Consider the following 112097-nt stretch of genomic DNA (forward strand, 5'->3'; position numbering starts at 1 on the left):
CGGCAGGTTCTTGCCGTAGGTGGTCTCGACCTTGTGCTCGATGGGCAGGCCGTGGCAGTCCCAGCCCGGCACATAGGGGGCGTCGTAGCCGGCCAGGGTCTTGGAACGGACGATGATGTCCTTGAGGATCTTGTTGACCGCGTGACCGATATGGATGCTGCCGTTGGCGTAGGGCGGACCATCGTGCAGGATGAATGTCGGGCGACCTTCGCCAATCTTCCGCAGCTTCTGGTACAGGCCAATATCGTTCCAGAACTTCAGGGTTTCCGGCTCGCGTTGCGGCAGGCCGGCTTTCATCGGGAAGTCGGTTTCGGGAAGGTTCAGAGTGGCTTTGTAATCGGTCATCTCAGGGCCTGTTCAGGATCTCTTCAATCAAGCGGTTGGCCCAGCCAGTAGGCCCGGGCGGCGGCGATGTCGGCGAGAATCGCCGCCTTCAGCGCCTCGAGGGAGGCGAAGCGCTGCTCATCACGCAGCTTCTGGTGGAACGTCACATCCAGGTGCCGGCCATAGAGGTCACCGGCGAAATCCAGCAGATGCACTTCCAGGTGGGGCCGACCGTCGCCATTCACCGACGGCCGCGTGCCTATGTTGGCCACCCCGTTGTAGCGCTGGCCAGCCACCAGGGTGCTGACCAGGTAAACCCCATTCAACGGCGCCTTGCGCCGCTTCAACTGGATGTTCGCGGTAGGCGAACCGAGCTGGCGGCCAAGTTTCTGTCCATGCAGTACACGGCCACTCAGGCGATAGGGGCGACCGAGCAGGCGCTCGGCCATAGCCAGATCGCCATCGGCGAGCACTTTGCGGATTCGCGAACTGCTCACCCGCATGCCATCCACCTCGACCGTGGTCGCGGCCTCGACGGTGAAGTGCTGCGCCTCGCTGGCCCGGACCAGGAAGGCGAAATCGCCGGAACGGTCACAGCCGAAGCGGAAATCGTCCCCCACCTCCAGGTGCAGAACCGCCAGACCTTCCACCAGCACCTGGCGCACGAACTCGGCGGCCGACAGCTCGCGCAGACGGCGATTGAAGGTCAGGCAGAGAACGAAATCCACGCCCTGCGCACGCAGCAGTTCGAGCTTCTCGCGCAGGCGGGTCAGGCGCACTGGCGCGGCATCCGGGGCGAAGAATTCGCGCGGCTGCGGCTCGAAGATCACCACGCAGCTCGGCACGCCCAACTCCAGCGCGCGCTCGCGCAGACGCCCCAGGATCGCCTGGTGGCCGAGATGGACGCCGTCGAAATTACCGATGGTGGCGACACAGCCCCCGGACAGGGGCCGCAGGTTGTGGAGGCCTCGAAGCAGCTGCATAGCGCGCGTATTGCTCAGAAAGTGGTCGATTATACCCACACCCGTGGCTGTGCGACAGGCAAAATCCCGCCGCCGGTACGGATGCACCCAATCAGGCGCCCATCAGGAAACCGAACGCCGGGAAAAGTCTCGCAGGCGGAAGCCAAGCAACGCCAGCATGCCGAAATAAGCGACGACTCCAGCCCCCACGAGGACGCCCAGGCGCGCCAGGCGCAACGGCATGCCGCCAAGATCCCAGGCCGGCATGAAATGCATCAGCGCCAACAGAACCGCCGACATCACCAGCACCGCGACGACCAGCTTGCCGAGGAACACCGGCCATCCCGGCTGCGGCTCGAACAATTGATTGCGGCGTAGCTGCCAGTAGAGCAGGCCGGCATTCAAACAGGCCGCCAGGCTGATGGCCAAGGCCAAGCCGGCATGCTTGAGCGGGCCGATGAACGCCAGGTTCATCAACTGCGTCGATGCCAGGGTAAACAGCGCGATCTTCACCGGCGTACGGATGTTCTGCCGCGCGTAGAAACCAGGCGCCAACACCTTCACCAGAATGATGCCGAGCAAGCCGACGGCATAGGCGATCAGGGCCCGCTGGGTCATCAGCGCGTCAGTGCCACTGAACTTGCCGTACTGGAACAAGGACACGGTCAGCGGCTCGGCGATCAGCGCCAGGGCCAGCGAGCACGGCAGCACCAGCAGAAAACACAGGCGCAGGCCCCAATCCAGCAGGCGTGAATACTCATGGCGGTCGGCGTTGGCATAGGTTTTGGCCAGGGACGGCAGCAGGATGGTGCCCAGCGCCACGCCCAGGACACCGGAGGGCAGCTCCATCAGGCGATCGGCGTAGTACATCCAGGACACCGATCCGGCGGCCAGGAAGGAAGCGAAGATGGTGTTGATGATCAGCGAGATCTGACTCACCGATACGCCGAGGATCGCCGGCCCCATCTGCTTGAGCACCCGCCATACCCCCGCATCGCGCAGATTGAGGCGCGGCAGCACGAGCATGCCGATCTTCTTCAGATGCGGCAGCTGATAGAGCAACTGCGCCAAGCCGCCAGCCAGCACAGCCCAGCCCAATGCCATGACTGGCGGATGGAAGTAAGGGGTGAGGAACAGCGAGAAGAGAATCATGCTGATATTCAGCAAGGTCGGCACGAAGGCCGGCACCGAGAAGCGGTTCCAGGTATTGAGAATGGCCCCGGCCAGAGACGCCAGGGAGATCAGCAGAATGTAGGGGAAGGTGACCCGCAACAGCGCGGCGGTGAGTTCGAACTTTTCCTGGGAATCGACGAAACCCGGCGCCGTTACCCAGATCACCCAGGGCGCCGCGAGAATGCCAAGCAGGGTGACGACCGCCAGGACCAGCGTCAGCAGTCCGGACACATAGGCAATGAACGTACGGGTCGCCGCTTCCCCCTGCTGCGTCTTGTACTCCGCCAGGATCGGCACGAAGGCCTGGGAAAAAGCACCTTCGGCAAAGATACGGCGCAGCAGGTTGGGCAACTTGAACGCGACGAAGAAGGCGTCGGTGGCCATGCCGGCCCCGAACATGCGCGCCACTATGGTGTCCCGGACAAAGCCGAGCACGCGCGAGACCATGGTCATCGAGCTGACCGCAGCCAGCGATTTGAGTAGATTCATTGCATCCGGACTTGTCAGCGCAGGAGCACGGCGCCCGAAACGCCCGGCCGCCAGTGAAGGGCGTCGAGTGTATGGCCGCCGGTCGAATAAATCACCCACTCATGCCGCGAATCGCCTGCCGCGCCGCCTGTCGGAGGCCGCGAGCACCCTTGACAAGCCCCAGACTCGACGGCATCATTCGCGGCCTTAATTTATTCGCTACATTCCAAGTTTTTCTCGAGGAGCTCGACGGTGGCCAACACACCTTCCGCCAAAAAACGCGCCAAACAGGCTGAGAAGCGTCGCAGCCACAACGCCAGCCTGCGTTCCATGGTTCGCACCTACATCAAGAACGTAGTCAAGGCTGTCGATGCCAAAGACCTGCCGAAAGCCCAAGCCGCTCTGGTTGCCGCTGTTCCGGTAATCGACCGCATGGCCGACAAAGGCATCATCCACAAGAACAAGGCCGCTCGTCACAAGAGCCGCCTGAACGCCCACGTCAAGGCCCTGGCCCAGGCGTAAGCGTTCCGTTCTTGAAAAACCGGCCTCTGGCCGGTTTTTTATTGCCCGCGCTTTTCTCACAACAACGAAAAAGGGCGGTCACCCGCCCCTCATGCACTTCCTACTTTGCCGGCCAGGGCATGATCGGAATAGCAGTCACCGCATTCTGCGGACTACCCTCGATGACCCGATCGCTATACACCAGATAGACCAGCGCATTGCGCTTCTTGTCGAAGAAACGCACCACCTGCATGCTCTTGAAGACCAGCGAGGTGCGCTGTTTGAAGACCTCCTCGCCATCCTTGAGCTCATCCGTGAAGCGAATCGGCCCGACCTGCCGGCAAGCGATGGACGCCTCCGCACGATCCTCGGCCAGACCCAGACCACCCTTGACGCCGCCGGTCTTGGCCCGCGACAGGTAGCAGGTCACGCCCTCCACCTTGGGATCATCGAAAGCCTCGACCACGATCTTGTCGTTCGGCCCGACCCACTTGAACACCGTGGAAACCTCGCCGATCTCCTCCGCCCGCGCCAGCAGCGGCAGCATCAGCAAACCCGCGAGAACGCCCTTCCATAGCCGCATCGAGCCAACTCCTCAGACCAACACCAGATTGTCGCGATGAACCAACTCCGGCCCATCGACATAGCCCAGCAGCGCCTCGATGGCATCGGTCGGCTGACCGATGATCTTCTGCGCTTCCAGCGCGCTGTAGTTGGCCAAGCCGCGAGCGACTTCACGCCCCTCCTGATCCACGCAGACGACCATCTCGCCACGACGGAAGTTACCCTGGACCTGTTTGACCCCCACCGGCAGCAGGCTCTTGTGGTCGCGAGCCAGCGCCTTCACCGCACCATCATCCAGCACCAGGGTGCCACGCATCTGCAGATGCCCGGCCAGCCACTGCTTGCGCGCCGCCTTGCGACTCTGCTCGGGGGTCAGCAAGGTTCCCAGGCGCTCACCCGCACGCAAACGATCGAGCACACGCTCGATACGCCCACCGACGATCACCGTATGACCACCGGAACGCGCCGCCAGACGCGCCGCGCGCAACTTGGTCTGCATACCGCCACGACCGAGAGCGCCGGCACTGCCACCCGCCACCTGATCCAGCTGCGGATCATCGGCACGGGCTTCGTAGATCAACTGCGCGTCAGGATTATTGCGTGGATCGGCGTCGAACATGCCATCACGGTCGGTGAGAATCACCAGCAGATCGGCCTCCACCAGGTTGGCCACCAGGGCAGCCAAGGTGTCGTTGTCGCCAAAGCGAATCTCGTCGGTAACCACGGTGTCGTTCTCGTTGATCACCGGGATCACCCCGAGATCCACCAGGGTACGCAGGGTGTTGCGCGCATTCAGATAGCGCTTGCGATCGGACAGATCGTCATGAGTCAGCAACACCTGGGCCGTCTGCAGGCCATGCTGACCGAAGCTCGACTCCCAGGCCTGCACCAATCCCATCTGCCCGACTGCGGCGGCGGCCTGCAGCTCATGCATGTCGCTGGGCCGGGCAACCCACCCCAGACGACTCATGCCCGCCGCCACGGCACCGGACGACACCAGCACCAGCTCAACGCCCGCGCAGTGCAGCGCGACCATCTGCTCGACCCATACCGCCATGGCGTCGCGATCCAGGCCACGACCATCGGCCGTCAGCAGCGCACTACCGATCTTCACCACCCAGCGCCGCGCGCCGGTCACTTTCTCACGCATACATCAACCTTAGAAGTCAGGCTTCACCACGTTACTTCGGGACCGGGGCGGCCGATCCGATCAGGGCACGTAGAAGATCTCCGGACCGTCGCCGTCGTCTTCATCGTCCTCAAAATCATCATCGTCATCGAGATCATCGGCATTCTTCAGACCGGCACGGCGCAGTGCACGCGCGTCGTCCAGAGCCTGCAGGCGAGCCCGTGCCTCATCTTCGATCCGCTGATCCAGCTCAGCCAGCGCCTCGCCGTAGGCCGGATCTTCCTCGATACGAAGGCTGCGCTCGTCGAGGTATTTCATGATGTCCTGGCTGAGCGCCTCGGTACCTTCGCGCTCCAGGGCCGAGATCACGTACACCGGCCCTTCCCAACCCAGACGCTCGACCACCGCCTGCTTGCGACGTTCGCGCTCTTCCGGCTCGAGGATCTGATCCATCTTGTTCAGCACCAGCCAGCGATCACGCTCGGTCAGCGCCGGACTGAACTTGGTCAACTCATTGACGATGGTCTCGGCGGCATCGGCCGGATCACTTTCGTCCAGCGGCGCCATGTCGACAAGGTGCAGCAGGAGACGGGTACGCGCCAGGTGCTTGAGGAAGCGAATACCCAGACCAGCACCCTCGGCAGCCCCCTCGATCAGGCCCGGAATGTCAGCCACCACGAAGCTCTTGAAGCGCCCTACACTGACCACGCCCAGGTTCGGTACCAGGGTGGTGAAAGGATAGTCGGCAACCTTCGGCTTGGCCGCGGACACCGCACGAATGAAGGTGCTCTTGCCGGCATTCGGCAGTCCGAGCAGCCCAACGTCGGCCAGCACCTTCAGCTCCAGCTTGAGGTCGCGCGCCTCGCCGGGCTTGCCCGGAGTGGTCTGCCGCGGCGCCCGGTTGGTACTGGACTTGAAACGGGTGTTGCCGAGGCCGTGCCAGCCACCCTGGGCGACCATCAAGCGCTGACCGGGCTTGGTCAGGTCGCCGATGATTTCCTGGGTACCGGCATCGATCACGGTGGTGCCGACCGGAACCGGCAGGATCAGGTCCTCGCCCTTGGCCCCGGTGCAGTCCTTGCTACCGCCATTCTGTCCGCGCTGGGCATCGAAACGACGGGTGTAGCGGTAGTCAACCAGGGTGTTCAGGTTCTCGTTGGCCTCGAGGAATACCGAGCCACCGTCACCGCCATCACCACCGTTGGGACCGCCTTTTTCGATGAACTTCTCGCGGCGAAAGCTCATGAGGCCATTGCCGCCGTCACCGGCTTTCACGTGAATGGATACTTCATCGACGAATTTCATGGGAACGCCTCCCGCCAGCACGGCGGGTTGAATAAGAAATGGAGCATAGGATACAGCCAAGTCCGCGCAAACGCAGAACCGCCCTACGCTAGGAACACCAGAAACAAAAAAGCCCCGTCGCGAGACAGGGCTTTTTCAGTGAAGACTCGCTTAGGCAGCGACGACGCTTACATAGCGACGGCCAAAGGCGCCTTTCACTTCGAACTTGATCACGCCGTCGATCTTGGCGAACAGGGTGTGATCCTTGCCCATGCCAACGCCGTAGCCAGCGTGGAACTGGGTGCCGCGCTGACGCACGATGATGTTGCCGGCTTTGACAGCTTGGCTGCCGAAGAGCTTCACACCAAGGCGTTTACTTTCTGAGTCGCGGCCGTTGCGGGTACTACCGCCAGCTTTCTTGTGTGCCATGAGTCAAATCCTCCAAAAAAGGAATTAGGCCTGGATGCCGGTGATTTTGATTTCAGTGAACCACTGGCGGTGGCCCTGACGCTTCATGTGGTGCTTACGACGGCGGAACTTGATGATGCGCACTTTGTCGTGACGGCCGTGGGAAACCACTTCCGCAGTCACTTTCGCACCATCGACCACCGGCAGGCCGATCTTGACGTCGTCGCCATTGGCAACCAGCAGAACGCGGTCGAAGCTGATGGCTTCGCCAGTCGCTACGTCGAGTTTCTCGACCTTGAGGAATTCGCCTTCGGTGACTTTGTGTTGCTTGCCACCAGTAACAATTACTGCGTACATCTGGATGTCTCCGTTAGACCTGCTCACCCGACGCTTTATAGGAAGAGGTATGGGTCGGCATGGCTGCATGGGGCCGGAAGGACGCCCGTGCAATTGCGTAAGGCAGGGTATGCCAGGGAAGTTCGGGGCCGCGATTGTACGCAAAGCACTATCGGGAGACAAGCCTCCCGGGAGCGTTCCTTGACAGTCCCCCCCCTGCCACCTAGCATGCCGCGCATTCTTCGAGGAGCGCCTTTTTTCATGCAACCCCAGGCTTTCTATCGCGTGGTCGCGGACGATTTCACCGCCGTCGACGGCATCATCCGTCGCCAACTCAGTTCCCGCGTACCCCTGGTGGAAAAGATCGGCGACTACATCATCTCCGCGGGCGGCAAGCGCCTGCGCCCGTTGCTGGTGCTGCTGAGCGGCAAGGCCCTGGGGTACTCCGGCGAAGACCTGCAACTGCTGGCCGCCACCATCGAGTTCCTCCACACCTCCACCCTGCTGCATGACGATGTGGTCGACGCCTCCGGCCTGCGCCGCGGACGCGCCACCGCCAATGCCCAGTGGGGCAACGCCCCCAGCGTGCTGGTCGGCGACTTCCTCTATGCCCGCTCCTTCGAAATGATGGTCGAACTGGGCTCCATGCCGGTGATGCGCATCATCTCCCAGGCCACCCGGGTGATCGCCGAAGGCGAGGTGCTGCAACTGTCCAAGGTTCGCGACGCCAGCACCACCGAAGAAACCTACATGGAAGTCATCCGCGGCAAGACCGCGATGCTGTTCGAGGCCTCTACCCACAGCGCCGCAGCCCTGGCTGAAGCGCCGGCGGAGCAAACCGAAGCCCTGCGCCAGTTCGGTGACGCCCTGGGCATCGCCTTCCAACTGGTCGACGACCTGCTCGACTACCGTGGCGATGCCGCCAGCCTGGGCAAGAACGTTGGCGATGATCTCGCCGAAGGCAAGCCGACCCTGCCCCTGATCGCCGCCATGCGCGACGGCACGCCGGAGCAGGCCACCCTGGTACGCAAAGCCATTCAACAAGGCGGCAGCCAGGACCTGGAAGGCATCCGCGCCGCCGTGGAGGCCGCCGGCGCGCTGGACTACACCGCACGCCTGGCGCGCGAGCACGCTGCACGTGCTATCGATTGCCTGAAAGCCCTGCCGGACAACGAGTACCGCGCAGCGCTGATCGAACTCAGCGAGTTCGCGGTCGCCCGCACCCACTGAAGCCTGCTTATCCTCAGACGCCCGCCCGGCCAGCCGTGCGGGCGTTTTGCGTTATGGGGTAGCCAGGACAGCGCATGGAGCGAGGCCAGGAAGAATTTGCCGATAAGGGCTTGCCATTGATCTAATAAGAATTATTCTCATTAGACAATTTGCCATGGAGATACGGCCATGACCTATCTGATCGACGCTTGGCTGGACCGCCCGCAACCCTATCTGCGCATTCTGAATCGCGATACCGGGGAAGTCTGTGCCCTGCTGAAGGACGACGCCCTCGATGAACTGCGCGAACAGGGCGGCCTGGACCTGCATGAACTCGGCACCAACGAACCGCAGGTGCTCAAGGAGTTGGTGCGCAGCCTGTTCCTGTTCTGTTATGCACGAGCGCTGCGCTAGGCAAAGCCTGGCACAGGTTCTTATCCACAGGACTGGCGAAACAGCGCATGAACCGCCAACGCGCAAAGGACGCCTCGATCAAGCCGACGCGACCGATACGGGCGTGCCAGTGCGTCAGACGCTAGCGACACCGCAGCGACCGGAGCCGGTCGCTGCGGATCGATGGCCTTAGAGAATATCCAGCAGCTCGACGTCGAACACCAGGGTGCTATGCGGCGGAATGCTGCCGACCGCCTGGCCGCCATAAGCCAGCTCAGCCGGGACGTGCAGACGCCATTTGCTGCCGGCGTTCATCAGTTGCAGGGCCTCGACCCAACCGGCGATCACGCCGCCGACCGGGAACTCGGCCGGCTGGCCGCGCTGGTAGGAGCTGTCGAAGACGCTGCCGTCGATCAGGGTGCCATGGTAATGGGTGCGTACGGTGTCCTCGCGGGACGGCTTGGCGCCCTCGCCGGCCACCAGCACTTCGTATTGCAGCCCCGACGGCAGCACGGTGACGCCTTCGCGCTTGGCGTTTTCCACCAGGTAGACCTTGCCGGCTTCGGCAGCGGCGGCGGCCTTGGCCTGCGCCTCGGCCTGCATGCGCTCGCGGATGACCTGGAAACTGGCCGAGAGGGCTTCACCCGGAACCCGGCTTTCGAGGCCGGCGAAAGCGTCGGAGAGGCCGGCCAATACTGCGTCCAGCGTCATGCCCGGAACCGGGTTCTCCCGCAGTTGGTCACCCAACTGACGGCCGATACCGTAGCTGACGCGGGCTTCGTCGGTGGAAAGATTGAGGTCGCTCATGGCGGGGCTCCGCAGCCTGGAAAAAAGGGCGGCCAGCCTAGCACAGAAGACCGCCCCGCCCCACCGCCCGACGGCGCGGCTCAGTGCAGCGGTATCGGTACGCCCAGGTCGGGTAGCGAGCTGTCCTGCATGCCGCACATTTCGTCGTGCACCACCGCATGCACCAGGTGGAAAGGCATCGGCGGCAGCGCCGTCAGCAGTTCGCGGGCATGTTCCACCGAACGCACCCCGAGCACATGGCCCTTGGCATCCTGGATCGGATGGAAACGTTGGCCGATGCGCGCCTCGAGGACATAGATACCGCCCTCCAGGGACACCAGATGCAGCTCGTCGATATCCCCGGCGAGTGAACGATTGGTCAACTCTTGCAGGTTCATAAGCCACCTCCCGGCAGAGGACTGCCGTAGCTCAGTCTCGTACAGCCCCAGCGGCGCGCATAGCCGAAACGACGCCGCCCGTCCGGTTCGGCGGACGGGCGGCGTCGGAGGGCAGGGAAAAGCGATCAGTGGTCGTGGCGGGTCAGCTTGTCCAGGTAACCCATGGCAAAGGCCGACAGAACGAAGGTGAGGTGAATGACGACGTACCACATCAGCTTGTTGTCGGGGATGTTCTTCAGGTCCATGAAGATGCGCAGCAGGTGGATCGAGGAGATCGCCACGATGGAGGCCGCCACTTTGTTCTTCAGCGAGCCGGAGTCCATCTTGCCCAGCCAGCTGAGCTTTTCCTTGCCTTCCTCGATGTCCAGTTGCGAGACGAAGTTCTCATAGCCGGAGAACATCACCATGACCAGCAGGCCACCGACCAGGGCCATGTCGATCAGCGACAGCAGCACCAGGACCAGATCGGCCTCGGCCACCGAGAAGATGTCCGGGAGGATGTGGAAGATTTCCTGGAAGAACTTGATGGTCAGCGCCAGCAGCGCCAGCGACAAACCGATATAGACGGGCGCCAGCAGCCAGCGGGCGGCGTACATGGTGTTTTCGATAAAGCGTTCCATAGCACTCGCGGGGTCGTTCGAAACGGCCGGGAATTATAGCGAACGCGTCTGACGAGTTATCCAGTTATTCTGTGGATAAATATGTGCAGGAAGCTGTGGTTAACGCCCGGCACGCACGGCTGGCGCGCCTTGGCGAGAGTCGCTCAGAGACTGTCCAGGCGCCCGTCAGGACTCTGGACGAAACTGGTAATCGCCCAGATGACGCGAGCGCTCGCCATTCAGGCGACGCAGCTCCGCCTGCAAATGCAGTTGCCAGATGGGTGGGTCCGAGGCTTCGACATAGCCTTGCTGAGCGAGGCAATCAGCGATCGCCTCAAGCACGCCTTCAGCGACGAAAGGCCCATGGAATGGCCCTTGCGCCTTGATGGCGGTCGGTTGCGCACCGGCCATTCCGGCAGCGCAGAGCAGTGTCCAGAGTCCATTCTCTCCGGCCAACGGCCTGATCACGCACTCGATGCGCGTGGTCAACCCCAGACAGGGGCGGATAAGGCAGAGGTTACGCGGCATGGCGGCACCCTCGCGATTGTCCCGTTTTTGAGCCTACACCCAGCCCCAAGGCCGGGGAAGCTCGTCTTTATCCACGATAGCTGTGGATATCTCTGTGGGCACTGCGGGGGCAACAGCGGCCGACGGGCGTAGATGCTGGCCGCCGCGCCGCTGCTCAAGGACTGTCCAGCCGCTGACGGCAAGCGTCAGTCGGTCTCCTTCTTGCGCACGCGTTCTTTCTTCTCCGCGGCAGCCTTGGTGCTGCGCGGCTTGGCCGGCGCTTCCTTGGTCGCTTTCTCCTTGTCCTCTTCCTCCATGTCCAGCGCCTGAATCTCCTTCAAGCGCTCGACGACACGGGCATTGACGCTGCCGGCCGGGAAGTTGCCCTTCTCGTCCGGCTGCCCGGCCGGCTGGCCGACCAGCAAGCCGAGCGCCTCATCCACGTAGCGAACCGCGTAGACATGGAACAGGCCACTGCGCACAGCCTGCAACACGCGCTCGTCGAGCATCAGGGTGGTGACGTTGGAACGCGGGATGATGACCCCCTGCTCGCCGGTCAGGCCGCGCGCCTCGCAGAGACGGAAGAAGCCCTCGATCTTCTCGTTGACCCCACCGACCGCCTGCACCTCACCGAACTGGTTGATCGAGCCGGTAATGGCGAAGCACTGCCGCAACGGCGTGCGCGACAACGCGGAAATCAGCGTGCAGACCTCGCCGAGCGACGCGCTGTCGCCATCGACGTAGCCATAGGACTGCTCCAGGGCGATGCTCGCGGAAATCTCCAGCGGGTATTGCTGGGCATACCGACTGCCCAGGTAGCCGGTGAGGATCATCACCCCCTTCGAGTGGATCGGTTGCCCCAGGCTGACCTCGCGCTCGATATCGACGATACCGCTGCCGCCCGGATACACGGTCGCGGAGATCCGCGCCGGCACACCGAATACCGAATCCCCCACTTCCAGCACGGTCAGGCCGTTGCACTTGCCCACCGCGGCACCTTCGGTGTCGATCAGGACGATACCCGCCAGCATGTCGTCGAGGATGCGCGCGGAAACACGACCGGTGCGGGTTTCCTTGGCCTTCAGGGCGCGCTCGATATGCCCCAGTTCAGTGACTTTCTCGTTGGCCAACTGACGAATGAAGTCCGCCTCGCTGACCAATTGGAACAAGTCGCTGATGCGCGCCGACAGGCGCCCCTGGTGTTCGGCCAGACGTGCGCTGTAGGTCGCCAGACGCGCCACCGCGGCGCTGCTGAGCGGCGCCAGGCCCTCCTCCGAGGTCCGGGTCTTGAGCAGTTGGGCGAACTGTTCGAGGCTGTCCTCGCCCAGCGGGATGTCCTCGTCGAAGTCCACCAGGACGCGGAACATCTCCTGGAAGTCCGGATCGAGGTCCTGCAGGGTGTAGTAGATCTGCCGCGAGCCGATGATGATGACCTTGATGTGCAGGGGGATCACCTGCGGGTTCAGGGTCATGGCTGCCAGGCGGCCGAGTTCGGCCAGTGGCGACTCCATCTTCAACTGGCGCGAATGCAAGGCGCGCTTCAGGGCATCCCAGACGAAAGGCTCGCTGAGCAGCTTCTCCGCCTCCAGCACCAGGAAACCGCCATTGGCGCGATGCAGGGCGCCCGGACGCAGCTGACGGTAGCTGGTGTAGAGCGCGCCCTGATCGGAGGCGTACTCGATTCGGCCAAACAGGTTGTCGTAGGTCGGGTGCGATTCGAACACCACCGGCGCGCCACTGGTGGCGTGGTGACCGATGACCTGGTTGGGGGCGTACTGCTCCTGCAATACCTGCTTGCGCTGCGGGTCGCTGCGGTTCTCATCGACCAACTGGTCGACCACGGTTTTCAACAGATTGAGTTGCAGGGCCTGCAGATACGCGCAGACCCCGGAGTTGTTGTTGTACTTCTCCACCAGCGGCGCCAGCAGCGGCTGCAGGGCCAGGGTGATGGTTTCCTCGTTGAGCTGGCGCAACTGGTTGCTCGACTCGCGCTTCCACTGCGGCAGGCTGGCCAGTTCCTCATTGAGCTGTTCTTCGAGGCCGGCGATATCGACGTGGAAGCGCTCCCGCTCCACCTCCGGCAACTGGGCGAACTCAGCCTCGTCCAGCGCCTTGCCGTCCTTCATCGGCGTGAAGGCGATGTTGGAGCTGTCGCGGTAGAGCGCCACCTCCTTCTCCAGGGCCAGGCGCTCGACGGTATCCAGGGCCTTGTCGTAACGCTGGTTGAAGGCGCGGTCGATGGCGCTCTTCTTCTGCTGATAGGCAGGGTTCTCGAACACCGAGGGGAAGGTCGACAGCAGGTTGTCGATCAACTGATCGATATCGGTGCCGAACTCGGCGGCGCTACCCGGTGGCAGCTCGATGGCGCGCGGCTCGCGCGATTCGTCGAAATTATTGACATAGACCCAGTCGGCCGGGGTCGGCAGACGCTTGCCCTCCGCCTTCAGGTAGCGATGGACGAAGGAAAAACGCCCGGTGCCTGGCTCGCCCATGACGAACACGTTGTAGCCGGGCCGCGGCATCGCCACGCCGAACTGCAACGCCGCCACCGCGCGCTCCTGGCCGAGAATGCCGAGGAAAGGCTCCAGATCGTCAGTGGTACGGAAAGCAAACTGCTCGGGCGAGAATGGACGGGTCAGCTCATCGGGCGCCAGGCGAAGGCCAGCGGCAACGGATTGGGGCATCGGAAATCCTTGCGTCGGGCGGCGCGGAGCCGCGGAGAGTTGCCCGCATTCTCGCGCCGCCCGAGCGCCACTGGCAAGGCGCCCGGTGCGCGCTACCGATCAGTCCTGCAGATCGGCGCAACGCAGGCAGCGCTCCGCCGCCGGCAGCGCGCGCAAACGCTTGTCCTCGATAGGTTCGCCGCAGCGCTGGCACAGGCCATAGGAGCCGTCGACCAGACGCAAGCGCGCCAGGCCGACCTGCCGCATGCCAGCCTCCGCCTCGGCCAGCAACGCGCGCAGGACGTCGTCGTTCTGCCGTTGCTGGGCCTGCTCGGCGAAGTCCGCCGAATGGGTGCGACCGAGATCGCGGCGAATCGCCTCGGCCCGCTGGGAATACTCGGTAGCCAGTGCATCCAACGCGGCGCGGGGGTCGAAATCGGCCATGACAGCCCTCCAAGGATAAGGAACTGTTTTAAGTGTGGCCGGTTCCAAGGGATTCGCCGCTGATACCGATCAATAGCCTGCCGCGCCGACATGACGCAGTTCGCCTCTGCGACACTCGAGGCGGCACTCGCCTTGACACCCCCGGGGCATTCCTCAAAGCTCTGGCGAGCTCGGCCTGCTGTCAGCGGCTGTTACAGCCCTACCCTCGAAAAAGAGAGACACGATAATGAAACGGATTCTACTCGGTACCCTCCTCGCCACCGTCTCCCTCGGCGCCCTCGCCGACGCTCCCGGCAGCGACGGCTGCGGCTGGGGCAACATGCTCTTCAAAGGCCAGCGCGGCACCGCGACCCACGTGCTGGCCGCCACCACCAACGGCAGCTCCGGCAACAACACCTTCGGCATGACCACCGGCACCAACGGCTGCCACACCAATGGCGCGCTGAGCTACGGCGGCAAACCGATGATCGTGCTCAGCAGCATGATGGACGAGCTGTCCGAAGACATGGCCAAAGGCAACGGCGAAGCGCTGACCACCTATGCGGTGGTGCTGGGCGTGAAACCGGAAGACCGTGCCCACTTCGCCGAAGTGACCCATGAGCACTTCGCGCAGATCTTCAGCAAGGCCGACGTCACCGCCGCCGACGTCTATGCCAACACCCAGGCTGTCCTGAAGCAGGACGCCCGTCTGGCCAAGTACGCGGAACAGGCCTGACCCCGGCAGCCCTTCCGCCGCGCGTAGACACTCAGCGTTTCGCGCCGCGGCGGGGCTCTCCTTCCCTCCTTGCCTTTAAGGGTTCCAATGCCCCAACGCCTGTTGCCCTGGCTGGCGCTGTGCGCCTGCGCCTCCCTGCACGCGACACCGCAGATTACCGAATCCCGTCTGCAGGCCCTCGCGAGCCAGCCCTACTGGCTGGCCCTCGGGCACTACACCCCAGGCAAGCTCGGCGGCTGGCGCAGCTATGTCGATGACCCGAAGTTCTTCCTCGCCGCCGATGGCGGAGAGAACCCCGAAGCCGAACTCAAGGCCACGCTGAAAGCCCTCTATGCCCCGGCCAGCCTCGGCGACAAACAAGCCCAGTGCGTGTTCCCGGCGCGCACCCGCTGGCTGAAGCAACAACTGCGACTGAGCGACCTGCCGCAGCCCCAGTGCAAGGAATTCGCCACCTGGTACACCGACATCAACCCGCACAGCACGGTGCTGGTGTTCCCCGCGGCCTACCTGAACAGCCCCTCGTCGATGTTCGGCCATACCCTGCTGCGCATCGACCAGGCCGACGTCGACAGCAACAACACCGCGCTGCTCAGCTACGCGCTGAACTTCGGCGCCTACATCGAGGGCATGAACAACAGCATCCTCTATGCCTGGAAGGGCCTGATGGGTGGCTATCCCGGGTTGTTCGCGCTGGTCCCCTATCGCGAGAAACTCTCCGAATACAGCCGTCTGGAGAACCGCGACCTGTGGGAGTACCGGCTGAACCTGACGGCCGAAGAGACCGGGCGCATGATCGAACACGTCTGGGAACTCAAACAGGTTCGTTTCAAGTACTACTTCTTCGACGAGAACTGCTCGTTCCGCCTGCTCGAATTGCTGGAGATCGCCCGCCCCGGCACCCGGCTCACCGAACACTTCCCGCTGACCGCGATCCCCACCGACACCGTGCGCGCGGTGAAGAACGCCGGGATGATCGAGCGCATCGACTACCGTCCCTCGCGGGAAAAGGAGCTGCTGGCCCGCGCCGAGCCGCTGAACCGCGCCGAGAAGCGCCTGGCGCGCCGCCTGGCGGATGACGACAAGCTGCTCGACGGTAGCGAATTCAAGGCCCTGCCAGCCGATCGCCAGGCCCTGGTGCAGGACACCGCCTTCCGCCTGCTGCGCTACCGCGCCACCGGCAAGGAACGCGACGAACTGGACGCGGCGCGCAGCTACCAGTTGTTGCGCGCGATCAACCGCAATCCGCCGCCGCCCCTGCCAGTGGAGCGCCCCGGCCAACCCGAGGAAGGCCACCAGTCGCGCACCTGGCAGCTCGGCGCCGGCAGCCGCGACGGCCGCGCTTTCGCCGACTACGGCCTGCGCATGGCCTACCACGACCTGGAGGACAATCTCTACGGCTTCCCCCTCGGCGCGCAGATCGAGCTGGGCCAGCTCAAACTGCGCCAGTACGAAGGCAACCGCTGGCAACTGCAGCGACTCGACCTGGTCACCATTCGCTCGCTGACCCCGCGCAACGAACTGCTGCAGCCCCTCTCCTGGCAAGTCTCCAGCGGCTGGGAGCGGGTGCTCGGCAAGCACAGCGACGAGCATCACGACAGCCTGGTCGCGCACCTCAACGGTGGCGCCGGCGGCAGCTGGAAAGTCAGCGACGACCTGCAGGCCTATGCCCTGGGCACCGCACGCATCGAGAACAACCCCGACTTCGCCGCCACCATCGCCCCGGCGCTTGGCTTCGACGGCGGCCTGCTCTGGCGCAACGGCCTGGGCAACCTGTCGCTGGAAGCCAAGGGCGACTACTTCCACAACGGCGAAGTGCGCCGCAACCTGAGTCTCGGCCAGCAGTTCGAGCTGAGCCGCAACCTCGGCCTGCGCTTGTCCGCCGACCGCGAATACAGCCATCTCGCCGGGCCGATCAATGAAGTGATGCTGGAGCTGCGCTGGTACCATTACTGAGCACACTCCCCCAGCGCCCGCCCTCGCGGCGGGCAGGACCGTCATCATGAAAGCCCACGCCCCCAGCGTGCTCGACGTCGCCGGCGGCAAGCCGATCAAGCTCTGGACCCAGGGCGTACCGGTGGAAGACGAGGCCCGCCAGCAACTGATCAATACGGCGAAGATGCCGTTCATCTTCAAACACCTGGCGGTGATGCCGGACGTGCACCTGGGCAAGGGCTCGACCATCGGCAGCGTGATCCCCACCCGCGGCGCCATCATCCCGGCCGCCGTCGGCGTGGACATCGGCTGCGGCATGATCGCCGCGCGCACCTCGCTGCGGGCGGCGGACCTGCCGGACAACCTGCACGGCCTGCGCAGCGCCATCGAGAAGGCCGTGCCCCATGGCAAGACCTTCGGCAAACGCGATCAGGGCGCCTGGGACGACGTGCCCAAGGCTGCCGACCAAGCCTGGCAAGCCCTCGCCGGACGCTTCAAGGCGATCACCGGCAAATACCCGCGCCTGGAGAAAACCAACCAGCGCGTGCACCTGGGCACCCTGGGCACCGGCAACCACTTCATCGAGGTCTGCCTCGACGAGGCCGATCGCGTGTGGTTCATGCTGCACAGCGGTTCGCGCGGCGTCGGCAACGCCATCGGCAACCTGTTCATCGAACTGGCCCAGGCGGACATGCGCCAGCACATCGCCAACCTGCCCGACCGCGACCTGGCCTACTTCGAAGAAGGCAGCCCGCACTTCGATGACTATGTGGAAGCGGTCGGCTGGGCACAGGATTTCGCCCGACAGAACCGCGAACTGATGATGCAAGCGGTGATCGCCGCGGCGCGCAAGGTCATCGGCAAACCCTTCGAGGCCAGCCTGGAGGCGGTGAACTGCCACCACAACTACGTACAGAAGGAACGCCACTTCGGCCAGGAGGTGCTGGTGACCCGCAAGGGTGCGGTCTCCGCGCAGAAGGGCCAGTTGGGCATCATCCCCGGCTCCATGGGCGCGAAGAGCTTCATCGTGCGCGGCCTGGGCAACGAGGAGGCGTTCTGCTCCTGCAGCCACGGCGCCGGCCGGAGCATGAGCCGGAGCAAGGCGAAGAAGCTGTTCAGCGTCGAAGACCAGATCCGCGCCACCGCCCACGTCGAGTGCCGCAAGGACAAGGATGTGATCGACGAGATTCCCATGGCCTACAAGGACATCGACGCGGTGATGAACGCCCAGCGCGAGCTGGTCGAAGTGCTGCACACCCTGCGCCAGGTGGTGTGCGTGAAAGGCTAGCCAGGCGCGGCCGGGCAAGGCCGCGCCGCCGCGCTCGACACGCCCGTGGCGAGCTTGTCCCCCCTCTCCCCTTCGCCGGCCCTTCGCATTTGCCTCTGGCGCTCCTCCCAGCCGGGCATTGCTCGGCTGGATTCCGCGTACGACGCAGCGAGCCGCGCCGGGTCGGGAACGGCGCGCAAGGATGCCAGCGCTGACCGCAGCGGCGCCTGACGACGGCGCCTTCCACCACGACCGAAGCGCTCTAGGACGGGCATTACCGGATGCATGGGAGATTTCCGAACAGCCCCTATCCTTGACCCGCGTCAAGGCTCGGGCAGCGGGCGCAGCCCTATCTGTACCTGCGGGGAATCACCACAACCTAAAAAAGGGGAACGTCCATGCAGCCCGCCAGAATCCTGGCCCTAGGCAGCCTGCTGCTGAGTGCGAGCAGTGCCACCGCCCACGCTGACGCATTACGCGATCAGGCCACCGCCATCTTCAAACCCATTCCCAACCAGATCAGCGAACTTCACGGCACGGCGATCAACGCCGACCAAGTGGCGCTCGGCAAGCAACTGTTCTTCGAACCGCGGCTGTCCAGCAGCCACGTGATCAGTTGCAACAGCTGCCACAACATCGGCAGCGGCGGCGCCGACAACGTGCCGACCTCCACCGGCCATGCCTGGCAGAAGGGCGCACGCAACTCACCGACCGTGTTCAACGCGGTGCTCAATGCCTCGCAGTTCTGGGACGGTCGCGCCAAGGACCTGGAAGAACAGGCCAAGGGCCCGGTGCAGAACCCGGTGGAAATGCACAGCACGCCACAGGACGTGGAACAGACACTGAGCAGCATTCCAGACTACGTCAGCGCCTTCGGCAAAGCCTTCCCCAACGACAAGAAACCGGTCAGTTTCGACAACATGGCGCGGGCCATCCAGGCCTTCGAGAGCACACTGATCACCCCGGACTCGCGCTTCGACCGCTACCTGAAGGGCGACGATCAGGCACTCGACAGCGAGGAGAAAAACGGCCTGCAGACCTTCATCGCCGCGGGCTGCGTCAGTTGCCACAACGGCGTCAACCTGGGGGGCCAGGCGTACTTCCAGTTCGGCGTGGTGCAGAAACCGAACAACAAGGTTCTGCCCGACGCGGACCAGGGTCGCTTCGCAATCACCAAGACGCAGAGCGACAAGTACGTGTTCCGTGTCGCCCCGCTGCGCAATGTGGCGCTGACCGCGCCTTACTTCCACAGCGGCCAAGTCTGGGATCTGAAACAGGCCGTCGCCGTCATGGGCACCGCGCAACTGGGCAAGCAGCTCGACGATGGGCAAACCACCGCCATCACCGCGTTCCTCAAGACCCTGACCGGCACGCAGCCCCGCGTGGAATACCCGCTCCTGCCGCCGAGCAGCGAGAAAACCCCGCGTCCCAAGGGCTGATCAGCGGGCAAAAAAAAAACGGGGCCAGTCGGCCCCGTTCTTCATCGCGCGCAGGCTTACGCCAGCTTCTTGTAGCGCACGCGGTGCGGCTGCGAGGCGGCGTCGCCGAGGCGCTTCTTGCGATCGGCCTCGAACTCGGTGTAGTTGCCTTCGAAGAAGATCACCTGGCCATCGTCCTCGTAGGAGAGGATGTGGGTGGCGATCCGATCGAGGAACCAACGATCGTGGGAGATCACGATGGCGGCGCCGGGGAAGTCCAGCAGCGCTTCTTCCAGAGCACGCAGGGTTTCCACGTCGAGGTCGTTGGACGGTTCGTCGAGCAGCAGCACGTTGCCGCCCTGCTTCAGGGTCAGGGCCAGGTGCAGACGGCCACGCTCACCGCCGGAGAGGTCCTTGACGAACTTCTGCTGGTCGGCGCCCTTGAAGTTGAAGCGGCCGACGTAGCTGCGCGAGGGAACTTCGTAGTTGCCGATCTTGATCTGCTCGAAACCATCGGAAACCTGTTCCCAGACGGTCTTGTTGCCTTCCAGGCTGTCGCGGCTCTGGTCGACGCTGGCCAGTTGCACGGTCTCGCCGATCTCGATGCTGCCCGAATCCGGCTGCTCCTTGCCCATGATCATGCGGAACAGGGTCGACTTACCGGCACCGTTACCGCCGATCACGCCGACGATGGCGCCCTTGGGCACGCTGAACGACAGGTTGTCGATCAGCACGCGGTCGCCATAGCCCTTGCAGACGTTATGGAACTCGATGACCTTGTCGCCCAGGCGCGGACCGGCCGGGATATAGATCTCGTTGGTCTCGCTGCGCTTCTGGAATTCCTGCGATTGCAGTTCCTCGAAGCGCTGCAGGCGGGCCTTGGACTTGGCCTGGCGGCCCTTGGCGCCCTGGCGCACCCACTCCAGCTCGGCCTTCATGGCTTTGGCGTGGGAGGCTTCCTGCTTGGCTTCCTGGGCCAGGCGGTTGGCTTTGGATTCCAGCCAGCCGGAGTAGTTGCCCTCGAAGGGGATGCCGTGGCCACGGTCCAGTTCGAGAATCCAGCCGGCGACGTTGTCGAGGAAGTAGCGGTCGTGGGTGATGGCCACCACGGTGCCCGGGAAGTCGTGCAGGAAGTGCTCCAGCCAGGCCACCGAGTCGGCGTCCAGGTGGTTGGTCGGTTCGTCCAGCAGCAGCATGTCCGGCGCCGACAGCAGCAGGCGGCAGAGCGCCACACGGCGCTTCTCGCCACCGGACAGGTGCTCGATCTTGGCATCCCACGGCGGCAGGCGCAGGGCGTCGGCGGCGACTTCCAGCTGACGCTCCAGGTTGTGCCCGTCGGAGGCTTGCAGAATGGCTTCCAGCTTGGCCTGCTCGGCGGCCAGGGCGTCGAAGTCGGCGTCCGGCTCGGCATAGGCGGCATAGACCTCGTCCAGGCGGGCCTGGGCCTGCTTGATCTGCCCGACGGCCTCCTCGACGATCTCGCGCACGTTGGCCTGCGGGTCGAGTTTGGGCTCCTGCGGCAGGTAGCCGACGTTGATGCCGGGCATCGGCCGGGCTTCGCCTTCGATCTCGGTGTCGACACCGGCCATGATGCGCAGCAGGGTGGATTTACCCGCGCCGTTCAGGCCGAGCACGCCGATCTTGGCGCCGGGGAAGAACGACAGGGAGATGTCCTTGAGGATTTCACGCTTGGGCGGCACGACCTTGCCGACCCGGTGCATGGTGTAGACGTATTGAGCCATGGATACCTAGCTTCTGGGATGAAGATGATTGGGAAATGCCGCTACGGCTATCTCGCCCCGGCATAGAGGGCGGCCCGCCCATGCAGGGCGCTGCCACTCGTCGCGGGCGGCGAGCGAAACCAGGGTCGATACGACCGATTTCGCGAAAAATGAGCGCACTGACCAGCGCGCGCGTGCGGCAAAGCTACCGGAATGGACCGGGAAGGGCAAACGACGCTCGTCGGCCGTACTGGCACTTAGCCGCGCTTCAAGGCATGCTACTGCGCGCCGAATCCTGTCGTTTCGCCCCCAGGTAGCCGCTTCTTGTCAAAACCCTCTCGTTCTCCGGCCAGCCTGGCCCGACCAGGACGACTGGCCACCAAGAGCGGCCTGCTGCTGCTCGTCCTGTTGATGCTCGGCCTGCTGCTGTGGCAGTTGCGCCAGGAGTACGTCAGCCAAGAACGCTTCGAGCGCGAGCGGGTCACTCTGTACGGCCAGGAACTGGCCCGGCAACTGTCGCTGATGCTGGAGCTCAAGGCCCTCGCCGCGCGCACCCTGGCCAGCCAGCGCCTGCGCCTGAACGAAGAGCCGGCCACCCTGATGGGCGACCTGGGCCGCCTGTACCCGGCGCTGCGCAGCCTGGTCTGGCTGGACCGCGATGGCAGACCGCAACTGGATACCGCCCCGGGCAGCGCAGACGACGACTTCATCGGCAGTCTGCTGCGGCGCAGCAACGGCCGGGCGTTCTACTACAGCTACAGTGAAAGCGCTGGCGGCCTCGTCTACGTGCTGCTGCGCCCGGAAGACAGCGCCGATGGCCCGATCGCCATCCTGCGCATCGACGCCAACGAGTCCCGCCGCCAATGGGAGGGCAAGGCGCCGCTCGGTACGCCCCCCTGGCTGCTGGAAGATGCCAACGGCAAGACGATCTTCAGCCACCCCGACGACAGCGCGTTACCGCCGCCCGTCAGCGTCGAGTCCGGCGCCGGCTCGCAACGCCTGGATGGCGTGAGCATCGCCAACAGCGACTGGCAGGTGCGTCCGTTGCTGGACCCCAGCCAGGCCAGTCGCAACCTGTTGCCGCGCCTGGCGGGCGAGCTGGCCTTGCTGCTCATGCTCGGCGGCGTGACCTGCGCCGCCTTGTGGCGCCTGCAGCGCGAGCAGCAGAATCTGCGCGCGCTCACCGCCGACTCGCAATCGCGCCTGCGCCAGGCCGCCCAGGCCCTGGCCGCCATCGACGAGCGCGTTCTGGTGACCCGTGCCGACGGTCGCCTGGCCTACCTCAATCCGCAGGCCGAACAGTTATTCGGCATCCGCGCCGAGGATGCCGAGCGGCACTACCTGATGAACCTGCTGCCGGGACTCGGCCAGCCGTCGCCGCCGGATGGCGCGCAACCCGCTACCGGCACCGAGCTGGTAAGCCTGGAGCACCACGGCCGCCTCCGCGTGTTCGCCGTCAGCCACCACGCCCTGGACGACAGCCAGCTACCGGCGGAAATCTCCTGGGTGCTGCGCGGCAGCCTGCCGCAAGGCGGCAATGTCTGGGTGCTGCGCGACGTCACCGAGGAGCAGCGTTCGCTGCAAGTGCTGGAAGAAACCCGGCGGCGCTATCAGGACATCTTCGACGGCGTCGGCGTAGCGCTTTGCGTGCTCGATCTGGCCGCGCTGCGCGAGTTCCTGATCGACAACGGCCTGCGCGACGAAGCGGCGCTGCAGGATTGGCTGGATCAGCGCGAAGAGCACTGGCCGAGGCTGCTGCGGCTGATCCGCGTCAGCGAGATCAACGATGTGGCCAAGGGCCTGCTCGGCGTGAGCAGCAGCGAACAGGCCTGGCGGCACCTGATCGGCGGCACTGCGCGGCGTCCGGGCAGCGTGCGCGTGCGCTTGATCGTCGCGGTACTGAGCGGCGCCAGCGTGGTCGAGCAGGAAGTCGCCCTGCGCAGCCGGCAAGGCGAACTGCACCACTTCTGGCTGCAAGTCCGCATGCCGGAGCGGCCGCAAGACTTCGGCGCGGTCACCCTCAGCCTGTCCGACATCAGCAGCCGCAAACAGATCGAGCTGTCCCTGATCGAGCGCGAGAAATTCTGGTCCGACGCGGTTCGCGCGGTCCCGGATACCCTCTACATCCAGGAAATCCCTTCGCGCCGGGTGCTCTTCAGCAACCACCACCTGGGCATCAAGCTCGGCTACAGCGACGCCGAACTGGAGCACATGGGAGAACAGTTCTGGGAACTTCTGCTGCACCCGGACGATGCCGAGTACTACTGGCGCGTGCGCAATCTGCAGCAGGTGATCGGCGACAGCATCCTGCTCGACAGCCAGATGCGCTGGCGCCACCGGGACGGCAGCTGGCACTGGTTCGACATCCGCGAGCAGGCCTTCAGCCGCGATGCCGAAGGACGCGTGGCGCGCCTGATCGGCGTGGTCAAGGACATCACCGAGAGCGTCGAGGCGAGCAACTCGCTGCGCGAAAGCAGCCGCCGCTACCAGATGCTGGCGGAGAGCATCAGCGACGTCATCCTCACCACCGACGCCCGGCTGAACATCGACTACATCAGTCCGTCGATCCAGCAGACCTTCGGCTACAGCCCGGAATGGCTGCTGCAGAACGGCTTCCAGAATGTCGCCACCAACCCGATACAACTGGCCCGTCTGAACGCCCTGCTGGAGCGCGTGCGCGACGCCATCGATGCGCCACAACGCCTGGCCGCGCTGCGCGAGTCCAGCGCGGTACACCTGTTCAACCTCGACTGCCTGCGCGCCGACGGCCGCAAGATTCCCGTGGACCTGCGCATCGCCCTCATGTGGGATGACCACGGACGCTTCGTCGGCCTGCTCGGCGTGGCCCGCGACATCAGCCAGCAACGCCGCGCCGAGCGCGAAATGCGCATGGCGGCTACGGTCTTCGAGCATTCCACCGCGGCGATCATGGTCACCGACCCGGCCGGCTACATCGTCCAGGTCAACGACTCCTTCTCGCGCCTCACCGGCTACACCGCCGCCGAGGTGCTGGACCAGCAGCCGCGCCTGCTCACCGCCGACCGCCAGGAAGCCAACCAGCTCAAGCATGTGCTCGACAGCCTGCAACTGAGCGGAAGCTGGGAAGGCGAGATCCTGCAGAAGCGCAAGAGCGGCGAACTCTATCCGTCCTGGGTCGGCATCACCGCGGTGCAGGACGAAGAAGGCGACCTGGTCAGCTTCGTCTGCTTCTTCAGCGATATCAGCGAGCGCAAGGCCAGCGAACGGCGCATCCACCGCCTGGCCTACTACGACGCCCTGACCCACCTGCCCAACCGCACGCTGTTCCAGGACCGCCTGCACACCGCCCTGACGCAGGCCGAGCGCCATCGCCAGTGGGTGGTGCTGATGTTCCTCGATCTCGACCGCTTCAAGCCGATCAACGACTCCCTCGGCCACGCCGCCGGCGACCGCATGCTCAAGGAAGTGGCCGAGCGCCTGAGCCACTGCGTCAGCGATACCGACACGGTGGCGCGCATGGGCGGCGACGAGTTCACCCTGCTGCTGCCTGGCCGCGTCGATCGCGAGAGCGCGCTCAAGCGCGCCATCCAGGTCGCCGAGCAGATTCTCGCCAGCCTGGCCCGGCCCTTCACCCTCGAAGGCCGCGAATTCTTCGTCACCGCCAGTATCGGCGTGGCCTTGTCGCCCCAGGATGGCGCCGAGCTGAGCCAGTTGATGAAGAACGCCGACACCGCCATGTACCACGCCAAGGAAGTCGGCAAGAACAACTTCCAGTTCTACCAGGCCGAGATGAACGCCCGCGCCCTGGAACGCCTGGAGCTGGAAAGCGACCTGCGCCGCGCCATCGAGCAGAACGAGTTCATCCTCCACTACCAGCCGCAGTTCACCGGCGACGGCCGCCGCCTGACCGGCGCCGAGGCCCTGCTGCGCTGGCGCCACCCGCGCCGCGGGCTGATCCCGCCGACCGAATTCGTCCCGGTGCTGGAGGAACTCGGCCTGATCGCCCAGGTCGGCGACTGGCTGCTGGCCGAGGCCTGCCAGCAGTTGAAGACCTGGCACCGCGACAAGGTGCGGGTGCCCAAGGTCTCGGTGAACCTCTCCGCCCGACAGTTCGCCGACGGCCAACTGGGCACGCGCATCGCCGCCATCCTCGCGGAAACCGGCATCGCGCCGGCCTGCCTGGAACTGGAGCTGACCGAAAGCATCCTGATGAACGATGTATCGCAGGCCATGCACATCCTCTCCGGCCTCAAGCAACTGGGGCTGGCCATTGCGGTGGACGACTTCGGCACCGGCTACTCGTCGCTGAACTACCTCAAGCAGTACCCCATCGACGTGCTGAAGATCGACCGCAGCTTCGTCGACGGCCTGCCCCACGGCGAACAGGATGCGCAGATCGCCCGCGCCATCATCGCCATGGCCCACAGCCTGAACCTGATGGCGATCGCCGAAGGCGTGGAGAGCCAGGAGCAACTGGATTTCCTCCGCGAACACGGCTGCGACGAGGTGCAGGGCTTCCTCTTCGGCCGGCCGATGAGCCCCGAGCAGTTCGCCGCGCTGTTCTCCAGCAACGCCCTGTTCCTGCTCGGCTGAAAGGCGCCGCGCCAGCCGCGTGAAAGCCACTTGTCCGGCACATGACCGCGTTTCATGTGCCAGCACAGCCGGCATGGGTTAGAATGCGCACCTTTTCCCAGCACCGATCCTTATGAGGACCGCCATGTTCAGCCGTGATTTGACCCTCGCCCGCTACGATGCCGAACTCTTTGCCGCGATGGAGCAAGAAGCCCAGCGCCAGGAAGAGCACATCGAGCTCATCGCCTCCGAGAACTACACCAGCCCGGCGGTGATGGAAGCCCAGGGTTCCGTGCTGACCAACAAGTACGCCGAAGGCTACCCGGGCAAGCGCTACTACGGTGGTTGCGAGTACGTCGACGTGGTCGAGCAACTGGCCATCGATCGCGCCAAGCAACTGTTCGGCGCCGACTACGCCAACGTCCAGCCGCATGCCGGTTCCCAGGCCAACGCCGCGGTCTACCTGGCCCTGCTGAATGCCGGTGACACCCTCCTCGGCATGAGCCTGGCCCACGGCGGCCACCTGACCCACGGCGCCAGCGTCTCCTCCTCCGGCAAGCTGTACAACGCCGTGCAGTACGGCATCGACGCCAACGGCCTGATCGACTACGACGAAGTCGAGCGCCTGGCCGTCGAGCACAAGCCGAAGATGATCGTCGCCGGCTTCTCCGCCTATTCCCAGGTACTGGACTTCGCCCGCTTCCGCGCCATCGCCGACAAGGTCGGAGCCTACCTGTTCGTCGACATGGCCCACGTCGCCGGCCTGGTCGCCGCTGGCGTGTATCCGAACCCGGTGCCGTTCGCCGACGTGGTCACCACCACCACCCACAAGACCCTGCGCGGCCCGCGCGGCGGCCTGATCCTCGCGCGCAAGAACGAAGAGATCGAGAAGAAGCTCAACTCCGCGGTCTTCCCGGGCGCCCAGGGCGGCCCGCTGGAGCACGTCATCGCCGCCAAGGCGGTGTGCTTCAAGGAAGCCCTGCAGCCGGAATTCAAGGCTTACCAGCAGCAGGTCCTGAAAAACGCCCAGACCATGGCCAGCGTGTTCATCGAACGCGGCTTCGACGTGGTCTCCGGCGGCACCCAGAACCACCTGTTCCTGCTCTCGCTGATCAAGCAGGACATCACCGGTAAAGATGCCGACGCCGCCCTGGGCCGCGCCTTCATCACCGTGAACAAGAACAGCGTGCCGAACGACCCGCGCTCGCCCTTCGTCACCTCGGGCCTGCGCATCGGCACCCCGGCGGTCACCACCCGCGGCTTCAAGGAAGCCGAGTGCCGCGAGCTGGCCGGCTGGATCTGCGACATCCTGACCAACATGGGCGACGAGTCGGTGGTCGACAGCGTGCGCGAGAAGGTCAAGGCCATCTGCGCCAAGTTCCCGGTGTACGGCAACTAAGCCGCACCCTGGAACGCGAAAAGCCCGGCGAATGCCGGGCTTTTTCGTTTCCGCTGTCTCGTCGCCATCGTCCCCCGCTGGCAGGCCCGGCGGCGGCCAACTAGGCTCGTGCTGAGACCGACCGACAGGCTCGTTACCCCCGATGCGAGCGAGCTGCTATCATGCGCGCCTTTTTTGCCCAGGCCTTGCAAGCCGGCCTTTTCTGACCGATCGGTCGATTGAATAAGACGCCCAACCACGGGAGCACGACATGCTGGAAAAGCTGTTCCAACTCAAGGCGCACAACACCAACGTACGCACGGAAATCCTGGCGGGAATCACCACCTTCCTGACCATGGCTTACATCCTTTTCGTCAACCCGAGCATCCTCGGCGAGACCGGCATGGACAAGGGCGCGGTGTTCGTCGCCACCTGCCTGGCCGCGGCCATCGGCTCGACGATCATGGGGGTGATCGCCAACTACCCGATCGCCCTGGCGCCGGGCATGGGCCTGAATGCCTTCTTCACCTACACCGTGGTGCTGCACATGGGCCACACCTGGCAGGTAGCGCTGGGCGCGGTGTTCCTCTCGGCGTGCATGTTCTTCGTGATCTCGATCTTCCGCATCCGCGAGTGGATCATCAACAGCATCCCCCTGGCCCTGCGCTCGGCCATCGCCGCCGGCATCGGCCTGTTCCTCGCGCTGATCGCCCTGAAGGAGTCCGGCATTGTCGTGGCCAACCCGGCGACCCTGGTGGGGATGGGCGACCTGGCCAAGCCGGAGCCGCTGCTGGCGATTCTCGGCTTCATCCTCATCGTCGCCCTGGAAGCCCGCCGCGTGACCGGCGCGGTGATGATCGGCATCCTCGCCGTGACCTTCGCCGCCATCGCCCTGGGCATCAGCAAGTTCGGCGGCGTGATGTCGATGCCGCCGTCGCTGGCGCCGACCTTCCTCCAACTGGACATCAAGGGCGCCCTGGACATCGGCCTGACCAGCGTGATCTTCGCCTTCCTCTTCGTCGACCTGTTCGACAACTCCGGGACCCTGATCGGCGTGGCCAAGCGCGCCGGCCTGATGGGCAAGGACGGCTACATGCCGAAGATGGGCCGCGCGCTGATCGCCGACAGCACCGCCGCCATGTTCGGCTCGCTGCTCGGCACCTCGACCACCACCAGCTACATCGAATCGGCGGCCGGCGTTTCCGCCGGCGGGCGCACCGGCCTGACCGCCGTGGTGGTCGCCATCCTGTTCCTCCTGGCGCTGTTCTTCGCCCCGCTGGCGGGTAACGTGCCGGCTTTCGCCACCGCCCCGGCGCTGTTCTTCGTCGCCGTACTGATGGCCTCCGGCCTGGCCGAGATCGACTGGGACGATCTCACCGTCGCCGCGCCCGTGGTGGTCACCGCGCTGGCCATGCCGCTGACCTTCTCCATCGCCAACGGCATCGCCTTCGGTTTCATCACCTGGACCGCCTGCAAGCTGCTCGCCGGCCGCTTCCGCGAGCTGAACTGGGCGCTGGTGATCCTCTCGGTGCTGTTCGTCATCAAGCTGGGCTGGTACAACGCCTGAGTCATCTTTACCCGTGCAGCATGGGTATCGCTTCGCTCAACTCATCCTACAGATGCATGACGTAGGATGGCGTAGAGCACCGTGATACCCATCGAATGCCGCCGCCCCACACGAGTCGCCCGCCCCATGAGCAGTCCCCGCTTCGATCCCGCCGCCTACGACACCCAACTGGCCGAGAAGGCCGCACGCCTGCGCGAGCTGCTGGCGCCCTTCGCCGCTCCCGAGCCGACGCTGTTCGACTCGCCCCGCGAGCACTACCGCCTGCGCGCCGAATTCCGCCTCTGGCGTGAAGGCGAACAGCGCCACTACGCGATGTTCGAGGCCGGCGACAAGCACACGCCGATCCTCATCGAGGACTTCCCCATCGCCAGCCAGCGTATCAACCAGTTGATGCCGCGCCTGAAGGCGGCCTGGGCCGAGCCGGCGCTGGGGCACAAGCTGTTCCAAGTGGAGTTCCTCACCACCCTGGCTGGCGACGCGCTCATCACCCTCTGCTACCACCGGCCGGTCGACGACGCCTGGCAAGCCGCCGCACAGACGCTCGCCGCCGAGCTGGGCGTGAGCATCGTCGGGCGCTCCCGGGGCAAGCGCCTGGTGGTCGGTCGCGACTATGTCGAAGAGGCGTTGCAGGTGGCCGGGCGGACGTTCCGCTACCGCCAGCCGGAAGGCGCCTTCACCCAGCCCAACGGCGAGGTCTGCCAGAAGATGCTGAACTGGGCCTATGAGACCCTCGGCCAGCGCGACGACGACCTGCTGGAGCTTTACTGCGGCAACGGCAACTTCACCCTGCCGCTGGCCACCCGCGTGCGCAAGGTGCTGGCCACCGAGATCAGCAAGACCTCGGTCAACGCCGCACTGGCCAACCTGGCCGACAACGCGGTGGATAACGTCAGCCTGGTGCGCCTCTCCGCCGAGGAGCTGACCCAGGCGCTCAACGAGGTGCGCCCGTTCCGCCGCCTGGCCGACATCGACCTGAAGCGCTACGACTTCGGCAGCGTCTTCGTCGATCCGCCGCGCGCCGGCATGGACCCGGACACCTGTGAACTGACCCGGCGTTTCCAGCGCATCCTGTACATCTCCTGCAACCCGGAGACCCTGGCGCAGAACATCGCCCAGTTGCACGACACCCACCAGGTCACGCGCTGCGCCCTGTTCGACCAGTTCCCCTATACCCACCACATGGAAGCCGGCGTTCTCCTCGAACGCCGCTGAGGCACGCCCGCCCCGGGCTGGGCGGCGCGGTCAGCTGTAGTTGGAAGGGGTCTTGCGGACGAACTTGATCGAGTACTTGAAGTCCGGCTTGCGCGTCACGCTGATGGCGCGGCGGCTGACGGTATCGAGGGTGACGTTCCAGAAGCCGGTGCTGGGCACGCGGATGCGCGCGGGGAACGTGTCGAAGGCGCCGCCGTGATAGACATGCCGGGCGCCGTTCTTGAAGCTGCGGAAATTGGCATCGGTCATCAGGCGGATGTTGCACGTCCGCGAACACTCGATGACCACCAGATCGCCCTCGTTGAGATGTTCGCGTTGATGGATGAACTTCATGCTGTCGCCTGCCGCCTGTCGAAAAGCGCAGCACGATAGCACGGAAGGCCCAGGCGCCCCCAGGGCTGTCGTCGGACCAGCGCAACGGCGATCTCAGAGCCCATCGAAATCGGCCTGGCGGAGCTGCTCCGCGGCCACCCCCGGCGGCTCGGGCGCCACGTCCACCGGGGCCTGGCTGCGACGCGCCAGCCAATACAGGGCGACGATCGCCAGCAGGGAAATGGCGCCGCGATAGAGCAGCCCCCAGAGGGCGGCGTCGCTGCCCAGGTCGCCCTCGCTCCAGCCGATCAACAGGCGCGACAAGGTCAGGGTGAGCTGCACCAGCACCACCAGGATCAGACCCGGGCGCAACAGCTCGCGGCGGCGCAAGGCAAACAGCAGGAACAGCGCCAGGGCGAACTGGTGGCCGCCATAGAACACCTGGGCCTCGCTCACCGAGGCCGGCTCCATCAACAGCATCCCGTTGAGGTTGGCCATCTCGTACGGGCGGACCCAGTACAGCAGGCCCAGGCCGGCCCAGACCATGGCCTGGACCAGCAAGACAAGGCGGGCGAAGAGCATCCGGTTTCTCCTTGGGCCCGACGGGCCGCAGCGGGATTGTGGATAAGCGACGCTGACCGCGACCGCCATGGCGAGTTCGTGGCCACCCGTCATACGCTGATACAGGGCAAGCGGAGACGGTGGAAGCTATGGGAGTATCCTCCCTGCCCTACTCTTCTGTCAGGAGTTTCCCATGCGCCGCATCCTCCTCATCGCCGCCCTGTTCGCTGGCGGTGCCCAGGCCGCCGAGCCGCTGAAGATCGAAGTCCATCGCGACGCCAACTGCGGTTGCTGCAAGGCCTGGATCCAGCACCTGCAGGCCAACGGTTTCCAGGTCGAGGACCACGTGGAGAGTGACATGCCGGCGCTGAAGGCGCGCCTGGGTGTCCCGCCCTCCATGGGCTCCTGCCATACGGCGCTGATCGACGGCAAGTTCGTCGAAGGCCATGTGCCCGCCGCCGACATCCTCACGCTGCGCCAGCGCCCCGACCTGCTCGGCGCCGCCGCGCCGGGCATGCCGATGGGCTCACCGGGGATGGAAATGGGCGACCACCACGACGCCTATCAAGTGCTCGGCTTGAGCAAGAGCGGCTCGCAGGAAGTGCTGGCGGATTATCCACAGCGCTGAGCGCGCACGGCGACGGCAAAAAACAAGGGCGGCCAATTGGCCGCCCTTTTCTTTCTATGAGCGCCTCACTCGGCGCTCTTGCCCGCCGCCCTGGGCAACAGCCCATCGGCGCGGAACATCGCCTTGATCCCGCGCACGGCCTGGCGCAGGCGGTCGCGGTTCTCGATCAGGGCGAAGCGCACATGGTCGTCGCCGTAATCGCCGAAGCCGATGCCCGGCGATACCGAGACCTTGGCGTCCTGCAGCAGCTTCTTGGCGAATTCCAGCGAGCCCATGTGCGCATAGGGCTCGGGGATCTTCGCCCAGACATACATGGAAGCCTTGGGATTCTCGACCATCCAGCCGGCCTCGTGCAGGCCCTTGACCAGCACGTCGCGGCGCTGCTGGTACTGGCTGGCGATGTCGCGCACGCACTGCTGGTCGCCTTCCAGGGCGGCGATGGCGGCCACCTGCAGCGGGGTGAAGGTGCCGTAGTCGTGGTAGCTCTTTATCCGCGCCAGGGCCGAGACCAGCTCCGGGTTGCCGACCATGAAGCCGATGCGCCAGCCGGCCATGTTGTAGCTCTTCGACAGGGTGAAGAACTCCACGGCGATGTCCTTGGCGCCCGGCACCTGCATGATCGACGGCGCCTTCCAGCCGTCGAAGACGATGTCGGCATAGGCCAGGTCGTGCACCACCAGCACGTCGTACTGCTTGGCCAGGGCCACCACGCGCTCGAAGAAGTCCAGCTCGACGCACTGCGCGGTCGGGTTGGAGGGGAAGCCGAGGATCATCATCTTCGGCTTGGGAATGGACTCGCGGATCGCCCGTTCCAGCTCGGTGAAGAAGTCGATGCCCGGCACCAGCGGCACCGAGCGCACCTGGGCGCCGGCGATCACCGCGCCGTAGATATGGATCGGGTAACTGGGGTTGGGCACCAGGATGTTGTCACCGTGGTCCAGGGTGGCCAGCATCAGGTGCGCCAGGCCCTCCTTGGAACCGATGGTGACGATGGCTTCGCTTTCCGGGTCGATGTCGACCGCGTAGCGCTCCTTGTACCAGTGCGAGATGGCCCGGCGCAGGCGCGGGATGCCGCGCGAGGTGGAATAGCCGTGGGTGTCTTCGCGCTGGGCGACCTGCACCAGCTTCTCGACGATGTGCGGCGGGGTCGGGCCATCGGGGTTGCCCATCGACAGGTCGATGATGTCTTCGCCGCGACGGCGCGCGGCCATCTTCAGTTCGGCGGTGATGTTGAAGACGTAGGGCGGGAGACGATCGATGCGCGAAAAGCGGCGAGCTGAACGGGGTTCAGTCATGATTTCCTCGATTAACGTAAGCGCCCGGAACCGTCCGAGCGACGCCGGCCACTGCTGTGGCCTGAAAAGCGCGGGGCTTTCTTGTCGGCGAACATATCCGCCGCTAGGCTCGCTGTCGAGTCCTTCTTTCGTCGCCCTGGAGTCCCATGTTCCCACTGCATTACTGGCAACTGGATGTCTTCGCCGAGCGTCCGCTGAGCGGCAACGGCCTGGCGGTGTTCGCCGACGCCCGCGGCCTGAGTGACGCCACCCTGCAAGCCCTGACCCAGGAGCTGCGTCAGTTCGAGACCATCTTCCTCTACCCCAGCGCCGAGCTGGACACCTACTCCGCGCGCATTTTCACCCTGGAGGAGGAACTACCCTTCGCCGGCCATCCGCTGCTCGGCGCCGCCGCGCTGCTGCACCATATCCACCAGCGCGGCGAGCAGGAGAACTGGACGCTGCAACTGGCCACCAAGCAGGTCAGCCTGAGCACGCGGCGCCATGGCGCCGGCTTCCAGGCACAGATGAACCAGGGCCAGGCCGAGTTCGGCGCCACCCTCGACGCGGAAGGCCGGCACTGGTTCGCCAACGCCTTCTCGCTGCATCCCGACGACCTCGCCGACTACCCCGCGCGGGTGGTCAGCACCGGCCTGCCGTACCTGCTGCTGCCGGTTCGCGCACAAGCCCTCGGGCGTATCCGCCAGCGCGCCGAGCTCAGCGCGCGGCTGGCGGCCATCGGCGCCGCCTTTGTGTTCCTGGTCGATGTGGATAACCGCGAGGGGCGCACCTGGGACAGCGCCGGGCTGGTCGAAGACGTCGCCACCGGCAGCGCTGCCGGCCCGGTCGCCGCCTACCTGGTGGAACTGGGCAAAGCCCAGCGCGGCGAGACCTTCGAGCTGGCCCAGGGCCGCTTCCTCGGCCGCCCGAGCCGCTTGGAAGTGAAGATCGGCAACGACGGTCAGATCCTGGTCGGTGGCAAGGTGCAGTTGCTGGCGCGCGCCGAGCTGCTCTGCGCGCTCGACTGACGACCGGCGTGGCCGGGGCCGGTCCCGGCGACGACACTGAATCCCACCTTTCGCAGGAGAAAACGCCATGCTCTGGGGCAAAGGACGACGCAGCGACAACGTAGTGGACGCCCGTGACGAGGACGCCGGTGGCGGTGGCGGCCTGCGCATCGGCGGCCGCGGCCTGAGCCTGGGCGGCGTCGCCGTGGTGGTGGTGGTCGGCCTGTTGATGGGCCAGGACCCGATGCAGATTCTCGGCAGCCTGCTCGGCCAGATGGATGCCACCCAGGCGCCGGCGCCCCGCCCGGCGCAGGGGCGCCCGGCCAGCGGCAACGATCCGCAGGTGGATTTCGTGCGTGCCATGCTCGGCGACACCGAGGACACCTGGGGGCAGATTTTCGCCCACAGCAACAAGGCGTACGAGCAGCCCAAGCTGATCCTCTTCAACGGTGGCGTAAGCTCCGCCTGCGGCTTCGCCTCCTCGGCGGTCGGGCCTTTCTACTGCCCCGGCGACCACCGGGTCTACCTCGACCTGGGGTTCTTCCGCGAGATGGAGCAGCGCTTCTCCGCCGCCGGCGATTTCGCCCGTGCCTACGTGATCGCCCACGAGGTCGGCCACCATGTGCAGAACCTGCTGGGCATCTCCGCCAAGATCCAGGCCGCGCGCCAGCGCGGTGCGCGCATGGAGGGCGCCGACGGGCTCTCCGTGCGCCAGGAACTACAGGCCGACTGCTTTGCCGGGGTCTGGGCCAATCGCGCCCAGCAGCGCCTGCACTGGCTGGAACCGGGCGACCTGGAAAGCGCCCTGAACGCCGCCAATGCCATCGGCGATGACCGCCTGCAACGCCAGGCACGCGGCAGCGTGATGCCGGACTCCTTCACCCACGGCACCTCGGCGCAGCGGGTGCGCTGGTTCAAGGTCGGGTTCGAGAGCGGCGCGCCGGGCAAGTGCGACACCTTCAAGGCGCAGGCGCTCTGAGCCTCGCCGCCGGCCGGGGGCAGTCACCGCGCCTGCGCCTGGACTCAACCCAGGCAGCGGCGCAGCGCGCCGACGAAATGCACCGGATCGACCGGCTTGAGCATGAAGTCCAGCACGTTCAGCTCCATCGCGTCGATCAGCTCGCGGGTCTGCGCATGGCCGGAGAGGACGATGATCGGCAGGAAGGTGCCGGCGCTCTTCAACTGGCGGATTAGGTCGAGCCCGGAGCCGTCATGCTCCATGCGCAGGTCGGTGACCAGCAGGTCGATGCCAGCCTCGTCCCGGCTGATCCGGCGCATGGCCGCGGCGGCGCTGCTGGCGGTCAGGCAGTGGAAATTCGCACGCTCGATCCAGTGGCGCATTTTCGCCAGCACTTGGCGGTCATCGTCGACCAGTAGCACCACGGGGCGTGACTGCGATCCGGCAGTCACCTCCAGTAACGCTTCGATTTCCTCTTCACTGAGGATGCTGTTGTGCGACATGGAGAAGGCACCGCCAGGGCAAGCCATTTGCCATCGAGTATAGCGGCATAACGCCACACCGCTGGCCGACCGGCATTTTCCTCCAGACGCAAAAAAAAGGGCCGCCATGCAGCCCTGGAGAAACGCCGGCATCCGCCACCGGCGTTATGGCTCAGCAGGCCCTGGCCAGGCCGGCGCCAGAGAGGCGCGCAGCGATCTCGGCGAGGATCGCCGGATCGTCGATGGTCGAGGGCGGCGCATAGGTTTCGCCGTCGGCGATCTTGCGCAGCACCGCGCGCAGGATCTTCCCGGAGCGGGTCTTGGGCAGGCGCTTGACCACCACCACGCGCTGGAAGCAGGCCAGCGCGCCGATGCGCTCGCGGACCAGCGCCACCAGCTCGCGCTGCAGGGCTTCCTCGGCAATCCGCGCGTCGTCCTTGAGCACCACCAGGCCCAGCGGCACATGGCCCTTGAGCGCATCCTGCACGGCGATCACCGCGCACTCGGCGACTGCCTCGTGCAGCGCCAGCAGTTCCTCCATCTCGCCGGTGGACAGGCGGTGGCCGGAGACGTTAATCACATCGTCGGTGCGGCCCATGATGTAGACGAAACCGTCCTCGTCGACGTAGCCGCCGTCGCCGGTGTGATAGTAGCCGGGGAAGGCCCGCAGGTAGGCCTGCAGGTAACGCGGGTGGTCGTTCCACAGGGTCTGCGCGCAGCCGGGCGGCAACGGCAGGGAAATCACGATGGAGCCGGTCTCGTTGGGGCCGAGCAGGCGGCCTTCCTCGTCCACCACCTGCACGTGGTAGCCGGGCACCGCGCGGTTGCTCGAACCGGCGCGCAGCTCATGGCCATCGAGCCCGGTGCAGGGCGCGGTCACCGGCCAGCCGGTCTCGGTCTGCCACCAGTGGTCGTGCACCGGCTTGCCGGTCAGTTCCTCCAGCCAGTGCTGGGTGCTGCTGTCGAGCTTCTCGCCAGCGAGGAACAACTGGCGCAGCGAACTCAGGTCGTAGTTGGCGAGCAATTCGCCATGCGGGTCTTCCTTGCGGATCGCGCGGATCGCCGTGGGCGCGCAGAACAGCGCGTTGACCCGGTGTTCCTCGATGACCCGCCAGTAGGCGCCGGCATCCGGGGTGCGCACCGGCTTGCCCTCGTAGAACAGCGTGGTGCAGCCGTTCATCAGCGGGCCATAGACGATCAGCGAATGGCCGACCACCCAGCCGACATCGGAAATCCCCCACCAGACGTCGCCGGCCTGCATGCCGAAGATGGTCGGCAGGGCGTAGTGCAAGGCCACCGCGTGGCCTCCGTTGTCGCGCACGATGCCCTTGGGTTTGCCGGTGGTGCCGGAGGTATACATGATGTACAGCGGGTCGCCGCTGGCCAGCTCCACCGGCTCGGCCGGTTCGGCGTGGGCCACCGTCTCGCGCCAGTCCAGGTCGCGCCCGGGGTACAGCTCGGCCATCGCCTGCGGGCGCTGCCAGACCAGCACATGGGCCGGCTGGTGCATGGCCAGCTCCAGGGCCTTGTCGACCAATGGCTTGTATTCGATGACCCGGTCGAACTCCAGGCCGCAGGAAGCGGTGAGCAGCAGCTTGGGCTTGGCGTCGTCGATGCGCAGGGCCAGTTCGTAGGGGGCGAAGCCACCGAACACCACCGAGTGCACCGCGCCGATGCGCGCGCAGGCGAGCATGGCCATGGCCGCCTGCGGCACCATCGGCATGTAGATGATCACGCCGTCGCCCTTGCCCACGCCGAGGGCGCGCAAAGCGCCGGCCAGGCGCGCGACTTCATCGCGCAGCTCGCGGTAGCTGTAGGTTTGCTGGGAGCCGGTGACCGGCGAGTCGTAGATCAACGCCGCCTGCTCGCCACGACCGAGGGCGATCTGCCGGTCGAGGGCCAGGTAGCTGCTGTTCAGGGTGCCATCGGCGAACCAGCGATGGCTGCCGTCGGCGAGGTTTTCGAGAATGTTGCGCGGAGGCCGGTACCAGGCCACGGCGGCGGCCTGTTCGGCCCAGAAACTGGCAGGGTCCGCAATGGAGCGGTCGTAGCATTGCCGGTAATTCATCATCTGACCCTCTGAATTGTTGTTATCGAGGTCGAATAACGAGTATGGACAGGCCCCGTGGGGTCGCCATCAACCTTTGGTCGTACGCCGGCGGCACCCTCCCTCAGGATCGCGCCGGCCGGCCGCAAGCCGCCTCGGCACGGGGCGAAACCGGCTTTTATTGCTGGACCACCATGCAGTGACCAGGACCAGGGCAAAGCTATCACCGGCGCAGCACGGCAAAGATCGACTAAATTGTCGTCTTGATGGATTAAATTGCTGAGCCTGCTATCCAGATGTCGAGAACCTCCGACTGGCCCCTGCCACCCGACAGCCTGCGCCTGCTGCTGCCTCCGGCGCTGCAGGCGAAACTCGCCGCGCACCCGCTGAGCCGCGATCTCTATCCCACCTCCATGGGCCACTACCGCCGCGCCCACGGGCACCAGATGAGCCGCGACCGCCACGACGACCACCTGCTGATCTACTGCAGCGAAGGCGGCGCTGACTTGCAGGTGCAGAGCGCCAGCGGGCCCCAGGACTTCCGCGTCGGCTGCGGCGACCTGATCTGGCTGCCGCCGGGCCTGGCCCATGCGTACCGCGCCGACGCCGAGCAGCCCTGGAGCATTTCCTGGGTGCACCTGCGCGGCGATGGCGCTGCCTGGCTGCGCCAGGCCGCCGGCTACGACAGCGCGCCGCTGCGCCACTGGGGCGTGCAGCACGCGCTGCTCAACGGCTTCGCCCAACTGCTGGAGGCGCGCCACAGTGGCTATCGCTTCCAGCCCTTCCTGCTCGCCGCCAGCCGCCTGCGCGCCCTGCTCTGCCAACTGCCCCTGTTGCGCCCGCTGCGCGAGGGCGGGCTGGACCTGGAAAGCCTGCACGGGTACATGCGCGAGAACCTCCAGCGGCGCCTGGAACTGACGCAACTGGCGGCCTTCTGCAACCTGTCGAAGTTCCACTTCGTCAACCGCTACCGGGCCCTGACCGGGCGCACCCCGGTGCAGCACTTCCTGCACCTGAAGATCGAATACGCCTGCCAGTTGCTGGACAGCAGCGGGCACAGCGTGGCCCAGGTCAGCGAGGCGCTGGGGTACGACGACAGCTATTACTTTTCACGGCTGTTCAGCAAGGTCATGGGCATGTCGCCGAGCGCCTATCGCGCGCGCCTGGGCGAGGGTCGCGGCGGCGCCTGAGGGGGCCGCGGCCGATCGTCGCGTGGCGGTTTGCGACGGGCCGGGGGAACTACACTCAGGTCTCCCCTTGCTCCTCCTGGTGACGAATCATGCACATCCTTGTCCGTCCATCGGCCAACACCAAGAGCCAACGCTGGCAAGTCTGCCTCGACCAGATGGCCGTCGATTTCCGCAGCGAAAAAGAAGCCCGGCTATACGTCTCCACCCTGGAAGCGCGCCTGCGCGCCCCGCACCTGCTGCCCCCGCAAAGCCCTCGCTAGAGGAGCTGAAGTGCGCGGAGCGGTATTCAGACCGCGCGCTCGCCCAGTTGCCCGGTATACCAGCCCAGCAGCGCCGCACAGCCCCCGCACAGGGTGATGACCAGCGCCATCGGCAACGCCGTGCCGTCGTGCAGCACGCCGACCAGCGCCGACGCCGCCGCCGCCACCGTGAACTGCAGGCTGCCCATCAGGGCCGAGGCGCTGCCGGCATGGCGGCCCTGCCCGGCCATGGCGCACGCCGAGGCATTCGGCATCAGGAAGCCCAGGCAGGAAATGCAGGCGAACAGCGGCAGCAGCAGCGGCCACAGGTGCTGCGGGCGCAACAGGGTCACCGCCAGCAGCGCCAGGCCCGCGGCGAAGTACACCCACACCGCGCGGCGCAGCCAGAAGCTCGGCCCACGGTAGCGCAACAGGCGGGCATTGACCTGCGCCATGAGGATGAAACCGGCGGCGTTGCTGCCGAAGACCCAACCGTAGTGCTCCGGGGCCACGCCATAGAGCTGAATGAAGACGAAGGGTGAGCCGGCGATGTAGGCGAACATACCGGCGATGGCCACGCCGCCGGTCAGGCCGTAGCAGAGGAAGCTGCGGTCGCCGAACAGCCGGCGGTACTCCTTGAGCGCACCGCGCAAGGGTGGGCGCGGCCCGCTCGGGATGGTTTCCGGCAGATGTGCGGCGATGGCCGCCCCGGCCAGGGCGCTGAACAGCGTCAGGCAGAGGAAGATCGACTGCCAGCCGAAGCTGTCCAGCAGCAACCCGCCGCCCAGCGGCGCGAGGATCGGCGCCAGCCCCATCACCAGCATCAGTTGCGAGAAGGCCTTGGCCGCCGCCACCGGGTCGCACAGGTCGCGCACCACCGCCCGCGCGATGACCATGCCGGCGCAACCGCCCAGGGCCTGGACGAAGCGCGCCCCGATCAGCCATTCCAGGCTCGGCGCATAGGCGCAGGCCAGCGACGCCAGGGTGAAGATCACCACCCCCAGCAGCAGCGGCGGGCGCCGGCCGAAACGATCGGCCAGGGGGCCGTAGAGCAACTGCCCGAAGGCCAGGCCGGCGAAGTAGGCCGACAGGCTCAGTTGTACGTGCTCGGCGTCGGTGCCGAAGGCCGTGGCCAGCGCCGGCAGGCTCGGCAGATAGAAATCGATGGCCATAGGGCCGAAGGCGCTCAGGGCACCGAGAATCAGCAGTATGGAGAAGCTCATGGATCACCTGATCGACACCCGCGGCACCTCTGGCGGCAGCGCTGGGCGTGGGCTTGCGCGTGAATCGCCGCGACGGCGGCGGAAAACGAAAGCTGGCTAACGAAACGCCGGCAAGCATACCAAGCCGGGCGTCGCCGGGTCGCTCGGGGATGAAAAAAAGCCTGGCCGGATGGCCAGGCTTTTTCCTGCGGGCCCTGTCGCCAGGGCCCGGCGCGGCAGCGGCGGCCTCAGGCCGTCGGTTCCTCCTTGGCCGGCGCCGGCAGCCGCGGCTTCTTGCGCTTGCTGACCCAATCCGAGGCCGACTCCACCAGCATGTAGAACATCGGGATGAGGAAGGTCGCCAGTACCGTGGCGGCGAGCATGCCGCCGATCACCCCGGTGCCGATCGAATGGCGGCTCGCCGAACCGGCGCCGCTGCTGATCGCCAGCGGCACGCAACCGAGGATGAAGGCCAGCGAGGTCATGACGATCGGACGGAAGCGCAACTTGGCTGCCTCCAGCGCCGCCTGCATCGGCCCCATTCCCTGCTGTTCGCGGCACATCACGGCGAACTCGATGATCAGGATGGCGTTCTTCGCCGCCAGGCCGATCAGGGTCACCAGGCCGACCTGGAAGTACACGTCGTTGTCGATGCCGCGCAGCCAGATGGCCAGGATGGCGCCGAACACCGCGAAGGGCACCGCGGTGACCACCGCCAGCGGCAGCGTCCAGCGCTCGTACTGGGCGGCGAGGATGAGGAACACCAGGATCAGGCCGAAGATGAAAGCGGTGCCGCCGGAACCCTGGGCTTCCAGTTCCTGATAGGCCGATCCGATCCAGGTCAGCATGTAGCTCTCGCCGAGGGTCTGGTCGGCCACCTGCTGCATCGCCGCCAGCGCCTGGCCGGAGCTGTAGCCCGGCGCCGGACCGCCGAGCAGCTTGGCCGCCGGGAACACGTTGAAGCGCGAGAAGGTGTCCGGGCCGAGGGTCCGCCGCACCTGGACCAACGCCGAGAGCGGCACCAGGTCGCCGGAGGCGGAGCGCACGTAGACCTGGCTGAGATCCTCCGGCTTGCGGCGGAAGTCCGACTCGGACTGCAGGTTGACCTTCCAGGTCCGTCCGTAGCGACTGAAGTCGTTGACGTAGTAGGCGCCGAAGGTGGACTGCATGGCGGTGAACACATCGTTGATCGACACCCCCAGGGAACGCGCCTTGGTGCGGTCGAGGTCGATGTAGTACTGCGGCACGTTGGCGTTGAAGGTGGTGGTCACGCCGGCCAGCTCCGGCCGCTTGGCGGCGGCGGCCATGAACTTCTGCACCACGGCCTGAAGCTGCTCCGGCGTGCCGCCGCTGCGGTCCTGGATGTATGCCTCGAAACCACCGGTGGTGCTCATGCCGGTGATCGGCGGCGGATTGAAGGTCAGGGTCACGCCGTCCTGCTCGCGCATGCCCATGGCCATGAAGGTGCGCGTCAGGTTGCGCGCGTCCATGGCCGGGTCCTTGCGTTCCTTCCAGTCCTTGAGGGTGATGAAGGACACGCCGGCGCTGGTGACGTTGGTGTTGGTCAGGATGTTCAGGCCGGCGAAGGTCACTACGTCGCGGACCGCCGGCTGCTTGAGCAATTCCTCGGAGACCTTGCTGGTCAACTCCTCGGTGCGCTTGAGCGAGGCGGCCGGTGGCAGCACGTAGGCGTTGATGACGTAGCCCTGGTCCTCATCCGGCACCAGCGAGCTGGGCACCCGACCGAACAGCACCATCATCAGGGCGATCATCCCGCCGACCAGCAGCAGGCCGATCAGCACACGCTTGAGGAAGAACTGCACGCCGGCGCCGTAGGCCGCGGTGGCGGCATCGAACATGCGGTTGAACCAGCGGAAGGGCGCGGCCGGCTCGGTGTGCTTGTCGCTGAGGATCAGCGCGCAGAGCGCCGGCGACAGGGTCAGCGCGACAATCCCGGAGATCACCACCGAGACCGCGATGGTGATCGCGAACTGCTGGTACATCTGCCCGGCGAGGCCGCCGAGGAAGCCGACCGGGATGAACACCGCGCAGAGCACCAGGACGATGGCGACGATCGGCCCGGTCACCTCTTCCATGGCCTTGATCGCCGCCTCCCGCGGCGCGAGTTTTTCCGTGCGCATCACCCGCTCGACGTTCTCCAGCACGACGATGGCGTCGTCCACCACGATGCCGATCGCCAGCACCAGGCCGAACAGGGTCAGCAGGTTGATGGAGAAGCCCAGCAGGTACATGCCGGCGAAGGTGCCGACCAGCGACACCGGGATCGCCAGCACCGGGATCAGCGTGGCGCGCAGGCTCTGCAGGAAGATGTAGACCACCAGCATCACCAGCACCAGGGCCTCGAAGAAGGTGTGCACCACTTCCTCGATGGAAACCTCGACGAACACCGTGGTGTCGTAGGGAATCTTGTAGACGATGCCCGGCGGGAAGCGCTTGGCCAGGCGTTCCATGGTGGTCCTGACCGCCTGGGCGGTATCCAGGGCGTTGGCGCCCGGCTGCAGGTAGACCCCGAAGGCCGCGTTCAACTGGCCATTGAGGGTGGTCATCATCGAGTAGTCCTGGGCGCCCAGCTCGACCCGCGCGACATCCTTGAGCAACAAGCTGGCGCCGTTGCTGTCGGCGCGCAGGATGACGTTCTCGAACTGTTTGGGGTCGGTGAAGCGGCCCTGGGTGCTCACCGTGTAGGTGAAGTCCTGTGGATTGTGCAGCGGTTCGCGGCCGAAGTTGCCGGCGGCGAACTGCGAGTTCTGCTCGCGAATGGCGTTGACCACGTCGGTGGGCGTGAGGCTGTACTGCGCCAGCTTGTCCGGGCGCAGCCAGATGCGCATGGAGTAGTCCTTGGAACCGAACTGGGTGACGTCGCCGACGCCGGGAATACGCTTGAGCTCATCGATCACGTTGATCAGCGCGTAGTTGCTGATGTAGACCGGATCGAGCGAGTTGTCCGGCGAATACAGGGTGACCATCTGCAGGATGTCGGAGGACTTCTTCTGCACCTTGACGCCCTGCCGGCGCACTTCCTCCGGCAGCTTGGCCAGCGCGGCCTGAACCTTGTTGTTGACGTTGATGGTGGCCTGGTCGGGGTTGGTGCCCACCTTGAAGTAGACGATCAGGGTCATGGCGCCGCTGCTGTCGGAGGTGGACAGCTGGTAGATCATGCCCTCGACGCCGTTGATTTCCTGCTCCAGCGGCGCCGCCACGGTTTCCGCGATCACCTGGGAACTGGCGCCGGGATAGGAGGTGCTCACCGACACCTGCGGCGGCAGGATCGCCGGGTACTGCGCCACCGGCAGCGCACGGATGGCCGCCATGCCGCCGAGGAGAATGACGATGGAGATGACCATGGCGAAGATCGGCCGGTCGATGAAGAAGCGCGAGATCACGATAGGCGCTCCTTATTGTTTGGCCTGGGCGGGCGGGCTGGCGGGTGGGCTGCTGGGCGCCTCTAGCGCCTTGACCGGTTGATCCGGGCGCACCTTGGCCAGCCCGTCGACGATCACCCGGTCGCCGTCGCTGATGCCGGACTCGATCACCCAGCGTCCCTTGACCACCTGCGATGCCGCCACCTGGCGCACGCGGGCCATGCCCTCCTTGTCCACCAGGTAGACGAAGGTGCCGCCCGGTCCCTGGGCCAGGGCGCGCTCGGGCACCGTGACCACCGCCTTGCGCATGATCCCGGTGACCACCACGCGCAAGAACTGGCCTGGAATCAACTGGTTGCTCGGGTTATCCACCACCGCCCGCGCATTGATGGTGCCGGTGCCGGTGTTGACGAAGCTGTCGGTGAAGTCGATCACCCCGTCGACCGGATAGCGCGAGCCGTCGCCGAAGTAGAGTTCGGCCTTCAGCTTGCCGCGCTCGGGCAGGATCAGCCTGCCGCTCTGCACGCCGTCGCGCAGGCTCGCCGCCTCGGTATCGGCATAGGCGAAGTTGACGTAGATCGGGTCGAGCTGGGTCAGCTCGGTGAGCAGGCTGGCATTCGGATCGTTGGCGACCACCAGGCTGCCTTCGGACACCGCCTGCTTGCTGGCCATGCCGGAAATCGGCGCGGTCACCGTGGTGAAGTCCAGGTCGATCTGCTTGGACTGCACGCTGGCCTTGGCCGCCTCGACGTCGGCCTTGGCCTGCTCGTAGTTGGAAATGAAGCGGTCCAGCTCCATGGCGCTGGCGAAGCCCTTGGCCTGCAGCTCGCGGATACGTTGCAGGTCGCGGCTGGTCTGCCGGTAGCGCGCCTGGGCCTGGGCCAGCGCGCCCTTGGCCTGGCTCAGCGCCGCCTGGTAGGGTCGCGGGTCGATCTGGAACAGCACCTGGCCCTGCTTGACCGGCCGCCCTTCCTGGTAACTGCGCTTTTGCAGAATGCCGCCGACCTGGGCGCGCACCTGCACTTCGCGGTAACCGGCGGCACGGCCGGAGAACTCCAGATTCATCGGCATCGGCCCGCTCTTGGCGGTCTCGACGGTGACCTCGGGGGCCGGTGGAGCTTTCTCTTCTGCCAGGCCCCAGGAGGGCGCCGACGCAACGAGCAGAACACAGACAGCCAGAAACGCGGGCGAACGAAGGGCGAACGGCATGCTACCTCTCCATGGAATAGGACCGAAAAACTGCTCGCTGCAAGGCGCTGGGTGTGTTCCGTGAGCGATGAATTATCTGTAACTCACGGTTATCGTTCTGAAATTCATTAAACTGGTCTCACACTAGTGAGACTAGACCGTAAAGCCATCAGCGCCATGAGAAGAACCAAAGAAGATTCGGAGAAGACCCGCCAGACCATCCTCGACTCCGCGGAAGCGCTTTTCCTGGAGCACGGCGTGTCCAACACCAGCCTCGAAGAGATCGCCCGCAACGCAGGCGTGACGCGGGGTGCGGTCTATTGGCACTTCGAAAACAAGGCCCACTTGTTCAACGAAATGCTCAGTCAGGTGCGCCTGCCGCCGGAGCAGCTCGCCCTGCGCCTGTCCGGCTGCGATGGCCGGGACCCGCTGCAATCGCTGTTCGAGCTGTGCGTGGAGGTGGTGGAGAACCTGGCTCGCCAGGAGCAGAAGCGGCGCATCCTGACGATCCTGATGCAACGCTGCGAATTCACCGAGGAACTGCACGACGCGCTGCTCCGGCACAACGCCTTCATTCGCCAGTTCATCGACCTCAGCGAGCAGCTGTTCGCCCGCGCCGAATGCCGCGCGCAGCTGCTGCCGGGGATCACACCGACCATCGCCTCACGGGCCGTGCACGCGATGTTCCACGGCCTGATCAGCGACTGGTTGCGCGATCCGCAGCTGTTCGACCCCTTGCGGGACACCCGGCAGCTCCTCGGATCGCTGTTCCGCGGCCTGATCCGCGACTGGGCTCAGGCCGGCGCGGCTTCGTAGCCCTCCTCGCGGATCGCCTCCAACAGCGCCGCCGGCGGCAACTGGCTGGCGACCCGCACTTCGCCGCCGGCGAGGTCGACCTGGACCTCCGCCGCCGGGTCGCGGGCCTGGATCGCTTGGGTGATGGCCCGCACGCAATGTCCGCAGGACATGCCTTTCACGCTGAATACTTGCATGGTTGTGACTCCCGTGGTGACGATGGCTGAAGTGTCGACCTTGCCACCATGGCAAGGTCAAGCCCCTGCGGCGGCGCAACGCAGGCGAGGTCTCCGGGCTTGCTCCCGGCGAGCGCCTCGGCCAAGCTCAGCGCCGTCATTCCTGCCTGGGAGCCCCGCCATGCGCCGGCCTCTGCTTCATGCCCTGCCCTGCCTGCTCTGGTCCGCCCTGGCCCTGGCCGGCGATCCGCCGCCGGTGCAAGGCTGGCCGCAGCAGGAACCGCCGCCGCCCGGCTACGCGGTGCTCAATATCAGCCGCATGGGCCTGGAGAGCGGCAGCACCTGCGACATCGACCTCTATGTGCGTGGCCGCCTGGTCGCCCGCCTGCAGCCGGAAGGCTCGGTCGCCCTCAACCTCTCTCCCGGCAACGCGCCGATACGCCTGGCCACGGCCAACGCCGGCCCCTGCCCCGGCGGCATGGAGCAACTGCAGACCCAGACCCTGCAGTTGCGCGCCGGGGAAGTCCGCGACTACCGCATCAGCTATGGCGAGAACGGCCTGTTCCTGACGCCGCTCAAGTAACACTGAAGCGAGCGCTCTTGCCGCTTGACCTTACCCTTGTGTCAAGGTTCATCCTTTGTGCATTGTCCCAGGCGCTGCCGGAAACCGCCGTCCCACGGCGTCTTCCGTGCGGTGCCCCGCCAGCGCTGCGCTGACGGTCGAGCAGGAGGAACCCATGAGCAACGCCACACCCATCGAACTCGACCTGCCGGTGAGCGGCATGACCTGCGCGTCCTGCGCCGGCCGCGTGGAGCGCGCCCTGCGCAAGGTGCCGGGGGTGCGCGAGGCCAGCGTCAACCTGGCCAGCGAGCAGGCGCGGGTCCAGGTCGACAGCGGCGAAGCCCTGCCGGCCCTGGTCGCCGCGGTGGAACAGGCCGGCTACCAGGTGCCCAGTCACAGCCTGGAGCTGGCCATCGACGGCATGACCTGCGCCAGTTGTGTCGGCCGCGTCGAACGCGCCCTGAAGAAGGTGCCGGGGGTGCGCGAGGCCAGCGTCAACCTGGCCAGCGAGCGCGCCCATCTCGACCTGCTCGGCCAAGTCGACCCCGCCGCGCTGATCGCCGCGGTGGACAAGGCCGGCTATCACGCCCATCTGCTCGCCGCGCAGCGGCCGGCGGTCGATCCGGCGCTGGCGCGGCTGGCCCGCGAGCGCTGGTGGCTGGCGGCGGCCATCGTGCTCGCCGTGCCGCTGGTGCTGCCGATGTTCGCCGAGTGGCTCGGCTGGCACTGGATGCTGCCGGCCTGGCTGCAATTCCTCCTCGCCACCCCGGTGCAATTCGTCATCGGCGCGCGCTTCTACGTCTCTGCCTGGAAGGCCGTGCGCGCGCGCAGCGGCAACATGGACCTGCTGGTGGCCCTGGGCACCAGCGCCGGCTACGGCCTGAGCCTGTACCTGTGGCTGAGCGCACCGGCCGGCGCCATGCCGCACCTGTATTTCGAGGCGAGCGCGGTGCTGATCGCCCTGATCCTCCTCGGCAAGTACCTAGAAAGCCGCGCCAAGCGGCAGACCGCGACGGCCATTCGCGCCCTCGAAGCCTTGCGCCCGGAACGCGCCACGCGCATCCGCGCGGGCCACGAAGAAGAGGTCGCCATCAGCGAGCTGCGCCTCGGCGACGAGCTGCTGGTGCGCCCCGGCGAGCGCTTCCCGGTGGACGGCAAAGTGCTCGACGGGCGCAGCCACGCCGATGAAGCGCTGATCACTGGGGAAAGCCTGCCGGTGGCCAAGGGGCCGGGGGACGCCGTGACCGGCGGCGCGATCAACGGCGAAGGCCTGCTGACCGTGCGCGCCACCGCCCTCGGCGCGGAAACCGTGCTGGCGCGGATCATCCGCCTGGTGGAAGACGCCCAGGCGGCCAAGGCGCCGATCCAGAAGCTGGTGGACAAGGTCAGCAATGTCTTCGTCCCGGTGGTGATCGGCATCGCCCTGCTCACCCTGGCCGGTTGGCTGCTCGCCGGCGCCCACCTGGAAACCGCGCTGATCAACGCCGTCGCCGTGCTGGTCATCGCCTGCCCCTGCGCCCTCGGCCTGGCGACGCCGACGGCGATCATGGCCGGCACCGGCGTCGCAGCGCGCCACGGCATCCTGATCAAGGACGCCGAAGCCCTGGAAATCGCCCACGCGGTTCGCGCCGTGGCATTCGACAAGACCGGCACCCTCACCTCCGGCCAGCCCGAACTGGTGCATTTCGCCGTCGCCGCCGACAGCGAGGACAGTGCCCTGGCCCTGGCCGGGGCACTGCAACGCGGCAGCGAACACCCGCTGGCCAAGGCCGTGCTGCGCGCCTGCGCCGAACGCGGCCTGCACGTCGCGGCCGCGAGCGACAGCCTGGCCCTGGCCGGACGCGGCATCCAGGGCCGCGTCGGCGAGCGCCAACTGGCCCTCGGCAACCGCCGCCTGCTCGACGAGCAAGGCCTCTCGGCCGGTGCGCTGGAAGAGTCCGCGCGGGACTGGGAAAGCCAGGGCCGAACCCTCTCCTGGCTGATCGAACGGCAGCCGCAAGCGCGCCTGCTGGCGCTGTTCGCCTTTGGCGATAGCCTCAAGCCGGGTGCCGCCGAGGCCATCCAGGCGCTGCATGCCCAAGGCATCAGCTGCCACCTGATCACCGGCGACAACCGTGGCAGCGCGCGGGTGGTCAGCGAAGCCCTGGGCCTGGACGCCGCCCACGCCGAGGTGCTGCCGGCGGACAAGGCCGCCGTGGTCGCCCGGCTCAAGGCCGACGGCAGCGTGGTGGCCATGGTCGGCGACGGCATCAACGACGCCCCGGCGCTGGCCGCCGCCGACGTCGGCATCGCCATGGGCGGCGGCACCGACGTGGCCATGCACGCCGCCGGCATCACCCTGATGCGCGGCGACCCGCGGCTGGTGCCGGCGGCCCTGGAAATCTCCCGGCGCACCTACGCGAAGATTCGCCAGAACCTGTTCTGGGCCTTCATCTACAACCTGGTCGGCGTGCCCCTGGCGGCCTTCGGCCTGCTCAACCCGATGGTCGCCGGCGCCGCCATGGCCATGTCCAGCGTCAGCGTGGTGAGCAACGCCCTGCTGCTGAAACGCTGGAGGCCGGCCGGGCTGGCGACCCCGCGGGTCACGGAGAAAAAACCATGAACATCGGCGAAGCGGCCAGGCAAAGCGGCCTGTCGGCGAAGATGATCCGCTACTACGAATCCATCGGCCTGCTCACCCCCGCCGGGCGCAGCGCCAGCGGCTACCGCCACTACAACGCGCAGGACCTGCACCGCCTGGCATTCATCCGCCGCGCGCGGGATTTCGGTTTCTCCCTGGAGGAAGTCGGCCGCCTGCTCGCCCTCTGGCAGGACCGCCAGCGCGCCAGCGCCGACGTCAAGGCACTGACCGGCCAGCACATCGCCGAACTGGAACGCAAGATCGCCGAACTGAGCGCCCTGCGCGACACCCTGCAGGAACTCCACGACCACTGCCAAGGCGACCACCGCCCGGACTGCCCGATCCTCAAGGACCTGGAGTCGGGCAACTGCTGCCACTGAGCCGAGCCTGCCCATACGGCACCTCACCGCCCGCATGGGAATCGCTACGCTCGTCCCATCCTACGAGAGCATCCACCCAGCCGTAGGATGGGTTGAGCGCGCAGCGCGATACCCATGCGGCGCTCGCCAACAGCATGGCAGTCGCGGCGCTCGTCCCACCCTACAAATCTGCCGCCCTTAACCTACCCATGCGGCGCCACAGCGACGTCGGCAGCACGGTCACCGCCAGGCCGACGAAGACCAGCGCGCAAGCCAGCCAGTCCTGGCCGCTCAGGGCCTCGCCGAGGAACAGCCAGCCGGATAGCAGGCCGGACACCGGCACCGCCAGGGCGAAGGGCGTGACTTGGCTGGCCGGGTAGCGGCGCAGGAGGAAGCTCCACAGGCCGAAGCCGACGCTGGTGGCGAGGAAGGCGATATAGACCAGCGCGCCGAAGCCGCCCCAACTGATGCCGCGCAGCGCTCCCGCGATGGCCTGCGGCCCCTCGAAGATCCACGACAGCAGCAGCAACGGCAGGGGCGGGATCAGGCTGACCCAACTGATCAGGCGCAGCATGTCGCTGGCCCCGGAACGCTTGGTGGCGATGTTCGAGAACGCCCAGGCCAGGGCTGCCGCCACCACCAGCAGGAAGGCCAGCAGGCTGTTGCCCAGCGGTCGCTCCAGGCCGATCAGCAGCAAGCCGCCGGCGGCCAGTGCCAGGCCGAGCAGCGCGCGCGGGCTGGGGCGCTCGCCGAGCAGGGCGGCGGCGATCAGCACGGTGAAGAACACCTGGCTCTGCAGCACCAGCGAAGACAGCCCGGCCGGCATGCCCAGGTGCATGCCGACGAAGAGCAGGCCGAACTTGACCACGCCGAGCAGCACGCCGATCTGCACGATGCGCCAGAACGGCGCCGGCAGCGGCCCGCGCAGGAACAGCAGGGGCAGCGCCGCCAGGGCGAAGCGCAGGGCGCAGAACAGCAGCGGCGGGAAATCGTGCAGGCCGACCTTGATGATGACGAAGTTGATCCCCCAGATCAGGGTGACCAGCAAGGCCAGGAGGATATGCGGCAAGGGCATGGTGGCGGCTCCAGGTGGCATGGCGTCACGCCGGGCTCAGGAGGACAGCTCAGCGAGCGCAGGCAGTTTTCCAACAGAACCTAGCAAGGCCATTCCCCGCCGTCTGTACACAGTTGCCACGGAAAAGATTGATACAGCGCGCCCGCTCAACCCGCGCAGTCGATGCGCAGCAAGGGCCAGCGGCGCTGCCAGGCCTTGTCCAGCAAGCGCTGCCGGTAGACCTCCGGCTTGCCGCGGAAATGCTCGGTCGGCCGCACGCGCAACGCCAGCAGGTCGTCGATGCCCAGCGGCGCCAGCAGCTCCAGGGCGTCGCCGCGCAGGCGCACCGCCAGCGCGGTGCAGACTTCCGGCCAGTGGCAGAGCGCATCGGCGAGGTCGCGATAGGCGCGGTCGCCGTTGCGCAGGTGCATGCGTGCCTGGTTGCGCACCGACCAGGGCACGTCCGCGCAGCGCCGCCGCAGGGCACGCTCGATGCGGGCGTCGGCTTCCGCCGCCAATTGCTCGGGGGCGAAGTAGAGCACATCGACGTCCGCCAGCGGCGTCGGCTCGGCATGGCCGTGCAAGGCATCCCAGGCCAGGTTGCGGACGAAGCCGGCGCCTATCCAGGCCTGCGCCTGGCATTCGTCGCGCAGGGCGCGCAACAGGCGCATGCGCTCCGGGTCGGCGGCGAGCAGGGCGAGCAGGTCCGCGGCCGTGCGCAGCGCCACGCGGCTCACTGCAACCACGGCGGCGCGGGCGGCTCCTCGGGCTTTTCCGCGCCGTCCTGCTCGGCACGGGCGGCCTCGCGGCGCTCCTGCTCGCGCAGCGCGGCGGCGATCTCGCGCATCACCGCATCGACGTCGGCGGCCTCTTCCGGCTCGTCGAAGTGTCCGCTCAACGGCGAGTCCGGCAGCAGCTTGCCATCCTCGAAGAGCGCCCACATTTCCTTGGCGTAGCGGGTTTCCTTGAGTTCCGGGGCGAAACGGCCGAAATAGGCCGCCATGTTCGCCACGTCGCGTTCGAGCATACGGAAGGCATGGTTGTTGGCGGCGGCGTCCACCGCCTGCGGCAGGTCGATGATCACCGGACCGTCGGGGCCGAGCAGCACGTTGAACTCGGACAGGTCGCCATGCACCAGCCCGGCGCAGAGCATCATGACGATCTGGCGGATCAGGAAGGCGTGGTACTCGCGCGCCTGCTCGGGCTCCAGCTCCACGTCATTCAGCCGTGGCGCGGCGTCGCCATGTTCGTCGGCGACCATTTCCATCAGCAGCACGCCGTCGAGGAAGTCGTAGGGCTTGGGCACCCGCACGCCGGCGCTGGCCAGGCGGAACAGCGCGCTCACCTCGGCGTTCTGCCAGGCCTCTTCCTGTTCGCGGCGGCCGTACTTGGAGCCCTTGGCCATGGCCCGCGCCTGCCGGCTGTTGCGGACCTTGCGCCCCTCCTGATACTCCGCGGCCTGGCGGAAGCTGCGCTTGTTGGCTTCCTTGTAGACCTTGGCGCAGCGCAGCTGCTCGCCGCAGCGCACCACATAGACCGCCGCTTCCTTGCCGCTCATCAGCGGACGCAGCACTTCATCGACCAGGCCGTCCTCGATCAGCGGCTCAATGCGTTTGGGTGTCTTCATCGGGTTCCGTCGTTGTTCCTCGATCCAGCCGGGATGGCCGCAGCCGCACCTTATACGTCATGCACGGGGCGCCGCCCAGCGGGCGGCGACGGAAATCAGGGCGGCGTCGGCGTCAGTTCGATGGTTTCGCCCAGGGCATCGGCCATGCGCTGCAGTTCGCTGCCCAGGGCTTCCTCGCCGTCGGCATAGCGCGTGGCGATGTTGGCGAAGCCGTCGGCGACCTCGCTGAAGGCCTCCGCCACCTGCGGATCGAAATAGCTGCCGCTGCCGGCGAGGATGCGCAGCGCCGCCTCGGCGGGCGCCAGCGGGCTGTGGTAGGGATGCTGGCTGGTCAGTTCGTCGTAGCTGTCGATCAACGCCAGCAGCCGGGCCGAGAGTGGAATCTGCTCGCCGCGCAGCCCTTCCGGGTAACCGCTGCCGTCCCAGCGCTCATGGTGGCTATAGGCGATCTCCTTGGCGTAGCGGAGGAACTCCGCCGGCGCGCCGAGTCGCTGTTCGGCCGCCGCCAGGGCATCGCGGCCGACCTTGGTGTGGCTCTGCATGAGCAGGCTGTCGGCCTCATCGAGCTGGCCGGGATTGAGCAACACACGGTCGGGCACCGCGACCTTGCCGATGTCATGCAACTGCGCCGAACGCGCGAGCAACTCGATGCTCTCCACGCTCAGCTCGCCGCCGGCGCCCTGGCGCTGGGCCAGGGCGCCGGCGAGCAGGCGCATGTACAGCTCGATGCGCAACAGGTGCTGACTGTGCGGGTTGTCGCGCAGGTCGCAAAGGGTCGCCATGGCCTCCAGGGTGGCGTCCTGCACGGCCTGCAACTGACGGGTGCGGCGATGCACCTCCAGGGCCAGGTACTCGTTCTTGTCGCGGAGGAAATCGGCATTCGCCTTGAGGTTGAGCTGCGCGCGGATGCGCGCCAGGGTGACCGGCGGGCTGATCGGCTTGGTGATGTAGTCCACCGCGCCGAGGTCGAGGCCGTGCTGCTCGTCCTTCGGGTTGACCAGGCCGGTGAGAAAGATCACCGGGATATCGTGGGTGCGCGGGTCTTGCTTGAGCTGCCGGCAGACCTCGTAGCCGTCCATGTCCGGCATCATCACGTCGAGCAGCACCAGGTCTGGCGGCGGCTCGCTCTGCGCCAGGCGCAAGGCCTTGGCGCCGCTGCTGGCGACGCGCACCTGGTAATGGCCCATGAGCAGTTCGCTCATCAGCATCAGGTTGTCAGGCTGGTCGTCGACGACCAGGATCACTTCCTGCTCCGGCCTGTCCAGCATGCTGTCCATGGCTCCCGTCCTCGTTGCGGCTGCGGCGTTCAGATGCGGATATCGCGCGCCCTGGCCAGGGCCAGGAGGCTCTCCAGCGCGTGTTCGAACTCGAAGCGGCGGATGTTCGCGGCGATACCCTCGTATCCCTCATTGAAGACGCTGCGCAGCAGACCTGCACGCTCGCCGAGCAGGCGCCCGGCGCGCGGATCGTCGTTGGCCAGCAGATGCGCCAGGCGACGCACCACCTGCTCCACTTCGCGCCCGTCCAGGCTGGCCACCGGCGCCTCGCCGGGGCTTGCCGCGGGCACCGCCGCGGACGGCCGATTGACCCGCGCCGGCTCCAGCAGTGGCGAGTCCTCGACGCGGCCCAGCGGCAACCGGCACCAGAACAGGCTGCCCTGCCCCGGCACGCTGCTGACCCCGACTTCGCCGCCCATGGCTTCGGCCAGGCGCTTGCAGATCGCCAGGCCGAGGCCCGAGCCGCCGTAGCGGCGGGTGATCGAACTGTCGGCCTGGCGGAACGACTCGAACAGCCGCGCCTGCTGCGCCGGGGTGATGCCGATGCCGGTGTCGCGCACGCTGAAATACAGCCACTCCTCGTCGCCGGCCTGCATGTCCAGGCGCGCTTCCAGCTCCAGTTGGCCATGTTCGGTGAACTTCAGCGCGTTGTTGCCGTAGTTCAGCAGGATCTGCCGCAGGCGCAGCGGGTCGCCGATCAGCCGCGCCGGCAACCGTGGGTCGATTCGGCAGTGCAGCGCCAGGCCTTTGCCCTCGGCGCGCAGGCGCAGCAGATCGACCAGCTCGCCGAGCAGGCGTTCGAGATCGAACTCGATGCGCTCGAACTCCAGCTTGCCGGCCTCCACCCGCGACAGGTCGAGGATGTCGTTGATCAGTTCCAGCAGGTACTGCCCGGAGCCCTGGATCTTGCCCAGGTAGTCGCGCTGCTGCGGGTCGAGGGTGGTCTGTTCGAGCAGGTGCGCCAGGCCGATGATGATGTTCATCGGCGTGCGGATTTCGTGGCTCATGTTGGCGAGGAAATCGCTCTTCAGCCGCGCCGCCTCCTCGGCCAGGTCGCGGGCCTGGGCCAGCGCTTCCTCGGTGGCCTTGCGCGCGGTGATGTCGCGGCTCACGCCGACCAGCCCGAGCAGCCCGCCGCCCTCGTCGTGGAAGGCCCGGCGCAAGGTGTCGAAGAGCACCCGCCGGCCATCCGGGTAGACCACCCAGCCTTCGCTGGCGAACGGCTGGCCGGCCGACAGCGCTTCGCGGTCGCGCGCGCTGCGGCCGGCGCAGGCGGCCGGGCTGAACAGTTGCGCATCGCTATGCCCGACCACCTCCTCGGCGCTCAGCCCGAGGCACTCGGCGAAGGCCTGGTTGGCGCCCAGGTAGCGGCCCTGCCCGTCCTTGAACCAGATCGGGTCGGGAATCGCGTTGATCAGCGCCAGCAGGGTCTGCCGCTGGCGGTGCTCCTCGGCCTCGGCGCGGGCGCGCTCGGCGACCTGGATCTGCAGGCGGCGGTTCCAGATCAGGACGAAGGTGAGCAAGGCCAGGAAGCCGATCACATAGGGCCAAGCGGCCAGCAGCAACTGCCGCCAGTCGAAGGCCGCCGGGCGCGGCAGCCATTGCGCGCGGATGCGCTCGTCCTCCGCCGGCGCGATGCTCTGCAGGGCGCGATCGAGCAACGGCACCAGCGGCGCCAGCTCGCGGCGCACGCCGAAGCGCACCTGGCTGTTGTCCAGGCCACTGTCGCCGCGCACTTCCAGGTTGCTCAGGTTCAACTGACCGAGCAGGTAATAGGTGGTGATCAGGCTGCCGACATAGGCGTCGGCCTGCCCGGAAGCCACCGCCTTGAGCGCGGCGGCGGTGTCGTCGGTGAAGACGAAGGACACCCCCGGCACCGCCGCGCGCAGCAGGTCGTGCACGGCGAAATCGCGCTCCACCGCGACGCGCTTGCCGGACAGGTCGTCGAGCACGCGCACGTCGCTGTCGTGGCGGGCGAAGATCAGGCTGCTGGTGCTCAGGTAGGGCTGGGTGAAGGCCAGGAACTGCTCACGCTCCTGGGTCCGCGCCACGGTCGGCAACAGATCGACCTCGCCCTTGCGCACCGCCTCCATCACCTGCGCCCAGTCATCCACGACCACCAGTTGCAGACGCAGGCCCAGGCGTTCCGCCACCAGGTTCAGGTAATCGGCACTGATACCCTGGAAGCGATCCTTGCCTTCGAGCATCTCGAACGGCGGCCAGCCATTGCGCGACAGGCCGACCCGCAGCGGCTGGTGCGTCTCGATCCAGGCCTGCTCCTGCGGGCTCAACGTCAGCGGCTCGGCCCGTGCCCAGGCACAGAGCAGGACGAGCAACAACAGACAACGCTGGAGACGTCGGCGACAGGGCATGGTGGGCTCTCGGCGGACCTCCTGCAAGCGTAGCCGGCAGTTTGAAAAGCGAATGCGGATTGCCGCCCCCTGCGGCCGGGCCGACAATCCAGCTATCCCTGGTACGGAGGATGGAACACAGCATGGCCCCGATCCCCGATAGCGAAGAGTGCTGGCAAGCGGTCTGCGCGCGCGACGCCGGCTGCGACGGGCGCTTCGTGTTTTCCGTCAGCTCCACCGGCGTGTACTGCCGGCCGAGTTGCCCGGCACGGCGTCCGGCGCGGCGCAATGTGCGATTCCATGCCGATCCGGCGGCGGCCGAGGCGGCGGGTTTCCGCCCCTGCAAGCGCTGCACGCCAAACGGCGCCAGCCCGGCGCAGCGCCTCGACGCCCTGGTCGCCGCCGCCTGCGCCCTGCTGGAGAACGCCGAACGGCCCATGAGCATGGGCGAACTGGCGGCGCGCATCGGCCTGTCGTCCTCGCACCTGAGCCGTGCCTTCAAGGAACGCACCGGACTGACCCCGCGCGCCTGGGCCGAAGCGCGCCGCCAGCAGCGTCTGGCCGCGCTCCTGCCGCACTCACGCTCGGTGCTGGAAGCCGCGCTGGACGCCGGTTACTCCGGCACCCGCGCGCTCTACACGGCGGCCAGCGCGCTGAGCCCGGCGCAGCGCCGACGCAGAGGCGCCGGCGAATGCCTGCGCTATGCCATCGCCGCCTGCGCGCTCGGCCAGGTGCTGCTGGCGGCCAGCCCGCAGGGCGTCTGCGCCCTGCTCTTCGGCGACAGCGAAGCGGCCCTGGAAGCACAACTCGGCCAGCGTTTCGCCGCCGCCGAACGGCAGCGCGACGACGCCGGCCTGGGCGACTGGCTGGCCCAGGTGCTGACGCAACTGGAGCAACCCGAACGCGCCGCGCACCTGCCCCTGGACCTGCGCGGCAGCGCCTTCCAATTGCGCGTGTGGCAGGCCCTGACGCAAATCCCCAGCGGCCAGACCCGAGGCTACGGCGAACTGGCCGAGCAACTGCACAGCCACCCGCGTGCCATCGCCCGTGCCTGCGCCAGCAACCCGGTCGGCCTGCTGGTGCCCTGCCACCGGGTCGTCAGCGCCAGTGGCGCCGCCGGCGGCTACCACTGGGGAGTGGCACGCAAGCTGGCGTTGTTGCGCAGCGAGGATGACACCCGCGAGCGCGTCAGCTAATTCTGAAAGACGGCGCGACCCAGCGGTCAGCGCCGGCCCCCCTGTGCTAAGGTGGCCCCCCGGAACATCAGCCTCCCCCCGCGCCGCCCATGAACCTCTGGAACCTCATCACGCGCTTTGGCGACAGCTCGCTGCTGCTGCCCTGCGCCCTGCTCATCTATGGCTGGCTGCTGTATCGCCGGGAAGGCGGCGACGCCCATCGCTGGCTACTGCTGTTCGGCCTGGCCGCCAGCCTCACCCTGGCCTCGAAACTGGCCTTCATGGGCTGGGGCATTGGCATTCCCGAATGGAACTTCACCGGCCTCTCCGGGCACAGCATGATGGCGGGCAGCGTACTGCCGGTGCTCGGCGCCCTGCTCGCCCGCGGCCGGCCGGCCTGGCGCCTGGCCGCCGCCGCGGTTGGCATGCTGCTGGCGCTGCTGGTCGGCACCTCGCGGCTGGAAATCAACGCGCACTCGCCGGCGGAGGTCTACGCCGGCCTGAGCGCCGGGCTCGGCGCCAGCGGCGCCTTCCTCTACCTGACCCGCCAGCGCCTGCCGTCGCTCTCGCCGCTGCTGCTCGGTCTGGTCCTGCTGTTCACCCTCAGCCAGGGCGCCACCGGGGTGCGCGCGCCGACCCACCAGTTGCTGCAGCGCCTCGCCGCCAGCATGGCCGGCCGCGACCAAGCCTTCACCCGCGAGCACTGGCCCGCCGCCGAACGCCTGAAAGCGCAGGCGCCGGCGGCCTGAATCGCCTCGTTCGGGAAACCGAACGTCATTCGCGGGAAAATCCGGCCAACCGAACGGCAGGGCTGCCAGAAGCATCTGCCGAAAATAAATAATCCTTCAATTTCAAAAACTTAAGAATCAGAACGCGCACCTCGAACGGCTGGCACGCTCCCTGCTCTATCCAGCGAGTGAGCATGCGGCAGCGCTGCGCATTCCCCATGGGCGACAACGAGGGTCGGTTCGCTCCGGGCAAGGCTGCCGCAAGACCGATAACAAACAGAACAAGTCGAGGAATATCCCCCATGCGTATCGCACCCCGTGTGCTCGGCGCCGCCATCGTCGCCGCCCTGTTCGCCACCCCGGTCCTGTCCGCGGAACTCACCGGCACCCTGAAGAAGATCAAGGACAGCGGGACCATCACCCTCGGCCACCGCGACGCCTCCATTCCCTTCTCCTACCTGGCGGACAACCCGAACCAGCCGGAGGGCTACTCCCACGACCTGCAACTGAAGGTGGTCGAGGCGGTGAAGCAGGAGCTGGGCATGCCGGACCTCAAGGTGCGCTACAACCTGGTCACCTCGCAGACCCGCATCCCGCTGGTGCAGAACGGCACCGTGGACATCGAGTGCGGCTCCACCACCAACAACCTGGAACGGCAGAAGCAGGTCGACTTCTCCCTCGGCATCTTCGAGGTCGGCACCCGCCTGCTGACCAAGAAGACCAGCGGCATCGCCGACTTCGCCGACCTCAAGGGCAAGAACGTGGTGACCACCGCCGGCACCACCTCCGAACGCCTGCTCAAGGCGATGAACGCCGAGCAGAAGATGGGCATGAACATCATCTCGGCCAAGGACCACGGCGAGTCCTTCCTGATGCTCGAATCCGGCCGCGCGGTGGCCTTCATGATGGACGACGCGCTGCTCTACGGCGAAATGGCCAAGGCCAAGAACCCGGCCGATTGGGTCGTGGTCGGCAAGCCGCAATCCTACGAAATCTACGGCTGCGTGATCCGCAAGGGCGACGACGGCTTCAAGCAGGTGGTCGACAAGGCCATCGCCGCCACCTTCGCCTCCGGCGAGATCAACGGCATCTACGACAAGTGGTTCACCCAGCCGGTCCCGCCCAAGGGCCTGAACCTCAATTTCCCGATGAGCGACACGCTCAAGAAGCTGATCGCCAATCCGACCGACAAGGCTGCCGAGCAGCTCTGACGGTCGCGCCCGCCGCGGCTCACGAGGCCGCGGTGGACGGGGAGCGGGGGCGCCGGCGGCGCTCCCCACTTCCTTCTTTCCTGACTCGCTGAACGCGGAACACACCCGTTACCCATGGGTGCGGGCGCCCCTGTGCCCGGGATTCCGCTTCGACCACCGTTATCCGAGGGGAAACCCGCATGAATTACACCTGGGACTGGGGCGTGTTCTTCAAGTCCACCGGGATCGGCGACGAGATCTACCTGAACTGGTACGTCACCGGCCTCGGCTGGACCGTCGCCGTCGCGCTCAGCGCCTGGCTGGTCGCGCTGGCGCTCGGCAGCCTGCTCGGCGTGCTGCGCACGGTGCCGAACCGCTGGCTGTCCGGCCTCGCCACCAGCTACGTGGAGCTGTTCCGCAACGTGCCGCTGCTGGTGCAGCTATTCCTCTGGTATTTCCTGGTCCCGGATCTGCTGCCGCAGCCGTTGCAGGACTGGTTCAAGCTCGGCCTGGCGCCGGAAACCTCGGCCTACATCAGCGTCGTCGTGTGCCTCGGCCTGTTCACCGCCGCGCGGGTCTGCGAGCAGGTGCGCACCGGCATCCAGGCGCTGCCCAAGGGCCAGGTCGGCGCCGCTCGCGCGCTGGGTTTCCGCCTGCCGCAGGTGTACCGCTACGTGCTGCTACCGCAGGCCACGCGCATCATCATCCCGCCGCTGACCTCGGAGTTCCTCAACATCATCAAGAACTCCTCGGTGGCCTCGCTGATCGGCCTCATGGAGCTGCTGGCGCAGACCAAGCAGACCGCCGAATTCAGCGCCAACCTGTTCGAAGCCTTCACCCTGGCCACGCTGATCTACTTCACCCTGAACATGAGCCTGATGCTGTTCATGCGCGCGGTCGAACGCCGGCTCGCGCTGCCCGGGCTGATTTCCGTGGGAGGTAAATGATGGATTTCAGCGCGATCATCCCGGCCCTGCCGGGTCTATGGGACGGCATGGCCATGACCCTGCAACTCACCGTCCTGGGCGTGCTCGGCGGCGTGCTGCTGGGCACCCTGCTGGCACTCATGCGCCTGTCGCACAACCGCCTGCTGAGCAACCTGGCCGGCACCTACGTCAACTACTTCCGCTCGATCCCGCTGCTGCTGGTGGTCACCTGGTTCTACCTGGCGGTGCCCTACATCCTGCGCTGGATCACCGGCAGCGATACCCCGGTGGGCGCCTTCAGCAGTTGCCTGGTGGCCTTCGTCATGTTCGAGGCGGCGTACTTCTGCGAGATCGTCCGCGCCGGCATCCAGGCCATCCCCAAGGGGCAGATGGGCGCCGCCCAGGCCCTGGGCATGACCTACGGCCAGTGCATGCGCCTGATCATCCTGCCGCAGGCGTTCCGCAAGATGACCCCGCTGCTGCTGCAGCAAAGCATCATCCTGTTCCAGGACACCTCGCTGGTCTACACCGTCGGCCTGATGGACTTCCTCAATGCCTCGCGCTCGCGCGGCGACATCATCGGCCAGCCCCATGAATTCCTGATCTTCGCCGGTCTCGTCTACTTCGTCCTCAGCTTCTCCGCCTCGCTGGCGGTCAAGCGCCTGCAGAAAAGGTTCGCCCTATGATCTCCATCCAGAACGTCAGCAAGTGGTACGGCGATTTCCAGGTCCTCAGCGACTGCAGCACCCAGGTCGCCAAGGGCGAGGTGGTGGTGGTCTGCGGCCCCTCCGGCTCCGGCAAGTCGACCCTGATCAAGTGCGTCAACGCCCTGGAACCCATCCAGAAGGGTGACATCGTGGTCGACGGCACCTCGATCGCCGATCCCGGGACCAACCTGCCCAAGCTGCGCTCGCGGGTCGGCATGGTGTTCCAGCACTTCGAGCTGTTCCCGCACCTGACCATCACCGAGAACCTGACCATCGCCCAGCTCAAGGTGCTCGGCCGCGGCAAGGAAGAAGCCCGCGAAAAGGGCCTGGCCCTGCTCGACCGGGTCGGACTGAAAGCCCACGCGCACAAGCACCCCGGCCAGCTTTCCGGCGGCCAGCAGCAGCGCGTGGCCATCGCCCGCGCGCTGGCCATGGACCCGGTGGTGATGCTGTTCGACGAACCGACCTCGGCGCTCGACCCGGAAATGGTCAACGAGGTGCTCGACGTCATGGTCCAGCTGGCCCAGGAGGGCATGACCATGATGTGCGTGACCCACGAGATGGGCTTCGCCCGCAAAGTCGCCGACCGGGTGATCTTCATGGACCGCGGGCAGATCGTCGAAGACTGCGCGAAGGGCGAATTCTTCGGCGACCTCAACGGCCGCTCGGAGCGCGCCCAGCAGTTCCTCGCCAAGATCCTTACGCACTGACCCCGGCACCCCGGCATTCGTAGGCTGGGTGGGGCGATGCGCCGCCCCGTCCTACGGGCTGAACCCGCGCCTTGCGCGCCATCGCGGGCATCGCCCGCTCCCCCTCACCGTCCACGGGAAAACAACAAGATGAACAACCTCCTGCAAGCATTCGCCCCCGCCGCCCTGGCGCTGACCTTGCTGCTGCCCCACGCGGCCGTCGCCGAAGAGGCCAAGGTGCAGAAGAAACTCGCCAACGTGGTCATTCTGGCCACCGGCGGGACCATCGCCGGGGCCGGCGCCAGCGCCACCAACAGCGCCACCTACACGGCCGCCAAGGTGCCGGTCGATGCGCTGATCGCCGGCGTGCCGCAGCTCAAGGACATCGCCAACGTGCGCGGCGAACAGGTGTTCCAGATCGCCTCGGAGAGTTTCAGCAACGACGACCTGCTCAAGCTCGGCAAGCGCGTCGCCAAGCTGGCCAGGCAGGACGACGTCGACGGCATCGTCATCACCCACGGCACCGACACCCTGGAAGAGACCGCCTTCTTCCTCAACCTGGTGGAGAAGACCGACAAGCCCATCGTGGTGGTCGGCTCCATGCGCCCGGGCACCGCCATGTCCGCCGACGGCATGCTCAACCTGTACGACGCGGTGGCCGTGGCCGGCGACCCGAGCGCGCGCGGCAAGGGCGTGCTGGTGACCATGAACGATGAGATCCTCTCCGGGCGCGACACCGGCAAGGCGGTGAACATCCGTACCGAAGCCTTCAAGAGCCCGTGGGGCGCCCTCGGCATGGTGGTCGAAGGCAAGAGCTACTGGTTCCGCCTGCCGGCCAAGCGCCACACCAGCGGCTCGGAGTTCGACATCGAGAAGATCAGCGCGCTGCCCCGCGTGGACATCGCCTACGGCTACGGCAACGTCGACGAAACCGCCTACCGCGCCTTCGCCCAGTCCGGCGCCAAGGCCATCATCCACGCCGGCACCGGCAACGGCTCGGTGTCCTCGCGGGTGGTCCCGGTGCTGCAAGAGCTGCGCAAGGACGGCATCCAGATCATCCGTTCCTCGCACGTCAACCAGGGCGGCTTCGTGCTGCGCAACGCCGAACAGCCGGACGACCAGTACGACTGGGTCGTGGCCCACGACCTGAACCCGCAGAAGGCGCGCATCCTCGCCTCGGTGGCCCTGACCCAGACCCAGGACAGCAAGGAGTTGCAGCGGATCTTCTGGGAATACTGACAGCCGGCGCCGAAGCGGCCAGCCCGCCGGCGGATAGCGCCGATGGCGTTAGCCGCCGCGGTCCTGAGCCTCGCTTCGACAGCCGCCGTTCCTCCCGCACTCGTCAGCCCGTCGCCCGCTCCGGCAACGGGCTGGCCCGGCCAAGGTGACTGTGATGCAATGCCCGAACCCTGTCCGTCGCCTGCCCTCGCTCACCGTGAAGCCGAAGCTCATCCGCCCCCTGCTGCTGCCGATCCCGTTGCTCCTGCTGATGCTCGGCTGCGGCTATGGCGCCTACCTGGTCAGCGCCGGCGCCGGCACCCGCGGCCTGATCGAGAGCGGCGAGCGGCAGTTGGAGCTGCACGCGCGCGGGGTGGAGAGCGAGATCAGCCGCTACACCTACCTGCCCAGCCTGCTGGAGCTGGAAAACAGCGTCAGCGACCTGCTGCTGCAACCCTCGGCGCAACGCCGCGAGCTGGTCAACGGCTACCTCGAAGGCCTCAACCGGCGCAGCGGCAGCCGCGCCATCTACCTGCTCGACACCTCCGGCCGGGTGGTCGCCACCAGCAACTGGCAGGACGCCGACAGCTACCTCGGCGAAGACCTGGCCTTCCGCGCCTATTTCCAGGACGCCGTGCGCGGCCAGCCGGGACGCTTCTACGGCATCGGCAGCACCACCGGCGAGCCCGGCTACTACCTGGCCCACGGCCTGGTGCACGGCGGTCGGGTGATCGGCGTGGCGGTGGTCAAGGTGCGCATGGACGCCCTCGAAGAGCGCTGGGAAAAGGCCCGCCTGCAAGCCTTCGTCAGCGACGAGAACGGCATCATCATCCTCTCCAGCGATCCGCACCTGCGGCTCCAGGCGGTCCGCCCGCTCAGCCCGGCGGACAAGGAACGCCTGGCGCGCAGCCTGCAGTACTACTGGTGGGCGCTCAACGAATGGCAGCCCAGCTCGCGCAAGCCGCTGGGCGACGGCGTCGAGGAAATCGGCTTCCGCGACCGCGACGCCCAGGGCCAGGAGCACGGCGAGCGCCTGTACCTGGCGCAGACCCGCCGGCTCAACGACACGCCGTGGAACTTCACCCTGCTCAGCCCGCTACGCGACGTACGCCACGAAGCCATGATCCACGGCGCGCTGGCGGCGGTCGGCTGTGCCCTGCTGGCGTTCCTGCTGATCGCCTGGAACGAGCGGCGCAAAGTGCTCGCCACCCGGCTCGCCGCGCGCGAGGCGCTGCAGCAGGCGAACAATGAACTGGAGCGGCGCATCGCCGAGCGCACCGCCGACCTGCGCGCCAGCAACCAGCACCTGCGCGAACAGATCCGCGAGCGCCGCCAGGCCGAACAGACCCTGCGCCAGGCCCAGGACCGCCTGGTCCAGGCCGGCAAGCTGGCGGTGATCGGGCAGATGTCCACCAGCATCGCCCACGAACTCAACCAGCCGCTGGCGGCCTTGCGCACGCTCTCCGGCAACACCGTGCGCTTCCTCGCCCGCGGCGCCCTGGACACCGCCAGCAGCAACCTCGAAGCGATCAACGAGATGGTCGATCGCATGGGCCGCATCACCGCCAGCCTGCGCGCCTTCGCCCGGCGCGCCGACGACCATGGCCAGGCGCGCCTGGGCAAGGCGGTGGACGCCGCCCTGCTGGTCCTGCAGGTACGCCTGAAAGCCTGTCCGCTGAGCCTGCAGCGCGAATACGACGACGTCTGCCTGGGCATCGACCAGACCCGCCTTGAGCAGATCCTGGTCAACCTGATCGCCAACGCCCTCGACGCCATGAGCGAACAGGACGACCGCCAGCTCTGGCTCAGCGGCCGCCGCGACGGCGCCCTCTATCGCCTGACGGTGCGCGACAACGGTCCGGGCATCCCGCAGGACGCGCGCGCGCACCTGTTCGAGCCCTTCTTCACCACCAAGCCCGGCGAGCACGGCCTGGGCCTCGGCCTGACCCTCTCGGCCAGCCTCGCCACCGCTGCCGGCGGCAGCCTCGGCGTGGCCTACCCGGAGGCCGGCGGCACCGCCTTCGAACTCAGCCTGCCCCTGCTGCCCACCCCGGAGCCCAGTCCATGAACGAAGAACACCTCCGCGTCCTGATCGTCGAAGACGACCCGCACGTCCTGCTCGGCTGCCAGCAGGCGCTGGCCCTGGACGACATCGACAGCGACGGCGTGGCCACTGCCGAGGAAGCCCTTGCCCGCGTCGGCGCCGACTTCCCCGGCATCGTCATCAGCGACATCCGCCTGCCCGGCCTGGATGGCCTGCACCTGCTGGCGCGGCTGCGCGAGAAGGACGCGCAACTGCCGGTGGTGCTGATCACCGGCCATGGCGACATCGCCATGGCGGTACAGGCCATGCGCGACGGCGCCTACGACTTCATGGAAAAACCCTTCGCCCCGGAACGCCTGGTCGAGGTCGCGCGGCGAGCCCTGGCGCAGCGCCGCCTGAGCCGCGAAGTCGGCCAACTGCGCCGCCAACTGGCCGGACGCCAGACCCTGGAAAGCCGCCTGATCGGCCGCTCGCCGGCCATGCAGGCGCTGCGCGAACTGATCGCCAACGTCGCCGACACCTCGGCCAACGTGCTGATCGAGGGCGAAACCGGCACCGGCAAGGAACTGGTCGCGCGCTGCCTGCACGACTACAGCCGGCGCCAGGCCAAGGCCTTCGTCGCGCTGAACTGCGGCGGCCTGCCGGAGAGCCTGATCGACAGCGAAATCTTCGGCCATGAGGCCCATGCCTTCACCGGTGCCGGCAAACGCCGCATCGGCAAGATCGAGCACGCCGACGGCGGCAGCCTGTTCCTCGACGAGATCGAGAGCATGCCGCTGAACCTGCAGATCAAGCTGCTGCGCGTGCTGCAGGAACAGCAACTGGAACGCCTCGGCTCGAACCAGTTGATCGCCGTGGACTGCCGGGTGATCGCCGCGACCAAGTCCGACCTCGCCGCCATGGGCCGCGACGGCAGCTTCCGCAGCGACCTCTACTACCGCCTCAACGTGGTGCGCCTGCACCTGCCGCCGCTGCGCGAGCGCCGCGAAGACATCCTCATGCTCTTCGAGCACTTCCTGCAGCAGTCCTCGCTGCGCTTCGACCGCCCGGCGCCGACCATCGACAACGCCACCGCGGCCAGCCTGACGGCCCACGACTGGCCGGGCAACGTGCGCGAACTGCGCAACGTCGCCGAACGCTTCGCCCTCGGCCTGCCGGTGCTGAGCCACAGCGGCCTGGCCGCGGACGCCGGCGAACCGCGCTTCGCCGAAGCCGTGGAAGCCTTCGAGAAGGGCCTGCTGCAAGCCGCCCTGGAACGCCACGGCGGCAATCTCAGCCAGGCCAGCCTGGCCCTGGGCATGGCCAAGACCACGCTGTTCGACAAAGTGAAGAAGTACGGCCTGGCGTAGGATCGCGTTGCACTCACCCTTCACCTCCGGGACACTAGCGGCCCTTCCTTGACCGTCGCGCCGCCTGGAGCCGCCCCATGTCCGCCAAATCCGAAGCCTTCTGGAACCAGCTGTGCGCCGATGCCGGCGTCGATCCGCAACGGCGCCTGGCCGCGCGCCAGGCGATCCTGAGCGACGCCAGGGCGGTCGATAGCTGTTTCTACCGGGCCGATGACAAGGACCCGGATGGCGAGGAACTCGACCTGGGTGACGCCAAGGTGCTGTTCCTCGGCCCGTTCCAGGCGCCCGCCGAGTGGGATGCCGCCGAACGCGAAGAGTTCTTCGGCGAAACCGATCCGGCGGCGTTCTTCAGCGCGCTGATCGAGTGCGAGGCCGAGCCGGGCTCCAAGGCCTTCTTCCTTCCGGAGATCGGCGACTTCGTGGCGCTGATGCCGAGCCCGGACAAGGTCGAGATGTACTTCCTGCACGACTGGCACGACGAAGAAGACGGCTGCCATTGCGTGCTGGTGCGCGACGACGAGGGCCTCTGAGCGCCGGATTCCGCTTACGGTTTTTTCCTACAGCAACGTCGGTGTTCGCCCCATTGGGCCGGCCAGGGGGTGGCGGCTAGAGTCGTCCCCCCTTTGCGACACCCTGCCCGGCCATGCCCAACGAACACGACCGCCTCCGCGTAGAACGCGAGGCACGCCTCCCCAACCACGCCCCGCGCGTTCTCCGCGGGCGCCTCAGTCGCCGCGACTACCAGGACCCGCTGCAAGGCACCGCGCGCGGCCTGGTGCGCCTGGATGACTGCCACGGCGGCGGCCGGACGGCCGAAGACCTGTTCATCCGCAGCGCGCACATCCACTGGGTGCTGCGCGCCGACGAGCACCGAGCGCCGCCCCTGGCGACCCCGCCAGGGCGCCGGGCTGGCTGAAGCCAAACTGAAAATCGCGCTGTTCGCCCGCTACGCGGGGAACCGGGCACGCCGGCGCCAGTCCGAAGGACATGCGCCACTGCTTTCAATCGATTCCTACGCAGCCTTCGGCAGCCACGCCGTGCGAGACCCCCAGCATGCACCAGGATCACGACACCCTCTGGGTGGAACTGGAAACCCTCGGCAATGACCAGCGCCCGCGCGTCCTGCGCGGCCGCATGAACCTGCGCGACTACCTCGACCTGCTGGAGGGCCACGCCCCCGGCCTGGTGCGCCTCGACGAGTGCCGCACACGCGGCCGCGGCCCGGTCGCCGATCTGTTCATCCGCAGCGTGCACATCCTGCGCGTCATGGCCCTCGGCGCCCTGCCGGCCTGAACGCCGCCGCTCAGTCGGCCATGCCGCGATACACGTAGGTCATCGGCCGCGGCCCCGGCAGGTAGTCCTGGCGCATGTCGCGTATGTGGAAACCGGCGGCCTCGATCAGCGCCGGGATGTCGCGGTTCAGGTGGCAGCCACCGGCCAGCGGTTTCCAGATCGGCGTCAGACGCTCCTGCCAGGCCCGCACGCTGGCGTCCGGCGCCCGCCCATGCTCGCAGAAGAACAGCTCACCGCCCGCCTTGAGCACCCGGCGCATTTCCTTCAGCGCGGCGGCCACGTCGGGGATGGTGCAGAGGGTGAAGGTGCAGACGATGCTGTCGAAGCTAGCCGCCTCGGCGCGGATCTGCCCGAGTTCCAGGGCGACCATTTCCAGCGGAATGGCGATGCGCGCGGCGCGCTCGCGGGCCAGCGCCTGCATCTGCGCCGCCGGGTCGACGCCGACGATTGTCGACACTTTCGCCGGATCGTAGAAACCCAGGTTGAGCCCGGTGCCGATGCCGATCTCCAGCACCCGTCCGTGGGCGCGCGGCACCAGCAGCGAGCGTTGCTTCATCACATCGCCCATGCCGCAGGCGAAGTCGATCAGGTGCGGCAACAGGTAGCGGTCGTAGAGTCCCATGGCGATCTCCTGCTTTTCGCCCCAGCCTACTCCGGCGCGAGGCCCGCCGCGCGGGGCGATCCGGCCATTTGCCGGGCGCTCGATACCGACACTGAATAAGGCTCGGGCGTATTAGACGATTGTCGACAATCATCTTGACCACATGGCGATTGGGGGTTAGTTTTCGCCGCACCCAACGAAGATTGTCGACACCATGAGCGAAACCCTGCCCCTCCCCAGCGAACTCGAAGGCGACAGCGAGACCTTGTCGGAGCACGTGTTCCGCAAGATCCAGTCGGCCATCGTCAAGGGCGAGATCGCTCCCGGCAGCAAGATTTCCGAGCCGGAGCTGGCGCGCACCTACGGCATCAGCCGGGGTCCGCTGCGCGAAGCGATCCACCGCCTGGAAGGACAGAAGCTGCTGGTTCGCGTACCGCACGTCGGCGCCCGCGTGGTGTCGCTCAGCCATGAAGAGCTGCTGGAGCTGTACGAAATCCGCGAGTCGCTGGAAGGCATGGCCTGTCGCCTGGCCGCCGAGCGCATGAGCCAGGCGGAGATCGACGAGCTGCGCCGGGTGCTCGACACCCACGAGCGCGACGAGGCGTTCCAGGCCGGGCGCGGCTACTACCTGCAGGAAGGCGACTACGACTTCCACTACCGGATCATCCAGGGCAGCGGCAACCGCACCCTGACCCGCATGCTCTGCGGCGAGCTGTATCAACTGGTGCGCATGTACCGCCTGCAATTCTCGGCAACGCCGAACCGGCCGCGCCAGGCCTTCGCCGAACACCACCGCATTCTCGACGCCATCGCCGAACGTGACGGCGAACTGGCCGAACTGCTGATGCGCCGGCATATCGGCGCGTCCAAACGCAACATCGAGCGTCACTACCTGGACGCCCAAGCCAAGACAGCCAAACCACGAGGTGAGTCATGAGTCAGCTTTCCCCCGGGCAGCGTTTCCGCAATGCCATCGCCGAAGAACATCCGCTGCAGGTGATTGGCGCGATCAACGCCAACCACGCGCTGCTCGCCAAGCGCGCCGGCTTCAAGGCCATCTACCTCTCCGGTGGCGGCGTGGCGGCGGGTTCCCTGGGTCTGCCGGACCTGGGCATCAACACCCTGGACGACGTGCTCACCGACGTGCGCCGCATCACCGACGTCTGCGACCTGCCGCTGCTGGTGGACATCGACACCGGCTTCGGCCCCAGCGCCTTCAACATCGAGCGCACCGTCAAGAGCCTGATCAAGGCCGGCGCCGCTGCCGCGCACATCGAGGACCAGGTCGGCGCCAAGCGTTGCGGCCACCGTCCGGGCAAGGAAATCGTCTCCACCGAGGAGATGGCTGACCGCGTCAAGGCCGCCGCCGATGCCAAGACCGACCCGAACTTCTTCCTCATCGCGCGCACCGATGCCATCCAGGCCGAGGGCGTGGATGCCGCCATCGAGCGCTGCCTGCGCTACGTCGAAGCCGGCGCCGACGGCATCTTCGCCGAGGCCGCCTACGACCTGCCGACCTACCAGCGCTTCGTCGAAGCGCTGAAGGTGCCGGTGCTGGCCAACATCACCGAGTTCGGCGCCACCCCGCTGTTCTCCCGCGATGAACTGGCCTCGGTCGGCGTGGCCATCCAGCTCTACCCGCTGTCCGCCTTCCGCGCCGCCAACAAGGCCGCGGAAGCCGTGTACACGGCGATCCGCCGCGACGGCCATCAGAAAGAAGTCATCGACATCATGCAGACTCGTGCCGAGCTGTACGACCGCATCGGCTACCACGCCTTCGAGCAGAAGCTCGACGCGCTGTTCGCCGCGAACAAGAAGTGAGCCCGGCGGCGGATGGCGCCAACGGCGCGGTCCGCCGGCCGCCCCAGAACAGAGACACCAGTCCCTCTGCCTGCGGAACAAGAACAAACAACCGGATTCGATGAGGAGAGACGAGCGATGAGCGCTAGCCCAGAAACCACCACCGGCTTCAAGCCGAAGAAATCCGTGGCCCTGAGTGGCACCGCCGCCGGCAACACCGCCCTGTGCACCGTCGGCCGCAGCGGCAACGACCTGCACTACCGCGGCTACGACATTCTCGACGTCGCCAATAGCTGCGAGTTCGAGGAAATCGCCCACCTGCTGGTCCACGGCAAGCTGCCGAACGTCGCCGAACTGGCCGGCTACAAGGCCAAGCTCAAGGCCCTGCGCGGCATCCCGGCGGGCGTCAAGGCCGCCCTCGAACAACTGCCGCCCTCCGCCCACCCGATGGACGTGATGCGCACCGGCGTTTCCGTACTCGGCTGCCTGTCGCCGGAAAAGGAAGACCACAACCATCCGGGCGCCCGCGACATCGCCGACAAGCTGATGGCCTCGCTGGGCTCCATGCTGCTGTACTGGTATCACTTCAGCCACAACGGCAAGCGCATCGACGTCGAAACCGACGACGACTCCATCGGCGGCCACTTCCTGCACCTGCTGCACGGCGAGAAGCCGCGCGAGTCCTGGGTGCGCGCCATGCACACCTCGCTGAACCTGTACGCCGAGCACGAATTCAACGCATCCACCTTCACCTCGCGGGTGATCGCCGGCACCGGCTCCGACATGTTCTCCTGCATCGCCGGCGCCATCGGTGCGCTGCGCGGGCCGAAGCACGGCGGCGCCAACGAGGTGGCCTTCGAGATCCAGAAGCGCTACGACAACCCGGACGAGGCGGAAGCCGACATCCGCGCCCGCGTGGAGAAGAAGGAAGTGGTCATCGGCTTCGGCCACCCGGTCTACACCGTGGCCGACCCGCGCAACAAAGTGATCAAGGAAGTCGCCCGCCAGCTCAGCCTGGAACAGGGCAACACCAAGATGTACGACATCGCCGAGCGCCTGGAATCGGTCATGTGGGAAATCAAGAAGATGTTCCCCAACCTCGATTGGTTCAGCGCCGTCAGCTACCACATGATGGGCGTGCCCACCGCCATGTTCACCCCGCTGTTCGTCATCGCCCGCACCTCCGGCTGGTCGTCCCACGTCATCGAACAACGCATCGACGGCAAGATCATTCGTCCGAGCGCCAACTATGTCGGCCCGGAAGACCTGACCTTCGTGCCGCTCAAGGATCGCAAGTAAATGAACACTCAATATCGCAAGAACCTGCCCGGCACCTCGCTCGACTACTTCGACGCCCGCGCGGCGGTCGAGGCGATCCAGCCCGGCGCCTGGGCCAAGCTGCCCTACACCTCCCGCGTGCATGCCGAGAACCTGGTGCGCAAGTGCGACCCGGCGATCCTCGGCGAGTGCCTGACGCAGATCGTCGAGTGCAAGCGCGAGCGCGACTTCCCCTGGTTCCCGGCGCGCGTGGTCTGCCACGACATCCTCGGCCAGACCGCGCTGGTCGACCTCGCCGGCCTGCGTGACGCCATCGCCGACCAGGGCGGCGACCCGGCCAAGGTCAACCCGGTGGTGCCGGTGCAACTGATCGTCGACCACTCGTTGGCCGTGGAGTGCGGCGGCTTCGATCCGCAGGCGTTCGAGAAGAACCGCGCCATCGAGGATCGCCGTAACGAAGACCGCTTCCACTTCATCAACTGGACCAAGAAGGCGTTCAAGAACGTCGACGTGATCCAGCCGGGCAACGGCATCATGCACCAGATCAACCTGGAGAAGATGTCGCCGGTGATCCACAACGACCATGGCCTGGCCTACCCGGACACCTGCGTCGGCACCGACAGCCACACCCCGCACGTCGACGCCCTCGGCGTGATCGCGGTCGGCGTCGGCGGCCTGGAAGCGGAGAACGTCATGCTCGGCCGCGCGTCCTGGATGCGCCTGCCGGAAATCGTCGGCGTCGAGCTGAGCGGCAAGCCGCAGCCGGGCATCACCGCCACCGACGTGGTGCTCTCGCTGACCGAGTTCCTGCGCAAGGAAAAAGTCGTCGGCGCCTACCTGGAGTTCCGTGGCGAAGGTGCCGCCGCGCTGACCCTCGGCGACCGCGCGACCATCTCCAACATGGCCCCGGAATACGGCGCCACCGCGGCGATGTTCTTCATCGACCAGCAGACCATCGACTACCTCAAGCTCACCGGCCGTGACGACGAGCAGGTCAAACTGGTCGAGACCTACGCCAAGCAGGCCGGCCTGTGGGCCGACAGCCTGGCCGATGCGCAGTACGAGCGCGTGCTCAAGTTCGACCTGTCGAGCGTGGTGCGCACCCTCGCCGGCCCGTCCAACCCGCACCGCCGCCTGCCGGTTTCGGCGCTGGCCGAGCGCGGCATCGCCGTCGATCTGGACAAGGCCCGCGCCCAGGAAGCCGAGGGCCTGATGCCCGACGGCGCAGTGATCATCGCCGCCATCACCAGCTGCACCAACACCAGCAACCCGCGCAACGTGATCGCCGCCGGCCTGCTGGCGCGCAACGCCAACAAGCTCGGCCTGACCCGCAAGCCGTGGGTCAAGTCGTCGCTGGCGCCGGGCTCCAAGGCGGTCAAGCTGTACCTGGAAGAAGCCGGCCTGGAGAAAGAACTGGAGCAGCTCGGCTTCGGCATCGTCGCCTTCGCCTGCACCACCTGCAACGGCATGTCCGGCGCGCTGGACCCGAAAATCCAGCAGGAAATCATCGACCGCGACCTCTACGCCACCGCCGTGCTCTCGGGCAACCGCAACTTCGACGGGCGCATCCACCCCTACGCCAAGCAGGCCTTCCTCGCCTCGCCGCCGCTGGTGGTGGCCTACGCCATCGCCGGGACCATCCGCTTCGACATCGAGAAAGATGTCCTGGCGGTCGTCGATGGCAAGGAAATCCGCCTCAAGGACATCTGGCCGACCGATGAAGAGATCGACGCCGTGGTCAAGGCGGCGGTCAAGCCGGAGCAGTTCCGCAAGGTCTACATCCCGATGTTCGCCATCCAGGAAGACACCGGGCCGAAAGTCAGCCCGCTGTACGACTGGCGCCCGATGAGCACCTACATCCGCCGCCCGCCGTACTGGGAAGGCGCCCTGGCCGGCGAGCGCACGCTCAAGGGCATGCGCCCGCTGGCGGTGCTGCCGGACAACATCACCACCGACCACCTGTCGCCGTCCAACGCCATCCTGGCCAATTCGGCGGCCGGCGAATACCTGGCGAAAATGGGCCTGCCGGAGGAGGACTTCAACTCCTACGCCACCCACCGCGGCGACCACCTCACCGCGCAACGCGCCACCTTCGCCAACCCGCAGCTGGTCAACGAAATGGCCGTGGTCGACGGCGAGGTGAAGAAGGGTTCGCTGGCGCGGATCGAGCCGGAAGGCAAGGTCACCCGCATGTGGGAAGCCATCGAGACCTACATGGAGCGCAAGCAGCCGCTGATCATCGTCGCCGGCGCTGACTACGGCCAGGGCTCGTCGCGTGACTGGGCGGCCAAGGGCGTGCGCCTGGCGGGTGTCGAGGCCATCGTCGCCGAGGGCTTCGAGCGCATCCACCGGACCAACCTGATCGGCATGGGCGTCCTGCCGCTGGAGTTCAAGCCGGGCACCACGCGCAAGACCCTGGGCATCGACGGCACCGAGACCTACGACGTGATCGGCGCGCGCACCCCGCGCACCGACCTGACCCTGGTCATCCACCGGCGCAACGGCGAGCGTGTCGAAGTGCCGGTGACCTGCCGCCTCGACACCGCCGAGGAAGTCTCGGTCTACGAGGCCGGCGGCGTGCTGCAGCGCTTCGCCCAGGACTTCCTCGAGTCCTCCTCGCAGAAGGCCGCGGGCTGACGCCCGAACGCCGGGCCACGCGGCCCGGCTGAGACACCCCGTCGGGCGGGTAACGCGCAGGCGTTATCCGCCCATGACTGAACGGCGGATGACCGCGCACGGTTGCCCGCCCTCCCCCTGAAATACGCCGAGGACAGCGATTCCATGGCCCATGTAGCGCAAGTGAAAATCCCCGCCACCTACATCCGCGGCGGCACCAGCAAGGGCGTGTTCTTCCGTCTGCAGGACCTGCCCGAGCGCTGCCAGGTGCCCGGCGAGGCCCGCGACAAGCTGTTCATGCGCGTGATCGGCAGTCCCGATCCCTATTCCGCGCACATCGACGGCATGGGCGGTGCCACCTCCAGCACCAGCAAATGCGTGATCCTGTCGAAAAGCAGCCAGCCCGATCACGATGTGGACTACCTCTACGGCCAGGTCTCCATCGACAAGGCCTTCGTCGACTGGAGCGGCAACTGCGGCAACCTGTCGACCGCCGCCGGGGCCTTCGCCCTGCACGCCGGGCTGGTCGATCCGGCACGCATTCCGCAGAACGGCATCTGCGTGGTGCGCATCTGGCAAGCCAACATCCAGAAAACCATCATCGCCCACGTGCCGGTGACCGACGGCCAGGTCCAGGAAACCGGTGACTTCGAACTCGACGGCGTGACCTTCCCCGCCGCCGAGATCGTGCTGGAGTTCCTCGATCCGTCCGACGATGGCGAGGACGGCGGCGCCATGTTCCCCACCGGCAACCTGGTCGACGACCTCGACGTGCCGGGCATCGGCACCTTCAAGGCGACCATGATCAGCGCCGGGATTCCGACCGTGTTCGTCGAGGCCGAGGCCATCGGCTACCAGGGCACCGAGCTGCGCGAAGACATCAACGGCGATCCCGCGGCGCTGGCCCGCTTCGAGAAGATCCGCATCGCCGGCGCCCTGCGCATGGGCCTGATCAAGACCCCCGAGGAAGCGGCCACCCGCCAGCACACGCCGAAGATCGCCTTCGTCGCGCCGCCCAAGGACTACCGCACCTCCAGCGGCAAGCTGGTGCGGGCCGGCGACATCGACCTGCTGGTCCGCGCGCTGTCCATGGGCAAGCTGCACCACGCCATGATGGGCACCGCCGCCGTGGCCATCGGCACCGCCGCGGCCATCCCCGGCACCCTGGTCAACCTCGCCGCCGGTGGCGGTGAGCGCAGCGCCGTGCGCTTCGGCCACCCCTCGGGCAGCCTGCGCGTCGGCGCCGAGGCCAAGCGCGTGGACGGCGAGTGGACGGTGACCAAGGCGATCATGAGCCGCAGCGCGCGCATCTTGATGGAAGGCTGGGTCCGGGTGCCGGGCGATTCGTTCTGAATCGGCGACGCGCCTGAATGAAAAAGCCGGGGCTCCTGCCCCGGCTTTTTTCGTTGCCGCCGGCACGGCGCAACGCACGGATGCCTCCGCCGGCCTCAGGCGAGCCTGTCGCCCTGCAACTGCTCCAGCAGTACCTGGATACGCGCCAGGCGCACGCTCGGTTCGTCCATCTCCAGCAGCACCTGTTTCTGCTCGGGCTCGAAGGGCAGCAGGTAGGCGAGCTGGCAAGCCAGCGCCTGCTGGCCGGTCACTTCGCCACCCATCTCCAGCGCGGCGACCATCGGGTGCAGGGCCAGAGCGCCGAGCAAGGCGGCGAGGTCATCGTGCTCCTCGGTCAACGGCTGGTCCGCGCACTCCTCCAGCCAGCGCACCTCGGCCAGGGTCAACTGGTCGGCCTGCACCTCGGTGTCCAGCACGTGGAAGCGCCGCCCACCCTCGACACGGATGCCCAGCAGGCCATTGGGCAACTGTTGCCAGTCGCGGATCAGCGCTTCGCAGCCGACCTTGCCGAAGGCCTGGGGCGCCTCGCCCACCTCCTGGCCCTCGATGATCGACACCACGCCGAAACCAGCGCCCTGCTTCATGCAGCGGCCGATCATATCCAGGTAGCGCGCCTCGAAGATTTGCAGGTCGAGGCGGCAGCCGGGGAAGAGCACGGTATTGAGGGGGAACAGCGGCAACGTCATCGAACGGGTTCCTGAATCAAGCGATCAGCGCTACGGCCAACGGTAGCAGGACTGCGGTGGCGACGCCCATCAGGCTCATCGCCAGGGCGGCGAAGGCGCCGCACTCCTCGCCCTCCTGCAAGGCCCGCGAGGTGCCCACGGCGTGGGCGGTCATGCCCAGCGCCATGCCCTGCGCGGCCGGATGCCGCACACCGATGCGGCGCAGCAGCTCCGGGCCGAGCATGGCGCCGAGCACCCCGGTGATCAGCACGAAGACCGCGGCCAGGGCCGCCACGCCGCCGATCTGGTGGGCCACCAGCATGGCGATGGGCGAGGTCACCGACTTCGGCGCCAAGCTCATCAGCAGCTCGCCACGCATACCGAACAGCCAGGCCAGGCCGACGCCGGCCACCGTCGCCAGCGGCCCGGCCAGCAGCAGGGTGATCAGGGTCGGCCAGAACAACTGGCGGATGCGCCGCAGGTTGAGGAACAGCGGCACCGCCAGGGCCACGGTAGCCGGGCCGAGCAGCACCGTGAGCACGCTGACCCCGGCCATGTACGACTTGTAGTCGATACCGGTGGCCAGCAGCACGCCGATCACCAGCGCCATGGACACCAGCACCGGCTGCAGGAACACCCAGCGCGTGCGCTCATAGGCGGCCAGCGCCAGTTGGTAGGCACCCAGGGTGATGCCGATGCAGAACAGCGGATGCTGGATGATCGCCTGCCAGGCCGCTTGCCAGTCGAGCATCACAGCCCCTCCTTGCGCCGCCGCTGGCGCTCGATCAGGGTCTGCATCAGCCAGCCGGCGAAGAGGAACGACAGCAGCAGCGACAGCACCAGGGCGCCGGCCAGCGGCCAGAAATCAGCCAGCAACTGGCGACCGTAGGCCATCACCCCCACCGCCGGCGGCACCAGCAGCAACGGCAGGTAGCGCAACAGCGACGAGGCGGCCTGGGAGATCGGCTCGCCGACCTCGCCGCGCAAGAGCAGAAAGACCAGCAGCAGCACCAGCCCAATGATCGGGCCGGGAATCATGTGCAGGATGAGAACATTCAGGCCGGTTCCGAGCAGTTGGAACAGTATCAGCCAGGTCAGGCCGCGAAGCAGCATGGGAGCCTCCTGTGCAAAGAGCGCGACATTATGCCGAAGTACGCCTGGCCTATGGCACGGCATTCGCTTCAAGCATAGGTGCGCAGGCGCCGAAGACCTGTGCCATGCTCCAGCGCACGCCAAAAACAACAACACGTCATCGCGGAGGATATATGCCGTTCGTTCCCGTCAGCACGCTCAAGGATTATGTAGGCAAGGACCTGGGTCATTCCGAGTGGCTCAGCGTCGACCAGAACCGCATCGATCAATTCGCCGAATGCACCGAGGATCACCAGTTCATCCATGTCGATCCGGAAAAGGCCAAGCAGACCCCGTTCGGCGGCACCATCGCCCACGGTTTCCTCTCGCTGTCGCTGATTCCCAAGCTCTGCGAAGGCCTGCTGGTGCTCCCGGAAAACCCGAAAATGGTGGTCAACTACGGCCTCGACAGCGTGCGCTTCATCCAGCCGGTGCCGGTGAACTCTCGGGTGCGCCTGGCCGCGACCATCCTCGACGTCACCGAGAAGAACCCCGGCCAGTGGCTGATCAAGGCCCGCTGCACGCTGGAGATCGAAGGCCAGAGCAAGCCGGCCTACATCGCCGAGTCGCTGAGCCTGGCCTTCGTCTGAGCGGCAACGCCCGGCGCCAGGCGCCGGGCCACCACTTCACACGCCCACGCAGTGCCGTGCCCCTCGTCGCGATGCTAGAATCCGCCGCGCCCGCGCTGAAGGGCGCATCTGTCATACCCTAAGGACAACCCATGACTGAAAAACGGATTCTCCCCGCCTTCCTGCTGTGCTTCTTCCTCGGCACCTTCGGTGCCCACCGCTTCTACGTCGGCAAGATCGGCACCGCCATCCTGCAGATCCTCACCCTGGGCGGCCTGGGCATCTGGACGCTGATCGACTTCATCATGATCATCGTCGGCGCCTTCACCGATAAGCAGGGCAACAAGATCACCCAGTGGACCTGAGCCAAGCGAATCCGCCAGAAGCCCGCTCATGCGGGCTTTTTCATGCCCGCCGGAGGGTGGCGGCGCCATCGATGAGCCAATCGCCCGCGCCAATGTCGTATGCTCCATCCCACTGTCAGACAATCCCGAGACCGTGAGCCGACGATGCGCCAAGCCCTTCTCCCCCTCGCCCTGATGCTGCTGCTCGGCGCCTGCGGCCAGAGCGATCCCCAGGCCACGGCGAGCGGCATCCTGCCCGATGGCGCGCACTACCGGGGCGCGCTGGTGGATGGCCGCCTGCAAGGCGAGGGACGCCTGGAATATCCCGATGGCGCCTGGTATCGCGGGCGCTTCGACAAAGGCCTGTTCGACGGCCAGGGCGAATGGCACGGTGCCGATGGCAGCCATTACCGCGGCGGATTCCGCGGCGGACGCTTCGCCGGCCAGGGGCAACACGACGACGGCCAGGGCAACCACTACAGCGGCGAATTCAAGGACGGCCGGATGCAAGGCCCGGGCAGCTTCAGCGGCAGCGACGGCGATCGCTACAGCGGCGGCTTCCGCGACGACCTGTTCGACGGCGAGGGGCGCTACGAGAACGCCGAAGGCGATGTCTGGAGCGGCCAGTTCAAGGAGGGCGCGCTGAACGGCGAGGGTGAATACCGCGGCAGCGATGGCAGTCACTACAAGGGCCAGTTCGCCGCCTGGCGCTTCGCCGGCGAAGGCGTGCTGACCCAGCCCGACGGGCAGGTCTACCAGGGCCGCTTCGCCGACGGCCAGTTCGCCGGCAAGGGCACCCTGCGCGGCAGCGACGGCAAGGTCCAGAGCGGCACCTGGCGCGCCGGCCAGCGGCGCCGCGACGAACAGGGCAACTGGCTGCCCAACCCGCTGGAGGTAGGTCTGCTGGAGCAGGGTCGACTGCTCGACCAGGCGCTCGCCAGCGTGCCGCCTTCGACCCCCAGGGTCGAACTCTACGGCCTCAGCGTCGGCGGCGATGGCGCGCAGAGCGTGTTCCTGCGCGAGGCCGACTACGTCGCCCGGATGCTCGGCCAGCGCTTCGGCGCGCGCGCCACCGTGACCCTGGTGAACAACCGCAACCACATCGCCGACCGCCCCATGGCCACCCGTGAGAGCCTGGCCCGCGCGGTGCGCACCCTGGCCGAGCGCAGCGGCCCGGAAGACCTGATTTTCATCTACCTGACTAGCCATGGCAGCCATGACCATCAGCTCATCCTCGACATGCCCGGCATGCGCATCGACAGCCTGCCGGCCGAGGGCATGGCCGCGTTGCTCGCGCCACTCAAAGAGCGCTACAAGGTACTGGTCATCTCGGCCTGCTACAGCGGCGGCTTCATCGAACCGCTGAAGGACGACAAGACACTGATCATCACCGCCGCCCGTGGCGACCGGGTGTCCTTCGGCTGTTCCGAGGAAGCGGACTTCACCTACTTCGGCCAGGCGCTGTTCGCCGACGCGCTGAACGCCACCGACGATCTGCAACAAGCGTTCAACCTGGCCCGCGAAGAGGTCTCGCAGCGCGAGAAGGAGGAGAAGTTCGATGCCTCCGAGCCCCAGATCTGGGCACCCCCAGCGGTGCTGGCGCGCTGGAACGCCCTGCGCGCCGCGCAGGCCAGCGCCGCCTTGAGCGCAAGTACCGAACCCAAGCAGGAAAAACGTTAGGCCGGCAACTATGCTTGTTGCTGTGTCAGGGGAGAAAAAAAGATGTATTCAACACCGACGCACATCCTGCTAGCCGGCGCCACTGGGCTCACCGGCGAACACCTGCTCGATCGCATGCTCAGCGAACCGACGGTCAAGCGCGTCCTGGCGCCGACCCGGCGAGCGCTGGCAGCGCATCCACGCCTGGTGAACCCCATCGGTCCGCTGGCGGAGCTGATTCCGCAGCTGGATCAACCTGTCGATACGGTGTTCTGCTGCCTGGGCACCACCCTCAAGGAAGCCGGTTCCGAAGCCGCCTTCCGCGCCGTCGACCATGACCTGCCGCTGGCCCTCGGCGAGCACGCGCTGAAGCTGGGCGCGCGGCATTACATCGTGGTCAGCGCGCTGGGCGCGGACAGCAAATCCTCGATCTTCTACAACCGGGTCAAGGGCGAGATGGAAGAGGCCCTGCGCCAGCAGGGCTGGCCGCAACTGACCATCGCCCGGCCGTCGTTGCTGCTCGGCCAGCGCGAGGAAATCCGCCTGGCCGAACTGCTCGCCGCGCCCTTCGCCCGCATCCTGCCCGGCAAGCTGCATGGCATCGAAGCCTGCGCCCTGGCCCGCGCGCTCTGGCGCCTGGCCCTGGAAAGCGGCAAGGGCGTGCGCGTCGTCGAATCGGACGAACTGCGCCGGTTGGGCAAATAAGCCGTCGCCGGCACGGACTGGCCCGGAGGCTGGGTTGAGGCCACGCAACCCATCGCGCATGGCCCGATGGGAATCGCTTCGCTCGTCCCATCCGACGCGGCTGGCGAGCGCGCCCGGCGTGTTCCGGGATCAGGGCCCGACGATGCGCCGTGGCGGCTTCTAGTTGCCGCCCCACACCTGCAAGCCGATACCCAGCTCGGCGGCGATCGAGAACGGCAGCAGCAGCGTATCCAGCAGCGCGCTGCCGGGCAGGTCGACGCCCGGGTAGGTCGGCGGCTCGGTGCCGAAATGGTCCTCGGGGCAGCAGCCGCCGTGCAGCGCGTACCAGTCCAGGCGAGTGCCGGCATAGATCAGCGGCGCACCGGGTTTGTTCGCGTCGAGGGTCTTCACCGTCGCGCAACCGCCCAACTGCAGCAGCAGGAGGGCGGCGAGCAGCTTATTCGTCACTGACAAGATGATGTTCGCCCCAGCGCGGCAGCATGTCCTGGGGAATGCCCAGTTGGTTGAGGATGCGCGCGACCACGAAGTCGATCAGGTCGTCGACGCTCTGCGGCTGGTGGTAGAAGCCCGGCGCCGCCGGCAGGATCACCGCGCCCAGGTTGGAGAGTTTGAGCATGTTCTCCAGGTGAATGCTCGACAGCGGCGCTTCGCGGGGCACCAGGATCAACTGGCGGCGCTCCTTGAGGGCGACATCGGCGGCGCGCTCGATCAGGTTGTTGCAGGCGCCGCAGGCAATGGCCGAGAGGGTGCCGGTGGAACAGGGCACCACCACCATCGCCGAGGGCGCGCCGGAACCGGAGGCCACCGGGGCCATCCAGTCTTCCTTGCCGTACACGCGGATCTGCCCGGGGGCGGCGCCGGTGTATTCGCTGAGGAAGGCCTGCATGGCCTGCGGCTTGCTCGGCAGGGTCACGTCGGTCTCGGTGGCCACCACCAGTTGCGCGGCCTTGGAGATGAGGAAGTGCACTTCGCGGTCTTCCTGCACCAGGCAGTCGAGCAGACGCAAGCCGTACTGCGCGCCGGAGGCGCCGGTCATCGCCAGGGTGATGCGTTCGGCTCCCGCCATCTCAGTCCTCCAGGGCCTTGGCCAGCTTGCCGTGCAGGCCACCGAAGCCGCCGTTGCTCATGATCACCACCTGGCTGCCCGGCGTGGCGACGGCCTTGACCCCATCGATGATCGCTTCCAGCGATGCGCAGACCTGGGTCGGCACGCTCGACGCGGCGACGCTGGCGGCCAGGTCCCAGCCGAGGTTCGGCGGCGCGTACCAGAACACCCGGTCGGCCTGGCTGACGCTGTCCGCCAGGCCATCGCGGTGAGCACCGAGCTTCATGGAGTTGGAGCGCGGCTCGACAACCGCGATCAGCGGCGCGGCGCCGACGCGCTTGCGCAGGCCGTCGAGGGTGGTGGCGATGGCGGTCGGGTGGTGGGCGAAGTCGTCGTAGATGGTCACGCCATTCACTTCGGCGACCTTTTCCATGCGCCGCTTGACGCTCTTGAAGGCCGACAGCGCGGCGATGCCCAGTTCCGCCAGCACGCCGACATGGCGCGCGGCAGCGAGGCAGGCCAGGGCGTTGGCGACGTTGTGCTGGCCGGTCAGCTCCCACGCCACCACGCCCTGGGCGGCGCCGTCGAACAGCACCTCGAAGCGCGAGCCGTCGTCGCTGAGCAGGCGTGCCTGCCATTGGCCACCGGCGCCGGTGGTCTGCACCGGGGTCCAGCAACCCATGCCGAGCACTCGCTTGAGCGCGGCCTCGCTCTCGGGATGGATGATCAGGCCTTCGCCGGGGATGGTCCGCACCAGGTGATGGAACTGCCGCTCGATGGCCGCGAGGTCGGGGAAGATGTCCGCGTGGTCGAATTCCAGGTTGTTGAGGATGGCCGTGCGCGGGCGGTAATGGACGAACTTCGAGCGCTTGTCGAAGAAGGCGCTGTCGTACTCGTCGGCCTCGACCACGAAGAAGGGCGTATCGCCCAGCCGCGCGGAGACCCCGAAGTTCTGCGGCACGCCGCCAATGAGGAAACCAGGGCTCATGCCGGCATGCTCCAGCACCCAGGCCAGCATGCTGCTGGTGGTGGTCTTGCCGTGGGTACCGGCCACCGCCAGGACCCAGCGCCCCTGCAGCACGTGGTCAGCCAGCCACTGCGGGCCGGAGACGTAGGGCAACCCCTTGTTCAGCACATACTCAACCGCCGGATTGCCGCGCGACAGGGCGTTGCCGATCACCACCAGGTCCGGTGCCGGCTCCAGGTGGGCGGGCTCGTAGCCCTGCATCAGTTCGATGCCCTGAGCCTGCAACTGGGTGCTCATGGGCGGGTAGACATTGGCGTCGGAACCGGTGACACGGTGGCCGAGTTCCTTGGCCAGCACGGCCAGCGACCCCATGAAGGTGCCGCAGATGCCGAGGATATGGATATGCATGCAGACTCCTGCAATCAAGCCTGGGAAGGCGTCTCGAATGGCCGGCAGATTAGCACAGCGAAGCCCGCCAGCGGCGCGGCCGGGAGCATTCAGACGGCGCCGTCGGGCGGGGGTTCCCGGCAACGGCGTGGGGCCGATGAGGTTCGGCCTTGTCCGCCGTTTGGCCCTGGTTTCAGGCGCCTTGGACTAACGAGCCGCGGTCCCGCGCTCAGGGGACTGAGCATTCAACCGCGGCGCCGGTGATCGGCGTTGCGCCCTAGGTCGCTGATCGGCTCAGGCCGTGGCGGCGCAGCTTGCGGTACAGGGTGTTGCGGCTGATGCCCAGTTGCTGCGCGGTGCGGCTCATGTGCCAGCGCTGAGCCTCCAGCACCGCGAGCAAGGCGCCGCGCTCGGCGTCGAGCAGCCGATCGACCGGCGCTTCCGGCTCGGACACCGGCCTGGGCGCCGCCGCGCGGCGGATGTCGGCCGGCAGGTCGGCCAGACGCACGCGGCCGTCCTCGCACAGCGCCGCCAGGGTGCGCAGCACATTGCGCAGCTGGCGCACGTTGCCCGGCCAGGCGTAGGCGAGCAACGACTGGCGCGCCTCTTCGTCGAACAGGATGCGCCGGCCCTTGGCCTCTTCGGCCAGCAACTGATCGAGCAACTGCGGTTTATCCTCGCGCTCGCGCAGTGCCGGCAATTGCAGGACCAGGCCATTGAGGCGGTAGTAGAGGTCCTCGCGGAAGCTGCCGGCGGCCACCCGTTGTTCCAGGTCGCGGTGGGTGGCGCTGATCAGGCGCAGGTCCACCGCCTGCGCTTCGCCATCGCCCAGCGGCAGCACCTGGCGCTCCTCCAGCACGCGCAGCAGACGGGTCTGCAGGCTCAGCGGCATGTCGCCGATCTCGTCGAGGAACAGGGTGCCGCCATCGGCCTGCAACAGCTTGCCGCGCATGCCCTCCTTGCGCGCGCCGGTGAAGCTGCCGCCGCGATAACCGAACAGCTCGCTCTCGATCAGGCTTTCCGGGATGGCCGCACAGTTCAGCGCGACGAAGGCCTTGCCGGCGCGCTCGCCCGCCCGGTGCACGGCCTTGGCGAAGGCCTCCTTGCCGGAACCGGTTTCGCCGTGCAGCAGCAGCGGCACGTCGTGGGCATAGACCTTGAGCGCGCGACGGAAATCGGCGGCCAGGCGCGGGTCGCCGAGACACAGCCCCGGCGCCAGCGGCGCACTGGGCAGGGCCAGCGGCACGGCCCGTGGCGCGCCGCGCAGTTGGGCATGGAACAGCCGCCCACTGTGACCCCGCAGCGGCCAACTGGTGCTGGGCTGGGCGCAGGCGCGCCCGAGCAGCTCGTCCAGGCGGCAGTCGAAGCAGGCATCCAGCGAACGCCCGAGCAGGCCTTCGCGCGGGGCGTCGAGCAGATTGATGGCGCTCTGGTTGGCGGCGAGGATGCGTCCGCCGCCATCGAAGGCCAGCAGGCCCTCGCTGAACAGGCCGACGTAATCGGCCTGCAGATGGAAACGCAGGAGGAACTGGTCCTCGAAACGGCGCAGGAAATAGCAGCGCTCGATCATCTTGGCCGACAGGTTGACCAGCGCCATGGTGTGGAACTGACTCTGCCGCGAGGCGTCGCGGCGCGCCGAGGACACATCGAGCACCGCCAGCAGTTCACCCTGGGGATCGAACACCGGGCTGGCCGAACAGGTCAGCCCGGTGTGCCGGCTGCGGAAATGCTCGTCGCGGTGAATGGTCAGCGCCTGGCGCTCGACCAGGCAGGTGCCGATGCCGTTGGTGCCTTCGCGTGCCTCGCTCCAGTCGGCGCCCAGCCAGAGGCCGGCCTGTTCGAAGCTGGAACGCTCGGCGGCGGCGCTGACGCAATTGAGGATGATGCCGCGGGCGTCGGTGAGCAGCACCGCGTGGCCGGAGCCGGCGAGTTGCTGGTGCAGGCTGGTCATCTCGCCGCTGGCGATCTCCAGCACCTGCTGCAGGCGCTCGCGGTGTTCGAGCATGCGCGCATGCTCCAGGACCGCCGGGGGCAGCATTTGCGCCGGGTCGAGGTGGTACTCCTCCAGGCAGCGCAACCAGGATCGGGCGATCGACGGATCGGCGCCCGGACCACGGGTCTGCAGTTTGCCGCTGGCCACTGTCATGACCTCGCGGGCGTGGCGACTCAAGGTGTTCGCACTCATTGTTATGGTTCTCCACGGAAGGGACGGCAGGCAGTCCCGGGCGACCGTCCACGGAGCATCGTCCAGCACGCCGCGCATTGCAATGGCCGCGTGACCCGACAGTCGGACGCTGTACCGAAAGCGTGACAAAGTGTCACCCGCGACCGTGCCAAAGCTGCCACAGCGGCGTCTTGCCGCACCCCGCCGGTGCGCCGGCAGCCCAGTGAATACGCGGCCTGCACTGGCATGGCCCGGCCCTTGCTCTACGCTTGGTCAGGTAGCAAGCGCACCCTCCCCCATAAGCACAAGAGCCAGGAGATCAACCATGCGTTACGCCCAGCCCGGTAGCCAAGGCGCCGTCGTTTCCTTCAAGTCCCGCTACGGCAACTACATCGGTGGTGAGTTCGTCGCCCCGGTCAAAGGCCAGTACTTCACCAACACCTCGCCGGTGAACGGCCAGGTGATCGCCGAATTCCCCCGCTCCACTGCCGAAGACATCGACAAGGCGCTGGACGCCGCCCATGCCGCCGCCGACGCCTGGGGCCGCACCTCGGTCCAGGAGCGCTCGCTGATCCTGCTGAAGATCGCCGACCGCATCGAGCAGAATCTCGACGTGCTGGCCGTCACCGAGACCTGGGACAACGGCAAGCCGGTCCGCGAAACCCTCAACGCCGACATCCCGCTGGCCGCCGACCACTTCCGCTACTTCGCCGGCTGCATCCGCGCCCAGGAAGGCAGCGCCGCGGAGATCAACGACAGCACCGTGGCCTACCACATCCACGAGCCGCTGGGCGTGGTCGGGCAGATCATCCCGTGGAACTTCCCGCTGCTGATGGCCGCCTGGAAGCTCGCCCCGGCCCTGGCCGCCGGCAACTGCATCGTGCTCAAGCCGGCCGAACAGACCCCGCTGGCCATCACCATCCTCACCGAAATCATCGGCGACCTGCTGCCGCCCGGCGTGCTCAACATCGTCCAGGGCTTCGGCAACGAGGCCGGCGAAGCGCTGGCCACCAGCAAGCGCATCGCCAAGATCGCCTTCACCGGCTCCACCCCGGTCGGCTCGCACATCCTCAAGTGCGCGGCGGAGAACATCATCCCCTCCACCGTCGAGCTGGGCGGCAAGAGCCCGAACATCTACTTCGAAGACATCATGCAAGCCGAGCAGACCTTCATCGAGAAGGCCGCCGAGGGCCTGGTGCTGGCCTTCTTCAACCAGGGCGAAGTGTGCACCTGCCCGTCCCGCGCGCTGGTCCAGGAATCCATCTACCCGCAGTTCATGGAAGTGGTGATGAAGAAGGTCAAGGCGATCAAGCGCGGCGACCCGCTGGACACCGAGACCATGGTCGGCGCCCAGGCCTCGCAGCAGCAGTTCGACAAGATCCTCTCCTACCTGCAGATCGCCCAGCAGGAAGGCGCCGAAATCCTCACCGGCGGCGCGGTGGAGAAACTCGAAGGCAGCCTGGCGACCGGCTATTACATCCAGCCGACCCTGCTCAAGGGCAGCAACAAGATGCGCGTGTTCCAGGAAGAAATCTTCGGCCCGGTGGTCGGCGTCACCACCTTCAAGGACGAAGCCGAAGCCCTGGCCATCGCCAACGACACCGAGTACGGCCTCGGCGCCGGCGTCTGGACCCGCGACATCAACCGTGCCTATCGCATGGGCCGTGGCATCAAGGCCGGCCGTGTGTGGACCAACTGCTACCACCTGTATCCGGCGCACGCCGCCTTCGGTGGCTACAAGAAATCCGGCGTCGGCCGCGAAACCCACAAGATGATGCTCGACCACTACCAGCAGACCAAGAACCTGCTGGTCAGCTACGACATCAACCCGCTGGGCTTCTTCTGATCGCCTGAGCGCCAGGCGCTCACTCGAACGACTCCGACACTCTTCGCGCGGCTCCCGGGCCGCGCTTTTTTTGTCCGGCGAAAGCCATTCCCAGGGCGCCGGGCGGATGAGGTTATCCGCCGCTCAGCCGTGGCCTCGGGCGCTGCGGAATTCGATCTGGGCGTTGCTCACCGGCGGCTGCGGGCGATGCAGAAGGCGATGGCGTATCACTGCGAACGGCTATGCGTCCTGCGTGCAGGTCAGCTTTGGTGAGTGCGCCACTGCCGTGGGCTGACCCCGAACCAGCGGCGGAAGGCGCGGGAGAAGGCGCTGGTTTCGGAGTAGCCGAGCAGCGGCGCCAGTTCGGAGATCGGCAGGCGCTGGCGCAGATAGTGCAGCGCCAGGTCGCGGCGGGTCTGTTCCACCAACTGGCTGAAGCTCAGTCCGGCTTCGCGCAGGCGCCGCTGCAGGCCGACGGAGGTCAGTTCGAGGCGCTCGGCGACCAGTTCCAGCGCCGGCTCGCCAGCGGCCAGGGCCAGGCGGATCTGGGTGCTGGCATCTTCCAGCAGATCAGGGCGGTTGCCCTGCTCGCCCAGGCGGCGGATCACATCCTGCACCAGGAACAGCAGATTGGCGTCGCGCTCCGGCATCAGTTGGCCCTTGAGATCGGACTTGGGCACCAGCAGCGAATTGCAGGCGCGCTGGAAATGCACCGGCGCGCCGAACACGTCGCCATGCTCCTGCCAGCCTTCCGGGCGGCTGTGTTCGAAGCCCACCGCACGCGGCGCCCAGTCGCTGCCGAGGACATGCCGCAGCAGATTCAGCGCCATGCCCATGGTCAGCTCGGCGTCCTGCCGACGGTCGAGGATGGCACCGTGTTGCACCTGGTAATCGAAGCGGTAGCACTCGCCGCAATCGACCAGGCGGATCAGCGTGCTGTGCTGGTGGAAGGGGAAGGCCGCGGCAAAGTTGCGCAGCGCGTCTTCGAGGGTTTCCGAACACAGCCCGACATAGCCCAGCAGGCCCAGCGCACGCGGCTGGAATTGCTGGCCATAGCGCAGGCCGAAGTTGTCGCAACCGGACAATCGCGCGGCTTCTTCGAGGACCCGGCAGTAATTGGTCAGCGCCAGGCTGAGCGTGGGGTGGCGCAGTTGCTCGGGGTCGATGCCGGCATGCCCGAAGACCCGATCGAGGTCGCCGCCCTGGGCGGTGATGAAGGCATCCAGTCCACTGGCCGCGGCCGACAGCACGCCCATGTTGCCGGCCAGGGGCAGGTTGGCGCCGACGGCGGAGAACAGTGACTGGTTCATGGCGGGCACGCTCATTGTCATGGGGTTGCGACACAGCAGAAGAACTAGCCGAAGCAAATCCCATGCCCCTGCCACGACCGCCGCCGCCGATGATTTCACCCCCTCTAGCGCGGGCCTCGCCAGGCGCCGCGCCGGCACCCGCGAGGTGCACCGGGAGGGCGCGCCGCGCCAGGTTGGGGCAATGGGTAACAAGGTGTTGCGCAACTTGACCGCAGGCGTTGCGTTGCGCAGCCGAGGGTCAAGTCCTGGCGCAGGTCGCTCGCTAACATCGACCCCTGGTAACCGTCCACGCCCGCAGGGCAGAGGAGTCCGCAATGAGCGCATCACAACTAAAACCGACGCTGGGAACCTTGCACCTCTGGGGCCTGGCGGTGGGCCTGGTGATTTCCGGTGAATACTTCGGCTGGAGCTACGGCTGGGGTACCGCCGGCACCCTCGGCTTCCTGGTCACGACCCTGATGGTGGCGGTGATGTACACCTGCTTCATCTTCAGCTACACCGAACTGACCACCGCCATTCCCCATGCCGGCGGGCCTTTCGCCTACAGCCTGCGCGCCTTCGGCAAGACCGGCGGGATCATTGCCGGCATCGCCACGCTGATCGAGTTCGTCTTCGCCCCGCCGGCCATCGCCATGGCCATCGGCGCCTACCTCAACGTCCAGTTCCCGGCCCTCGACCCGCGTTGGGCGGCGACCGGCGCCTACGCGATCTTCATGACCCTGAACATCCTCGGCGTGAGCATCGCCGCCACCTTCGAGCTGGTGGTCACGGTGCTGGCGGTGGTCGAGCTGCTGGTGTTCATGGGCGTGGTCGCGCCGGGCTTCAGCTTCAGCAACTTCGTGCTCAACGGCTGGGCCGGCTCCAGCGAATTCAGCGGCGCGGCCATCGGCGGCATCTTCGCCGCGATTCCCTTCGCCATCTGGTTCTTCCTCGCCATCGAGGGCGCGGCCATGGCCGCCGAGGAAGCCAAGGACCCGAAGCGCACCATCCCGCGCGCCTACATCGGCGGCATCCTGACCCTGGTGGCGCTGGCCATCGGCGTGATGATCTTCGCTGGCGGCGTCGGCGACTGGCGCACCCTGTCGAACATCAACGACCCGCTGCCGCAGGCGATGAAAGCGGTGGTCGGGAATAACTCGACCTGGATGCACATGCTGGTGTGGATCGGCCTGTTCGGCCTGGTGGCCAGCTTCCACGGCATCATCCTCGGTTACTCGCGGCAGTTCTTCGCCCTCGCCCGCGCCGGCTTCCTGCCGGCCGGCCTGGCCAAGCTGTCGCGCTTCCAGACCCCGCACCGGGCGATCCTCGCCGGCGGCGTGGTGGGGGTCGCGGCGATCTTCAGCGACAACCTGATCAGCCTGCAGGGCATGACCCTGACCGCGGCGATGATCACCATGAGCGTGTTCGGCGCCATCGTCATGTACATCATGAGCCTGCTCAGCCTGTTCAAGCTGCGCCGCAGCGAGCCGGACCTGGAGCGCACCTTCCGCGCCCCCGGCTACCCGCTGGTGCCGGGCATCGCCCTGGCCCTCGCGGTGCTCTGCCTGGTCGCTATGCTCTGGTACAACCAGGTGATCGCACTGGTCTTCCTGGTGCTGATGCTGGCTGGCATGATCTGTTGCAACCTGGTGCTCGCCAGCCGTCGCGGCAGCAGCGCCGCCTTCGCCAGCCAGGGTTGAGCCCGTCGGCGCCGGGCGATCCCGGCGCCCTTTCGCAAGGAGTTCCCATGTCCGCATACGCCCACACCGTCGGCGGCCAGACCTGGCGCTTCGACAGCCTCCGCGAGGTCATGGCCAAGGCCACCCCGCTGCGCTCCGGCGACTGCCTCGCGGGAATCGCCGCAGGCAGCGACGTCGAGCGTGTCGCCGCGCAGATGACGCTGGCCGAAACCCCGCTCAAGCGCTTCCTCGACGAGGCGCTGATCCCCTACGAAAGCGACGAAGTCACCCGCCTGATCATCGACAGCCACGACCGCGGCGCCTTCGCCCCGGTCAGCCACCTGACGGTCGGTGACTTCCGCGACTGGCTGCTCGGCGAACAGGCCGACGAAGCCAGCCTCCGCGCCCTGGCGCCCGGGCTGACGCCGGAGATGGCGGCGGCGGTGTCGAAGATCATGCGCGTGCAGGACCTGGTCCTGGTGGCGCAGAAAATCCGCGTGGTCACCCGCTTCCGCAACACCATGGGCCTGCGCGGGCGGATGTCCACGCGCCTGCAGCCGAACCACCCCACCGACGACCCCGCCGGCATCGCCGCCAGCGTGCTCGACGGCCTGCTCTACGGCAACGGCGACGCCATGCTCGGGATCAACCCGGCGACCGACAGCCTGGCCTCGATCTGCACCCTGCTGGAAATGCTCGATGCGATCATCCAGCGCTACGAGATTCCCACCCAATCCTGCGTGCTGACCCACGTCACCAGCTCGATCGAAGCGATCAACCGCGGCGCGCCGCTGGACCTGGTGTTCCAGTCCATCGCCGGCACCGAGGCGGCCAACGCCAGCTTCGGCGTCAGCCTGGCGCTGCTCCAGGAAGGCTACGAGGCCGGTCTGTCGCTCAAGCGCGGCAGCCTCGGCGACAACCTGATGTACTTCGAGACCGGCCAGGGCAGCGCGCTGTCGGCCAACGCCCACCACGGCGTCGACCAGCAGACCTGCGAAACCCGCGCCTACGCGGTGGCCCGGCACTTCAAGCCGTTCCTGGTGAACACCGTGGTCGGCTTCATCGGCCCGGAATACCTGTACAACGGCAAGCAGATCATCCGCGCCGGCCTGGAAGACCACTTCTGCGGCAAGCTGCTCGGCGTGCCCATGGGCTGCGACATCTGCTACACCAACCACGCCGAGGCCGACCAGGACGACATGGACATGCTGCTGACCCTGCTCGGCGTGGCCGGGATCAACTTCATCATGGGCATCCCCGGTTCCGATGACGTCATGCTCAACTACCAGACCACCTCCTTCCACGACGCCCTCTACGCGCGCCAGAGCCTCGGCCTGCGCCCGGCGCCGGAGTTCGAGGCGTGGCTGGAGCGCATGCAGATCCTGCGGCAGAGCGACGGCCGCGTGCAGTTGCCCGAGCAATTGCCGCCCGCCTTCCGCCAGGCCCTGGCGCAACTCGCCTGAGGAGAACGGCATGGCCGACGAACGCCCCACCGCGACACCCAATCCCTGGCAGGAACTGCGCCGCCTGACCCCGGCGCGCATCGCCCTTGGCCGCGCCGGCACCAGTCTGCCGAGCAGCGCCCAACTGGACTTCCAGTTCGCCCACGCGCAGGCCCGCGACGCCGTGCACCTGCCCTTCGACCGCGCCGGCCTGGCCGCGCAACTGCAGGCGCGCGGCCGCGACAGCCTGCTGCTGCACAGCGCCGCCAGTGACCGCCACAGCTACCTGCAACGCCCGGACCTCGGCCGCCGCCTGGATGCCGACTCGGCCGAGCGCCTGCGCCAGCACGCCGACCGCCACCCGCAGGGCTATGACCTTGCCGTGGTGATCGCCGACGGCCTCTCCGCGCTGGCCGTGCAGCGCCACAGCCTGCCGTTCCTCGAACGCATGGAAGAGCAGGCGCGCAACGAAGGCTGGCAGCTTTCGCCGGTGTGCCTGGTGGAACAGGGCCGCGTGGCGGTGGCCGACGAAGTGGCCGAACTGCTGCGGGCGAAGATGGTGGTCATCCTGATTGGCGAGCGCCCCGGCCTCAGCTCGCCGGACAGCCTCGGCCTGTACTTCACCTGGGCGCCGCGCGTGGGCCTGAACGACGCCTATCGCAACTGCATCTCCAACGTGCGCCTGGAGGGGCTGAGCTACGGCATGGCCACCCACCGTCTGCTGTACCTGATGCGCGAGGCCTGCCGCCGCCAGCTCTCCGGGGTCAACCTGAAGGACGAAGCCGAGCTGCCGAACCTGGCCGACGCCGGCCCAGGCGCCAACTTCCTGCTCGCCGGAAGGTAGGGCGTACAAGCGTTCGCGGTGGTACGCCGCCATGCCCAACCCGCTCCGTGGTTGGGCTGGGCGCGGGACATCTCGCTCAGGTCGTCCCCAGCGCACACCGGGGGCGAAGGCTATGCGGCGGATCCCCTCGAACGTAATCCCTACGCCCTCGCCGAACGCCGAGGTAGAAGCGCTCTCGCAGGCCAATGCCCGCGTTCTCGATCAAACGCTCGCTTGGATTGCGCTTTCCACAGTTTCTGGTGCAGCATCTGCCGCACTAGCCATTTGCTGGCATAGCCTCTGCATCGTCATCCCAGCCACCCACTGACCGCCGAGACCTGACATGCGCATCGTGCAAGCCACCCTCGATCACCTCGATATGCTCGCCCCGCTGTTCGTCAAATATCGCGAGTTCTACGGCATGCTGCCCTACCCGGAATCCTCACGGAAATTCCTCGAAAAGCGCCTGAGCCGCAAAGAGTCGGTGATCTACCTGGCCCTGCCGGACGACAGCGACGACAAGCTGCTGGGCTTCTGCCAGCTCTACCCGAGCTTCTCCTCGCTGTCGCTCAAGCGCGTGTGGATTCTCAACGACATCTACGTCGCCGAAGACGCCCGCCGCCAGTTGGTCGCCGACCATCTGCTGCAGCACGCGCGGAAAATGGCGCGGGAAACCAACGCGGTGCGCATGCGCGTGTCCACCAGCATCAACAACGAAGTGGCGCAGAAAGTCTACGAGTCGATCGGTTTCCGCGAGGACACCGAGTTCAAGAACTACATCCTGCCGATCAGCGACGATCTCGCCTGAGCCGGCGCTAGGCAGCACTGGCCGCGCCAGGCGCGCGCGGCTAGAGTGAGATTCTGAACGCGCCGCCCGGAGTTCGGCGGCTAAGGGGTCCCATGCATTTCCCCCGCACGCTGCGCTGCTATGCCCTGCCGTTGCTCCTTGGCCTTGGCGCCGCCCAGGCCGACACCCTGCACGTCGCCACCCTCGACTGGGCGCCGTACGTCAGCCCCGACCTGCCCGGCCAGGGACTCGCGGCGCGTATCCTCAGCGAGGCCCTGGCGCTCAACGGCGACCGCGCCGAACTGGTCTTCCTGCCCTGGCAGCGCGCCCTCAACGAGACTCGCGAAGGCCGCTACGATGCCTTGATGCCCGCCTACCTGTCCGCCGAGCGCAGCCAGGACTTCTACACCTCGATGCCGCTGCTGGACTCGCAGCTCGGCTTCTTCCACCGCCGCGACCATGCCATCGCCTACCAGCCCGGCAACCTCGACAGCCTGCGCCCCTACCGCATCGGCGTAGTGCGCGGCTACGTCAACCAGGCGGCCTTCGACCAGGCCGACTTCCTGCAAAAGGACCCCGTCACCAACGACTGGCAGAACCTGGAAAAACTCCTGCGCGGGCGCATCGACTTGGCCGTGGCCGACCGCTACACCGGCTACCACCTGCTGGCGCGCAATGCCCCGGCCCTGCGCGAGCAACTGGAGTTCATCGAACCGCCGCTGGAAATCAAACCGCTCTATGTGCTGGTGCCGAAGATCCACGGCAACGGCCAGGCCCTCGCCGCCAGCCTCGATCGCAGCCTGCGCACCCTGCGCCAGAGCGGCCGTCTGCAGCAATTGATCGCCGACGCCCACCTGGAACAGGCCCAGGCGATCCGCGCCATCGCCGAGCACCCGCTAGCGGAGCAGATAGAGCGCGCCTCCCAACAGCAGCGCGCCGGCGAAGGCGCCGACAACCGCCCAGCGGCGCCAACCCTGGGCTGGCAGGCGAGCCTGCGCTAAAGGGCGCTCCAGCGCCTGCATCAACTCCGACAGCGCATCGAAGCGTTGCGCCGGTTCGGCCGCCAGCGCCCTGGCCAGGGCGCCGTCCCAACCGGGCGGAACGGCCACGCCCTGCGCCGCCAGCGGCACATAGTGCAGGGCGTCATCGGCGCAGTCGGGCAAGGCCAGCTCCGGCCAGCGGCCGCCGGCCAGCCAATAGGCGAACGCCGCCACCACGAACTGTTCGGCGCGACTGTCCGCCGCGCGCCCATCGCGCAGCTCCGGTGCCAACGGCAGGCACTCCAGCGGCAACGGCTGACGCGCCACGCCCGGCACCAGCGCTGCCAGTTCGGGAAGGAACAACAGGCGGCCGCAGTCATCCACCAGCACTTGCCGGGGGGACACCCAGAGCCCCTGCACGCCGCGCCGCTGCAAGGCGCGCAGAGCCTCCACCAGTTGCCGCAGAAGCACCATCGTCTCCTCGGGCGCCAGCCGGCGCCAGGCGCCATGGCGCTCGACCAGGCTGCGCCAGTTGCCCGGCGGTACGGCGAACACCTGAAAGGCGTGGCGGCGCGCGGCGCGGGTCGACAGGACGCTGGGCAGGCTCGCCACCTTGCAACAACGCAAGGCCCATTCGCGTAGCCAGAAAGCCTGGTCGGCGGCCTGCGTCGAGGCCAGCAGCCAGGCATCGCGGCCGTCGGCATGGCGCACGCGGAACAGCCGCTGCGGCGGGCCGAACGGCAGCGGCTCCAGCACCCGCCAGTCTTCCAGCGCATCGCCCGGGCGCAGCGGCGGCGGTGCCGGCCAGGCAGTCGGCAGGACCAGGGTCGGACGCTGTTCGCTGCGCCCCGGCAACACCAGGGCGGCGGCACCCGGCGCGCGGAGCAGGGGCGCCAACAGGCTGTCGAGGTCTTCCGTGGCCAGCTCGCGGCAGGCCTCCAGCAGCGGCCGCCGGTCGATCACCGCCAGCAGCGGCTGCGGCGCCAGCAACATGGCCTCGCCCGCCTGCAACGACAGGTTGTGCTGGGTCAGCGCCAGCTCGGCCTGGCCGCCCAGGCTGCCGTCTTCCAGGCCGGGCAAGGCCTGCAATTCGCCATCGCGATAGCGCAGCAGGCCGACGTTGCCGCAACGCAGGAAGTGCGCGCTGTCGCCCTGGACCAGCAGGATGCCGACGGCCAGTTCGGGTAGCGTCTCCCCCGCCAGGCTTCGGCGATAGCCCTGCATGTTCAGCGAGGCCAGGACCTGGCGGACCGCCTGCGCCTCGGACCAGACCTCGGGCGTGCAGGCGTAGTCGGCGAACAGCGCATCGAGCTGCAACTCCAGGCTATGCACCACATTGGCGCAGCCGCGCGCCCAGAACAGCGCCAGCATGAACACCCCCGGCCGCCCCTGGCGCCCGTCCAGCCACTCGGCGCGAACCCGCGCCGCCTGGGTCGGCAGGTCCGGGCCGGCGCCCAGCGCGAGGCTGAGCGCCGCCGGGGCGATACAACGGTGGGTCATGGCCGGTCCCCTGGCATGTGCATTCATACCCGGGAGTTGCAGCCTTCATGCCGACAGCTTTTTCACCTGCCCGCTGTAATATCCTGCAAGCAGTCTCGTGCACAGGCGGCGACAAAGCGCACCCACTCGCCCGGGGCGCCGCCTATAATGCGCGGCCTGGCAGCTCACCACGTCGTTTTCACAGGTTCCCCATGGACTTCAACCCGATCGACCTCGTTTTGCACCTCGACACCTACCTCTCCCTGCTGGTCAGCAACTACGGCGTGTGGATCTACGCGATCCTGTTCCTGGTGATCTTCTGTGAAACCGGCCTGGTGGTGACCCCCTTCCTGCCCGGCGACTCGCTGCTGTTCATCGCCGGCGCCATCTGCGCCACCGGCGGCATGGACCCCTGGTTGCTCGGCGGCCTGCTGCTGCTGGCGGCGACCAGCGGCGACAGCACCAACTACGTGATCGGTCGAACCCTCGGCAAGCGGCTGTTCAGCAACCCGAACTCGAAAGTCTTCCGCCGCGACTACCTCGACCAGACCCACGCCTTCTACGAGCGTCACGGCGGCAAGACCGTGACCCTGGCGCGCTTCCTGCCGATCGTGCGGACCTTCGCCCCCTTCGTCGCCGGCATGGCCTACATGCCCTACCCGCGCTTCCTCGCCTTCAGCGTCGCCGGCAGCGTGGCCTGGGTCGGCGGCCTGGTGACCCTGGGCTTCTTCTTCGGCAACGTGCCCTTCATCAAGCACAACCTGTCGCTGATGATCATCGGCATCATCGCCTTCTCTATGCTGCCCATGGTGATCGGCGTGATCCGCCACAAGATGCGCCCGGCCAACAAGCCGCAAACCTCGGAACGCTGAACCACCGATGTGGTCGTTCAGCGCCTGGCGCCGGCGCCGAATCCTCGCCCGCCATCCGCTGGACCCGGTGCTCTGGGCCGACGTCTGCCGGCAACTGCCGATCCTCGACGGCCTGAGCGCCGAAGAACTGCGCCTGCTCGGCGAACGCGCGGTGCTGTTCCTGCAGGACAAGCACCTCAGCGCCCTGCCCGGGGTCGAGCTGGACGACAGCCGCCGCCTGCTGCTCGCCGCCCAGGCGCAACTGCCGCTGCTGCACCTGCCGGAACTCAACTGGTACCAGGGCTTCCACGAACTGGTGCTCTACCCGGACGACTTCGTCAGCCCGCAGAAACACCGCGACCCGGCCGGGGTGATCCACGAATTCGACGACGAACGCAGCGGCGAAACCTCGCTGCAAGGCCCGGTGATCCTCGCCTGGCCGGGGGTGGAAAGCGGCGGCGGCTGGGACGCCTACAACCTGGTGATCCACGAACTGGCGCACAAGCTGGACATGCTCGACGGCACCGCCAACGGCCTGCCGCCGCTGCATGGCGACATGCGCCTGAGCGACTGGGCCGGCGCCATGCAGGCCGCCTACGACGAACTCAACCATCAGCTCGATCGCAACCCGCACGCGCACACCGGCATCGATCCCTACGCGGCGGAGAACCCGGCGGAATTCTTCGCCGTCACCAGCGAATACTTCTTCACCGCCCCCGACCTGCTGCACCAGGCTTATCCAAAGGTCTATATGCAGCTCAAGCTGTTCTACCGGCAGGATCCGCTGGTTCGCCTACAGCAGTTGCAGCGCGAGCATCCCGACTATCAGGAAGATCGCAAAGGCTGAGCAAAGGCGGTGGCCGGCTCCAGTCAATCTGCCTATAATCCGGGCCACTTTTTCGGCCTGAAACTACAAGTGGAGTAGTCCATGAGCTACAGCAAGATCCCGGCTGGCAAGGACCTGCCGAACGACATCTACGTCGCCATCGAGATCCCGGCCAACCATGCGCCGATCAAATACGAAATCGACAAGGACACCGACTGCCTGTTCGTCGATCGTTTCATGGCTACCCCGATGTTCTACCCGGCCAACTACGGCTTCATCCCCAACACCCTGGCTGACGACGGCGACCCGCTGGACGTCCTGGTCGTGACCCCCTACCCGGTCGCGCCGGGCTCGGTGATCCGCGCGCGTCCGGTCGGCGTGCTGCACATGACCGACGAAGCCGGCGGCGACGCCAAGCTGATCGCCGTACCGCACGACAAGCTGAGCGTGCTGTACAAGGACGTGAAGGAATACACCGACCTGCCGGCCCTGCTGCTGGAGCAGATCAAGCACTTCTTCGAGAACTACAAGGATCTCGAGAAGGGCAAGTGGGTCAAGGTCGAAGGCTGGGGCAACGCCGACGCCGCCCGCGCCGAGATCACCAAGTCCGTCGCCGCCTTCCAGAACAAGTGATGGCCGCCGGGTAGCCCAGCTACCCGCGACGGAACGAAAAGCCCCGCCCCGGCGGGGCTTTTTCATGGGCGCGTCAGAGGCATTCGCGCATGTCGCGCTCCGCCACGTCGCGAGCGGCGCCGGAATGCTGGTACAACCACACCTGACTGCCACGCTCATCGGCGGTGACCTCCAGCAACGCACCGGGCCCGCGCTCCCGGCCCTCGCTCAGCAACAGCCGATAGCCCAGGCGAATCTCCCGCACCTCGGTAGCGGCCGCGTAGGCACGCCATTTCGGCAACAGGCAGTTCAGGTACACCGGTGGTGACTTCAGCGTCTGCGCACGCAACACCGGCGCCGTTTCCTTGAGTTCGCCCGGCGAATGGCAACCCGCCAGCCCCAGCAACAGCATCCATCCCCAATTAATCCGCATGCGCGCACTCCCTCGACACATTCCGTGCAGAGCGTAGCAGGCACGATCGGCGCAGATGGCCGGAAATGTCATTAGGCAAGCCGTCAGGTTTTTGCTAAAGTGCACGCCCCCGACGGCGCCCACGCCGCATCGGACCCTATTCTTAAGGCGGTCGCTGCTTACCAGAAGTGAGAACGGACCACCCCCTGAAAGCCGGCCACAAGCCGGCTTTTTTAATGCCCGGCATTTCCCTCTCCCGCCGCAACATGAGCAAAACTTGAGTTCATCACGAAGACTTTGAGTTTGTTTCATGACACCTCCACTGCGGACAATGCGCGCCATTGATTGGATGACGCAGTGGAGAAATACCCCATGGCCCTGGCCCATACCCTCGGATTTCCCAGCACCGGCCGCGAGCGCGAATTGAAGAAGGCCCTGGAGGCTTTCTGCCAGGGCGAACTCGACGAAGCCGGGCTGCGCGCCGTCGGCCGCCAGCTGCGTGCCGCGCACTGGCAGTTGCAGCACGACGCCGGTATCGAGCTGCTGCCGGTCGGCGACTTCGCCTGGTACGACCAGGTCCTCGGCCATTCGCTGACCTTCGGCGTCATCCCCGAACGCTGCCGCCCGGAGGACGGCAAGCCGACCCTGCATACCCTGTTCGCCATGGCCGGTGGCGGCGCGCCGGGCGATGGCAGCCCGGCCCAGGAAATGGCCCAGTGGTTCGACAGTCACTGCCGCTACCGGGTCCCCGAGTTCAGCGCCGAGCAGCGCTTCGAGCTGAGCTGGGAGCAGTTGTTCGAGGAGGTCGATGAAGCCCATGCCCTCGGGCACAAGGTCAAACCGGTGCTGATCGGCCCGCTGAGCTACCTCTGGCTGGGCAAGGCCAAGGGCGCGGCGTTCGACAAGCTCGACCTGCTGGAGCATCTGCTGCCGCTCTACGGCCAGATCTTCCGGCGTCTGGCCGCGCAGGGCGTGGAGTGGGTGCAGATCGACGAGCCGATCCTGGTCCTCGACCTGCCGCAGGACTGGAAGAATGCCTTCGAGCGCGCCTACCACCTGTTGCAGAGCGAGCCGCTGAAGAAGCTGGTCGCCACCTACTTCGGCGGCCTGAAGGATAACCTCGGCGTGGCCACCAGCCTGCCGGTGGACGGCCTGCACGTCGACCTGGTGCGCGCCCCCGAGCAGTTCCCGACGCTCCTCGACCGCCTCCCCAGCTACAAGGTGCTCTCCCTCGGCCTGGTCAACGGCCACGACGTCTGGCGCGGCGACCTGGACAAGGCCCTGGCGGTCCTGCGGCACGCCCATGAACGCCTCGGCGAGCGGCTCTGGGTGGCGCCCTCCTGCGCGTTGAACAGCCCGGTGGAGCCGGAGCGCGAGGACAGCCAGGCTGCAGAGCTGAAAAGCTGGCAGGCCATTGCCGTGCAGAAGTGCGAGGCCGTCGCCCTCATCGCCCGCGCATGCGATGCCCCGCGGGCAGCCGAGGTCCGCGCGGCGCTGGCGTGAAGGCGGCGCCCGGCGCCCCGGACGTTCGGGGCGTTGCCATGTCCCGCTGCGGGGACGAGAAAAACCGCCGCTTCGCGGCGTCTGCCCCGCTTATCGCAAGTCGGGAAAACACCCGGCGGCAGGGCCTCGCCCGGCTTCGACGGACGCGCGCCAGGGCCCATCGAATTTGCCCGAAAGCCGCGTCTCTGCTAGTGTCGCCGGGTTTCGAACAGCCCCCGCCGAGATGTCCCATGGCCCGCAAGAAAGCTTCCGTCGACTTCGAACAGTCCCTCGCCGAACTGCAAACCCTGGTGGAACGCCTGGAGAGTGGCGAATTGTCGCTGGAAGACTCCCTGGGTGCCTTCGAGCAGGGCATTCGCCTGACCCGTGACTGCCAGGCGGCGCTGAGCCAGGCCGAGCAGAAGGTGCAGATCCTCCTCGAACGCGACGGCGAGATCAGCGAGGCGCCCTTCGATCCGGCAGGCGAAGACGCATGATCGCCGCCTACCAGACGCGCTGCCAGGCGCGTGTCGATGCCGCTCTGGAAGCCCTCTTCACCCCGCCCCGCCATGAACTCACCCGCCTCTACCAGGCCATGCGCTACAGCGTGGTCAACGGGGGCAAACGCGTGCGCCCGCTGCTGGCCTATGCCGCCTGCGAGGCCTTGGGTGGCGACAGCGAGCGGGCCGATGGCGCGGCCTGCGCGGTGGAGCTGATCCACGCCTATTCGCTGGTGCACGACGACCTGCCGGCAATGGACGACGACGACCTGCGCCGCGGCCAGCCGACCACCCACATCGCTTTCGACGAAGCCTGCGCGATCCTCGCCGGCGATGGCCTGCAGACGCTGGCCTTCGAGGTGCTCGGCGACGCCCGGCTGAATCCGCCGGACGCCGAGACGCGCCTGCAGATGATCATGACCCTGGCCCGCGCCGCCGGCTCCGCCGGAATGGTCGGCGGCCAGGCCATCGACCTCGAAGCGGTGGGGCGCAAGATCGACCAGCACGCCCTGGAAGTCATGCACCGGCACAAGACCGGCGCGCTGATCGAAGCCAGCGTGCGCCTCGGCGCCCTGGCCAGCGGCCACGCCGATAGCGAGCGCCTGGCCGCGCTGAGCCGCTACGCCGAAGCCATCGGCCTGGCCTTCCAGGTACAGGACGACATCCTCGACGTGGAGAGCGACACCAGCACCCTGGGCAAGACCCAGGGCAAGGACCAGGCCAACGACAAGCCGACCTACCCCGCGCTGCTCGGTCTCGACGCCGCCAAGACCTACGCCCTGGACCTGCGCGACCAGGCCCTGGCCGCGCTGCAAGGCTTCGACCAGCGCGCCGAGCCGCTGCGCGACCTGGCCCGCTACATCGTCGAACGGCGCAGCTGAGGCGGCGCCGGCTCGCCCACCGGCGCTCGGCCATCGCGTCCCCGTCGCCCATGGATAACTGCCGGCGACGGGCCTCGTATACAATATTCGCCACCCCCACCATCACCGGATTCCGCCGTGCCGCTGCCCCTGCACAACGCGCCCAACCTGGGCATCGCTCCGTCCGCTTCGGAAATCATCGCCAAGCACCTGCGCGAGGCGATCATCTCCGGCCAGATGGCCGAGCATGAGCCGATCCGCCAGGACGAAATCGCCCAGGTCTTCAACGTCAGCAAGATTCCCGTGCGCGAGGCGCTCAAGCGCCTGGAGGCCGAGGGCCTGGTGGAATTCCAGCGCAACAAGGGCGCGCTGGTGACGAAGATTTCCGAGCCGGAACTGGCGCAGATGTTCGAGGTGCGCGTGCTCCTCGAAGCCCAGGCGATCCGCCTGGCGGTGCCGAACATGAGTGAGGCGACCTTCGCCCGCGCCGAGCGCATCTGTGCCGAGTTCGTCGGCGAGGATGACGTCGGCCGCTGGGCCGAGCTGAACTGGGAACTGCACGCCTGCCTCTACGAACCGGCGCAGCGGCCGTTCCTGGTCGGGCTGATCCGTTCGATCCACGACAAGCTGGAGCGCTACCTGCGCATGCAGATGAGCCTGTCGGCCGGCAAGGAGCGCGCCGACCAGGAGCACCGCGAGATCATCGCCGCCTGCCGCGCCGGTGACGCCGAGCGCGCCGCGCAATTGATCGAAGAGCACATCAAGGGCGTCTGCCGCACGCTCTACGAGCACCTGCCGAACCCGCCGGCGCCCAACTGAGGGCGCCGCCTCTGTGCCGATTTCATCATCGGCACGGGGGAAACCGTTCAAGCGCGGCAGCCGCCCGTCACGCCACCCTAGATCGCACTCAGGACGACACAGGTGGCAGCATGAAACGCATCCAGGTACTCGACTCCCACACCGGCGGCGAACCCACCCGGCTGGTGCTCGACGGCTTTCCCGACCTCGGTCGCGGCAGCATGGCCGAGCGCCGGGCGCTGCTCGCCGAGCGCCATGACCAGTGGCGCGCGGCCTGCGTGCTGGAGCCGCGCGGCAGCGACGTGCTGGTCGGCGCGCTGCTCTGCGAGCCAGTCGATCCACAGGCTTGCGCCGGGGTGATCTTCTTCAACAACAGCGGCTACCTGGGCATGTGCGGCCACGGCACCATCGGCCTGGTCGTCTCGCTGGCGCACCTGGGCCGCATCGGCCCCGGCGTGCACCGCATCGAAACCCCGGTGGGCACGGTGGCGGCGACCCTGCACGAGGACGACTCGGTGAGCGTGCGCAACGTCCCCGCCTACCGCTACCGCCAGGCCGTGGCCCTGGACGTGCCGGGCATCGGCCGGGTCTGCGGCGATATCGCCTGGGGCGGCAACTGGTTCTTCCTCATCGCCGAGCACGGCCTGCGCGTCGCCGGCGACAACCTCGCCGCGCTGGGTGCCTACACCGGCGCGGTCAAGCAGGCCCTGGAAGACCGGGGCATCCGTGGCGAGGACGGCGGCCTGGTCGACCATATCGAGCTGTTCGCCGACGACCCGCAGGCCGACAGCCGCAACTATGTGCTCTGCCCCGGCAACGCCTACGACCGCTCGCCCTGCGGCACCGGCACCAGCGCCAAGCTGGCCTGCCTGGCCGCCGACGGCAAGCTGCAGCCCGGCCAGAGCTGGCGCCAGGCCAGCGTCATCGGCAGCCAGTTCGAGGGCAGCTTCGACTGGCAGGACGGCGTCGGCGGCGGGCGCATCATCCCGACCATCCGCGGCCGCGCGCACGTCAGCGCCGAGGCCACCCTGCTGCTGCAGGAGGACGATCCCTTCGCCTGGGGCATCCGCCCATGAGCCAAGGCCACTGTGCCGATGTGATCATCATCGGCGCCGGCATCGTCGGCGCCGCCTGTGCCGAGGCCCTGGCCCGCCGCGGCCTGCGCATCCTGGTGCTGGACGCACGCCTGCCCGGCGCCACGGCGGTGGGCATGGGCCACTTGCTGGTGCTCGACGAGAACCGCGCCGAGCTGGCACTGAGCGACTACTCGCTGCAACGCTGGCGCGACTGGGGCCGCGACATGCCGGCGGACTGCGCCTACCGCAACAACGGCACCCTGTGGCTGGCGGCCAACGCCGAGGAGCAGGCCGAGGCCGAGCGCAAGCACGCGCTGCTCGTCGAACAGGGCGTCGCCTCCCGCCTGGTCGGCGCGGCGCAGCTGCGCCAGCTCGAACCGGCCCTGCGCGAGGGCCTGCACGGCGGCCTGGAACTCAGTGGCGACGGCATCCTCTATGCGCCGCGCGCGGCGGCCTGGCTGCTCGCCTCGGCGCCCCGGCACATCGAGCAGCGCCAGGCCCGCGTGGTGGACATCGACGGCGCACGGGTGCGCCTGGACAGCGGCAAGTGGCTCGCCGCCCAGGCCGTGGTACTGGCCAACGGCATCCAGGCCAGCGAGCTGTGCGCGGAACTGCCGATCGAGCCGAAGAAGGGCCACCTGCTGATCACCGACCGCTATCCGGGGCGGGTCAGCCGCACCCTGGTCGAGCTTGGCTACGTGACCAGCGCGCACAACGCCAGCGGCCCGTCGGTGGCCTGCAATATCCAGCCGCGGCCCACCGGCCAGTTGTTCATCGGCGCCTCGCGGCAGTTCGGCACGCGCGATCCGCAGGTCGAGGGCTGGATGCTGGCGAAGATGCTGCGCCGCGCCATCGACTACGTGCCCGCGCTCGCCGGGCTCAACGCCATCCGCAGTTGGACCGGCTTCCGCGCCGCCAGCCCGGACGGCCTGCCGCTGCTCGGCGAACACCCGCAGCGGCCCGGCCTGTGGCTGGCGGTCGGCCACGAAGGCCTGGGCGTCACCACCGCCCCCGGCAGCGCCGACCTGCTCGCCGCGCAACTGTGCAACGAACGCGCGCCACTGGACCCCACGCCCTACCTGCCCCAGCGCTTCCTCGGAGAACGCCGCCATGCCTGATCTGTTCCTCGACGGCCAGCCCCTGCGCGTCGCCGCCGGCACCACGGTGGCCGCCGCCCTCGCCCTGGCCGGCGATGGCTGCAGCCGCACCTCGCTGAGCGGCCAGCGCCGCGCGCCCGTCTGCGGCATGGGTGTGTGCCAGGAGTGCCGGGTGAACATCGACGGCCAGCGCCGCCTGGCCTGCCAGACCCTGTGCCGCGACGGCATGCGGGTGGAGACCCGGCCATGAGCGCCCGCGCGGACATCGTCATCGTCGGCGCCGGTCCCGCCGGCCTCGCCGCCGCCCTCGCCGCCGCGCCCAGCGGCGCACGCATCGTCGTGCTCGACGACAACCCGGCGCCCGGCGGGCAAATCTGGCGCGACGGAGCGCAGGCGACGCTGCCGGCCGAGGCCCTGCGCCTGCGCGAGCGCCTGGCGGCCTGCGCCAATGTCCGCCTGGCCTGCGCCACCCGCGTGGTGGCCCTGGCCGGCGCCCGCGGCCTGTTGCTGGAAGACCCCGAGCGCGGCTGGCGCCTGGACTACGAGAAACTGATCCTCTGTACCGGCGCGCGCGAGCTGCTGCTGCCCTTCCCCGGCTGGACCCTGCCCGGCGTCACCGGCGCCGGTGGCCTGCAGGCGCTGATCAAGGGCGGCCTGCCGGTAAGCGGCGAACACCTGGTGCTCGCCGGCAGCGGCCCGCTGCTGCTGGCCAGCGCCGCCACCGCCAAGGCCAATGGCGCGCGCGTCCTGCGCATCGCCGAGCAGGCGCCCTGGTCGGCCGTCGCCCGCTTCGCCCTGCGCCTGCCGCGCTGGCCGAACAAGCTGGCGCAGTCCTTCGCGCTGCATGATCCGGGCTATCGCGCCAACAGCCACGTGGTCGCCGCGCTGGGCAGCGAGCGCCTGGAAGGCGTGCGCCTGAACCAGGGCGGCAAGCTGCTGGAGATCGAATGTGAGCGGCTGGCCTGCGGCTTCGGCCTGATCCCCAATATCCAGCTCGCCCAGGCACTGGGCTGCGCCATCGACGGCAACGCCATCGCCGTCGATGCGTGGCAGGCGAGCAGCCGGGAGGCGGTGTACGCAGCGGGCGAATGCAGCGGTTTCGGTGGCAGCGAACTGGCCCTGGTGGAGGGCGCCATCGCCGGCCACGCGGCAGTCGGCGAGCCGCAACGCGCCCGCGCCCTGTGGCGGCAACGCCAGCGCTGGCAGGGCTTCGCCGAGGCGCTGCGGCGGGACTTCGCCCTCGATCCGCGCCTGTCGCGCCTGGCCGCGCCGGATACCCTGGTCTGTCGCTGCGAAGACGTGCCCTACTCCAGCCTCGCCGGGCAACCCGACTGGACCGCCGCGAAACTCGCCAGCCGCTGCGGCATGGGCGCCTGCCAGGGCCGTGTGTGTGGCGCGGCGGCACAACACCTGTTCGGCTGGCAACCGCCGGCGCCACGCCCACCGTTCAGCCCGGCGCGCCTCGACACCCTGCTGCAACTGGTCGAGGACGACGGCGCCGCCTGACCGGGGCGGCCCGAGCGACAGCGGCGGCATGCCTTTCGCCGGCGCTCGCCGCCCCGTATTCTCGACGGGTGTTCCACCGCCGACTCCAGCTCCCGATGCACGACCTGATCCCCCAGGGCGCCCGCGATCTCGATAGCCTGCTGCAATCCCTGCGGCAGATCGCGCCGCTGTTCGATGCCATGCCCGGCGTGGTGTTCTTCGTCAAAGACCGGCAGGCGCGCTATGTGCTGGTCAACCAGACCCTGGCCCAGCGCTGCGGGGTGAAACAGGTGCGCGAACTGCTCGGGCTCACCGCCGAGCAGGTGTTTCCGGCGCGCTACGGGCCGATCTACACCGAGCAGGATCGCCGCGTGCTCAGCGGCGGCGGCCAGCTCAGCGACCAGCTCGAACTGCACCTGTACCCGGCGCGCCAACCGGGCTGGTGCCTGACCCACAAACTGGCCCTGCGGGACGCCGAGGGCGCCATCATCGGCATGGCCGGGATTTCCTGCGACCTGCCCGGGGTGCCGTCCTCGCACCCGGCCTACCCGCGCCTGGCGGCGGTGGATGCGCACATCCGCGAGCACTTCGACCAGCCGATCAGCCTCAGCGAACTCACCGAACTGGCCGGACTTTCGGTGGCGCAGCTGGAGCGTTACTGCAAGCGCATCTTCCAGCTCACGCCACGGCAGATGATCCACAAGGCGCGCCTCGGCGCCGCCACCCGCCTGCTCGCCGGCGAGCTGCCGATCACCGAGATCGCCCTGCGCTGCGGCTACACCGACCACAGCGCCTTCAGCCGCCAGTTCCGCGCCCTCACCGGGCTGTCGCCGACGCAATACCGCGAGTCCCAGGCGTCCGCGCACTGAGGCGGGCGAGAGTGCTCCCATAAGGGGCAGCGGCGCCGGCTGCTGCTTCCTTTTGTAACGGCAGCGGGAACACCCCGCCGCCAGCCCCCACGCCCTGCCGCCACGCCCATCCCCTCAACGCCGGGCCCTGCGACCCGATGGTCACGCCGCAGCCGGTTCTGGCACATGCCTTGCTCTGAAAAATATCGTATACGAAATCCCTAATACCAAATCGCTGCCCAACACAGACTCAGAGAGGCCCCCATGAAATTCACCCGAATCGCCGTCGCCCTCACCGCTGTTGCCAGTACCCTCCTCGTCAGCCAGGCCCAGGCCGACAAACTCGACGACATCATCGAATCCGGCAAGCTGCGCTGCGCCGTGACCCTGGACTTCCCGCCCATGGGCTCGCGGGATGCGCAGAACAACCCGGTCGGCTTCGACGTGGACTACTGCAACGACCTGGCGAAGGTGCTCGGGGTCAGCGCGGAAATCGTCGAGACGCCCTTCCCCGACCGTATCCCGGCGCTGGTTTCCGGCCGCGCCGATGTGATTGTCGCCTCCACCTCCGACACCCTGGAGCGCGCCAAGACCGTGGGCATGACCGTGCCCTACTTCGCCTTCCAGATGGTCGTGCTGACCCGCGACGACACCGGCATCAAGAGCTACGACGACATCAAGGGCCGCCCGGTCGGCAACACCAGCGGCACCTACGAGGCGATCGCCCTGGAGAAGGACGTGAAGAAGTGGGGCAGCGGCAGCTTCCGCGCCTACCAGACGCAGAACGACACCATCCTCGCCGTCGCCCAGGGCCACATCGACGCCACCGTGGTCACCAATACCGTCGCCGCCTCGACCCTAAAGTCCGGCAAGTACAAGGGTCTGAAAGTGGCCGGCAACGCGCCCTACGTCATCGATTACGTGTCGCTGGCCGCCCAGCGCAGCGAGTACGGCCTGATCAACTACCTCAACCTGTTCGTCAACCAGCAGGTGCGCACCGGCCGCTACAACGAGCTGTACGAGAAGTGGGTCGGCGGCAGCCCGGTCGAACTCACCGTTCCCCACGTTTATTACTGACGGCGGGCCGAGGATGTCTTCGATGCACACCACAGATGCGGCGGACGCGGTGCTGAACGGCCGCGTCCTGATGGGGGGCAGCGCCGAAGGGGAGCTGCTGTACGCCGGAACCGGGCTGAGCTTCTGGGGCGGCGTCGATCCCTTCAGCGGCGAGGTGATCGACCGCCACCACCCGCTCAGCGGCAGCCTGCTGCCCGGCCGGGTGCTGGCGATCCCCAGCGGGCGCGGCTCCTGCACCGGCAGCAGCGTGCTGCTGGAAATGCTCCTCAACGGCCACGCGCCAGCGGCCCTGCTGCTGGCCGAGGCGGATGAAATCCTCAGCCTCGGGGTGCTGGTGGCGCAGGTGCTGTTCGGCCAGGCGATCCCAGTGCTGTGCCTCGGCCACGAGGGTTTCGCACGCCTCGCCGGCGCTGGCTGGGCGCGCATCGAAGACGGCCAGGCGCGGCTTTATCCACAGCGCCCCGCGGACCACTGGCGGGGCGTCATGGCCCGCGACGCCGGGCCCTTGCCGGACAGCCTGGCGCTGGACGCCGGCGACCGCGCCCTGCTCGCCGGCGAGCACGGCAAGGCAGCCCAGGCGGCGATGCAGATCCTCCTGCGCATGGCCGCCCTGCAGGGCGCGACGGAACTGCTGGACGTGACCCAGGCGCACATCGACGGCTGCATCTACACCGGCCCGGCGAGCCTGCGTTTCGCCCGCCAACTGGTCGACTGGGGCGCCCGCGTGCGGGTGCCCACCACCCTCAATTCGATCTCCGTGGATCAGCGCCGCTGGCGCGAGCTGGGTGTCGCCGCGGACTTCGGCGAAGCGGCCAGCGCCCTCGGCGAGGCCTACATGGCGATGGGCGCGCACCTCAGCTACACCTGCGCGCCCTACTTGCTGGACAGCGCCCCCGGCCTCGGCGAACAGGTGGTCTGGGCCGAGTCCAACGCCGTGGTCTACGCCAACAGCGTGCTCGGCGCGCGCACCCTCAAGTACCCCGATTACCTCGACATCTGCATCGCCCTCAGCGGCCGTGCGCCGAATGTCGGCAGCCACCGCGACGACGGGCGCCGGGCCACGCTGCGGATCGACGTCGAGCTGCCCGCCGACCACGACGACGCCCTGTATCCACTGCTCGGCTACCACATCGGCCAGCTCTGCGGCAGCCGCATCCCGGTGGTCGACGGCCTGCAGGCGCTGGCGCCGGACAGCGACGCGCTGAAAGCCTTCGGCGCGGCCTTCGCCACCACCTCGGCGGCGCCGATGTTCCATATCGCCGGCGTCACCCCGGAGGCGCCGGACCTCGACAGCGCCCTCGGCGGCCAGGCGCCGCGGCAACGCCTGCGGATCACCCCGGCGGAGCTGATCGCCACCTGGCGCGAGCTGGACCGCGCGGCGGAACCCAACGTGCAACTGGTGTCGCTGGGCAACCCGCACTTCTCCGCCAGCGAATGCGCGGCCCTGGCCGCGCTCTGCACCGGGCGCCGCAAGCACCCGGAGGTCGCCCTGGTCATCACCCTCGGCCGCGCGGTGCAGGAACAGGCGCGCCAGGCCGGACACGTGCAGGCGTTGCAGGACTTCGGCGCGCTGCTGGTCAACGACACCTGCTGGTGCATGCTCGGCGAGCCGATCATCCCGCCGCACTGCACCACGCTGATCACCAACTCCGCCAAGTACGCCCACTACGGCCCCGGCCTGGCCGGTCGCCAGGTGCATTTCGGCAGCCTCGCGGCCTGCGTCGAGGCGGCCTGCAGCGGGCGCGGCGACGGCGGCGTACCGGCCTGGCTGAGCGCGGAGGCGCACTGAAATGTTCAACTACAGCTTCCACTGGCGCGCCGCCTACAAAGCCCTGCCGGACATGCTGTCCGGCGCCTGGGTGACCCTGGAGACCGCCGCCCTGTCGATGCTGCTCGGCGTGCTCATCGCCCTGCTGCTGACGGTCATGCGGCAGATGCAACAGCCGCTGCCGCGCGGCTTCGCCGACGCCTGGGTGTCCATCGCGCGCAACACCCCGTCGCTGTTCCAGATCTACATCCTGTACTTCGGCCTGGGCTCCTTCGGCCTCCACGTCAGTTCCTGGGCGGCGCTACTGGCGGGGATCACCTTCAACAACGCCGGCTACCTGGCGGAGAACTTCCGCGGCGGCCTCAAGGCCGTGCCGGACACGCAGATGCGCGCCGCGCGCTCGCTGGGCATGAGCGCCTTCCAGGCGTACCGGCTGATCGTCATCCCGCAGTTGCTGCGCGTGGTCTTCTACCCGCTGACCAACCAGATGGTCTGGGCGGTGCTGATGACCTCGCTGGGCGTGGTGGTGGGACTGAACAACGACCTCACCGGCGTGACCCAGGACTACAACGTGCGCACCTTCCGCACCTTCGAGTTCTTCGCCCTGGCGGCGGCGCTCTACTACCTGATCGCCAAGCTCATCGTGGCGGCCGCGCGCCTGCTGGGCTGGCGTCTGTTCCGCTACTGAGGAGGCCGCAGGCATGTTTTCCACGAGTTTCACCGGCAACGACCTGCTGTTCCTCCTGCGGGGCGCCTGGGTCACCCTCGAACTGACCGTCGCCTCGATGCTCATCGGCACCCTGGCCGGCGTGCTGCTCGGCTGGCTGCGCGCCAGCCTGCCGCGGGCGACGCTGCCGCTGGGCTGGTTTCTCGATGTGTTCCGCAGCGTGCCGCTGCTGATCCAGTTCGTGCTGTTCAACGCCCTGAAGAGCATCGCCGGGCTGAACTGGAGCGCCTTCAGCATCGGCTGCCTGGTGCTGGGCGTGTACGCGGCGGCGTTCTGCACCGAGATCATCCGCAGCGGCATCCTCGCCGTACCGCCCAGCCTGCGCCGCGCCAGCCGCTCGCTGGGACTGTCCTACTGGCAGGACCTGCGCTACGTGGTCCTGCCGCTGGCCGCGCGGGTGGCCTTCCCCGGCTGGCTGAACCTGGCCCTGGGGGTGATGAAGGACACCGCGCTGGTCATGTGGATCGGCATCATCGAGCTGCTGCGCGCCTCGCAGACCATCGTCACGCGCATCCAGGAACCCCTGCTGGTGCTGTGCATCGCCGGGGCGATCTATTACCTCATGAGCTGGGTCGTGGCGCGCCTCGGCGCCCGGCTGGAAAAAAGGTGGCAGGAAAATGATTGAAATCGACAACGTGCACAAAGCCTACGGCGACCTGGAAGTGGTCAAGGGCGTGAGCCTCAGGGTGAACAAAGGCGAAGTGGTCTCGATCATCGGCGGCTCCGGCTCGGGCAAGTCCACCCTGCTGATGTGCATCAACGGCCTGGAGCCGATCCAGAAAGGCAGCATCCGCGTCGACGGCACCGAGGTCCACGCCAGGAGCACCGACCTGAACAAGCTGCGGCAGAAGATCGGCATCGTCTTCCAGCAGTGGAACGCCTTCCCCCACCTGACGGTGCTGGAGAACGTGATGCTGGCGCCGCGCAAGGTGCTCGGCCAGAGCCGCGAGGAAGCCGAGGCGATGGCGGTGAAGCAACTGCGCCACGTCGGCCTCGGCGACAAGCTCAAGGTGTTCCCCAGCAAGCTCTCCGGCGGCCAGCAGCAACGCATGGCGATCGCCCGCGCGCTGGCCATGTCGCCGGACTACATGCTGTTCGACGAGGCCACCTCGGCGCTCGACCCGCAACTGGTCGGCGAGGTGCTCGACACCATGCGCCTGCTCGCCGAGGAAGGCATGACCATGGTCCTGGTCACCCACGAAATCCGCTTCGCCCGCGACGTGTCCGACCGCGTGGCGTTCTTCCGCAACGGCCTGGTGCATGAAATCGGCGCGCCGGAGCAGGTGATCGGCAATCCGCAGAAGGCAGAGACCGCGGACTTCCTCAAGTCGGTGCTGTAGCGCCGCGCAGAACAGGAGACAGACATGCGTTCGAGCAAGATCATCCACGTGGTCAGCTGCCATGCCGAGGGCGAGGTCGGCGACGTCATCGTCGGCGGCGTCGCGCCACCGCCGGGCGACAGCGTCTGGGCACAGTCGCGCTGGATCGCCAGCGACGCGACGCTACGCAACTTCGTGCTCAACGAACCGCGCGGCGGGGTGTTCCGCCACGTCAACCTGCTGCTCCCGGCGAAAGACCCACGGGCGCAGATGGCCTGGATCATCATGGAGCCGGCGGACACTCCGCCGATGTCCGGCTCCAACTCGCTGTGCGTCAGCACCGTGCTGCTCGACAGCGGCATCCTGCCGATGCAGGAGCCGCAGACCCGCCTGGTGCTGGAAGCGCCCGGCGGCCTGATCGAAGCCGTGGCCGACTGCCGCGACGGCAAGGTGGAGCGCGTGGAAGTGCGCAACCTGCCGTCCTTCGCCGACCGGCTCGACGCCTGGATCGAAGTGGACGGCCTCGGCTCGCTGCAGGTGGATACCGCCTATGGCGGCGACAGCTTCGTCATCGCCGACGCCCATGCGCTGGGCTTCAGCCTGCACGCCTCGGAGGCCGCTGAGCTGGTCGCCACCGGCCTGAAGATCACCCAGGCGGCCAACCAGCAACTGGGCTTCGTGCACCCGCAGAATCCCGACTGGGCGCACATTTCCTTCTGCCAGCTGGCCGCCCCGGTGGAACGCCGCGACGGCGTGCTGCACGGACGCAACGCGGTGGTGATCCACCCCGGCAAGATCGACCGCTCGCCCTGCGGCACCGGCTGCTCGGCGCGCATGGCGGTGCTCCACGCCAAGGGCCAGTTGCGCGACGGCGAACGCTTCGTCGGCCAGTCCATCATCGACTCGCAGTTCCACTGCCGCATCGACGGCCTCACCGAGGTGGCCGGTCGCCCGGCGATCCACCCGTGCATTGCCGGCCGCGCCTGGATCACCGGCACTCACCAGATGCTGCTCGATCCGGCCGATCCCTGGCCGCAGGGCTACCGCCTCTCCGACACCTGGCCGAACGGCCACTGAACCCCAACCCATCGCCCTCGCGGCAGCCAACGGATCCGCCAAACGGATCGCAACGACGAAAGGCAACGGCATCTACCGACGCGTTTCGTATACGAAATACGACAATCTGGAGGCAACATGAGCAAGAAGGTCAATTGGAGTGGCGTGTTCCCCGCCGTTACCACCCAATTCAACAGCGACTTCTCGGTCAACCTGGAAGCCACCCACAGGGTCATCGCCAACCTGGTGCGCGACGGCGTCTCCGGCCTGGTGGTGTGCGGCAGCGTCGGCGAGAACACCTCGCTGACCATCGAAGAGAAGATGGCCGTCACCGAGGTCGCCAAGGACGCCTCCGGCGGCCGCGTGCCGGTGATCTGCGGGGTCGCCGAATTCACCAGCGCCGGCGCCGCGCGGGTAGCTCAGGCGGTGGAGAAGGTCGGCGTCGACGGCATCATGCTGATGCCGGCGCTGGTCTACTCCTCCAAGCCGCACGAGACCGCCGCGCACTTCCGCAGCGTGGCGCAAAGCACCGACCTGCCGGTGATGGTCTACAACAACCCGCCGATCTACAAGAACGACGTCACCCCGGACATTCTCATCTCCCTCGCCGACTGCGAGAACATCGTCTGCTTCAAGGACAGCTCCGGCGACACCCGCCGCTTCATCGACGTGCGCAACGAAGTGGGCGACCGCTTCATCCTCTTCGCCGGCCTCGACGACGTGGTCCTGGAAAGCATCGCGGTGGGCGCCGAGGGCTGGATCTCGGGGATGTCCAACGTCTTCCCGCAGGAAGGCGAGACCATCTTCCGCCTCTGCCGGGCCGGGCGCTTCGCCGAAGCCATGCCGATCTACGAATGGCTGATGCCGATCCTGCACCTGGATGCGCGGCCGGACCTGGTGCAGTGCATCAAGCTCTGCGAAGAGATCGCCGGCCGCGGCAGCGCCCTGACCCGCCCGCCGCGCCTGGCCCTGCAAGGCGCCGACCGCGAGCACGTGGAGCGCATCATGGCCAAGGCCCTGGCCAACCGCCCGGCACTCCCCGACGTAGGCCTCTGACCCACCGCCAAGCGTCCCCGGCCAGGCGGCCGGGGGCGTGGAGAGACAGCCCATGAGCAACTTCATCGCCGGCCGCCGCAGCGGCGCCGGCAGCATTCATCTGCAGAGTGTCGATGCCAGCACTGGCGAGGCGCTGCCG

The 112097-nt window shown here is 67.3% G+C and carries 107 protein-coding genes and 1 pseudogene (2 of these 108 only partly in view); 67 read left to right on the forward strand and 41 right to left on the reverse strand.

What is annotated here, in order from left to right:
• The 3 genes from ileS to murJ form a co-directional block, all read right to left on the reverse strand.
• Positions 1-345: the 5' portion of an isoleucine--tRNA ligase gene (gene ileS, locus BLQ74_RS06210; protein ID WP_090261670.1), read on the reverse strand. Its footprint begins 2490 nt before the window's first position; the window shows 345 of its 2835 coding nt (coding positions 1-345); its start codon is at positions 343-345; the stop codon falls past the left edge of the window.
• A 23-nt stretch (positions 346-368) separates the two neighbouring features.
• On the reverse strand, positions 369-1307 hold the full coding sequence (ribF, locus tag BLQ74_RS06215) for a bifunctional riboflavin kinase/FAD synthetase (protein WP_090261671.1): 939 nt from the start codon (positions 1305-1307) through the stop codon (positions 369-371).
• A gap of 102 nt (positions 1308-1409) precedes the next feature.
• Complete coding sequence (gene murJ, locus BLQ74_RS06220; RefSeq protein ID WP_090261672.1) at positions 1410-2948, reverse strand: murein biosynthesis integral membrane protein MurJ; 1539 nt, start codon at positions 2946-2948, stop codon at positions 1410-1412.
• Positions 2949-3179: 231 nt separating this feature from the next.
• Between murJ and rpsT the strand changes: the two genes are divergently transcribed.
• Complete coding sequence (rpsT, locus tag BLQ74_RS06225; RefSeq protein ID WP_090261673.1) at positions 3180-3449, forward strand: 30S ribosomal protein S20; 270 nt, start codon at positions 3180-3182, stop codon at positions 3447-3449.
• A 100-nt stretch (positions 3450-3549) separates the two neighbouring features.
• Here rpsT and BLQ74_RS06230 read toward each other — a convergent pair whose 3' ends face one another.
• The 5 genes from BLQ74_RS06230 to rplU form a co-directional block, all read right to left on the reverse strand.
• Entirely contained in the window at positions 3550-4011 is a 462-nt protein-coding gene (locus BLQ74_RS06230) for a CreA family protein (RefSeq protein ID WP_090261674.1), read from the reverse strand.
• Positions 4012-4023: 12 nt separating this feature from the next.
• Complete coding sequence (proB, locus tag BLQ74_RS06235) at positions 4024-5142, reverse strand: glutamate 5-kinase (RefSeq protein ID WP_090261675.1); 1119 nt, start codon at positions 5140-5142, stop codon at positions 4024-4026.
• 60 nt (positions 5143-5202) lie between these two features.
• Positions 5203-6426: an Obg family GTPase CgtA gene (cgtA, locus tag BLQ74_RS06240; RefSeq protein ID WP_090261676.1), complete on the reverse strand. Its 1224-nt coding sequence runs from the start codon at positions 6424-6426 to the stop codon at positions 5203-5205.
• A gap of 150 nt (positions 6427-6576) precedes the next feature.
• Positions 6577-6834: a 50S ribosomal protein L27 gene (rpmA, locus tag BLQ74_RS06245; RefSeq protein WP_009617551.1), complete on the reverse strand. Its 258-nt coding sequence runs from the start codon at positions 6832-6834 to the stop codon at positions 6577-6579.
• A 24-nt stretch (positions 6835-6858) separates the two neighbouring features.
• The gene (gene rplU, locus BLQ74_RS06250; RefSeq protein ID WP_090261677.1) at positions 6859-7170 is read right to left on the reverse strand and encodes a 50S ribosomal protein L21; all 312 of its coding nucleotides are present in this window, start codon (positions 7168-7170) and stop codon (positions 6859-6861) included.
• Positions 7171-7410: 240 nt separating this feature from the next.
• Between rplU and BLQ74_RS06255 the strand changes: the two genes are divergently transcribed.
• Both BLQ74_RS06255 and BLQ74_RS06260 read left to right on the forward strand, forming a co-directional pair.
• Positions 7411-8379, forward strand: a complete 969-nt coding sequence (locus BLQ74_RS06255; RefSeq protein WP_090261678.1) for a polyprenyl synthetase family protein — start codon at positions 7411-7413, stop codon at positions 8377-8379.
• Positions 8380-8547: 168 nt separating this feature from the next.
• Complete coding sequence (locus BLQ74_RS06260) at positions 8548-8772, forward strand: PA4570 family protein (protein WP_090261679.1); 225 nt, start codon at positions 8548-8550, stop codon at positions 8770-8772.
• A gap of 168 nt (positions 8773-8940) precedes the next feature.
• Here the strand turns inward: BLQ74_RS06260 and bamJ are convergent, their stop codons facing one another.
• The 6 genes from bamJ to BLQ74_RS06290 form a co-directional block, all read right to left on the reverse strand.
• Positions 8941-9558, reverse strand: coding sequence for a BamJ family beta-barrel-assembly machinery protein (gene bamJ / locus BLQ74_RS06265; RefSeq protein ID WP_090261680.1), 618 nt, complete (start codon positions 9556-9558; stop codon positions 8941-8943).
• Between the two features lie 80 nt (positions 9559-9638).
• On the reverse strand, positions 9639-9935 hold the full coding sequence (locus tag BLQ74_RS06270) for a DUF6482 family protein (protein ID WP_090261681.1): 297 nt from the start codon (positions 9933-9935) through the stop codon (positions 9639-9641).
• 125 nt (positions 9936-10060) lie between these two features.
• Positions 10061-10555: a TIGR00645 family protein gene (locus BLQ74_RS06275; RefSeq protein WP_090261682.1), complete on the reverse strand. Its 495-nt coding sequence runs from the start codon at positions 10553-10555 to the stop codon at positions 10061-10063.
• Positions 10556-10720: 165 nt separating this feature from the next.
• Positions 10721-11062, reverse strand: a complete 342-nt coding sequence (locus BLQ74_RS06280) for a PA4575 family protein (protein ID WP_090261683.1) — start codon at positions 11060-11062, stop codon at positions 10721-10723.
• Positions 11063-11247: 185 nt separating this feature from the next.
• On the reverse strand, positions 11248-13725 hold the full coding sequence (locus tag BLQ74_RS06285) for a Lon protease family protein (RefSeq protein ID WP_090261684.1): 2478 nt from the start codon (positions 13723-13725) through the stop codon (positions 11248-11250).
• A 99-nt stretch (positions 13726-13824) separates the two neighbouring features.
• On the reverse strand, positions 13825-14148 hold the full coding sequence (locus BLQ74_RS06290; protein WP_090261685.1) for a TraR/DksA family transcriptional regulator: 324 nt from the start codon (positions 14146-14148) through the stop codon (positions 13825-13827).
• Between the two features lie 226 nt (positions 14149-14374).
• On the opposite strand from BLQ74_RS06290, the gene BLQ74_RS06295 reads away from it, so the two are divergent.
• The 4 genes from BLQ74_RS06295 (at position 14375) to BLQ74_RS06310 (ending at position 19501) form a co-directional block, all read left to right on the forward strand.
• Positions 14375-14863, forward strand: a complete 489-nt coding sequence (locus tag BLQ74_RS06295) for a DUF3015 domain-containing protein (protein ID WP_090261686.1) — start codon at positions 14375-14377, stop codon at positions 14861-14863.
• Positions 14864-14950: 87 nt separating this feature from the next.
• Positions 14951-16816: an Lnb N-terminal periplasmic domain-containing protein gene (locus BLQ74_RS06300; RefSeq protein WP_090261687.1), complete on the forward strand. Its 1866-nt coding sequence runs from the start codon at positions 14951-14953 to the stop codon at positions 16814-16816.
• A gap of 46 nt (positions 16817-16862) precedes the next feature.
• A complete protein-coding gene (locus tag BLQ74_RS06305; RefSeq protein ID WP_090261688.1) occupies positions 16863-18083 on the forward strand; it encodes an RtcB family protein in 1221 nt (406 codons plus the stop codon).
• 377 nt (positions 18084-18460) lie between these two features.
• The gene (locus tag BLQ74_RS06310; protein ID WP_090261689.1) at positions 18461-19501 is read left to right on the forward strand and encodes a cytochrome-c peroxidase; all 1041 of its coding nucleotides are present in this window, start codon (positions 18461-18463) and stop codon (positions 19499-19501) included.
• Between the two features lie 56 nt (positions 19502-19557).
• Here the strand turns inward: BLQ74_RS06310 and ettA are convergent, their stop codons facing one another.
• The gene (ettA, locus tag BLQ74_RS06315; protein WP_090261690.1) at positions 19558-21222 is read right to left on the reverse strand and encodes an energy-dependent translational throttle protein EttA; all 1665 of its coding nucleotides are present in this window, start codon (positions 21220-21222) and stop codon (positions 19558-19560) included.
• A 303-nt stretch (positions 21223-21525) separates the two neighbouring features.
• Here ettA and BLQ74_RS06320 point away from each other — a divergent pair, with 303 nt between their 5' ends.
• The 4 genes from BLQ74_RS06320 (at position 21526) to trmA (ending at position 29909) form a co-directional block, all read left to right on the forward strand.
• Positions 21526-25773, forward strand: a complete 4248-nt coding sequence (locus tag BLQ74_RS06320; protein WP_425287479.1) for an EAL domain-containing protein — start codon at positions 21526-21528, stop codon at positions 25771-25773.
• Positions 25774-25897: 124 nt separating this feature from the next.
• Positions 25898-27151: a serine hydroxymethyltransferase gene (glyA, locus tag BLQ74_RS06325; protein ID WP_090261692.1), complete on the forward strand. Its 1254-nt coding sequence runs from the start codon at positions 25898-25900 to the stop codon at positions 27149-27151.
• Positions 27152-27401: 250 nt separating this feature from the next.
• Positions 27402-28697: an NCS2 family permease gene (locus BLQ74_RS06330; RefSeq protein WP_090261693.1), complete on the forward strand. Its 1296-nt coding sequence runs from the start codon at positions 27402-27404 to the stop codon at positions 28695-28697.
• 126 nt (positions 28698-28823) lie between these two features.
• Positions 28824-29909 carry a tRNA (uridine(54)-C5)-methyltransferase TrmA gene (gene trmA / locus BLQ74_RS06335; protein ID WP_090261694.1) on the forward strand — a complete coding sequence of 362 codons (1086 nt, stop codon included), beginning with the start codon at positions 28824-28826 and terminating at the stop codon, positions 29907-29909.
• A gap of 30 nt (positions 29910-29939) precedes the next feature.
• Here trmA and BLQ74_RS06340 read toward each other — a convergent pair whose 3' ends face one another.
• Together BLQ74_RS06340 and BLQ74_RS06345 are read right to left on the reverse strand one after the other, a co-directional pair.
• Positions 29940-30242 carry a DUF1883 domain-containing protein gene (locus BLQ74_RS06340; RefSeq protein WP_090261695.1) on the reverse strand — a complete coding sequence of 101 codons (303 nt, stop codon included), beginning with the start codon at positions 30240-30242 and terminating at the stop codon, positions 29940-29942.
• A 93-nt stretch (positions 30243-30335) separates the two neighbouring features.
• Positions 30336-30803, reverse strand: a complete 468-nt coding sequence (locus BLQ74_RS06345) for a DUF4345 family protein (protein ID WP_090261696.1) — start codon at positions 30801-30803, stop codon at positions 30336-30338.
• A 172-nt stretch (positions 30804-30975) separates the two neighbouring features.
• Here BLQ74_RS06345 and BLQ74_RS06350 point away from each other — a divergent pair, with 172 nt between their 5' ends.
• A complete protein-coding gene (locus tag BLQ74_RS06350) occupies positions 30976-31410 on the forward strand; it encodes a DUF411 domain-containing protein (RefSeq protein WP_090261697.1) in 435 nt (144 codons plus the stop codon).
• Positions 31411-31475: 65 nt separating this feature from the next.
• Here the strand turns inward: BLQ74_RS06350 and alaC are convergent, their stop codons facing one another.
• The gene (gene alaC / locus BLQ74_RS06355) at positions 31476-32705 is read right to left on the reverse strand and encodes an alanine transaminase (RefSeq protein ID WP_090261698.1); all 1230 of its coding nucleotides are present in this window, start codon (positions 32703-32705) and stop codon (positions 31476-31478) included.
• 146 nt (positions 32706-32851) lie between these two features.
• Between alaC and BLQ74_RS06360 the strand changes: the two genes are divergently transcribed.
• Positions 32852-33712 (forward strand): PhzF family phenazine biosynthesis protein, encoded by an 861-nt coding sequence (locus BLQ74_RS06360; RefSeq protein ID WP_090261699.1) that lies wholly within the window; start codon positions 32852-32854, stop codon positions 33710-33712.
• A gap of 67 nt (positions 33713-33779) precedes the next feature.
• Positions 33780-34670: a KPN_02809 family neutral zinc metallopeptidase gene (gene ypfJ / locus BLQ74_RS06365; protein WP_090261700.1), complete on the forward strand. Its 891-nt coding sequence runs from the start codon at positions 33780-33782 to the stop codon at positions 34668-34670.
• 44 nt (positions 34671-34714) lie between these two features.
• On the opposite strand, the gene BLQ74_RS06370 is transcribed toward ypfJ, so the two are convergent.
• On the reverse strand, positions 34715-35152 hold the full coding sequence (locus tag BLQ74_RS06370) for a response regulator (protein ID WP_090261701.1): 438 nt from the start codon (positions 35150-35152) through the stop codon (positions 34715-34717).
• A gap of 151 nt (positions 35153-35303) precedes the next feature.
• Positions 35304-37199 (reverse strand): propionyl-CoA synthetase, encoded by a 1896-nt coding sequence (locus tag BLQ74_RS06375; RefSeq protein ID WP_090261990.1) that lies wholly within the window; start codon positions 37197-37199, stop codon positions 35304-35306.
• A 275-nt stretch (positions 37200-37474) separates the two neighbouring features.
• On the opposite strand from BLQ74_RS06375, the gene BLQ74_RS06380 reads away from it, so the two are divergent.
• The gene (locus tag BLQ74_RS06380; RefSeq protein ID WP_090261702.1) at positions 37475-38368 is read left to right on the forward strand and encodes an AraC family transcriptional regulator; all 894 of its coding nucleotides are present in this window, start codon (positions 37475-37477) and stop codon (positions 38366-38368) included.
• 89 nt (positions 38369-38457) lie between these two features.
• A complete protein-coding gene (locus BLQ74_RS27400) occupies positions 38458-38628 on the forward strand; it encodes a hypothetical protein (RefSeq protein ID WP_090261703.1) in 171 nt (56 codons plus the stop codon).
• Between the two features lie 26 nt (positions 38629-38654).
• On the opposite strand, the gene BLQ74_RS06390 is transcribed toward BLQ74_RS27400, so the two are convergent.
• From BLQ74_RS06390 to BLQ74_RS06400, 3 genes are all read right to left on the reverse strand, one after another.
• On the reverse strand, positions 38655-39830 hold the full coding sequence (locus tag BLQ74_RS06390; RefSeq protein WP_090261704.1) for a Bcr/CflA family multidrug efflux MFS transporter: 1176 nt from the start codon (positions 39828-39830) through the stop codon (positions 38655-38657).
• A gap of 227 nt (positions 39831-40057) precedes the next feature.
• On the reverse strand, positions 40058-43213 hold the full coding sequence (locus tag BLQ74_RS06395; protein WP_090261705.1) for an efflux RND transporter permease subunit: 3156 nt from the start codon (positions 43211-43213) through the stop codon (positions 40058-40060).
• Between the two features lie 12 nt (positions 43214-43225).
• Positions 43226-44401 carry an efflux RND transporter periplasmic adaptor subunit gene (locus tag BLQ74_RS06400; RefSeq protein ID WP_090261706.1) on the reverse strand — a complete coding sequence of 392 codons (1176 nt, stop codon included), beginning with the start codon at positions 44399-44401 and terminating at the stop codon, positions 43226-43228.
• A 156-nt stretch (positions 44402-44557) separates the two neighbouring features.
• Between BLQ74_RS06400 and BLQ74_RS06405 the strand changes: the two genes are divergently transcribed.
• Positions 44558-45196 (forward strand): TetR family transcriptional regulator, encoded by a 639-nt coding sequence (locus tag BLQ74_RS06405; RefSeq protein WP_090261707.1) that lies wholly within the window; start codon positions 44558-44560, stop codon positions 45194-45196.
• Here BLQ74_RS06405 and BLQ74_RS06410 read toward each other — a convergent pair.
• The gene (locus BLQ74_RS06410; protein WP_090261708.1) at positions 45175-45372 is read right to left on the reverse strand and encodes a heavy-metal-associated domain-containing protein; all 198 of its coding nucleotides are present in this window, start codon (positions 45370-45372) and stop codon (positions 45175-45177) included. The genes BLQ74_RS06405 and BLQ74_RS06410 overlap by 22 nt on opposite strands.
• A 160-nt stretch (positions 45373-45532) precedes the next feature.
• Between BLQ74_RS06410 and BLQ74_RS06415 the strand changes: the two genes are divergently transcribed.
• The 3 genes from BLQ74_RS06415 (at position 45533) to cueR (ending at position 48913) form a co-directional block, all read left to right on the forward strand.
• Entirely contained in the window at positions 45533-45934 is a 402-nt protein-coding gene (locus BLQ74_RS06415) for a hypothetical protein (protein ID WP_090261709.1), read from the forward strand.
• Positions 45935-46088: 154 nt separating this feature from the next.
• Positions 46089-48515: a heavy metal translocating P-type ATPase gene (locus tag BLQ74_RS06420; RefSeq protein WP_090261710.1), complete on the forward strand. Its 2427-nt coding sequence runs from the start codon at positions 46089-46091 to the stop codon at positions 48513-48515.
• Positions 48512-48913 carry a Cu(I)-responsive transcriptional regulator gene (cueR, locus tag BLQ74_RS06425; protein WP_090261711.1) on the forward strand — a complete coding sequence of 134 codons (402 nt, stop codon included), beginning with the start codon at positions 48512-48514 and terminating at the stop codon, positions 48911-48913. Before BLQ74_RS06420 ends, cueR begins: the two co-directional genes overlap by 4 nt.
• A gap of 160 nt (positions 48914-49073) precedes the next feature.
• On the opposite strand, the gene BLQ74_RS06430 is transcribed toward cueR, so the two are convergent.
• From BLQ74_RS06430 to BLQ74_RS06450, 5 genes are all read right to left on the reverse strand, one after another.
• Entirely contained in the window at positions 49074-49967 is an 894-nt protein-coding gene (locus BLQ74_RS06430; RefSeq protein WP_090261712.1) for an EamA family transporter, read from the reverse strand.
• A gap of 146 nt (positions 49968-50113) precedes the next feature.
• Complete coding sequence (locus BLQ74_RS06435; RefSeq protein ID WP_090261991.1) at positions 50114-50668, reverse strand: nucleotidyltransferase family protein; 555 nt, start codon at positions 50666-50668, stop codon at positions 50114-50116.
• A gap of 11 nt (positions 50669-50679) precedes the next feature.
• The gene (locus BLQ74_RS06440; protein WP_090261713.1) at positions 50680-51573 is read right to left on the reverse strand and encodes a PA4780 family RIO1-like protein kinase; all 894 of its coding nucleotides are present in this window, start codon (positions 51571-51573) and stop codon (positions 50680-50682) included.
• A 95-nt stretch (positions 51574-51668) separates the two neighbouring features.
• Positions 51669-52850, reverse strand: a complete 1182-nt coding sequence (locus BLQ74_RS06445; protein ID WP_090261714.1) for a response regulator — start codon at positions 52848-52850, stop codon at positions 51669-51671.
• A 29-nt stretch (positions 52851-52879) separates the two neighbouring features.
• Positions 52880-55222, reverse strand: a complete 2343-nt coding sequence (locus BLQ74_RS06450) for an ATP-binding protein (protein WP_090261715.1) — start codon at positions 55220-55222, stop codon at positions 52880-52882.
• Between the two features lie 122 nt (positions 55223-55344).
• Here BLQ74_RS06450 and ada point away from each other — a divergent pair, with 122 nt between their 5' ends.
• Entirely contained in the window at positions 55345-56397 is a 1053-nt protein-coding gene (ada, locus tag BLQ74_RS06455) for a bifunctional DNA-binding transcriptional regulator/O6-methylguanine-DNA methyltransferase Ada (protein ID WP_425287480.1), read from the forward strand.
• 89 nt (positions 56398-56486) lie between these two features.
• The gene (locus BLQ74_RS06460; RefSeq protein WP_090261716.1) at positions 56487-57125 is read left to right on the forward strand and encodes a phosphatase PAP2 family protein; all 639 of its coding nucleotides are present in this window, start codon (positions 56487-56489) and stop codon (positions 57123-57125) included.
• Positions 57126-57150: 25 nt separating this feature from the next.
• Here the strand turns inward: BLQ74_RS06460 and BLQ74_RS26955 are convergent, their stop codons facing one another.
• The gene (locus tag BLQ74_RS26955; RefSeq protein WP_139199040.1) at positions 57151-57408 is read right to left on the reverse strand and encodes a hypothetical protein; all 258 of its coding nucleotides are present in this window, start codon (positions 57406-57408) and stop codon (positions 57151-57153) included.
• On the opposite strand from BLQ74_RS26955, the gene BLQ74_RS06465 reads away from it, so the two are divergent.
• The 10 genes from BLQ74_RS06465 (at position 57407) to BLQ74_RS06510 (ending at position 66520) form a co-directional block, all read left to right on the forward strand.
• Complete coding sequence (locus tag BLQ74_RS06465; protein WP_090261717.1) at positions 57407-58315, forward strand: glutamate/aspartate ABC transporter substrate-binding protein; 909 nt, start codon at positions 57407-57409, stop codon at positions 58313-58315. The two genes, BLQ74_RS26955 and BLQ74_RS06465, sit on opposite strands and share 2 nt — an antisense overlap.
• 179 nt (positions 58316-58494) lie before the next feature.
• Complete coding sequence (locus BLQ74_RS06470; protein WP_090261718.1) at positions 58495-59241, forward strand: amino acid ABC transporter permease; 747 nt, start codon at positions 58495-58497, stop codon at positions 59239-59241.
• Entirely contained in the window at positions 59238-59906 is a 669-nt protein-coding gene (locus tag BLQ74_RS06475; protein WP_170842771.1) for an amino acid ABC transporter permease, read from the forward strand. Before BLQ74_RS06470 ends, BLQ74_RS06475 begins: the two co-directional genes overlap by 4 nt.
• Positions 59903-60637 (forward strand): amino acid ABC transporter ATP-binding protein, encoded by a 735-nt coding sequence (locus BLQ74_RS06480; RefSeq protein ID WP_090261720.1) that lies wholly within the window; start codon positions 59903-59905, stop codon positions 60635-60637. Before BLQ74_RS06475 ends, BLQ74_RS06480 begins: the two co-directional genes overlap by 4 nt.
• Positions 60638-60766: 129 nt before the next feature.
• Positions 60767-61855, forward strand: coding sequence for an asparaginase (locus tag BLQ74_RS06485; RefSeq protein ID WP_090261721.1), 1089 nt, complete (start codon positions 60767-60769; stop codon positions 61853-61855).
• A 154-nt stretch (positions 61856-62009) separates the two neighbouring features.
• Complete coding sequence (locus BLQ74_RS06490; protein WP_090261722.1) at positions 62010-63902, forward strand: sensor histidine kinase; 1893 nt, start codon at positions 62010-62012, stop codon at positions 63900-63902.
• Positions 63899-65227 carry a two-component response regulator AauR gene (gene aauR / locus BLQ74_RS06495; protein ID WP_090261723.1) on the forward strand — a complete coding sequence of 443 codons (1329 nt, stop codon included), beginning with the start codon at positions 63899-63901 and terminating at the stop codon, positions 65225-65227. The genes BLQ74_RS06490 and aauR overlap by 4 nt, the downstream gene beginning before the upstream one ends.
• A 77-nt stretch (positions 65228-65304) precedes the next feature.
• The gene (locus tag BLQ74_RS06500; protein ID WP_090261724.1) at positions 65305-65757 is read left to right on the forward strand and encodes a hypothetical protein; all 453 of its coding nucleotides are present in this window, start codon (positions 65305-65307) and stop codon (positions 65755-65757) included.
• Between the two features lie 113 nt (positions 65758-65870).
• Entirely contained in the window at positions 65871-66143 is a 273-nt protein-coding gene (locus BLQ74_RS06505; protein WP_090261725.1) for a hypothetical protein, read from the forward strand.
• Between the two features lie 137 nt (positions 66144-66280).
• On the forward strand, positions 66281-66520 hold the full coding sequence (locus tag BLQ74_RS06510) for a hypothetical protein (RefSeq protein WP_090261726.1): 240 nt from the start codon (positions 66281-66283) through the stop codon (positions 66518-66520).
• Positions 66521-66530: 10 nt separating this feature from the next.
• Here BLQ74_RS06510 and BLQ74_RS06515 read toward each other — a convergent pair whose 3' ends face one another.
• Entirely contained in the window at positions 66531-67142 is a 612-nt protein-coding gene (locus BLQ74_RS06515; RefSeq protein WP_090261727.1) for a class I SAM-dependent methyltransferase, read from the reverse strand.
• A gap of 193 nt (positions 67143-67335) precedes the next feature.
• Between BLQ74_RS06515 and BLQ74_RS06520 the strand changes: the two genes are divergently transcribed.
• The 5 genes from BLQ74_RS06520 to prpF all read left to right on the forward strand — a co-directional run bounded on the left by BLQ74_RS06520 (position 67336) and on the right by prpF (position 74168).
• Positions 67336-68058, forward strand: a complete 723-nt coding sequence (locus BLQ74_RS06520; RefSeq protein ID WP_090261728.1) for a GntR family transcriptional regulator — start codon at positions 67336-67338, stop codon at positions 68056-68058.
• Positions 68055-68942, forward strand: coding sequence for a methylisocitrate lyase (prpB, locus tag BLQ74_RS06525; protein WP_090261729.1), 888 nt, complete (start codon positions 68055-68057; stop codon positions 68940-68942). Before BLQ74_RS06520 ends, prpB begins: the two co-directional genes overlap by 4 nt.
• 117 nt (positions 68943-69059) lie before the next feature.
• On the forward strand, positions 69060-70220 hold the full coding sequence (gene prpC / locus BLQ74_RS06530; RefSeq protein WP_090261730.1) for a bifunctional 2-methylcitrate synthase/citrate synthase: 1161 nt from the start codon (positions 69060-69062) through the stop codon (positions 70218-70220).
• The gene (gene acnD, locus BLQ74_RS06535; protein ID WP_090261731.1) at positions 70221-72836 is read left to right on the forward strand and encodes a Fe/S-dependent 2-methylisocitrate dehydratase AcnD; all 2616 of its coding nucleotides are present in this window, start codon (positions 70221-70223) and stop codon (positions 72834-72836) included.
• A gap of 144 nt (positions 72837-72980) precedes the next feature.
• Positions 72981-74168: a 2-methylaconitate cis-trans isomerase PrpF gene (gene prpF, locus BLQ74_RS06540; protein ID WP_090261732.1), complete on the forward strand. Its 1188-nt coding sequence runs from the start codon at positions 72981-72983 to the stop codon at positions 74166-74168.
• 95 nt (positions 74169-74263) lie between these two features.
• On the opposite strand, the gene BLQ74_RS06545 is transcribed toward prpF, so the two are convergent.
• Genes BLQ74_RS06545 through BLQ74_RS06555 form a run of 3 tightly spaced genes read right to left on the reverse strand, consistent with a single transcriptional unit; the run spans position 74264 to position 75946 of the window.
• On the reverse strand, positions 74264-74854 hold the full coding sequence (locus BLQ74_RS06545; RefSeq protein WP_090261733.1) for an LON peptidase substrate-binding domain-containing protein: 591 nt from the start codon (positions 74852-74854) through the stop codon (positions 74264-74266).
• 16 nt (positions 74855-74870) lie between these two features.
• Positions 74871-75584: an LrgB family protein gene (locus BLQ74_RS06550; protein ID WP_090261734.1), complete on the reverse strand. Its 714-nt coding sequence runs from the start codon at positions 75582-75584 to the stop codon at positions 74871-74873.
• On the reverse strand, positions 75584-75946 hold the full coding sequence (locus tag BLQ74_RS06555) for a CidA/LrgA family protein (RefSeq protein ID WP_090261735.1): 363 nt from the start codon (positions 75944-75946) through the stop codon (positions 75584-75586). Before BLQ74_RS06555 ends, BLQ74_RS06550 begins: the two co-directional genes overlap by 1 nt.
• Before the next feature lie 152 nt (positions 75947-76098).
• Between BLQ74_RS06555 and BLQ74_RS06560 the strand changes: the two genes are divergently transcribed.
• From BLQ74_RS06560 to BLQ74_RS06575, 4 genes are all read left to right on the forward strand, one after another.
• The gene (locus tag BLQ74_RS06560) at positions 76099-76554 is read left to right on the forward strand and encodes a MaoC family dehydratase (protein WP_090261736.1); all 456 of its coding nucleotides are present in this window, start codon (positions 76099-76101) and stop codon (positions 76552-76554) included.
• 131 nt (positions 76555-76685) lie between these two features.
• A complete protein-coding gene (locus BLQ74_RS06565; protein ID WP_090261737.1) occupies positions 76686-76898 on the forward strand; it encodes a TM2 domain-containing protein in 213 nt (70 codons plus the stop codon).
• Between the two features lie 144 nt (positions 76899-77042).
• A complete protein-coding gene (locus tag BLQ74_RS06570; RefSeq protein WP_090261738.1) occupies positions 77043-78557 on the forward strand; it encodes a C13 family peptidase in 1515 nt (504 codons plus the stop codon).
• 42 nt (positions 78558-78599) lie between these two features.
• Positions 78600-79241, forward strand: a complete 642-nt coding sequence (locus BLQ74_RS06575; RefSeq protein ID WP_090261739.1) for an oxidoreductase — start codon at positions 78600-78602, stop codon at positions 79239-79241.
• A 159-nt stretch (positions 79242-79400) separates the two neighbouring features.
• Here BLQ74_RS06575 and BLQ74_RS06580 read toward each other — a convergent pair whose 3' ends face one another.
• From BLQ74_RS06580 to BLQ74_RS06595, 4 genes are all read right to left on the reverse strand, one after another.
• Positions 79401-79688, reverse strand: coding sequence for a YceK/YidQ family lipoprotein (locus BLQ74_RS06580; protein WP_170842780.1), 288 nt, complete (start codon positions 79686-79688; stop codon positions 79401-79403).
• Positions 79678-80307: a flavin prenyltransferase UbiX gene (ubiX, locus tag BLQ74_RS06585; RefSeq protein WP_090261741.1), complete on the reverse strand. Its 630-nt coding sequence runs from the start codon at positions 80305-80307 to the stop codon at positions 79678-79680. Before ubiX ends, BLQ74_RS06580 begins: the two co-directional genes overlap by 11 nt.
• A gap of 1 nt (position 80308) precedes the next feature.
• Positions 80309-81661, reverse strand: coding sequence for a UDP-N-acetylmuramate:L-alanyl-gamma-D-glutamyl-meso-diaminopimelate ligase (gene mpl / locus BLQ74_RS06590; RefSeq protein ID WP_090261742.1), 1353 nt, complete (start codon positions 81659-81661; stop codon positions 80309-80311).
• A 256-nt stretch (positions 81662-81917) separates the two neighbouring features.
• Entirely contained in the window at positions 81918-83825 is a 1908-nt protein-coding gene (locus tag BLQ74_RS06595) for a sigma-54-dependent Fis family transcriptional regulator (protein WP_090261743.1), read from the reverse strand.
• Positions 83826-84129: 304 nt separating this feature from the next.
• Between BLQ74_RS06595 and exaC the strand changes: the two genes are divergently transcribed.
• Positions 84130-85650: an acetaldehyde dehydrogenase ExaC gene (exaC, locus tag BLQ74_RS06600; RefSeq protein WP_090261744.1), complete on the forward strand. Its 1521-nt coding sequence runs from the start codon at positions 84130-84132 to the stop codon at positions 85648-85650.
• 239 nt (positions 85651-85889) lie between these two features.
• On the opposite strand, the gene qhpR is transcribed toward exaC, so the two are convergent.
• Entirely contained in the window at positions 85890-86939 is a 1050-nt protein-coding gene (gene qhpR / locus BLQ74_RS06605; protein ID WP_090261745.1) for an AraC-like transcriptional regulator QhpR, read from the reverse strand.
• 314 nt (positions 86940-87253) lie between these two features.
• Between qhpR and eat the strand changes: the two genes are divergently transcribed.
• The 5 genes from eat (at position 87254) to BLQ74_RS06630 (ending at position 92650) form a co-directional block, all read left to right on the forward strand.
• On the forward strand, positions 87254-88618 hold the full coding sequence (gene eat / locus BLQ74_RS06610; protein WP_090261746.1) for an ethanolamine permease: 1365 nt from the start codon (positions 87254-87256) through the stop codon (positions 88616-88618).
• Positions 88619-88665: 47 nt separating this feature from the next.
• Positions 88666-90060, forward strand: a complete 1395-nt coding sequence (locus tag BLQ74_RS06615) for an ethanolamine ammonia-lyase subunit EutB (RefSeq protein WP_090261747.1) — start codon at positions 88666-88668, stop codon at positions 90058-90060.
• Positions 90061-90070: 10 nt separating this feature from the next.
• Positions 90071-90883 carry an ethanolamine ammonia-lyase subunit EutC gene (gene eutC, locus BLQ74_RS06620; protein WP_090261748.1) on the forward strand — a complete coding sequence of 271 codons (813 nt, stop codon included), beginning with the start codon at positions 90071-90073 and terminating at the stop codon, positions 90881-90883.
• Positions 90884-91205: 322 nt separating this feature from the next.
• A complete protein-coding gene (locus tag BLQ74_RS06625) occupies positions 91206-91670 on the forward strand; it encodes a GNAT family N-acetyltransferase (protein ID WP_090261749.1) in 465 nt (154 codons plus the stop codon).
• Positions 91671-91762: 92 nt separating this feature from the next.
• Complete coding sequence (locus BLQ74_RS06630) at positions 91763-92650, forward strand: substrate-binding periplasmic protein (RefSeq protein WP_090261750.1); 888 nt, start codon at positions 91763-91765, stop codon at positions 92648-92650.
• On the opposite strand, the gene BLQ74_RS06635 is transcribed toward BLQ74_RS06630, so the two are convergent.
• Positions 92546-94129 carry a protein kinase family protein gene (locus BLQ74_RS06635; protein ID WP_090261751.1) on the reverse strand — a complete coding sequence of 528 codons (1584 nt, stop codon included), beginning with the start codon at positions 94127-94129 and terminating at the stop codon, positions 92546-92548. The two genes, BLQ74_RS06630 and BLQ74_RS06635, sit on opposite strands and share 105 nt — an antisense overlap.
• Before the next feature lie 191 nt (positions 94130-94320).
• Here BLQ74_RS06635 and BLQ74_RS06640 point away from each other — a divergent pair, with 191 nt between their 5' ends.
• The 3 genes from BLQ74_RS06640 (at position 94321) to ppa (ending at position 96418) form a co-directional block, all read left to right on the forward strand.
• Complete coding sequence (locus tag BLQ74_RS06640) at positions 94321-94980, forward strand: DedA family protein (protein WP_090261752.1); 660 nt, start codon at positions 94321-94323, stop codon at positions 94978-94980.
• 7 nt (positions 94981-94987) lie between these two features.
• Positions 94988-95806, forward strand: coding sequence for a M90 family metallopeptidase (locus tag BLQ74_RS06645; RefSeq protein ID WP_090261753.1), 819 nt, complete (start codon positions 94988-94990; stop codon positions 95804-95806).
• Between the two features lie 81 nt (positions 95807-95887).
• Entirely contained in the window at positions 95888-96418 is a 531-nt protein-coding gene (ppa, locus tag BLQ74_RS06650; RefSeq protein WP_090261754.1) for an inorganic diphosphatase, read from the forward strand.
• Positions 96419-96491: 73 nt separating this feature from the next.
• On the opposite strand, the gene BLQ74_RS06655 is transcribed toward ppa, so the two are convergent.
• The gene (locus BLQ74_RS06655) at positions 96492-96830 is read right to left on the reverse strand and encodes a hypothetical protein (RefSeq protein ID WP_139199041.1); all 339 of its coding nucleotides are present in this window, start codon (positions 96828-96830) and stop codon (positions 96492-96494) included.
• Positions 96831-97181: 351 nt separating this feature from the next.
• On the opposite strand from BLQ74_RS06655, the pseudogene BLQ74_RS06660 reads away from it, so the two are divergent.
• The 17 genes and pseudogenes from BLQ74_RS06660 to BLQ74_RS06740 all read left to right on the forward strand — a co-directional run.
• Positions 97182-98306: pseudogene (locus BLQ74_RS06660) on the forward strand (5-methyltetrahydropteroyltriglutamate--homocysteine S-methyltransferase); the annotation flags it as partial.
• A 236-nt stretch (positions 98307-98542) separates the two neighbouring features.
• Positions 98543-98788 (forward strand): exodeoxyribonuclease VII small subunit, encoded by a 246-nt coding sequence (locus BLQ74_RS06665; protein WP_090261757.1) that lies wholly within the window; start codon positions 98543-98545, stop codon positions 98786-98788.
• The gene (ispA, locus tag BLQ74_RS06670) at positions 98785-99672 is read left to right on the forward strand and encodes a (2E,6E)-farnesyl diphosphate synthase (RefSeq protein ID WP_090261758.1); all 888 of its coding nucleotides are present in this window, start codon (positions 98785-98787) and stop codon (positions 99670-99672) included. Before BLQ74_RS06665 ends, ispA begins: the two co-directional genes overlap by 4 nt.
• A 129-nt stretch (positions 99673-99801) precedes the next feature.
• Positions 99802-100470 (forward strand): GntR family transcriptional regulator, encoded by a 669-nt coding sequence (locus BLQ74_RS06675; RefSeq protein ID WP_090261993.1) that lies wholly within the window; start codon positions 99802-99804, stop codon positions 100468-100470.
• Between the two features lie 110 nt (positions 100471-100580).
• On the forward strand, positions 100581-101525 hold the full coding sequence (locus BLQ74_RS06680; protein ID WP_090261759.1) for a 4-hydroxyproline epimerase: 945 nt from the start codon (positions 100581-100583) through the stop codon (positions 101523-101525).
• A complete protein-coding gene (locus tag BLQ74_RS06685) occupies positions 101522-102643 on the forward strand; it encodes an NAD(P)/FAD-dependent oxidoreductase (protein WP_090261760.1) in 1122 nt (373 codons plus the stop codon). The genes BLQ74_RS06680 and BLQ74_RS06685 overlap by 4 nt, the downstream gene beginning before the upstream one ends.
• Positions 102636-102872, forward strand: a complete 237-nt coding sequence (locus BLQ74_RS06690) for a 2Fe-2S iron-sulfur cluster-binding protein (RefSeq protein WP_090261761.1) — start codon at positions 102636-102638, stop codon at positions 102870-102872. The genes BLQ74_RS06685 and BLQ74_RS06690 overlap by 8 nt, the downstream gene beginning before the upstream one ends.
• Entirely contained in the window at positions 102869-104128 is a 1260-nt protein-coding gene (locus tag BLQ74_RS06695) for an NAD(P)/FAD-dependent oxidoreductase (RefSeq protein ID WP_090261762.1), read from the forward strand. The genes BLQ74_RS06690 and BLQ74_RS06695 overlap by 4 nt, the downstream gene beginning before the upstream one ends.
• Positions 104129-104223: 95 nt before the next feature.
• A complete protein-coding gene (locus tag BLQ74_RS06700; RefSeq protein WP_212633128.1) occupies positions 104224-104976 on the forward strand; it encodes an AraC family transcriptional regulator in 753 nt (250 codons plus the stop codon).
• A 243-nt stretch (positions 104977-105219) separates the two neighbouring features.
• On the forward strand, positions 105220-106032 hold the full coding sequence (locus BLQ74_RS06705) for an ABC transporter substrate-binding protein (RefSeq protein ID WP_090261763.1): 813 nt from the start codon (positions 105220-105222) through the stop codon (positions 106030-106032).
• Between the two features lie 22 nt (positions 106033-106054).
• Positions 106055-107821 carry a cis-3-hydroxy-L-proline dehydratase gene (gene lhpI / locus BLQ74_RS06710; RefSeq protein ID WP_244507151.1) on the forward strand — a complete coding sequence of 589 codons (1767 nt, stop codon included), beginning with the start codon at positions 106055-106057 and terminating at the stop codon, positions 107819-107821.
• 1 nt (position 107822) lies between these two features.
• Positions 107823-108488, forward strand: a complete 666-nt coding sequence (locus BLQ74_RS06715; RefSeq protein WP_090261764.1) for an amino acid ABC transporter permease — start codon at positions 107823-107825, stop codon at positions 108486-108488.
• 13 nt (positions 108489-108501) lie between these two features.
• Entirely contained in the window at positions 108502-109152 is a 651-nt protein-coding gene (locus tag BLQ74_RS06720) for an amino acid ABC transporter permease (RefSeq protein WP_090261765.1), read from the forward strand.
• Positions 109145-109867, forward strand: coding sequence for an amino acid ABC transporter ATP-binding protein (locus BLQ74_RS06725; protein WP_090261766.1), 723 nt, complete (start codon positions 109145-109147; stop codon positions 109865-109867). Before BLQ74_RS06720 ends, BLQ74_RS06725 begins: the two co-directional genes overlap by 8 nt.
• Positions 109868-109891: 24 nt before the next feature.
• Complete coding sequence (locus BLQ74_RS06730; RefSeq protein WP_090261767.1) at positions 109892-110923, forward strand: trans-3-hydroxy-L-proline dehydratase; 1032 nt, start codon at positions 109892-109894, stop codon at positions 110921-110923.
• A gap of 117 nt (positions 110924-111040) precedes the next feature.
• On the forward strand, positions 111041-111958 hold the full coding sequence (locus BLQ74_RS06735; protein ID WP_090261768.1) for a dihydrodipicolinate synthase family protein: 918 nt from the start codon (positions 111041-111043) through the stop codon (positions 111956-111958).
• Between the two features lie 52 nt (positions 111959-112010).
• A protein-coding gene (locus tag BLQ74_RS06740) for an aldehyde dehydrogenase (NADP(+)) (protein WP_090261769.1) crosses the window boundary here: on the forward strand, positions 112011-112097 show its 5' end (the start). 1485 nt of this gene lie beyond the right edge of the window; 87 of the gene's 1572 nt are visible here — the first part of the coding sequence; its start codon is at positions 112011-112013; its stop codon lies beyond the right edge, outside the window.

The sequence above is a fragment of the Pseudomonas panipatensis genome (genome assembly GCF_900099785.1).
Taxonomy (GTDB): domain Bacteria; phylum Pseudomonadota; class Gammaproteobacteria; order Pseudomonadales; family Pseudomonadaceae; genus Pseudomonas; species Pseudomonas panipatensis.

Coding starts and splice junctions, on each gene's coding strand:
- acnD (WP_090261731.1), top strand. CDS start 70,221: ATGAACACTCAATATCGCAAGAACCTGCCCGGCACCTCGCTCGACTAC.
- BLQ74_RS06290 (WP_090261685.1), bottom strand. CDS start 14,148: ATGGCCGATTTCGACCCCCGCGCCGCGTTGGATGCACTGGCTACCGAG.
- BLQ74_RS06445 (WP_090261714.1), bottom strand. CDS start 52,850: ATGGACAGCATGCTGGACAGGCCGGAGCAGGAAGTGATCCTGGTCGTC.
- BLQ74_RS26955 (WP_139199040.1), bottom strand. CDS start 57,408: ATGGGGGATATTCCTCGACTTGTTCTGTTTGTTATCGGTCTTGCGGCA.
- BLQ74_RS06330 (WP_090261693.1), top strand. CDS start 27,402: ATGCTGGAAAAGCTGTTCCAACTCAAGGCGCACAACACCAACGTACGC.
- BLQ74_RS06485 (WP_090261721.1), top strand. CDS start 60,767: ATGAACAACCTCCTGCAAGCATTCGCCCCCGCCGCCCTGGCGCTGACC.
- BLQ74_RS06410 (WP_090261708.1), bottom strand. CDS start 45,372: ATGCAAGTATTCAGCGTGAAAGGCATGTCCTGCGGACATTGCGTGCGG.
- trmA (WP_090261694.1), top strand. CDS start 28,824: ATGAGCAGTCCCCGCTTCGATCCCGCCGCCTACGACACCCAACTGGCC.
- proB (WP_090261675.1), bottom strand. CDS start 5,142: ATGCGTGAGAAAGTGACCGGCGCGCGGCGCTGGGTGGTGAAGATCGGT.
- ettA (WP_090261690.1), bottom strand. CDS start 21,222: ATGGCTCAATACGTCTACACCATGCACCGGGTCGGCAAGGTCGTGCCG.
- BLQ74_RS06725 (WP_090261766.1), top strand. CDS start 109,145: ATGATTGAAATCGACAACGTGCACAAAGCCTACGGCGACCTGGAAGTG.
- prpF (WP_090261732.1), top strand. CDS start 72,981: ATGGCCCATGTAGCGCAAGTGAAAATCCCCGCCACCTACATCCGCGGC.
- BLQ74_RS06460 (WP_090261716.1), top strand. CDS start 56,487: ATGAACCTCTGGAACCTCATCACGCGCTTTGGCGACAGCTCGCTGCTG.
- aauR (WP_090261723.1), top strand. CDS start 63,899: ATGAACGAAGAACACCTCCGCGTCCTGATCGTCGAAGACGACCCGCAC.
- qhpR (WP_090261745.1), bottom strand. CDS start 86,939: ATGAACCAGTCACTGTTCTCCGCCGTCGGCGCCAACCTGCCCCTGGCC.
- BLQ74_RS06275 (WP_090261682.1), bottom strand. CDS start 10,555: ATGGAACGCTTTATCGAAAACACCATGTACGCCGCCCGCTGGCTGCTG.
- BLQ74_RS06685 (WP_090261760.1), top strand. CDS start 101,522: ATGAGCCAAGGCCACTGTGCCGATGTGATCATCATCGGCGCCGGCATC.
- BLQ74_RS06450 (WP_090261715.1), bottom strand. CDS start 55,222: ATGCCCTGTCGCCGACGTCTCCAGCGTTGTCTGTTGTTGCTCGTCCTG.
- BLQ74_RS06635 (WP_090261751.1), bottom strand. CDS start 94,129: ATGACCCACCGTTGTATCGCCCCGGCGGCGCTCAGCCTCGCGCTGGGC.
- BLQ74_RS06505 (WP_090261725.1), top strand. CDS start 65,871: ATGCCCAACGAACACGACCGCCTCCGCGTAGAACGCGAGGCACGCCTC.
- ppa (WP_090261754.1), top strand. CDS start 95,888: ATGAGCTACAGCAAGATCCCGGCTGGCAAGGACCTGCCGAACGACATC.
- BLQ74_RS06380 (WP_090261702.1), top strand. CDS start 37,475: ATGTCGAGAACCTCCGACTGGCCCCTGCCACCCGACAGCCTGCGCCTG.
- BLQ74_RS06510 (WP_090261726.1), top strand. CDS start 66,281: ATGCACCAGGATCACGACACCCTCTGGGTGGAACTGGAAACCCTCGGC.
- BLQ74_RS06560 (WP_090261736.1), top strand. CDS start 76,099: ATGCCGTTCGTTCCCGTCAGCACGCTCAAGGATTATGTAGGCAAGGAC.
- BLQ74_RS06565 (WP_090261737.1), top strand. CDS start 76,686: ATGACTGAAAAACGGATTCTCCCCGCCTTCCTGCTGTGCTTCTTCCTC.
- rpmA (WP_009617551.1), bottom strand. CDS start 6,834: ATGGCACACAAGAAAGCTGGCGGTAGTACCCGCAACGGCCGCGACTCA.
- BLQ74_RS06705 (WP_090261763.1), top strand. CDS start 105,220: ATGAAATTCACCCGAATCGCCGTCGCCCTCACCGCTGTTGCCAGTACC.
- glyA (WP_090261692.1), top strand. CDS start 25,898: ATGTTCAGCCGTGATTTGACCCTCGCCCGCTACGATGCCGAACTCTTT.
- lhpI (WP_244507151.1), top strand. CDS start 106,055: ATGCACACCACAGATGCGGCGGACGCGGTGCTGAACGGCCGCGTCCTG.
- BLQ74_RS06700 (WP_212633128.1), top strand. CDS start 104,224: ATGCACGACCTGATCCCCCAGGGCGCCCGCGATCTCGATAGCCTGCTG.
- ypfJ (WP_090261700.1), top strand. CDS start 33,780: ATGCTCTGGGGCAAAGGACGACGCAGCGACAACGTAGTGGACGCCCGT.
- BLQ74_RS06310 (WP_090261689.1), top strand. CDS start 18,461: ATGCAGCCCGCCAGAATCCTGGCCCTAGGCAGCCTGCTGCTGAGTGCG.
- BLQ74_RS06500 (WP_090261724.1), top strand. CDS start 65,305: ATGTCCGCCAAATCCGAAGCCTTCTGGAACCAGCTGTGCGCCGATGCC.
- prpB (WP_090261729.1), top strand. CDS start 68,055: ATGAGTCAGCTTTCCCCCGGGCAGCGTTTCCGCAATGCCATCGCCGAA.
- BLQ74_RS06405 (WP_090261707.1), top strand. CDS start 44,558: ATGAGAAGAACCAAAGAAGATTCGGAGAAGACCCGCCAGACCATCCTC.
- BLQ74_RS06470 (WP_090261718.1), top strand. CDS start 58,495: ATGAATTACACCTGGGACTGGGGCGTGTTCTTCAAGTCCACCGGGATC.
- BLQ74_RS06555 (WP_090261735.1), bottom strand. CDS start 75,946: ATGCTGCTTCGCGGCCTGACCTGGCTGATACTGTTCCAACTGCTCGGA.
- BLQ74_RS06480 (WP_090261720.1), top strand. CDS start 59,903: ATGATCTCCATCCAGAACGTCAGCAAGTGGTACGGCGATTTCCAGGTC.
- BLQ74_RS06680 (WP_090261759.1), top strand. CDS start 100,581: ATGAAACGCATCCAGGTACTCGACTCCCACACCGGCGGCGAACCCACC.
- BLQ74_RS06690 (WP_090261761.1), top strand. CDS start 102,636: ATGCCTGATCTGTTCCTCGACGGCCAGCCCCTGCGCGTCGCCGCCGGC.
- BLQ74_RS06430 (WP_090261712.1), bottom strand. CDS start 49,967: ATGCCCTTGCCGCATATCCTCCTGGCCTTGCTGGTCACCCTGATCTGG.
- BLQ74_RS06260 (WP_090261679.1), top strand. CDS start 8,548: ATGACCTATCTGATCGACGCTTGGCTGGACCGCCCGCAACCCTATCTG.
- BLQ74_RS06575 (WP_090261739.1), top strand. CDS start 78,600: ATGTATTCAACACCGACGCACATCCTGCTAGCCGGCGCCACTGGGCTC.
- BLQ74_RS06415 (WP_090261709.1), top strand. CDS start 45,533: ATGCGCCGGCCTCTGCTTCATGCCCTGCCCTGCCTGCTCTGGTCCGCC.
- BLQ74_RS06640 (WP_090261752.1), top strand. CDS start 94,321: ATGGACTTCAACCCGATCGACCTCGTTTTGCACCTCGACACCTACCTC.
- BLQ74_RS06645 (WP_090261753.1), top strand. CDS start 94,988: ATGTGGTCGTTCAGCGCCTGGCGCCGGCGCCGAATCCTCGCCCGCCAT.
- BLQ74_RS06230 (WP_090261674.1), bottom strand. CDS start 4,011: ATGCGGCTATGGAAGGGCGTTCTCGCGGGTTTGCTGATGCTGCCGCTG.
- ribF (WP_090261671.1), bottom strand. CDS start 1,307: ATGCAGCTGCTTCGAGGCCTCCACAACCTGCGGCCCCTGTCCGGGGGC.
- cgtA (WP_090261676.1), bottom strand. CDS start 6,426: ATGAAATTCGTCGATGAAGTATCCATTCACGTGAAAGCCGGTGACGGC.
- BLQ74_RS06570 (WP_090261738.1), top strand. CDS start 77,043: ATGCGCCAAGCCCTTCTCCCCCTCGCCCTGATGCTGCTGCTCGGCGCC.
- ada (WP_425287480.1), top strand. CDS start 55,345: ATGGCCCCGATCCCCGATAGCGAAGAGTGCTGGCAAGCGGTCTGCGCG.
- BLQ74_RS06550 (WP_090261734.1), bottom strand. CDS start 75,584: ATGCTCGACTGGCAAGCGGCCTGGCAGGCGATCATCCAGCATCCGCTG.
- BLQ74_RS06285 (WP_090261684.1), bottom strand. CDS start 13,725: ATGCCCCAATCCGTTGCCGCTGGCCTTCGCCTGGCGCCCGATGAGCTG.
- BLQ74_RS06420 (WP_090261710.1), top strand. CDS start 46,089: ATGAGCAACGCCACACCCATCGAACTCGACCTGCCGGTGAGCGGCATG.
- BLQ74_RS06735 (WP_090261768.1), top strand. CDS start 111,041: ATGAGCAAGAAGGTCAATTGGAGTGGCGTGTTCCCCGCCGTTACCACC.
- BLQ74_RS06715 (WP_090261764.1), top strand. CDS start 107,823: ATGTTCAACTACAGCTTCCACTGGCGCGCCGCCTACAAAGCCCTGCCG.
- BLQ74_RS06595 (WP_090261743.1), bottom strand. CDS start 83,825: ATGAGTGCGAACACCTTGAGTCGCCACGCCCGCGAGGTCATGACAGTG.
- BLQ74_RS06625 (WP_090261749.1), top strand. CDS start 91,206: ATGCGCATCGTGCAAGCCACCCTCGATCACCTCGATATGCTCGCCCCG.
- BLQ74_RS06300 (WP_090261687.1), top strand. CDS start 14,951: ATGCCCCAACGCCTGTTGCCCTGGCTGGCGCTGTGCGCCTGCGCCTCC.
- BLQ74_RS06465 (WP_090261717.1), top strand. CDS start 57,407: ATGCGTATCGCACCCCGTGTGCTCGGCGCCGCCATCGTCGCCGCCCTG.
- BLQ74_RS06400 (WP_090261706.1), bottom strand. CDS start 44,401: ATGCCGTTCGCCCTTCGTTCGCCCGCGTTTCTGGCTGTCTGTGTTCTG.
- exaC (WP_090261744.1), top strand. CDS start 84,130: ATGCGTTACGCCCAGCCCGGTAGCCAAGGCGCCGTCGTTTCCTTCAAG.
- ubiX (WP_090261741.1), bottom strand. CDS start 80,307: ATGGCGGGAGCCGAACGCATCACCCTGGCGATGACCGGCGCCTCCGGC.
- BLQ74_RS06270 (WP_090261681.1), bottom strand. CDS start 9,935: ATGAACCTGCAAGAGTTGACCAATCGTTCACTCGCCGGGGATATCGAC.
- murJ (WP_090261672.1), bottom strand. CDS start 2,948: ATGAATCTACTCAAATCGCTGGCTGCGGTCAGCTCGATGACCATGGTC.
- alaC (WP_090261698.1), bottom strand. CDS start 32,705: ATGACTGAACCCCGTTCAGCTCGCCGCTTTTCGCGCATCGATCGTCTC.
- BLQ74_RS06655 (WP_139199041.1), bottom strand. CDS start 96,830: ATGCGGATTAATTGGGGATGGATGCTGTTGCTGGGGCTGGCGGGTTGC.
- BLQ74_RS27400 (WP_090261703.1), top strand. CDS start 38,458: ATGCACATCCTTGTCCGTCCATCGGCCAACACCAAGAGCCAACGCTGG.
- BLQ74_RS06720 (WP_090261765.1), top strand. CDS start 108,502: ATGTTTTCCACGAGTTTCACCGGCAACGACCTGCTGTTCCTCCTGCGG.
- bamJ (WP_090261680.1), bottom strand. CDS start 9,558: ATGAGCGACCTCAATCTTTCCACCGACGAAGCCCGCGTCAGCTACGGT.
- BLQ74_RS06375 (WP_090261990.1), bottom strand. CDS start 37,199: ATGAATTACCGGCAATGCTACGACCGCTCCATTGCGGACCCTGCCAGT.
- prpC (WP_090261730.1), top strand. CDS start 69,060: ATGAGCGCTAGCCCAGAAACCACCACCGGCTTCAAGCCGAAGAAATCC.
- BLQ74_RS06630 (WP_090261750.1), top strand. CDS start 91,763: ATGCATTTCCCCCGCACGCTGCGCTGCTATGCCCTGCCGTTGCTCCTT.
- mpl (WP_090261742.1), bottom strand. CDS start 81,661: ATGCATATCCATATCCTCGGCATCTGCGGCACCTTCATGGGGTCGCTG.
- BLQ74_RS06360 (WP_090261699.1), top strand. CDS start 32,852: ATGTTCCCACTGCATTACTGGCAACTGGATGTCTTCGCCGAGCGTCCG.
- BLQ74_RS06340 (WP_090261695.1), bottom strand. CDS start 30,242: ATGAAGTTCATCCATCAACGCGAACATCTCAACGAGGGCGATCTGGTG.
- ispA (WP_090261758.1), top strand. CDS start 98,785: ATGATCGCCGCCTACCAGACGCGCTGCCAGGCGCGTGTCGATGCCGCT.
- BLQ74_RS06515 (WP_090261727.1), bottom strand. CDS start 67,142: ATGGGACTCTACGACCGCTACCTGTTGCCGCACCTGATCGACTTCGCC.
- BLQ74_RS06345 (WP_090261696.1), bottom strand. CDS start 30,803: ATGCTCTTCGCCCGCCTTGTCTTGCTGGTCCAGGCCATGGTCTGGGCC.
- BLQ74_RS06475 (WP_170842771.1), top strand. CDS start 59,238: ATGATGGATTTCAGCGCGATCATCCCGGCCCTGCCGGGTCTATGGGAC.
- BLQ74_RS06440 (WP_090261713.1), bottom strand. CDS start 51,573: ATGAAGACACCCAAACGCATTGAGCCGCTGATCGAGGACGGCCTGGTC.
- BLQ74_RS06490 (WP_090261722.1), top strand. CDS start 62,010: ATGCAATGCCCGAACCCTGTCCGTCGCCTGCCCTCGCTCACCGTGAAG.
- BLQ74_RS06370 (WP_090261701.1), bottom strand. CDS start 35,152: ATGTCGCACAACAGCATCCTCAGTGAAGAGGAAATCGAAGCGTTACTG.
- cueR (WP_090261711.1), top strand. CDS start 48,512: ATGAACATCGGCGAAGCGGCCAGGCAAAGCGGCCTGTCGGCGAAGATG.
- BLQ74_RS06390 (WP_090261704.1), bottom strand. CDS start 39,830: ATGAGCTTCTCCATACTGCTGATTCTCGGTGCCCTGAGCGCCTTCGGC.
- BLQ74_RS06255 (WP_090261678.1), top strand. CDS start 7,411: ATGCAACCCCAGGCTTTCTATCGCGTGGTCGCGGACGATTTCACCGCC.
- BLQ74_RS06730 (WP_090261767.1), top strand. CDS start 109,892: ATGCGTTCGAGCAAGATCATCCACGTGGTCAGCTGCCATGCCGAGGGC.
- eat (WP_090261746.1), top strand. CDS start 87,254: ATGAGCGCATCACAACTAAAACCGACGCTGGGAACCTTGCACCTCTGG.
- BLQ74_RS06280 (WP_090261683.1), bottom strand. CDS start 11,062: ATGCCGCGTAACCTCTGCCTTATCCGCCCCTGTCTGGGGTTGACCACG.
- BLQ74_RS06305 (WP_090261688.1), top strand. CDS start 16,863: ATGAAAGCCCACGCCCCCAGCGTGCTCGACGTCGCCGGCGGCAAGCCG.
- BLQ74_RS06295 (WP_090261686.1), top strand. CDS start 14,375: ATGAAACGGATTCTACTCGGTACCCTCCTCGCCACCGTCTCCCTCGGC.
- eutC (WP_090261748.1), top strand. CDS start 90,071: ATGGCCGACGAACGCCCCACCGCGACACCCAATCCCTGGCAGGAACTG.
- BLQ74_RS06695 (WP_090261762.1), top strand. CDS start 102,869: ATGAGCGCCCGCGCGGACATCGTCATCGTCGGCGCCGGTCCCGCCGGC.
- BLQ74_RS06615 (WP_090261747.1), top strand. CDS start 88,666: ATGTCCGCATACGCCCACACCGTCGGCGGCCAGACCTGGCGCTTCGAC.
- BLQ74_RS06350 (WP_090261697.1), top strand. CDS start 30,976: ATGCGCCGCATCCTCCTCATCGCCGCCCTGTTCGCTGGCGGTGCCCAG.
- BLQ74_RS06545 (WP_090261733.1), bottom strand. CDS start 74,854: ATGACGTTGCCGCTGTTCCCCCTCAATACCGTGCTCTTCCCCGGCTGC.
- BLQ74_RS06665 (WP_090261757.1), top strand. CDS start 98,543: ATGGCCCGCAAGAAAGCTTCCGTCGACTTCGAACAGTCCCTCGCCGAA.
- rplU (WP_090261677.1), bottom strand. CDS start 7,170: ATGTACGCAGTAATTGTTACTGGTGGCAAGCAACACAAAGTCACCGAA.
- BLQ74_RS06520 (WP_090261728.1), top strand. CDS start 67,336: ATGAGCGAAACCCTGCCCCTCCCCAGCGAACTCGAAGGCGACAGCGAG.